This window comes from Streptomyces venezuelae ATCC 10712 (assembly GCF_008639165.1).
Classification (GTDB): Bacteria; Actinomycetota; Actinomycetes; order Streptomycetales; family Streptomycetaceae; genus Streptomyces; species Streptomyces venezuelae.
This window is the reverse complement of the sequence record NZ_CP029197.1, coordinates 115,344-229,394: the sequence shown is the minus strand read 5'-3', so window position 1 is coordinate 229,394 and position 114,051 is coordinate 115,344. Positions and strand designations below refer to the sequence as shown.

The 114,051-nt window shown below is 73.4% G+C and carries 100 protein-coding genes, 3 pseudogenes and 1 riboswitch (2 of these 104 running past the window's edge); of the genes and pseudogenes, 46 read left to right on the top strand and 57 right to left on the bottom strand.

What is annotated here, in order from left to right:
- Positions 1–924: the 5' portion of an NAD(P)/FAD-dependent oxidoreductase gene (locus DEJ43_RS01035; protein WP_041661937.1), read on the bottom strand. It extends 456 nt beyond the left edge of the window; the window shows 924 of its 1,380 coding nt (coding positions 1–924); its start codon is at positions 922–924; its stop codon lies off the left edge, out of view.
- A gap of 241 nt (positions 925–1,165) precedes the next feature.
- Between DEJ43_RS01035 and DEJ43_RS37945 the strand changes: the two genes are divergently transcribed.
- Positions 1,166–2,545: a pentapeptide repeat-containing protein gene (locus tag DEJ43_RS37945; RefSeq protein WP_015031421.1), complete on the top strand. Its 1,380-nt coding sequence runs from the start codon at positions 1,166–1,168 to the stop codon at positions 2,543–2,545.
- Between the two features lie 89 nt (positions 2,546–2,634).
- Positions 2,635–3,204: an NADPH-dependent FMN reductase gene (locus DEJ43_RS01025; protein WP_015031420.1), complete on the top strand. Its 570-nt coding sequence runs from the start codon at positions 2,635–2,637 to the stop codon at positions 3,202–3,204.
- Between the two features lie 6 nt (positions 3,205–3,210).
- Here the strand turns inward: DEJ43_RS01025 and DEJ43_RS01020 are convergent, their stop codons facing one another.
- The 3 genes from DEJ43_RS01020 to DEJ43_RS01010 form a co-directional block, all read right to left on the bottom strand.
- On the bottom strand, positions 3,211–4,413 hold the full coding sequence (locus tag DEJ43_RS01020) for a YncE family protein (RefSeq protein ID WP_015031419.1): 1,203 nt from the start codon (positions 4,411–4,413) through the stop codon (positions 3,211–3,213).
- Positions 4,414–4,595: 182 nt separating this feature from the next.
- Positions 4,596–5,177 (bottom strand): dienelactone hydrolase family protein, encoded by a 582-nt coding sequence (locus tag DEJ43_RS01015; RefSeq protein ID WP_015031418.1) that lies wholly within the window; start codon positions 5,175–5,177, stop codon positions 4,596–4,598.
- A 134-nt stretch (positions 5,178–5,311) separates the two neighbouring features.
- Positions 5,312–5,623, bottom strand: coding sequence for a hypothetical protein (locus DEJ43_RS01010; RefSeq protein ID WP_041661936.1), 312 nt, complete (start codon positions 5,621–5,623; stop codon positions 5,312–5,314).
- Positions 5,624–5,813: 190 nt separating this feature from the next.
- Between DEJ43_RS01010 and DEJ43_RS01005 the strand changes: the two genes are divergently transcribed.
- The 7 genes from DEJ43_RS01005 to DEJ43_RS00975 all read left to right on the top strand — a co-directional run bounded on the left by DEJ43_RS01005 (position 5,814) and on the right by DEJ43_RS00975 (position 12,574).
- Positions 5,814–7,022: an RNA ligase gene (locus DEJ43_RS01005; protein WP_015031416.1), complete on the top strand. Its 1,209-nt coding sequence runs from the start codon at positions 5,814–5,816 to the stop codon at positions 7,020–7,022.
- Positions 7,023–7,024: 2 nt separating this feature from the next.
- Positions 7,025–7,942 (top strand): phosphatase domain-containing protein, encoded by a 918-nt coding sequence (locus DEJ43_RS01000; RefSeq protein WP_015031415.1) that lies wholly within the window; start codon positions 7,025–7,027, stop codon positions 7,940–7,942.
- Positions 7,943–8,005: 63 nt separating this feature from the next.
- On the top strand, positions 8,006–8,719 hold the full coding sequence (locus DEJ43_RS00995) for a ribonuclease H family protein (RefSeq protein WP_041661932.1): 714 nt from the start codon (positions 8,006–8,008) through the stop codon (positions 8,717–8,719).
- Between the two features lie 286 nt (positions 8,720–9,005).
- Positions 9,006–9,689, top strand: coding sequence for a GNAT family N-acetyltransferase (locus tag DEJ43_RS00990; protein ID WP_015031413.1), 684 nt, complete (start codon positions 9,006–9,008; stop codon positions 9,687–9,689).
- A gap of 292 nt (positions 9,690–9,981) precedes the next feature.
- Complete coding sequence (locus DEJ43_RS00985) at positions 9,982–11,070, top strand: enoyl-CoA hydratase/isomerase family protein (protein ID WP_106433800.1); 1,089 nt, start codon at positions 9,982–9,984, stop codon at positions 11,068–11,070.
- Entirely contained in the window at positions 11,067–11,996 is a 930-nt protein-coding gene (locus DEJ43_RS00980) for a glutaminase (RefSeq protein ID WP_015031411.1), read from the top strand. The genes DEJ43_RS00985 and DEJ43_RS00980 overlap by 4 nt, the downstream gene beginning before the upstream one ends.
- Before the next feature lie 110 nt (positions 11,997–12,106).
- Positions 12,107–12,574, top strand: coding sequence for an NUDIX domain-containing protein (locus DEJ43_RS00975; RefSeq protein ID WP_158506245.1), 468 nt, complete (start codon positions 12,107–12,109; stop codon positions 12,572–12,574).
- Here DEJ43_RS00975 and DEJ43_RS00970 read toward each other — a convergent pair.
- The 11 genes from DEJ43_RS00970 to DEJ43_RS00920 all read right to left on the bottom strand — a co-directional run bounded on the left by DEJ43_RS00970 (position 12,571) and on the right by DEJ43_RS00920 (position 25,643).
- Positions 12,571–13,146: a class I SAM-dependent methyltransferase gene (locus DEJ43_RS00970; protein WP_015031409.1), complete on the bottom strand. Its 576-nt coding sequence runs from the start codon at positions 13,144–13,146 to the stop codon at positions 12,571–12,573. The genes DEJ43_RS00975 and DEJ43_RS00970 overlap by 4 nt on opposite strands.
- Positions 13,143–15,863, bottom strand: a complete 2,721-nt coding sequence (locus tag DEJ43_RS38495; RefSeq protein WP_078508845.1) for a LuxR family transcriptional regulator — start codon at positions 15,861–15,863, stop codon at positions 13,143–13,145. Before DEJ43_RS38495 ends, DEJ43_RS00970 begins: the two co-directional genes overlap by 4 nt.
- A gap of 99 nt (positions 15,864–15,962) precedes the next feature.
- Entirely contained in the window at positions 15,963–16,856 is an 894-nt protein-coding gene (gene bdeA / locus DEJ43_RS00960) for a bis(hydroxyethyl) terephthalate hydrolase (RefSeq protein ID WP_015031407.1), read from the bottom strand.
- A gap of 252 nt (positions 16,857–17,108) precedes the next feature.
- On the bottom strand, positions 17,109–18,488 hold the full coding sequence (locus tag DEJ43_RS00955) for an aldehyde dehydrogenase family protein (protein ID WP_015031406.1): 1,380 nt from the start codon (positions 18,486–18,488) through the stop codon (positions 17,109–17,111).
- 34 nt (positions 18,489–18,522) lie between these two features.
- Positions 18,523–20,289 (bottom strand): asparagine synthetase B family protein, encoded by a 1,767-nt coding sequence (locus DEJ43_RS00950; RefSeq protein WP_086024622.1) that lies wholly within the window; start codon positions 20,287–20,289, stop codon positions 18,523–18,525.
- 91 nt (positions 20,290–20,380) lie between these two features.
- The gene (locus DEJ43_RS00945; RefSeq protein WP_015031404.1) at positions 20,381–20,938 is read right to left on the bottom strand and encodes a hypothetical protein; all 558 of its coding nucleotides are present in this window, start codon (positions 20,936–20,938) and stop codon (positions 20,381–20,383) included.
- A 43-nt stretch (positions 20,939–20,981) separates the two neighbouring features.
- Positions 20,982–21,926, bottom strand: a complete 945-nt coding sequence (locus DEJ43_RS00940) for a hypothetical protein (protein WP_015031403.1) — start codon at positions 21,924–21,926, stop codon at positions 20,982–20,984.
- Positions 21,923–22,909: a hypothetical protein gene (locus DEJ43_RS00935; RefSeq protein ID WP_145953683.1), complete on the bottom strand. Its 987-nt coding sequence runs from the start codon at positions 22,907–22,909 to the stop codon at positions 21,923–21,925. The genes DEJ43_RS00940 and DEJ43_RS00935 overlap by 4 nt, the downstream gene beginning before the upstream one ends.
- Before the next feature lie 107 nt (positions 22,910–23,016).
- Positions 23,017–24,084 (bottom strand): hypothetical protein, encoded by a 1,068-nt coding sequence (locus tag DEJ43_RS00930; protein ID WP_015031401.1) that lies wholly within the window; start codon positions 24,082–24,084, stop codon positions 23,017–23,019.
- The gene (locus tag DEJ43_RS00925) at positions 24,081–24,833 is read right to left on the bottom strand and encodes a cupin domain-containing protein (RefSeq protein ID WP_015031400.1); all 753 of its coding nucleotides are present in this window, start codon (positions 24,831–24,833) and stop codon (positions 24,081–24,083) included. The genes DEJ43_RS00930 and DEJ43_RS00925 overlap by 4 nt, the downstream gene beginning before the upstream one ends.
- 135 nt (positions 24,834–24,968) lie before the next feature.
- Positions 24,969–25,643, bottom strand: coding sequence for a lysophospholipid acyltransferase family protein (locus DEJ43_RS00920; protein ID WP_015031399.1), 675 nt, complete (start codon positions 25,641–25,643; stop codon positions 24,969–24,971).
- A gap of 175 nt (positions 25,644–25,818) precedes the next feature.
- Between DEJ43_RS00920 and DEJ43_RS37270 the strand changes: the two genes are divergently transcribed.
- On the top strand, positions 25,819–26,244 hold the full coding sequence (locus tag DEJ43_RS37270) for a hypothetical protein (RefSeq protein ID WP_071891071.1): 426 nt from the start codon (positions 25,819–25,821) through the stop codon (positions 26,242–26,244).
- A 149-nt stretch (positions 26,245–26,393) separates the two neighbouring features.
- Positions 26,394–28,736, top strand: a complete 2,343-nt coding sequence (gene secD, locus DEJ43_RS00910) for a protein translocase subunit SecD (protein ID WP_015031398.1) — start codon at positions 26,394–26,396, stop codon at positions 28,734–28,736.
- A 138-nt stretch (positions 28,737–28,874) separates the two neighbouring features.
- Here secD and mgt read toward each other — a convergent pair.
- Together mgt and DEJ43_RS00900 are read right to left on the bottom strand one after the other, a co-directional pair.
- Positions 28,875–30,105: pseudogene (gene mgt, locus DEJ43_RS00905) on the bottom strand (macrolide-inactivating glycosyltransferase); the annotation flags it as partial.
- Between the two features lie 24 nt (positions 30,106–30,129).
- Positions 30,130–31,380 (bottom strand): FAD-dependent monooxygenase, encoded by a 1,251-nt coding sequence (locus DEJ43_RS00900; protein WP_071891067.1) that lies wholly within the window; start codon positions 31,378–31,380, stop codon positions 30,130–30,132.
- Positions 31,381–31,485: 105 nt separating this feature from the next.
- On the opposite strand from DEJ43_RS00900, the gene DEJ43_RS00895 reads away from it, so the two are divergent.
- The 5 genes from DEJ43_RS00895 to DEJ43_RS00875 all read left to right on the top strand — a co-directional run bounded on the left by DEJ43_RS00895 (position 31,486) and on the right by DEJ43_RS00875 (position 37,754).
- Entirely contained in the window at positions 31,486–32,052 is a 567-nt protein-coding gene (locus DEJ43_RS00895) for a TetR/AcrR family transcriptional regulator (RefSeq protein ID WP_015031395.1), read from the top strand.
- Positions 32,053–32,192: 140 nt separating this feature from the next.
- Positions 32,193–32,906: an NPP1 family protein gene (locus DEJ43_RS00890; protein ID WP_051026000.1), complete on the top strand. Its 714-nt coding sequence runs from the start codon at positions 32,193–32,195 to the stop codon at positions 32,904–32,906.
- 182 nt (positions 32,907–33,088) lie between these two features.
- Positions 33,089–35,161 (top strand): pectinesterase family protein, encoded by a 2,073-nt coding sequence (locus DEJ43_RS00885; RefSeq protein ID WP_015031393.1) that lies wholly within the window; start codon positions 33,089–33,091, stop codon positions 35,159–35,161.
- Between the two features lie 128 nt (positions 35,162–35,289).
- Complete coding sequence (locus DEJ43_RS00880; RefSeq protein WP_015031392.1) at positions 35,290–36,399, top strand: hypothetical protein; 1,110 nt, start codon at positions 35,290–35,292, stop codon at positions 36,397–36,399.
- A 182-nt stretch (positions 36,400–36,581) separates the two neighbouring features.
- A complete protein-coding gene (locus DEJ43_RS00875) occupies positions 36,582–37,754 on the top strand; it encodes an alpha-hydroxy-acid oxidizing protein (RefSeq protein WP_041663410.1) in 1,173 nt (390 codons plus the stop codon).
- Here DEJ43_RS00875 and DEJ43_RS00870 read toward each other — a convergent pair whose 3' ends face one another.
- The gene (locus DEJ43_RS00870) at positions 37,755–38,240 is read right to left on the bottom strand and encodes a helix-turn-helix domain-containing protein (RefSeq protein WP_015031390.1); all 486 of its coding nucleotides are present in this window, start codon (positions 38,238–38,240) and stop codon (positions 37,755–37,757) included. It lies immediately after the preceding gene.
- 154 nt (positions 38,241–38,394) lie between these two features.
- Here DEJ43_RS00870 and DEJ43_RS00865 point away from each other — a divergent pair, with 154 nt between their 5' ends.
- Entirely contained in the window at positions 38,395–39,036 is a 642-nt protein-coding gene (locus DEJ43_RS00865) for a TetR/AcrR family transcriptional regulator (RefSeq protein WP_015031389.1), read from the top strand.
- A 12-nt stretch (positions 39,037–39,048) separates the two neighbouring features.
- Here the strand turns inward: DEJ43_RS00865 and DEJ43_RS00860 are convergent, their stop codons facing one another.
- The 6 genes from DEJ43_RS00860 to DEJ43_RS00835 form a co-directional block, all read right to left on the bottom strand.
- Positions 39,049–39,939, bottom strand: a complete 891-nt coding sequence (locus DEJ43_RS00860) for an NAD(P)-dependent oxidoreductase (RefSeq protein ID WP_015031388.1) — start codon at positions 39,937–39,939, stop codon at positions 39,049–39,051.
- 94 nt (positions 39,940–40,033) lie between these two features.
- A complete protein-coding gene (locus DEJ43_RS00855; protein WP_015031387.1) occupies positions 40,034–40,858 on the bottom strand; it encodes an aldo/keto reductase in 825 nt (274 codons plus the stop codon).
- Positions 40,859–40,908: 50 nt separating this feature from the next.
- Entirely contained in the window at positions 40,909–41,328 is a 420-nt protein-coding gene (locus DEJ43_RS00850; protein WP_015031386.1) for a GlcG/HbpS family heme-binding protein, read from the bottom strand.
- An 85-nt stretch (positions 41,329–41,413) separates the two neighbouring features.
- Positions 41,414–42,613 carry an MFS transporter gene (locus tag DEJ43_RS00845; protein WP_015031385.1) on the bottom strand — a complete coding sequence of 400 codons (1,200 nt, stop codon included), beginning with the start codon at positions 42,611–42,613 and terminating at the stop codon, positions 41,414–41,416.
- A 199-nt stretch (positions 42,614–42,812) separates the two neighbouring features.
- Positions 42,813–43,511, bottom strand: a complete 699-nt coding sequence (locus DEJ43_RS00840) for a sigma-70 family RNA polymerase sigma factor (RefSeq protein ID WP_078508570.1) — start codon at positions 43,509–43,511, stop codon at positions 42,813–42,815.
- Positions 43,512–43,663: 152 nt separating this feature from the next.
- Positions 43,664–44,452 carry a hypothetical protein gene (locus tag DEJ43_RS00835; RefSeq protein ID WP_071891064.1) on the bottom strand — a complete coding sequence of 263 codons (789 nt, stop codon included), beginning with the start codon at positions 44,450–44,452 and terminating at the stop codon, positions 43,664–43,666.
- Between the two features lie 199 nt (positions 44,453–44,651).
- Between DEJ43_RS00835 and DEJ43_RS00830 the strand changes: the two genes are divergently transcribed.
- Positions 44,652–45,878: an MFS transporter gene (locus DEJ43_RS00830; protein ID WP_015031382.1), complete on the top strand. Its 1,227-nt coding sequence runs from the start codon at positions 44,652–44,654 to the stop codon at positions 45,876–45,878.
- Complete coding sequence (locus tag DEJ43_RS00825) at positions 45,875–46,975, top strand: hypothetical protein (RefSeq protein WP_015031381.1); 1,101 nt, start codon at positions 45,875–45,877, stop codon at positions 46,973–46,975. Before DEJ43_RS00830 ends, DEJ43_RS00825 begins: the two co-directional genes overlap by 4 nt.
- On the opposite strand, the gene DEJ43_RS00820 is transcribed toward DEJ43_RS00825, so the two are convergent.
- Positions 46,962–48,170 carry an acyl-CoA dehydrogenase family protein gene (locus DEJ43_RS00820; RefSeq protein ID WP_015031380.1) on the bottom strand — a complete coding sequence of 403 codons (1,209 nt, stop codon included), beginning with the start codon at positions 48,168–48,170 and terminating at the stop codon, positions 46,962–46,964. The two genes, DEJ43_RS00825 and DEJ43_RS00820, sit on opposite strands and share 14 nt — an antisense overlap.
- A gap of 140 nt (positions 48,171–48,310) precedes the next feature.
- On the opposite strand from DEJ43_RS00820, the gene DEJ43_RS00815 reads away from it, so the two are divergent.
- Together DEJ43_RS00815 and DEJ43_RS00810 are read left to right on the top strand one after the other, a co-directional pair.
- The gene (locus DEJ43_RS00815) at positions 48,311–50,098 is read left to right on the top strand and encodes a CoA transferase (RefSeq protein ID WP_015031379.1); all 1,788 of its coding nucleotides are present in this window, start codon (positions 48,311–48,313) and stop codon (positions 50,096–50,098) included.
- The gene (locus tag DEJ43_RS00810; protein ID WP_015031378.1) at positions 50,095–51,756 is read left to right on the top strand and encodes a class I adenylate-forming enzyme family protein; all 1,662 of its coding nucleotides are present in this window, start codon (positions 50,095–50,097) and stop codon (positions 51,754–51,756) included. The genes DEJ43_RS00815 and DEJ43_RS00810 overlap by 4 nt, the downstream gene beginning before the upstream one ends.
- A gap of 50 nt (positions 51,757–51,806) precedes the next feature.
- Here DEJ43_RS00810 and DEJ43_RS00805 read toward each other — a convergent pair whose 3' ends face one another.
- The 7 genes from DEJ43_RS00805 to DEJ43_RS00775 all read right to left on the bottom strand — a co-directional run bounded on the left by DEJ43_RS00805 (position 51,807) and on the right by DEJ43_RS00775 (position 59,296).
- On the bottom strand, positions 51,807–52,616 hold the full coding sequence (locus DEJ43_RS00805; RefSeq protein ID WP_041661928.1) for a metal ABC transporter solute-binding protein, Zn/Mn family: 810 nt from the start codon (positions 52,614–52,616) through the stop codon (positions 51,807–51,809).
- A complete protein-coding gene (locus tag DEJ43_RS00800) occupies positions 52,565–53,443 on the bottom strand; it encodes a metal ABC transporter permease (protein ID WP_015031376.1) in 879 nt (292 codons plus the stop codon). Before DEJ43_RS00800 ends, DEJ43_RS00805 begins: the two co-directional genes overlap by 52 nt.
- The gene (locus DEJ43_RS00795) at positions 53,440–54,075 is read right to left on the bottom strand and encodes an ABC transporter ATP-binding protein (protein WP_015031375.1); all 636 of its coding nucleotides are present in this window, start codon (positions 54,073–54,075) and stop codon (positions 53,440–53,442) included. Before DEJ43_RS00795 ends, DEJ43_RS00800 begins: the two co-directional genes overlap by 4 nt.
- A 107-nt stretch (positions 54,076–54,182) precedes the next feature.
- Positions 54,183–55,028 carry an ABC transporter ATP-binding protein gene (locus DEJ43_RS00790; RefSeq protein ID WP_015031374.1) on the bottom strand — a complete coding sequence of 282 codons (846 nt, stop codon included), beginning with the start codon at positions 55,026–55,028 and terminating at the stop codon, positions 54,183–54,185.
- Complete coding sequence (locus tag DEJ43_RS00785) at positions 55,025–56,128, bottom strand: FecCD family ABC transporter permease (RefSeq protein WP_015031373.1); 1,104 nt, start codon at positions 56,126–56,128, stop codon at positions 55,025–55,027. Before DEJ43_RS00785 ends, DEJ43_RS00790 begins: the two co-directional genes overlap by 4 nt.
- On the bottom strand, positions 56,125–57,192 hold the full coding sequence (locus DEJ43_RS00780) for an ABC transporter substrate-binding protein (protein WP_015031372.1): 1,068 nt from the start codon (positions 57,190–57,192) through the stop codon (positions 56,125–56,127). Before DEJ43_RS00780 ends, DEJ43_RS00785 begins: the two co-directional genes overlap by 4 nt.
- Before the next feature lie 40 nt (positions 57,193–57,232).
- Positions 57,233–57,434, bottom strand: a riboswitch (cobalamin riboswitch).
- A 125-nt stretch (positions 57,435–57,559) separates the two neighbouring features.
- The gene (locus DEJ43_RS00775) at positions 57,560–59,296 is read right to left on the bottom strand and encodes an amidase (protein WP_015031371.1); all 1,737 of its coding nucleotides are present in this window, start codon (positions 59,294–59,296) and stop codon (positions 57,560–57,562) included.
- 317 nt (positions 59,297–59,613) lie between these two features.
- Here DEJ43_RS00775 and DEJ43_RS00770 point away from each other — a divergent pair, with 317 nt between their 5' ends.
- Complete coding sequence (locus DEJ43_RS00770) at positions 59,614–60,171, top strand: TetR/AcrR family transcriptional regulator (protein ID WP_233447903.1); 558 nt, start codon at positions 59,614–59,616, stop codon at positions 60,169–60,171.
- Positions 60,172–60,247: 76 nt separating this feature from the next.
- On the opposite strand, the pseudogene DEJ43_RS00765 reads toward DEJ43_RS00770, so the two are convergent.
- The 3 genes and pseudogenes from DEJ43_RS00765 to DEJ43_RS00755 form a co-directional block, all read right to left on the bottom strand.
- A pseudogene (locus tag DEJ43_RS00765) lies at positions 60,248–60,580 on the bottom strand (acyl-CoA thioesterase); the annotation flags it as partial.
- 251 nt (positions 60,581–60,831) lie between these two features.
- Positions 60,832–61,494, bottom strand: a complete 663-nt coding sequence (locus DEJ43_RS00760; RefSeq protein ID WP_041661925.1) for a response regulator — start codon at positions 61,492–61,494, stop codon at positions 60,832–60,834.
- Positions 61,469–62,641 carry a sensor histidine kinase gene (locus DEJ43_RS00755; protein WP_015031367.1) on the bottom strand — a complete coding sequence of 391 codons (1,173 nt, stop codon included), beginning with the start codon at positions 62,639–62,641 and terminating at the stop codon, positions 61,469–61,471. Before DEJ43_RS00755 ends, DEJ43_RS00760 begins: the two co-directional genes overlap by 26 nt.
- 175 nt (positions 62,642–62,816) lie before the next feature.
- Here DEJ43_RS00755 and DEJ43_RS00750 point away from each other — a divergent pair, with 175 nt between their 5' ends.
- The gene (locus DEJ43_RS00750; RefSeq protein ID WP_015031366.1) at positions 62,817–65,180 is read left to right on the top strand and encodes an MMPL family transporter; all 2,364 of its coding nucleotides are present in this window, start codon (positions 62,817–62,819) and stop codon (positions 65,178–65,180) included.
- Between the two features lie 14 nt (positions 65,181–65,194).
- On the opposite strand, the gene DEJ43_RS00745 is transcribed toward DEJ43_RS00750, so the two are convergent.
- Positions 65,195–66,322 (bottom strand): NADH:flavin oxidoreductase, encoded by a 1,128-nt coding sequence (locus DEJ43_RS00745; RefSeq protein WP_041661923.1) that lies wholly within the window; start codon positions 66,320–66,322, stop codon positions 65,195–65,197.
- Positions 66,323–66,438: 116 nt separating this feature from the next.
- Here DEJ43_RS00745 and DEJ43_RS00740 point away from each other — a divergent pair, with 116 nt between their 5' ends.
- Positions 66,439–66,891 carry a MarR family winged helix-turn-helix transcriptional regulator gene (locus DEJ43_RS00740; protein WP_015031364.1) on the top strand — a complete coding sequence of 151 codons (453 nt, stop codon included), beginning with the start codon at positions 66,439–66,441 and terminating at the stop codon, positions 66,889–66,891.
- Between the two features lie 50 nt (positions 66,892–66,941).
- Here the strand turns inward: DEJ43_RS00740 and DEJ43_RS00735 are convergent, their stop codons facing one another.
- The 3 genes from DEJ43_RS00735 to DEJ43_RS00725 all read right to left on the bottom strand — a co-directional run bounded on the left by DEJ43_RS00735 (position 66,942) and on the right by DEJ43_RS00725 (position 69,815).
- Positions 66,942–67,430, bottom strand: coding sequence for a flavin reductase family protein (locus tag DEJ43_RS00735; RefSeq protein WP_015031363.1), 489 nt, complete (start codon positions 67,428–67,430; stop codon positions 66,942–66,944).
- Between the two features lie 55 nt (positions 67,431–67,485).
- Positions 67,486–68,853, bottom strand: coding sequence for a mycothione reductase (locus DEJ43_RS00730; RefSeq protein WP_015031362.1), 1,368 nt, complete (start codon positions 68,851–68,853; stop codon positions 67,486–67,488).
- 74 nt (positions 68,854–68,927) lie between these two features.
- On the bottom strand, positions 68,928–69,815 hold the full coding sequence (locus tag DEJ43_RS00725; RefSeq protein WP_015031361.1) for an EamA family transporter: 888 nt from the start codon (positions 69,813–69,815) through the stop codon (positions 68,928–68,930).
- 69 nt (positions 69,816–69,884) lie between these two features.
- On the opposite strand from DEJ43_RS00725, the gene DEJ43_RS00720 reads away from it, so the two are divergent.
- Complete coding sequence (locus DEJ43_RS00720; RefSeq protein ID WP_015031360.1) at positions 69,885–70,739, top strand: LysR family transcriptional regulator; 855 nt, start codon at positions 69,885–69,887, stop codon at positions 70,737–70,739.
- Between the two features lie 119 nt (positions 70,740–70,858).
- Here the strand turns inward: DEJ43_RS00720 and DEJ43_RS00715 are convergent, their stop codons facing one another.
- Both DEJ43_RS00715 and DEJ43_RS38490 read right to left on the bottom strand, forming a co-directional pair.
- A complete protein-coding gene (locus DEJ43_RS00715) occupies positions 70,859–71,326 on the bottom strand; it encodes a hypothetical protein (RefSeq protein ID WP_015031359.1) in 468 nt (155 codons plus the stop codon).
- Between the two features lies 1 nt (position 71,327).
- Positions 71,328–75,431 (bottom strand): polymorphic toxin-type HINT domain-containing protein, encoded by a 4,104-nt coding sequence (locus DEJ43_RS38490; protein ID WP_015031358.1) that lies wholly within the window; start codon positions 75,429–75,431, stop codon positions 71,328–71,330.
- 514 nt (positions 75,432–75,945) lie between these two features.
- Here DEJ43_RS38490 and DEJ43_RS00705 point away from each other — a divergent pair.
- Positions 75,946–77,997: a trypsin-like serine protease gene (locus tag DEJ43_RS00705; RefSeq protein WP_015031357.1), complete on the top strand. Its 2,052-nt coding sequence runs from the start codon at positions 75,946–75,948 to the stop codon at positions 77,995–77,997.
- 80 nt (positions 77,998–78,077) lie between these two features.
- Here the strand turns inward: DEJ43_RS00705 and DEJ43_RS00700 are convergent, their stop codons facing one another.
- From DEJ43_RS00700 to DEJ43_RS00690, 3 genes are all read right to left on the bottom strand, one after another.
- Positions 78,078–79,259: an MAB_1171c family putative transporter gene (locus DEJ43_RS00700; protein ID WP_145953682.1), complete on the bottom strand. Its 1,182-nt coding sequence runs from the start codon at positions 79,257–79,259 to the stop codon at positions 78,078–78,080.
- Positions 79,256–79,810 carry a hypothetical protein gene (locus DEJ43_RS00695; RefSeq protein ID WP_015031355.1) on the bottom strand — a complete coding sequence of 185 codons (555 nt, stop codon included), beginning with the start codon at positions 79,808–79,810 and terminating at the stop codon, positions 79,256–79,258. Before DEJ43_RS00695 ends, DEJ43_RS00700 begins: the two co-directional genes overlap by 4 nt.
- Before the next feature lie 96 nt (positions 79,811–79,906).
- Complete coding sequence (locus tag DEJ43_RS00690) at positions 79,907–80,395, bottom strand: hypothetical protein (protein ID WP_015031354.1); 489 nt, start codon at positions 80,393–80,395, stop codon at positions 79,907–79,909.
- A 157-nt stretch (positions 80,396–80,552) separates the two neighbouring features.
- Here DEJ43_RS00690 and DEJ43_RS00685 point away from each other — a divergent pair, with 157 nt between their 5' ends.
- A complete protein-coding gene (locus DEJ43_RS00685; protein WP_015031353.1) occupies positions 80,553–81,140 on the top strand; it encodes an SMI1/KNR4 family protein in 588 nt (195 codons plus the stop codon).
- A gap of 18 nt (positions 81,141–81,158) precedes the next feature.
- Here the strand turns inward: DEJ43_RS00685 and DEJ43_RS00680 are convergent, their stop codons facing one another.
- Entirely contained in the window at positions 81,159–82,748 is a 1,590-nt protein-coding gene (locus DEJ43_RS00680) for an outer membrane protein assembly factor BamB family protein (protein ID WP_015031352.1), read from the bottom strand.
- A 139-nt stretch (positions 82,749–82,887) separates the two neighbouring features.
- Between DEJ43_RS00680 and DEJ43_RS00675 the strand changes: the two genes are divergently transcribed.
- The 3 genes from DEJ43_RS00675 to DEJ43_RS00665 all read left to right on the top strand — a co-directional run bounded on the left by DEJ43_RS00675 (position 82,888) and on the right by DEJ43_RS00665 (position 86,242).
- Complete coding sequence (locus DEJ43_RS00675; RefSeq protein WP_015031351.1) at positions 82,888–84,012, top strand: YihY/virulence factor BrkB family protein; 1,125 nt, start codon at positions 82,888–82,890, stop codon at positions 84,010–84,012.
- Entirely contained in the window at positions 84,002–84,997 is a 996-nt protein-coding gene (locus tag DEJ43_RS00670) for a glutathione S-transferase family protein (protein ID WP_015031350.1), read from the top strand. Before DEJ43_RS00675 ends, DEJ43_RS00670 begins: the two co-directional genes overlap by 11 nt.
- Before the next feature lie 102 nt (positions 84,998–85,099).
- Positions 85,100–86,242: a mechanosensitive ion channel family protein gene (locus DEJ43_RS00665; RefSeq protein ID WP_041661913.1), complete on the top strand. Its 1,143-nt coding sequence runs from the start codon at positions 85,100–85,102 to the stop codon at positions 86,240–86,242.
- Positions 86,243–86,404: 162 nt separating this feature from the next.
- Here DEJ43_RS00665 and DEJ43_RS00660 read toward each other — a convergent pair whose 3' ends face one another.
- Positions 86,405–87,925 carry a catalase gene (locus DEJ43_RS00660; protein WP_015031348.1) on the bottom strand — a complete coding sequence of 507 codons (1,521 nt, stop codon included), beginning with the start codon at positions 87,923–87,925 and terminating at the stop codon, positions 86,405–86,407.
- A gap of 410 nt (positions 87,926–88,335) precedes the next feature.
- Positions 88,336–88,773 (bottom strand): VOC family protein, encoded by a 438-nt coding sequence (locus DEJ43_RS00655; protein ID WP_041661911.1) that lies wholly within the window; start codon positions 88,771–88,773, stop codon positions 88,336–88,338.
- A gap of 119 nt (positions 88,774–88,892) precedes the next feature.
- Between DEJ43_RS00655 and DEJ43_RS00650 the strand changes: the two genes are divergently transcribed.
- A complete protein-coding gene (locus DEJ43_RS00650; protein WP_015031346.1) occupies positions 88,893–89,465 on the top strand; it encodes a GNAT family N-acetyltransferase in 573 nt (190 codons plus the stop codon).
- Between the two features lie 13 nt (positions 89,466–89,478).
- On the opposite strand, the gene DEJ43_RS00645 is transcribed toward DEJ43_RS00650, so the two are convergent.
- From DEJ43_RS00645 to DEJ43_RS00630, 4 genes are all read right to left on the bottom strand, one after another.
- On the bottom strand, positions 89,479–90,696 hold the full coding sequence (locus DEJ43_RS00645) for an FUSC family protein (protein WP_015031345.1): 1,218 nt from the start codon (positions 90,694–90,696) through the stop codon (positions 89,479–89,481).
- Between the two features lie 151 nt (positions 90,697–90,847).
- Entirely contained in the window at positions 90,848–91,798 is a 951-nt protein-coding gene (locus DEJ43_RS00640) for a sigma-70 family RNA polymerase sigma factor (RefSeq protein WP_181399496.1), read from the bottom strand.
- Positions 91,799–91,820: 22 nt separating this feature from the next.
- Positions 91,821–93,020 carry an NAD(P)/FAD-dependent oxidoreductase gene (locus DEJ43_RS00635; RefSeq protein WP_015031343.1) on the bottom strand — a complete coding sequence of 400 codons (1,200 nt, stop codon included), beginning with the start codon at positions 93,018–93,020 and terminating at the stop codon, positions 91,821–91,823.
- Positions 93,021–93,104: 84 nt separating this feature from the next.
- Entirely contained in the window at positions 93,105–93,407 is a 303-nt protein-coding gene (locus tag DEJ43_RS00630) for a YkvA family protein (protein WP_015031342.1), read from the bottom strand.
- 353 nt (positions 93,408–93,760) lie between these two features.
- Here DEJ43_RS00630 and DEJ43_RS00625 point away from each other — a divergent pair, with 353 nt between their 5' ends.
- Genes DEJ43_RS00625 through DEJ43_RS00615 form a run of 3 tightly spaced genes read left to right on the top strand, consistent with a single transcriptional unit; the run spans position 93,761 to position 96,011 of the window.
- Positions 93,761–94,450: a DUF4230 domain-containing protein gene (locus DEJ43_RS00625; protein WP_015031341.1), complete on the top strand. Its 690-nt coding sequence runs from the start codon at positions 93,761–93,763 to the stop codon at positions 94,448–94,450.
- A gap of 26 nt (positions 94,451–94,476) precedes the next feature.
- Complete coding sequence (locus DEJ43_RS00620; protein ID WP_015031340.1) at positions 94,477–95,019, top strand: VanZ family protein; 543 nt, start codon at positions 94,477–94,479, stop codon at positions 95,017–95,019.
- A gap of 38 nt (positions 95,020–95,057) precedes the next feature.
- Positions 95,058–96,011: an aldo/keto reductase gene (locus DEJ43_RS00615; RefSeq protein WP_015031339.1), complete on the top strand. Its 954-nt coding sequence runs from the start codon at positions 95,058–95,060 to the stop codon at positions 96,009–96,011.
- Positions 96,012–96,110: 99 nt separating this feature from the next.
- On the opposite strand, the gene DEJ43_RS00610 is transcribed toward DEJ43_RS00615, so the two are convergent.
- Positions 96,111–96,371, bottom strand: a complete 261-nt coding sequence (locus DEJ43_RS00610; RefSeq protein WP_015031338.1) for a WhiB family transcriptional regulator — start codon at positions 96,369–96,371, stop codon at positions 96,111–96,113.
- A 57-nt stretch (positions 96,372–96,428) separates the two neighbouring features.
- Positions 96,429–96,884: an SsgA family sporulation/cell division regulator gene (locus DEJ43_RS00605; protein ID WP_015031337.1), complete on the bottom strand. Its 456-nt coding sequence runs from the start codon at positions 96,882–96,884 to the stop codon at positions 96,429–96,431.
- 275 nt (positions 96,885–97,159) lie between these two features.
- On the opposite strand from DEJ43_RS00605, the gene DEJ43_RS00600 reads away from it, so the two are divergent.
- The 6 genes from DEJ43_RS00600 (at position 97,160) to DEJ43_RS00575 (ending at position 105,044) form a co-directional block, all read left to right on the top strand.
- Positions 97,160–97,528 (top strand): PRC-barrel domain-containing protein, encoded by a 369-nt coding sequence (locus tag DEJ43_RS00600; protein ID WP_041661909.1) that lies wholly within the window; start codon positions 97,160–97,162, stop codon positions 97,526–97,528.
- A 328-nt stretch (positions 97,529–97,856) separates the two neighbouring features.
- The gene (locus tag DEJ43_RS00595) at positions 97,857–99,365 is read left to right on the top strand and encodes an aldehyde dehydrogenase family protein (RefSeq protein ID WP_041661907.1); all 1,509 of its coding nucleotides are present in this window, start codon (positions 97,857–97,859) and stop codon (positions 99,363–99,365) included.
- Entirely contained in the window at positions 99,362–100,888 is a 1,527-nt protein-coding gene (locus tag DEJ43_RS00590) for a GMC family oxidoreductase (RefSeq protein ID WP_015031334.1), read from the top strand. The genes DEJ43_RS00595 and DEJ43_RS00590 overlap by 4 nt, the downstream gene beginning before the upstream one ends.
- Positions 100,885–102,000 carry a quaternary amine ABC transporter ATP-binding protein gene (locus DEJ43_RS00585; protein ID WP_015031333.1) on the top strand — a complete coding sequence of 372 codons (1,116 nt, stop codon included), beginning with the start codon at positions 100,885–100,887 and terminating at the stop codon, positions 101,998–102,000. The genes DEJ43_RS00590 and DEJ43_RS00585 overlap by 4 nt, the downstream gene beginning before the upstream one ends.
- Positions 102,001–102,070: 70 nt before the next feature.
- Complete coding sequence (locus DEJ43_RS00580; RefSeq protein WP_015031332.1) at positions 102,071–104,068, top strand: ABC transporter permease; 1,998 nt, start codon at positions 102,071–102,073, stop codon at positions 104,066–104,068.
- A 1-nt stretch (position 104,069) separates the two neighbouring features.
- Complete coding sequence (locus DEJ43_RS00575; protein ID WP_015031331.1) at positions 104,070–105,044, top strand: ABC transporter substrate-binding protein; 975 nt, start codon at positions 104,070–104,072, stop codon at positions 105,042–105,044.
- Between the two features lie 5 nt (positions 105,045–105,049).
- Here DEJ43_RS00575 and DEJ43_RS00570 read toward each other — a convergent pair whose 3' ends face one another.
- Positions 105,050–106,279 (bottom strand): cation:proton antiporter, encoded by a 1,230-nt coding sequence (locus DEJ43_RS00570; RefSeq protein WP_015031330.1) that lies wholly within the window; start codon positions 106,277–106,279, stop codon positions 105,050–105,052.
- A gap of 130 nt (positions 106,280–106,409) precedes the next feature.
- Here DEJ43_RS00570 and DEJ43_RS00565 point away from each other — a divergent pair, with 130 nt between their 5' ends.
- On the top strand, positions 106,410–106,991 hold the full coding sequence (locus DEJ43_RS00565; protein WP_015031329.1) for a dihydrofolate reductase family protein: 582 nt from the start codon (positions 106,410–106,412) through the stop codon (positions 106,989–106,991).
- A 10-nt stretch (positions 106,992–107,001) separates the two neighbouring features.
- Here DEJ43_RS00565 and DEJ43_RS00560 read toward each other — a convergent pair whose 3' ends face one another.
- Positions 107,002–108,021 (bottom strand): GlxA family transcriptional regulator, encoded by a 1,020-nt coding sequence (locus DEJ43_RS00560; RefSeq protein ID WP_015031328.1) that lies wholly within the window; start codon positions 108,019–108,021, stop codon positions 107,002–107,004.
- Between the two features lie 127 nt (positions 108,022–108,148).
- Between DEJ43_RS00560 and DEJ43_RS00555 the strand changes: the two genes are divergently transcribed.
- The 3 genes from DEJ43_RS00555 (at position 108,149) to DEJ43_RS00545 (ending at position 110,615) form a co-directional block, all read left to right on the top strand.
- Complete coding sequence (locus DEJ43_RS00555; protein WP_015031327.1) at positions 108,149–109,072, top strand: NADP-dependent oxidoreductase; 924 nt, start codon at positions 108,149–108,151, stop codon at positions 109,070–109,072.
- A 181-nt stretch (positions 109,073–109,253) separates the two neighbouring features.
- A complete protein-coding gene (locus DEJ43_RS00550) occupies positions 109,254–110,021 on the top strand; it encodes an SDR family NAD(P)-dependent oxidoreductase (RefSeq protein WP_015031326.1) in 768 nt (255 codons plus the stop codon).
- Between the two features lie 120 nt (positions 110,022–110,141).
- Complete coding sequence (locus DEJ43_RS00545) at positions 110,142–110,615, top strand: hemerythrin domain-containing protein (protein ID WP_224272759.1); 474 nt, start codon at positions 110,142–110,144, stop codon at positions 110,613–110,615.
- Positions 110,616–110,794: 179 nt separating this feature from the next.
- Here DEJ43_RS00545 and DEJ43_RS00540 read toward each other — a convergent pair whose 3' ends face one another.
- Positions 110,795–112,513, bottom strand: coding sequence for a PP2C family protein-serine/threonine phosphatase (locus DEJ43_RS00540; RefSeq protein ID WP_015031324.1), 1,719 nt, complete (start codon positions 112,511–112,513; stop codon positions 110,795–110,797).
- Positions 112,514–112,745: 232 nt separating this feature from the next.
- The gene (locus DEJ43_RS00535) at positions 112,746–113,213 is read right to left on the bottom strand and encodes a MarR family winged helix-turn-helix transcriptional regulator (protein ID WP_015031323.1); all 468 of its coding nucleotides are present in this window, start codon (positions 113,211–113,213) and stop codon (positions 112,746–112,748) included.
- Between the two features lie 90 nt (positions 113,214–113,303).
- On the opposite strand from DEJ43_RS00535, the pseudogene DEJ43_RS00525 reads away from it, so the two are divergent.
- Together DEJ43_RS00525 and DEJ43_RS00520 are read left to right on the top strand one after the other, a co-directional pair.
- Positions 113,304–113,510 (top strand): annotated as a pseudogene (locus DEJ43_RS00525) (thiamine pyrophosphate-dependent enzyme); the annotation flags it as partial.
- 49 nt (positions 113,511–113,559) lie between these two features.
- Positions 113,560–114,051: the 5' portion of a PDR/VanB family oxidoreductase gene (locus DEJ43_RS00520; RefSeq protein ID WP_015031321.1), read on the top strand. It continues 444 nt past the right edge of the window; the window shows 492 of its 936 coding nt (coding positions 1–492); it begins with the start codon at positions 113,560–113,562; its stop codon lies beyond the right edge, outside the window.

Sequence of the window (114,051 nt, the reverse complement as noted above, 5' to 3'; positions counted from 1 at the left end):
GACGGCCGCCGCGTCGCCCAGCGCCCACACTCCGTCGACCCCCGGCACCGCCATCTCGGGCGAGACGACGAGCCGGCCACGGAACGTCTCCGCGCCGACCGTGCCGATCAGCGGACTCGCGGCCACCCCGGCCGTCCAGATCAGCGTGCGGCTCGGCAGCACCCGCCCGTCCGTGAGCGTCACCGCCTGGTCGTCCACCGAGGCCACGGAGACCCCGAGGGACACCTCGATGCCGCGCTTCGTCAGGATGTCCAGGGCGGCGGCGCCCAGCTTGTCGCCCAGTTCGGGCATCAGCTTCGGGGCGATGTCGACCAGGTGCCACTTGATCAGCTTCGGATCGATCCTGGGGTACCGCTTGGCCGCGTTGTGCGTGAGCAGCTGGAGACAGGCCGCCGTCTCCGTACCCGCGTATCCGCCGCCGACCACCACGAACCTCAGCCGCGCGGCCCGCTCCTCCTCGTCGTTGCTCGCGTCCGCCAGGTCCAGCTGGGCGATGACGTGGTCGCGGATGTACACGGCCTCCGCGAGCGTCTTCATGCCCCGCGCGTGCTCGGCGAGCCCCGGAATGTCGAAGCTCCGCGTCACGCTGCCGGGCGCGAGCACGAGATGGTCGTACGGCTCGGTCACGTACTCGCCGGCGATCGTCCGCACCACGCAGGCCTTGGCGGCCGTGTCCACGCCGACCACGCCGCCGGGCACGATCCGGGTACGGTGCCGTTCGCTGCGCCGCAGCGACAGCGCGACCGACTGCGGGGTCAGCACCCCCGCCGCCACCTGGGGGAGCAGCGGGAGGTACAGCTGGTACGAGAACGGCGAGAGCAGCGTGAGCTGCGCCTCCCGCTCCGCGAGGCGTCGTTCGAGCCGCCGTACGCAGCCGACCCCGGCGAATCCGGCGCCCACCACGAGAATCCTCGGTCGCGTCACGCTGTCCGCCCTTCTCTCATGAGCGTGGAGCCCGTATAGCGATATTTAGGCTGGATATCTGTAGTTCACTCTTTTTATCGTCATTGCGGTGGTATCGCTCCTCGACGTGGTCCGCTTCGGCCCGAGAGGCCTCGGCCCCGCCACCGCTATGCGCTCGGCTACCCCGTCCCCGCCGTCTCACCACCCTTGTCCGGCGAGTCCCGGGCAGGCGCGACGCCGTCCCGTCGGGTGCCATGGGGACATGACAGAAGACCGGTCACGCCTCCGCCGGGACGGCCCTCGGCCGCGCGCCACCGAAGGCCGCCGGCACACCTCCCGTACGTCACCGTGGCTCATCGCCGGCTCGCTCCTGCCGGGTCTTGCGGCCGTCGTCGCACTGACCCTCACGTGGAAGGAGGGCACCGACACCCTCAAGCAGGGCAACGCCGAACTACGCGTCGCCGAACAGGGGCAGATCACCGAGCGGTTCACCGCCGCGATCGAGCAGCTCGGGGAGGACGACGAGGAACTGACCTTCGGCGGCGTCTACGCCCTGGAGCGGATCATGGAGGACTCGGCGCGTGACCAGCCGAGGATCGTCTCGGTGCTCTCCGCATTCGTACGGTCCCACGCCCCCGTCCCGGCCGGCGGCTTCGCCGCGCACAAGGCGGGTGCCGCGCCCCCCACCCTCCCTCCGCCCGTCGTGGCCGTCATCGGCGTCCTGGCGGACCGGCCGCCCGGCCGCGACGGCTCCGCGGTCGTCGACTGGTCCGACAGCGACCTGCGGGGCCTCCGGCTGGCGGTCGGCAGCCAGGTGCCCGGCGGGCCGCCCAAGGTGCCCCGGTTCCCGTTCGGCGGAAGCAGACTGAAGAACTCCGACCTGCGTGACGCGCGGTTCACGGCGGTGGACCTGAGCCGGGCCTTCCTCGACGGCGCGCGACTGGCCGGCGCCGAACTCACCCGGGTGGACCTCACGGGCGCCGACCTCACGGGCGTGGACGCCGAGGGGGCGCATGTCCGCGATTCCGTCCTGAAGGGGGCGGTGCTCCGCGGTGCGAAGCTTCCGAAGGCGGACTTCGTCCGGACCGACCTGACCGGCGCGTACCTCCAGGAAGCGCAGCTCCCGGGCGCCCGCTTCTCCTCGGTCGAGGACTTCTCCTCCGTCGCCGAGGGCGGGCGACTCGCCGGAGCCCACCTGGACGACGCCGACCTGACCGGCTCCTTCCTCTTCCGGGCGGACCTGACGGGCGCCGAGCTCCGCAACGCCGACCTCACCGGCGCCCAACTGGGCGGCGCGAACCTCTGCAACGCGGTGCTGAACAACGCGCAGCTGTCGTTCCCTCCGGACCTCCCGGAGGGGCGGGCGAAGACCGGCGCCAACCTGACCCGCGCCGATCTGCGCCATGCCGACCTCAGCCACGCGAACCTGGCCGGCGCGCTGCTGACGGGCGCCGACCTCCGCGGAGCCGATCTGCTCGGCACCGATCTCACGGGCGCGACTCTGGCCGGCGCGGACCTCACCGGCGTCGACCTGAGCGGCGCGGTCGGCCTGCCCCCGGACGCGGAGAGGGGCGAGCCGCTGCCCCCGCCGGAGTCGCGGCGCCCCTGCCCGGCCCGGCCTCCGGTCGCCGGGGCGGGGTGAGCGGGTTACGTTGCCTCGGGGTTCCGGGCGGTGCCGGCCGTCCGGGGCCGCGTTCCCTGTGCACCCTCGCGGAAGGCGGGACCGCTCGCATGACCACGTACCGGGTCGGCTACTTCGTCGGCAGCCTGTCGAAGGACTCCATCAACAGGATCCTCTCCCGCGCCCTGCTCCGGGTGGCGCCGGCGGACCTGGAGTTCCAGGAGATCCCCATCAAGGACCTGCCGCTCTACAACCACGACTTCGACGCGGACTACCCGCCCGAGGGCCGGGCCCTCAAGGACGCCATCGCCGCCGTCGACGCCGTCCTCTTCGTCACCCCCGAGTACAACCGGTCCATCCCCGGCGGCCTCAAGAACGCCATCGACTGGGCCAGCCGCCCCTGGGGCACCAACTCCTTCACCCACAAGCCCTCGGCCGTCATCGGCGCCTCGCCCGGCAAGATCGGCACCGCCGTCGCCCAGCAGAGCCTCCGATCGGTGCTCAGCTTCTGCAACTCCCCGCAGATGAACGCCCCCGAGGCCTACATCCAGTTCGTCCCCGGGCTCTTCACACCGGACGGCGAGGTCACCGACCCGACGACCCAGCAGTTCCTGACCGACTTCATGGCCGACTTCAAGACCTTCATCGAGCGGGTGCTCACCGTCCTGCCCCAGCGCTGAGCGCGGTCAGAGGACCACGACCCCCAGCGGACGCGAGCCCGCCGCGAGACGGCGGGTCTCGCCCGTGTCGAGGTCGACGACGCTGAGACCGTCCCAGTAGCCGTCGCGGGTGAAGCCGCCGGTCACATAGGCGGTGCGCCCGTCCTTCGACACGGCCACGTCCTCGTGCGGCCCCTCCAGGGGGTAGACCCGCTCCGCGCCGCCCGGGGTCCGCACGGTCAGCGAGGGGCCGCGGTCCTCGTCCGGGTCGATCGGCCCCGTGCCCACCGCCAGGAGCGTCCCGTCGGGGGTCACCGTGGCGCCGTGCTGGTGGGTGTTCGCGGTCATGGGCTCGATCGTCGTCCGGCCCGTCCGCGGGTCGACCACCGCGAGCCGCTCGCCCTCGAAGGGGAGCAGCAGCTTGCCGTCCGAGGGCCGGACGGCCGTGTAGTGCGGCTTCAGCCAGGAACCGAGCCCGCCCTCCGTGCCGTAGGGGGCGACCTCCACCCGGCGCGTCTTCAGCGTCCCGGCGCCGACGATCGTGACGTCGAAGGAGTCGTGGTTCGTCGCGTACACCTCGGCGCCGTCCCTGGACACGTCCACGTCGAAGGGCCGCCGGCCGACCTCCACCGTGTCCGTGACCCGCAGCGCCGCCGTGTCGATCACTTCGAGGGTGCCGTTCCCGCCGGGCACGTTGACCCCGACGTACACCCGCCGGCCGTCCGGCGCGAGCGCGATGCCCATGCCGCCGCCCCGGTACTCGCCCGTGGTCACCGGCCCGGTGTCCGTCTCGTACGGGACGAGCGCCAGCCGCTCACGGGTCGTGGTGTCGACGACGGCGACGCCCTCGGCGGTCGCCACCCAGGCCCGGCCGTCCTTCCCGACGACCAGACCGTACGGAGCGGTGCCGACCTTCACGGAGCCGGTGGCGCCGCGCGCCGGGTCGACGAAGGTGACCGTGTCGGCGCCGAAGTCGCTGACCAGCAGCGTGCCCGGCGCGAGCCTGCCCGTCGGCGCGGGCCGCACAGCGCCGGAGGAACCGGCCGTGGGCGGCGCGGTGCCGGGGGAATCCGCCGTGGCCGGCGTGGTCGCGGCCCCGGCGGGCGGGGTCGAACCCGCCGCGGAGGCCGCCCCTCCGGAGCCCTGCGCGCACCCGGAGAGCAGGGCCACGGCCACCGCCCCGGGCAGCAGGACCCGGGCGGTACGGGACGCACGGCGGTACTTCGTCATGGCGGACTCCTCGGTACGGCGAAGGCGGGCGGCGCCGACGGGGGACGGGCCCGCACCCTGCCCCGATCCTCCGCCCGCGCCCGGCGCCGTACGGTCCGACGGCCGGCTCCCGCCCGGGGGCGGGACGGACGACAACGGGGTCAACCGATCGGTCGACCCCGCCGGCCCGGCCCGCCAGGTCCTCAGCGCTCGACGCCGTCCAGGAAGCACTGCACCCGCTCCAGGCACAGCGCCGCCGCCTCCGGCACGTAGGACTCCGCGCCGTACTCCGCGAACAGGTGCGAGGCCCCCGGATACAGGAACAGTCTGCGGTCCGGCGCGTCCGCGACCAGCGCGCGGGCCGTCGCCAGGTCGCCCTCGCCGGCGAAGTAGGGATCGGCGTCCATCCCGTGCACCTGCGCGGGGACACCGGCCGGCCAGGCCCCGCCGAACTCCGTCACCGGCACGCAGGCGCTGAACAACAGGGCGCCGAGCGCCCCGGGCCGGGTCTGGGCGAGCTTCTGGGCGGGCAGCACCCCGAGCGAGAACCCGGCGAGGACGAGTCCGGCGGGCAGCCCCTCGGCCGCCCGCTCGCCCCGCGCCACGAGCGTGCCGAAGCCGATCTCCTGGGCGTACCCCGCCCCGGCCTCCAGGTCGGTGAACGTGCGCCCCTCGTACAGGTCGGGCACGTGCACCGTGTGCCCGACCCGCCGCAGCTCCTCGGCGAACGCGCCGACGCCGTCGGTCAGCCCGAGAGCGTGGTGGAAGAGCAGAACCTCGGCCATGTCGTCATCCCCAGTTCACCGTACGGGCCCGCCCCACCGCGGCACGGACCGATCGGGAAGCAGCATGGCGCACGCCACTGACAACGCCCGGAGCACGCCGACCGGCGTGGCTCTCGGCTCGGGTCCCACGGGTCCTAGCGCATCGGACGGTGCGGCAGGACGGCACCGGCCTGGCCCACCACGCCCGAGGGACCGCCGACGCCCATCGGCCCGCCGACGCCCGGGTGACCGGCCGGACCGCCGTGCGCCACGGCCCCCGCGTGCGCGACCTGCCCGCCGTGCGCGACGGCGCCCTGCGGCCCCTGAGCACCCTGCGGCGGCACCGGGATGACGCGGCTCAGGTCCCGCAGGACGTCCTCGGCCACCTGGCGGACGTCACCCGGAACATCCCCCCGCTCCCGTATGAGCTCGGCGTAGATCGGTGCCGTGCCGTCCGCGTGGTTCATGGGGCTCGCTTCCTTCGTCTGCGCCGGTGTCGTCACCGGCGGGGAGACGGCGAGTCTACGGGGCACCACTGACACGACCGGGACGGGGCGCCCGCACTCCCGCCGGCCACGCGCGCGTACGTCCGATATTCGCTGTCCTTCCCGGACCCGGCGGCCGATCATGGATCATCGAACACCCGGGAGGGACCCCATGAGCCAGGAGACCCTGACTCTGCACGACCTGATGCCGTCCGAGGAACTCGCCGCGGCACTCGCGGACGGGCACGTCACGCGCAAGCGGCACCCCGAGCTGCCGCTGTCGATCTACACGTACACGCGCGCGTGCCAGTACGCCCAGCACTGGAACCGGGCGACCACCCGCTGCCGCGGACTCGTCGCCGACGACACCAGCGGACGGATCGTCGCCCTCCCCCTCCCCAAGTTCTTCAACGTCTCCGAGCACGCCACCGGCCGCCCCTACGCGCCGCCGCTGCCCGACGAACCCTTCGAGGTGTACGACAAGGTCGACGGCAGCCTCGCCGTCGTCTTCCACTACGCCGACCGCTGGCACGTCGCCTCCAAGGGCTCCTTCACCAGCGTCCAGGCGACCTGGGCGCAGCGCCGCTTCGACGCCGCCGACACCTCCGCCCTGACCCCCGGCGTCACGTACCTCGCCGAGATCCTCTACCCGGGCAACCGCATCGTCGTGAACTACGGCGAGCGCCGCGACCTCGTGCTGCTCGCCGCCTTCGGCGCCGACGGCACGGAGATCCCGCTCGCCGAGGCCGCCACGGCATGGCGTCCGGTCGGCTCCGTCGTCCGCGCCTGGCCGGCCATGAGCGTCGCCGAGCTCGTCGCCCTGACCGAGTCCAACACCCTGCCCGGCGGCGCCCGGGCCACCGGCACCGACGCCGAGGGCTTCGTCCTGCGCTTCGCCTCCGGCCTGCGGGCCAAGGCCAAGCTCGCCGAGTACGTCCGCCTCCACAAGGTGCTCACCGGCGTCACGGAACGCGACATCTGGCGCGGCCACGGCATCCAGCGCTTCGCCGCCCTCCCGGCCGGCGCCATCGCCAAGGGCCTCGGCTGCTCCGTCGCCGACGTCGAGGACTCCGGCGGCAAGCCGCTCGACGCCCTCCTGGAGCAGGTGCCGGACGAGTTCGACGCCTGGGTGCGCGAGGTGATCAGCCGCCTCGAAACGGCCGCCGCGGAGCGCGAGCGGGCCGTCGACGAGGCGTACGCCCGGCTGGCGCACCTCGCCGGCGACCGGGGCGCCTTCGCCCGTGCCGCCGCCGGGATACCCGACCGGGGTCTGCGCGCCGCCCTCTTCCTGCGCCTCGACGGGCGCCCCACCGACCTCCTCCTCTGGCGCCAGCTGCGCCCCGAGGCCTCCGACCCCTTCGCCAACGACCAGGAGAACTGACCGTGCCTGTCGTCCATGTCATGACCGGCCTCCCGGCCTCCGGGAAGACGACGGCCGCCCGCGCCCTCCAGGCCGCCGCCGAGGGACGCGTCCGCCGCGTCAACCTCGACGACCTCCGGGCCATGCTCGACGTCCCCTCGGCGGACCGCGGCCGCTCCCGCGAGCACGAGCGGACCGTGCTCGGCATCCAGGACGCCGCCGTCCGCGCGGCCGTCGACGACGGCTTCGACGTCGTCGTCGACAACACCCATCTGACCCCGCACATCCCGAAGCGGCTGAAGGCCGCCGTGGGCGGCCTCGCCACCTTCGCCGTCCACGACTTCACCGACGTCCCGGTCGACGAGTGCGTCCGCCGCGACGCCGCCCGCGAGCGGCCGGTCGGCGAGGAGATCATCCGCATCCTCGCCGACAAGCACGCCAAGGCCACCCGGGGCGGCTGGCGGCTCACCGCGGAGTGGCTCAACGACCGGCCCACCCTCGGCGAGCCGTACGTCCCCGACCCGAGCCTGCCCGGCGCCGTCATGTGCGACATCGACGGCACCCTCGCGCTGCGCGTCGACCGAGGCCCGTACGACTTCAGCCGCTGCGACCGCGACCTGCTCAACGTGTCGGTGCGGGACGCCCTGCGCGCCTTCCGGCACACCGAGCGGGACCGGATCGTGCTGCTCTCCGGCCGCAGCGAGGACCACCGCGCGCTCACCGAGAGCTGGCTCGCCCACCACGAGGTGCCGTACGACGAACTGTGGATGCGGGCCTCCGGCGACGGCCGGGGCGACGACCTCGTGAAGGCCGAGCTGTTCGACGCCCACGTGCGCCACCGGTACGCGGTCCGCGTCTCGCTCGACGACCGTGACCGCGTCGTCGCCCTGTGGCGCCGGATGGGCCTGCCCACCTGGCAGGTCAACTACGGCGCCTTCTGACCGCGAGACGCCCGGCGCCGGGGGTGGGCCCGCCCGCCCCCGGCGCCGTGTCAGGATCGTGGGATGGTGGAAAAGATCATCGCGGCGTGCGACGGCGCGTCGAAGGGAAACCCCGGCCCCGCGGCCTGGGCATGGGTCATCGGGCGAGCCGACGGAGCGATCGAGCGCTGGGAGGCGGGCCCGCTCGGCCGGGCGACGAACAACGTGGCCGAACTCACGGCCCTGGAACGGCTCCTCGAAGAGCTGGACCCGGCCGTGCCGGTCGAGGTCCGGATGGACTCGCAGTACGCCATGAAGGCCGTCACGACCTGGCTGCCCGGCTGGCGCCGCAAGGGCTGGAAGACCTCCTCCGGCAGCCCCGTGGCCAACAAGGACCTCGTCGTCCGCATCGACGCCCTCCTCACCGGCCGGGACGTCGACTTCGTCTACGTCCCCGCGCACCAGGTCGACGGCGACCCCCTCAACGACGCGGCCGACCGCGCGGCCAGCCACACCGCCCGGACGCAGCAGGCCATCGGCTCGGCGGAGTCCTTCGGCGGGTCCCCGCTGCCGCCTCCGGAAGCCCCGACACGCGCCTCCGCGCCCCGCTCGCGCTCCTCAGCGCCGTCCCGTTCCGCGGGCGCTTCCGCGGGCTCATCGGCCCCCCGCGGGACACGCCCGTCCGGTGGCACGCTGAAGGCGAGATTCTCCGGCCGCTGCCGCTGCGGCAAGGCCTACGACAAGGGCGAGACCATCGCGAAGAACTCCGACGGCTGGGGCCACCCCACCTGCGTCTGAGCCCCTCGGCCGTCCGACTGGCGGGCGGCCCCGTCCGTGGAATGAGACCGGCCCACCCGGGCGCGCGCGAGCCTTCACCCACGCGTGTACCCGGGTTCGCCGGGGGTTCTGTTCTCCGAGCGCTTGTGGCTGCATACTGTCCTCCTCGCCACCGGTGACGAACCGTTTTACCTGCTCATTTGTCGCTCTCTTGACGTGGTCGGCACCGGCGAGAACCTCCCTCCTGCTGCCGCCGCGGCGAACCCTCGGCGGAAGCTTTCCCTGCCCGTGAAAGACCCGAGGTTCCGTGCCAGTACCTGTTCTCCTGACCGGGCGCTCCGTGCGCCTGGAGCCGCTGGCGATGCGGCACGCCGAAGCCCTCGCCCGGGCCGGCGGGGCGGACCGATCGGCCTACGCCTTCACCCCCGTGCCCGACGGCCTCGAATCGGCCCTCGACTACATCGCCCGCGCCCTCACCGATCAGGCGGCAGGCCGATCCCTGCCCTTCGCCCTGGTCAGTACGGCCGACGAGCGAGTCATCGGCTCGACCCGGTTCCTCGAACTCGACTACTGGCGGGGGCCGCTGATCTGGCCGCCCGTCCCCGGCATGCCCCACGGAGATCCGCTGACCTCCGTGCCGGACGCCGCCGAGATCGGGAACACCTGGATCGCCGGAGACGCCCGGGGGACCGGCATCAACACCGAGGCCAAGTACCTCATGCTCCGGCACGCCTTCGAAGCCTGGGGCGTCCGCCGCATCACGATGCGCGCGGATGCCCGCAACACCCGCTCCAGAATCGCGATCGAGCGCCTCGGAGCGAGCTGCGAAGGCGTCCGCAGAGCGCACTCCCGCGGCCTCGACGGAGCCGTCCGCGACACGGCCTTCTACTCGATCCTCGACGAGGAATGGCCCACCGTCCGCGACATCATCGAGCTCCGCCTCTCCACCCCCCGCCAGGTGCGCGTCCCGCAGGATCTGCTCCCGGCCTGAGCCCTTCCCCCACCGCCCCGGCGGGCGCTCGCGGCGCCGCCGGGGCGGTGGTTCCATGGAAGGGACGGGAAGGACTCGACACATGAGGACGCGGGGTAGCGGCCGTCACAGGACCGTGCACCGTGCAATCAGGATCCGCGAGAAGCGGATGAGTCCTTCCCGCCCCTTCCCCGCGCGCGAGCCCACCGCGACTGACCAGGGCCGTCCCCCGGATCCGCGTCGGCTCCGGCCGGGCCCGCCCGGTACGGTGACCGGGACAGCGAGCCGCGCCGCCTGAAGGGACCGAGTGATCGTGCCGACCGGAACCCCCGACGTACTCCTCCGGACGGAGGGCCGGGCCGGATTCATCACCCTCCACCGCCCCCGCGCCATCAACGCGCTCACCCACGCCATGGTCCTCGCCGTCGACGCGGCCCTCGACGCATGGGAGCACGACCCGGCCGTCACCACCGTCGTCATCGAGGGCGCCGGGGACCGCGGCCTCTGCGCCGGCGGCGACATCCGCGCCATCCACGACGACGCCCGCGCCGGAGGAACCGCCTCCGCCGCCTTCTGGCGGGACGAGTACCGGCTCAACGCCCGGATCGCCCGCTACCCCAAACCGTACGTCGCCCTCATGGACGGCATCGTCATGGGCGGCGGCGTCGGCGTCTCCGCCCACGGCTCCGTCCGCGTCGTCACCGAACGCTCCCGGCTCGCCATGCCCGAGACCGGCATCGGCTTCGTCCCCGACGTCGGCGGCACCCACCTCCTCGGCCGCGCCCCCGGCGAACTCGGCACCCACCTCGCCCTCACCGGCGGCCGGATCGGCGCCGCCGACGCGATCCTCACCGGCCTCGCCGACCACTTCGTGCCCGCCGCCGAACTCCCCGCCCTGGCAGCCGACCTGACCCGGCTTGCGGCCGAGGAGGCCGTCGCCCGCCACACGGCCACCGCCCCGCCCGGAGTCCTCGCCGAGCAGCGGCCCTGGATCGACGCCTGCTACGCCGCCGAGACCGTCGAAGCGGTCCTCGAGCGCCTCTTCGACACCGGCGAGCCCGCCGCCAAGGAGGCGGCCGCCACCCTCCTCACCAAGTCCCCGACCGCCCTCAAGGCGACCCTGGCCACCCTGCGCCGCTCCCGCGCCCTCAGCAGCCTGGAGGAGGTCCTCGACCTGGAGTACCGGACCTCCTGCGCCGCCCTGGCCACCCCCGACCTCGTCGAGGGCATCCGCGCCCAGGTCGTCGACAAGGACCGCGACCCCCGCTGGACCCCGCCCACGCTCCCCGAGGTCACCGACGCGGCGGTCGCCCGCTACTTCCTCGTCCCGCCGGGCGGCGACCTCGGCCTCGCCGCGGCCCGTCGCACGCTCCAGGACCGGGCGCCCCGGGACAGCGCGTGACCACGTACACCACCACCTCCTTCCAGCCCGTCCTCGACCGCATCGCCGAGGAGATCGCCGGACTCACCGACCGGGGCGCCCCGGCCGACTACATCCCGGCCCTCGCCGCCGGCGACCCCGCCGACTTCGGCATGGCCGTGGCCGAACTCGACGGCACCGTCTACGGGGTGGGGGACTGGCGCCGCCCCTTCTCCACCCAGTCCGTCACCAAGGTCTTCACCCTCGCGCTCGCCCTCGCAGGCGAGGGCGACGCGCTCTGGGCCCACGTCGGCCGGGAGCCGTCCGGCGACCCGTTCAACTCCCTCGTACAGCTGGAGTACGAGAACGGCATCCCGCGCAATCCGTTCATCAACGCCGGCGCCCTCGTCGTCACCGACCGCCTCCACCGGCTCACCGGCGACGCCTCCGGCAGCCTGCTCAACTTCCTGCGCGCCGAGAGCGGCAACCCGGAACTCGCCTTCGACACCGCCGTGGCCGCCTCGGAAGCCACCCACGGCGACCGGAACGCGGCCCTCGCCCACTTCATGGCCTCCTACGGCAACATTACCGGCCCGGTGCCCGACCTGCTCCGCGAGTACTTCCGCCAGTGCTCCCTGGAAGCCTCCTGCGCCGACCTGGCCCTCGCCACCGGCTTCCTGGCCCGCCACGGACTGCGCGCCGACGGCACCCGGCTGCTGACCCGCAGCCAGGCCAAACAGGTCAACGCCGTCATGCTCACCTGCGGCACCTACGACGCCGCCGGCGACTTCGCCTACCGGGTCGGCCTCCCGGGCAAGAGCGGCGTCGGCGGAGCCGTCGTCGCCGTCGTCCCGGGCCGCTGCACGCTCTGCGTCTGGAGCCCGGGACTCGACAGCCGGGGAAACTCGGTGGCGGGCGTGACCGCCCTCGACCGCTTCACGACCATCACGGGCCTGTCGGTCTTCTGACCCTCCCCGACGAGACGCCACGCCCCCGCGGTCGGTCGGGGCGCGGCATGCCGTCCGTAGGCGTGGGCATGCTGCCGGGGTGGCCGACCGCCCGGACCGAGGAGACCCCCATGACCGTCCCCACCCGCATCCGCACCTCCGCGAAGGCCGTCGTCCTCCATGAGGGATCCGTCCTGCTCACCCGGAACCTCTGGAACGGCCGGGAGTGCCACTTCCTTCCCGGAGGGGGCCAGGAGACCGGTGAGCTGCTGCCGGACGCGCTCCGCCGCGAGGTGCACGAGGAGACCGGGCTGACGGTGCGGGTCGGCCCGCTCCTCTGGGTCCTGGAGGGCTGGACCGAGGATCCCGGAGTGCTCAGCCAGGAGAACTTCCACCGGGTCGAGGTCGTCTTCCTCTGCACCGTCGACGGCAGCGCCGAACTCGTCGGCGGAACCGAGCAGGACATCGACCAGATCGGCCTCGACTGGATCCCGCTGGAGAAGATCACCTCCCTGCAGACCCTGTCGCCCCGCTACCGGGCGCACATGGCCCCCCTGGTGTCGGGCGCCGTCCCCCGCGCCGCGTACCTGGAGCGTTAGGGCGTCCCGGGTCTGCGCGCCTCGACGAGGGTCCGCGAGGAGTGGGCCACGAACGGACCCTCCGCGCGGATCAGCGCGTCGAGCGCGCGCGGCCGGGGCAGGTGCGACTCCACCGTGAACCCCGGCACGATCCAGATCACCTTGCGCAGGTGCCGGGCCGCCTCCGGCTGCGGTCCCAGGAAGAACTCGACCAGTTCCCAGACGCTGGCGGGACCGAAGTGCTGGGCGAGATAGGTGCCGCCCGGACGCAGGACGCGGGCGATCTCCGCCCACCACACCGTCGCGGGGTGGCGGCTGGTGACGAGGTCGAACGCGGCGTCGGGGAAGGGCAGCGGAGGCTTGTCCGGATCGGCGACGACGATGGCGCCCCGCGGGTGCAGGAGCGCGGTGGCCCGCGCGAGGTTGGGTGGCCACGACTCGGTGGCCACCATCGTCCGCGGCAGCGTCGGCACACCGGCGAGGACCTCCCCGCCGCCCGTCTGGACGTCGAGGGCGGCCGTGGCGTGGGCGAGCCGCTCGCCGAGCAGCCGGTGGTAGCCCCAGGAGGGCCGCTGCTCCGTCGCCCGGGTCACACCGCGCGCTGCGGGGGCACCGGCCCGGAGACGGTGTGACGGCCCCCTGCCTCCCGGCGACCGGCGTCCCACCCGTCCACCACGCCCGGGAGTTCGACACGGGACCGGATGCCCAGCCGGGCGAAGACGCCGCGGAGATGGTGGTCCACGGTGCGGGGGCTGAGGGAGAGATGGTCGGCGACCTCCTGGTTGGTGGCGCCCCGCGCGACGAGGCGGGCGATGCGCTGCTGCTGAGGGGTCAGATCGGGCGGCGCCGCCGAATCCTTCGCCCCGCCCGATGCCCCTCCGGTGGCACGGAGTTCGGAGCGCGCGTGCTCGGCCCAGCCCTCGGCGGCGGCCCGCTCGAAGGTCACGAGGGCGTCGCGCAGCGGACCACGCGCGTCGCCCGGTCGTCGGCGGCGCCTCAGCCATGTGCCGTACGCCAGGAGGGTGCGGGCCCGCTCGAAGTCGTTCCCGCAGCTGTCGTGGCGGCGCACCGCCTCACGGAACCAGTACGCGGACGCCTCGCCCTCCGCGAGCAGGGCACGGCAGCGTGCCAACTGCGCCTGCGCGGCTGCGTCGACGCCCAGCGCGGCCCAGACCGCGTACTCCTCGGCCGCGTCCCGGGCCTCCGCGTTCCGGCCGGCCGCGACCGCCGTCTCCACGAAGCAGGGGACCACCAGCATGCGCAGCGCGAAATGACCGCCCCGGGGACCGGGCCGGACCAGCGGCACGAGCCGCGCGGCCGCCTGGGCGGCCAGACCCCGGCCCCGTTCGGCCCGCGCCAGCGCCCACTCCGCGAGCGTCGCGGCCTGGACGAGCCCGTGCGGTCCCGCCGTCTCTAGCGCCCGCCCCGCGTGCTCCGCCACCGCTGACCCGTCGCCCTTCACCGACGCCACCAGAGCCAGTACGGCGTGCTGATGGGCCGCCACGTTGTGCTGGCCCGTCGCCTCCGCCGTCCGCAGCCCCTCCCGCGCGGCGAGCGCGGCCCGGCCGTACCGGCCGGCCCGCAGTTCGGCGTACGCGAGCTGTTCGAGCGCGTGGGGCAGCAGGGCGGTACGGTGCTCCGCCCGCGCCCGGACCAGCGCACGGGCGTGGATCCGGGCCGCCACCGCGGTGTCGCCGAGGACGAGCGCGGCGGCCCCGGCCCGGAGGAGCAACCGGGGATCGTCCGCGCCCCCTTCGCCCGCGACCACCCGCGCCAGTGCCGTGCGGGCGTCGTCCAGTCGTACGGTCAACGCCGCGCTCAGCCCGTCGGCGAAGTCGCGCTCCAGCCCCCGCACCTCCGCACCGCCGTCGAGAGCGGCCAGGCAGGCCTCCACGTCGCCGCCCGCCCACGCCGCCTCCATCGCCAGGAACCGCGCGTCGGACGCCTCCACCGGCGCCCGTTCCCGCAGCAGTTCCGCCGCCTGCAGCAGCGCCTCGTGCGCGTCCATGACCGGGCCACCGGCCAGTGCCGCGAGCCCCCGGACCAGCTGCGCGCGGCCCCGGGCGACCGGCGAGAGCGCGCGCACGGCGGCGGACGGCCCGAGCCGGTCGGCACGATGGTCCTCACTGCGCGCGAGCGCCGAACCCGCCGCCGAGCGATCCGCGGACGGTGCCGAACCCGGGGCCGGGCGGTCCGCGGAGGGCGCCGGAGCCGCCGCCGGGCGGTCAATACCGCGGTCCGCGCCGGGCGCGTGGAGGGCGCGGGTCCTGCCCCGCCAGGGCTGCCGGGCCGAGGCGAGCGCGGCGCGCCCCAGGAAGGGGTCGTCGAAGCCCACCGCCCCACCCCTGCGGCGGCGCAGCAGCCCGTCCGCGACCAGTCCCTCCAGCGGCTCGGCCGAGGCACGGGCGCCGCGCGCCCCGGCGGGCGCCGACCCGCCGCCACCGCCGACGCCGTACGCCACCGTGCCCGCCGCGTCGGCCCCGGCCCCCGCGCGGCCCGCGAGGGCCGCCACGGCGACCGTGGCGAGCAGACGGCGGGAGGCCGCGGGGAGGCGTTGGAGCAGTCCTCCGTACACCTCGGCGAGGACCGTGTCGTCGACCGCAGGCCGCGGCAGCGGCAGGGACCCCGCGAGCTGAGGCACGGTCAGCCGCCGTACCGCCGCGGTCAGGACGCCGGGATGCCCGGCCGCCTCGTCGAGCAGCCGCTCCCCGACCGGTGGTGCCGGCGCGGCCACCGGACACAGGTCGTCGAGCAGGGCCCGCGCCCCCGACGCGGTCAGTCGGCCCAACCGCACCGTCTCCGCCCCAGGCACCTCGGGAAGCCGGTGGTGGCGCGCGGCCGACACCAGCCACCCCACCCGGTCCTGCCTCCGCCCGCCCGTCTCCTGCCAGGCCGCGGCGAGGGCGGCCCGTGAATGCGCGTCCCACAGGTGGAGGTCGTCCACACAGAGCAGCACGGCTTCCGTGCCGGTGGCGAGGGCGGCCACTCCCCGGGCCAGCCCGCCCTCGCCGCGCGCGAGCCGCAGTGCCCGGCGCCCGGCCGCCGGGGTGGGGGCGAGCTCCGCGAACAGCGCCCGTACCGCGCTCCAGGGACCCCGGTGGTGGGGCGCGGCGACCCGGTACGCCGCACCGGGAAAGTCGTGAGCCGCCCGGCGGAGGAGGGCGGTGCGGCCCTCACCGGGGTTGCCGGTGACGAACAGGACACCGCCGCGTCCGGCTGCGGCACGGGCCGACAGGCGGGCCACGGCGGAGAGTTCGGCCGCTCGGTCGTAGAGCCGCGGGCCGTCGGCGGGGTGCGTCGCTCCGCTCACGGCGGTCACGTTACCGAGCCGTACGGTACGGCGGAAGGTTCCCGGGTCTGGGCAGTGGCCCAGACCCGGGAACGCGGCTCTGTGATGGTGCACAGGGCGTCAGGAACCGAGCGGGCAGGTGCCCCGGTACTCGTCGATCGTCAGACTCGGCCGCGGCAGCGGGCACAGGAACTGGTCGTAGCGGGTGTCGTCGTCGATGAACCGCTTGAGCCAGGAGAGGCTGTACTTCGCGATCGTCGTGTTCGACGAGTTCGGGGTGAAGTGCGTGGCGCCGTTGAGCTCCAGGTACGCCTTGTCGAGGGAGCCGGGCAGGCTCTCGTAGAACGGCTCCGAGTGGGTGGCGACGGGGGCGATCGTGTCGCCGTCCGCGCCGATGACGAGCGTGGGGGTGGTGATCTCGGGCCAGGTCTTGTCCGTGTTCCACCCGGTCAGCGGTACGGCGGCCTTCAGTGACGGTCGGCTCTTGGCCGCTTCGAGCGTGCCGCCGCCGCCCATCGAGTGCCCCATCACGCCGAGCCGGCTGGCGTCGACGCGGCCCCGCACGGAACTGCGCTGGGTCAGGTAGTCGAGGGCCGCCAGAAGTTGCCGCCCACGGCTGTCGGGCTGGTCGAGGGTGGTCAGGGTGTCGATGGTGAAGACCACGAACCCCTGGGAGGCCAGCCTCGGCCCGAGCCACGCGATCGAGGACTGGTAGGCCGTGAACCCCGGCGAGATCACCACGGCGCCGAACGTGCCGTCGCTCGTGGACGTCGGGTAGTAGATCGTGCCGCCGCCGAAGCCGCTGACGGCGAGCGAGGAGACGGACGTCTCGCCGACGCCGTACGAGCCGCGCAGTGCCTCGATGCTGGACTGGGTGGGCGCGGGGCCGCGCTCGTACGGGTTGTCCGCGGCCGCCGCCGCGCTCGCGGGAGCGGAGCCGGCGGCCTGGGCGCCGGGGGCGAGCAGCAGGGTCAGACAGGCGGCGGCCATGGCCGCGCCGAGGTGTCGTGTCATGACGGAGTCGTCCTCTCGTGTCGTGGGGCGCCGCCCGGGCGTCCGGACGGCGGCCACGCCGTGATCTGGCCCGGCCACTGTCCGGGCACCACGTCCCACGGGCATCGGCGGAATCACCGGTCTTCTCCGAGGGGCACGACTCACCGGCGCCGTCCGACGACTCCCGCCGGTCCGGCCCGCCCGGCCGCACGCCGAACGCGCAGGCCGGTCGCACGCACCGCCCCCCGGGCCCGGTCCGGCGCGAACCGCGGGCTAGATCCGGCGTCCCAGCCGGACCGTGACCGTCTTGGGCCGCTGGTACTCCTGGAGCGCCAAGGTGCTCAGGTCCGTGCCGTGTCCGGAGGCGCCCCGGCCGCCGTGCGGGAGCTCCGCCGTCTGGACGAGGTGGCAGTTGACCCAGGTCTCGCCCGCGTCCAGGGCCGCCGTCAGCTCCAGCGCGGCCGAGAGGTCGCCGGTCCACACGCTCGCGGCGAGGGCCTGCGGCACGCCGTTCGCCAGGGCGAGGGCCTCCGCCGGCCCCTCGGCCCGCTGCACGGTGAGGAGCGGCCCGAACACCTCCTCGGTGACCGCCGGATCGTCGTCCGGCAGGTCCGCGAGCAGCCGCGCCGGGCGCCAGTGTCCGGCCTCCTCGCCCGGCTCCGGGGCGACGGTCCCGGCGACGTTCCGCTTGGCGCCGGAGGCGGCGACCAGCCGGTCGTAACGCTCCGCCTGGTCGGGGTTGTTGAGCGGGCCGAAGTCCCGGCCCGCCACCCGGGCGGCCAGCGCCTCCGTCAACTCGGCGACGGCGGCCTCGTAGTTCTCGGCCAGGGTGATGACCCGGGCCGGAGCGGCGCAGCTCTGCCCCGCGTTGTACGTGACGGCCTCCGCCAGGGACGCCCACGTGTCGGCGGGCGCGTCCGGAAGCACGATCGCCGGGGCGTTGCCGCCCAGCTCCAGACTGACCCGCCGGGTCCCCGCGCGGACCGCCACATCGGCCCCCGCCCGGCCGCTGCCGGTGAACGCCACCATGTCCACGGCCGATGCGACGAGCAGCCGGCCGGTCTCGCGGTCGCCGGGGAGGTGGCAGAGGACGCCCGGGCCCAGCGCGGCCGCCGCGTGCTCCGCGAGGAGCTCCAGGCTGTCGGGGGTCGTCTCGGCGGGCTTCGCCACCACCGTGTTCCCGGCGGCGAGCGCCGGGGCGCACCGCCAGGCCGCCATCAGCAGCGGATAGTTCCAGGGCACCACCACGCCCACCACGCCGACCGGCTCCCAGCGCACCCAGCTCTCGTGGCCCGCCACCAGCAGCCCCGAGGCCGGCGCGGTGCGGGTCCTCGCCGCCGTCGCGAAGAACCGGAACAGGTCGGCGACCTGCTCGATCTCGCCCGCCACCTCCGCCTCCGGCTTGCCCGTCCCGGCCCGCTCCCGGGCCGCGTACGCCTCCGCGTGCTCCTCGACGAGGGCCGCGAGCCGGTCGAGGCGCCGCGAGCGCTCCTTGGGCGTGAGCGCCCGCCAGCCCGGCAGCGCGGCGCGCGCGCCGGACACGGCGGCCCGCACCTCGGGCAGCCGGGAGCACACGGCCGTGCCGCGCGGCTCGCCGGTGCGGGGGTCGATGAGCGCGGTGACGTCGGTGCCGGTGGTCGCGTCGCTGGTCATGCGGGGGCCTTTCGTGGTCCGGAGTGGGGCGTTCTCACACGTCGTACGACCTGAGCCAGAGCTCCAGGGTGAGCACCAGCCACAACTTGCCGCCCTGCCGGGGCAGCAGGGCGCCCTCGCCGCGCAGCCAGGCGCGGACGGTCTCGGGCCGGAAGAGCCCGCGCTGCCGGGACCTGGGGCCGAGGAGCAGGTCCTGGCCCAGCTCGCGCAGCGGGCCCGTCAGCCACTGCTGGACCGGAACGCGCATCCCGCTCTTGGGCCGGTCGACCACCGTGTCCGGGAGCAGGTCCCGTACGGCCTCCTTGAGGATCCACTTCTCCGCCGTGCCACGGAGCTTGAAGGACGGCGGGGTCGCGAAGGCGTGGTCGACGACCGACCGGTCGAAGAGCGGGGAACGGCCCTCCACCCCCTGGGAGGAGGTCAGCCGCTCCACCTTCGTGAGGATGTGGTGGGCGCCCTTGGTCCGCAGGTTGCAGTGGAGCAGCTGGTTGAGGAGGTGCCCCATCCGATACGGGCCGGCGCCGTCCGCGGTCAGATAGGGCGCCACGTGCCGCTCCAGCGGCGGGGCGTCCCGCAGCGCGTCGAGCGCCGGGGCGGTCAGCAGCTCCGGCAGGTCGGTCCAGCACTTGCGGTACGAGCGCAGGTACGCGGTCGCCCGGTCCTCGTCCCACGGCGCACCCGGCGTCCGGTGCATCTCCTGGACCAGCATGGGAAGGTTCTTCGGCCCGCCGAAGACGGGGTCCCCGCCCTCGCCGTTGAGGACGACGGTCGCGCCGTCGGCGGCCACGGCCTCGGCCAGCATCAGGTTCGGCACCGTCAGCGGGTCCCCGACGGGGCTGTCGAGCAGCGCCGCCGCCTCGGCGAGCCGCGCGGCCACGGCCTCGCCCGACACCGTCAGGACCCGGTGGCGGGTGTGGCAGTGCGCGGCCACGAGCCCCGAGTAGCCCAGCTCGTTCGGGAGGTCGTCGCCGAAGCTGATCGACCAGGTGTGCACCGGGTGGCTGTGGAGCTTCGCCGCCAGGGCCGTGACGAGAGAGCTGTCGATGCCGCCGGAGAGGAGCACGGCAGCCGGTTCGGCGGCGGGCAGCCGGCTCGCCGTCGCCTGCTCCAACAGGGCCCGCAGCGCCAGCACATGGCCGGCCGGATCCTCCGGCACCGGCTCCTCGACGCGTTCCCGAGGCTCCCAGTGGACGGTCTGCGAGGACGTGCCGTCCCGGTGCAGCCGGAGCACCCGGCCGGGCAGCAGCTCCCGTACGCCGGTCAGCAGCGTCTCCTCGCCGGGCAGATAGGCGAAGGTGAGGAAGGACCGCACCGCGGACAGGTTCATCGAGGTGCCGAGGGCCGGCCAGCGGCGCAGCGCGCGCAGCGAAGTGCAGGCCGCCCAGGCGCCGCCGGCACGTGCGTAGAACAGGGTGCGGGCGCCGACGTGGTCGCGGATCAGGACCAGGTCCTCGCCGTCGAGCACGGCGAGCACGAACATGCCCTCGGCCAGCGCCACTCCGGAGTCCCCGAGCAACGCCCAGCAGCGCAGCAGCAGTTCGCCGTCGGGGCAGCCGGGCGACGGGGGAGCGGCCCGCTCGGCGAGGGCGGCGAGCAGCACCGGCCGGTTGTGCAGCGTGACCTCCCCGACCGCCGTCCGCCCGTACGCGGTGAACGGACCCTCGGCGCGCCCGGGTTCACCGGGGAGCAGCGCCAGCTCGCCGCCCGGGACCCCGGCCGGGACATGGCCGGGCCCGAGGGCGCCCATCGCGTCGAGGTGGGCGCGGGCCTGCCCGGTGGTGGTGGCGAGGCAGGCGCACATGCGTGCCACGAACTGCTCCTTCTCCGTGTGTTCGCTCGTGAGATGCGATGCGGTGCGGTGACGCCGGGACGTCGGGACGCCGGGGTACGGCTCAGCCGAAGTCGTCGTCGTTCCAGGCGTCCCCTTCGCCGTCCCAGGCCGCGTCCCAGTCGTTCGCGTCGTCGCTGCCGCCGTCGACGGAACCGCCGCCGTCGCCGCCCCCGCTGTCGCCGCCCCCGCCGGAGGACTGCGAGGCCTGCGCCTGCTGCTGTCGCAGCGCCTCCTCCTGCTCGGGGGAGAGGCTCAGCGGCGGCAGCTGGGCGGCGGTCACGGCGAGCGTCGCCACCCCGAGCCCGGCGAGCAGGACGCCCATCCGGCCGCCGAAGGAGCTGCGGTTGACCAGGACCTGCGCGCCGCGCGCCGACAGGGTGCGGCCGTAGCCGATGTCCCGGGCGTAGGAGACGGTGCCGTCGGCCAGGGAGCGCTTGATGACGCGGTCGCCGAGCAGCTCGTCGGTGCCCGACGCGCCGCGGTTGTCGTGCCAGTGCACGACGTGCGGCTGCCCAGGAGTGCGGCGCCGCCACTCCTCGAGGCCGTTCTCGTAGGTGCGGTGGACGGTGCCGTCGGCGAGCAGTTCGTCCGCGTAGCCGATCTCTTCGGGACGGATCATGGGGTGCGTACCTCGGGTGTGTGGGTGGGAGCGCCGGGACGGGTCACGCGGCGGGCCAGGTCATGAAGCCGGTGCCGCGCAGTCCGCGCAGTCCGCTCCACAGGGAGTCGCGGGGCGGTCGTGGCCCTTTGGTCAGGCGGAGCACGGTCCGCAGCAGCCGGGCCGGGGGCACCGCGGCCACCTCGGCGAACCGCCCGCCGGCCAGCCAGTCGGCCTCCCCCGGCCGCAGCGCGGCCGGCAGGGCGCCGAGTCCGGCGGGACCGGGCCTCGGACCGCGCCCGGTGGGCAGCCGCAGGCTGGCCACGTGCCGGGGCACCAGACCGAGGGAGACGACCCGGACCCCGGACAACGGCCCCAGCGTGGCCCGGACCCGGGCCGGGAGCGCGACCCCGGCGGGGCTCGCGTCGTGCAGGACGTGCACCGTGGCGCCGCCGGCCCGTTCCAGGGCGGCGATCATCCTCGGGTCCAGCGGCAGGGCGTCGTCGGCGGCGAGCACCGGGCAGGCCGCCTCCAGGTGGATGTGGTTGGCGAGCAGCATCCCGGCGATCGACCGGCTCTGGCAGAGCAGCAGGCGGGGCAGCCCGTAGTCGTAGAGGTCGGGCTCCGGTCGCTCCGACCGCTCCGCCCCCTCCGGCCGGGACGGCCGCGCGGGCGGCGCCACCGGCGGCGGAAGCAGCCCCGGCACACTCTCCCGGCCAAGCTCGTCGAGGGCCCGGGTGAAGGCGGGCAGCCGCAGCACCGGGGCGGGGGTGCCCGCGATCCGGCCCCTCAGGAAGGCCGAACCGGGGCTCAGCACCCGGCAGGTCTCGTAGTAGAGCTGCCGCTCGGTGAAGCGCAGTCCGCCGGGCTCGGCGGCGCGCCCGGCCGCCACGGTGATCGCGCGGCCGGTGAGCCCGCCCACCGTCCGGGCGGCGAACCCGGCGGCGGGGCGGTGACCGGAGCGGGCGGCCGGGCCGCCGCCCGGGGGCAGGAGGTGTCGCTGGTTCATCCGGCCGCAGCGCCTTTCGTACGGGACGGGCCGCCGCCCGGCGACGGCACCTCGGCCGGCCAGGTCAGGAAGCCGTCGGTGGATCGGGCGGGCCGGGCGGCCAGCGCGCGTCGTACGGCCGCCGTGACGGCCGCCTCAAGGCGGCGCGGCGGCACGGCGGCGAGCGGGCTCCAGTACCCCTGCGCCAGCCACGCGGCGTCCGCCCCGGACAGGCCCGCGAGGGAACGGAGGTCCGCGGCGCTCGGCGTGGCCGCCGACGACACCCGGTGCACGGCACCCCGGCGGGTCCGGACCGCCGTCACCGGGAGCCCGGCGTCCACCACGACCCTGTCAGGGTGCGCCTGGCGCAGCAGCGGCGCGAGCAGCGCCCCCAGGGCGTCGGCGTCGTGGAGCGTCACCACCGGAAGCCCCGCAGGGGCGTCCGCCAGCGCCTCGGGCGCGGCGCCGGGCGCTGCCTCGACGAGGAGCGCGTCCAGACGGGCGGGGATGGCGTTCCTCCGGAGGAACACGGCCGCCGCGTGGTCGGTGCAGAGGATGACGACCCTGGGACGCGCCGGAGGGGGAGTGCGGGGATGAGGGGCGTGCGGACCGTCGTCCACCACACGGGGCAGCGGCTTCCCGTAGGCGACCGCCCACGGCCCGGCCATCATCTGCCGGAACTGGCTCTCCGAGGGCGTGATGTACGACGAGGCCCTCGTGGCGGGCCTGAACCGCATCAGCGAGGCCGTCACCACGACCGCGACGGCGGCGGTGACGGTGACCGCGCCGGGCACGCCGGGCACGAAGTTCCCGGCCACGAGCAGCAGGACGGCGAGCGGCGCGGCCACCAGCCACCGTACGCCGGGCCTGATCCCGCGCGCGGGCCTGGCAGGAGACGTACCGCTGGAGGTGCGGCTGAGGTACCAGAGCTGGGTGACCGTCATCCGCAGCCGGCCGCCCTCGGTGGCCTTCTCCGCGATCCGCTTGATCCGCCGGTCGTTCATGCCCCGGCCGTGGATCCTCGGGTCCAGCGCGAACCTCTTGGTGCAGCGCGAACACACCTGTCCGGTACGTTCCTTGGCCGACACGTCGGCGAAGCAGTGCGGGCAGATCACGGGCCACCCACCGGACCGGGCCCGGCCGGTCCGGGCCAGGTGAGGAATCCCAGTGCCGCGGCGCGCCGGCGGTCTTCGTCGACCCGCCGCGTGACCTGCCCCGCCACCCGGTCCACGACGGCGAGCAGCCGGGCGGGGGACAGCCCGACGAGCGGGTAACGCCACCCCTTCCCGAGCCACTTCAGCTCCTCGGGAGTGAGCGTGCCGAGCCCGGACAGGAGCCGCATGGCCTCCGCGTCGGGCTTCCGCCCCGGGTCCCGGTAGGGCACGGCGTTCGGGCGGGCCCGCAGGGTGCGCAGCGGCGGCGCGGCGTCGACGACCGTCCGGCCCGGCAGGGTCTCCCGGACCCGGCGGACGAACAGTTCGCGCTCCGCGTCGACGTCGTGGAGCACCAGCACCGGACCGCTCGACGGCACCGCACGGACCTCCTCCGGGCTCCGGGCCGACGCGAGACCGTGCCGGGCGAGCAGACCGGCGGCGTCGAGGAACGCGACGACGGCACGGTCCCGGCAGATCAGCACCCCGGCCGTCCCCGCCGCTCCCGGCGCTACCGCCGGCACCGCCGGGCCGTGCGTGGACCCCGAGGTGTCGAGCACCCCGGGCGGCAGCGAGCCGTACGTCCTGCGCCACGCACCGAGCACCTGCGCGGCGAAGTCCTCCCTGGACACGCGCGGGACTCCCGCGCCCACGCCCACGGCCCGCGCGACCGCGATCCCCGATCCGACGAGCAGCAGGGCGGCGGAGGCGAGCAGCAGCACCGGGGCCTCGGCGACGAACGAGACGAAGGCGACGAAGGCGCCCAGGGCGAACGCCCCGCCCAGGCAGCCCTGTCCGAACTCGCTGTCCCGCAGACGCTTGCGGGAGAGGGCGTACCACAGCTGCTCCGGCACGATCCGGATCCGGCCCCCGTCCGTGAGGGCGGCGGTGACCCGGCGCACGCGGAGGTCGTTGAGCCCGAGCGGGTTCGTCTTGGGGTCCAGCGCGTAGTCACGCTTGCAGAAGGAACAGCGGTTGCCGGTGCGCTGCTTGCGGAGCAGGTTCTGCTCACAGTGCGGACAGATCACCGGGACACCTCCAGCGCGGCCGCCACCCGGCGCAGCCGGGCCGCCAGCCGCTCGCGGACCGTGGTGGCGGCGATGCCGTGGACCCGCTGGGCCCGCTCGATGTCGCGGAGCTCGGCGGCCAGCGCACGGTAGTCGGTGAGGGCCGTGGCCAGCGCGGTCCGGCCGCCCGCGGCGCGCACGCCGCCCGGGTCGCCGGGGGACTCCTGGGCGCGCCGCTCGGCCTCCGCCGCGGTGATCGCGTAGTCCTCGTGGTCGATCCCGTAACCGGTGTTCGCGGCGAGGATCGTCAGGGGGCTGTCGCCCCGGTTGGCGAACGAGTGCGGCATCATCTCCGGGATCCGGATCAGCATGCCCGGCGCGAGCGGCACGTCGGTGACGCGCCCCCGGACCCCGTCGTACAGCCCGCAGGCGGCGTGGCCGAGGCTGAGCACGAAGTGTTCGCCGCCGTGCGCGTGCGGAGTGAAGGCGCTGCGCGGCCCCACGACCCCGAGCTTGACGGTGGCGTTGGACGGCCGCTCGGGCGAGGTCGCCGCGTCCCCCACCAGGTAGTGGGCGAACTGCCCGTCGTCGATGAACCGCAGGAACTCCCGCTCGGGGCCGAGCTCCCGGCTCCCCTCCCGGTCGGCAAGCAGGATGCCGCCGTCCGGCCTCAGGTGGTACAGCTCCACCCCGGCGGGCAGGTCCTTCCCCGCCCGGTCCGGCATGTCGTCCGGTGTGCCGTCCTGTGCCCGTACGGGTCGTATCGCCACCGCGCCTCCCCCTGACGCCCGTTGTGCGTGCCGACGCACGACCACCGCATAGTAGAGCGCTGTTCGGGAACAAGGGGAGGTTCCGGAGCGACCCCCAGGTGAACGCCGTCTGTCCCCGCCCCTGCCGCGTACCGTTCAGTCGCGCCGGGCCGCGGCCGCCGCCGGCTCGCCGAGCGCCCCGGCCGCCGTCCGCCACGCCTCGGTGACCGCCCCGTGGGCCAGCTCCGTCGCGGCGGCCACGTCGGCCGGCAGCCGCAGCGGCGCCCCGATGTGGACATGGAGACCCGGCCTGCGGACCGGCGCCGTGAGCACCCCGGCGATCTGCTTCACCCGTCCACCCGAGGTGATCCGCCGGGCACCGGCCTGACCGATCGGCACCACCGGCGCACCGGTGACCCGGGCGAGCCGCGCGAGCCCGGTGCGGAACGCCTCCGGCGGGTTCTCCGCGGAGTCCGGCCGAGGCGGGATGCGGCCCTCCGCGTACAGCATCACGTGCCGCCCCGAGGCGAGCGCGACGGCGGCGCGGTCGAGGGCCGCCGACGCGCGGGCCGAGTTGCGGTGGACCGGCACATGGCCCTCGCGGGTCAGCGCCCGGCCGAGCAGCGGGATCCGCCAGAGCCCGGCGGTGGCCAGCAGCACGGGCTCGACGGCGAGCCGCTTGCGGAGCGCGGCGAGGACCAGCGCCGGGTCGGCCGTCGACGTGTGGTTCACGACCAGGATGCTGCCGGGTTCGAGGCGGGCCCCGGGGTCGGCGGTGACGGTCAGTCGGCCGAAGAACGGGACGACATGGGCGGCGAGACGGCTGAGCACGGACGGCCCCCTGGACGTGCGGACGATGCTGACCCGTCCATCGTGCGAGCCCGTGCCGCCTCGCACCTGAGCACGCGTACTCAGCTGTCGTACCCAACGTCTACGCTGAGCATCCGACAGGCGGGGCAGGGTGCTGGAGGGAGGGGGCGGCGTGGGACGTTCGGCACGTCGGCTCGTGACCCTTCTGCCCGCGGTGCTCTGCGCGATCTGGTCCCTCCTCGTCCTCCCGGCGACGACGGCGGAGGCGACGACCCCGACGCCCGGCCCGAGCCGCGCCGCCCCACCCCACGGCGCCACCTCCCCCGCCGCCCCACCCCACGGCGTCACGTCCCCCGGCGACACGCACCACCCCCGCACGGCGCCCCGCGCCGCCGCACCCGAGCCGCACTTCGCGCCCACCGCGGTCGTACGGCTTCCCGCGGCCGTCGAGAACCCCGTACGGCTGCCGGGAACGCCCGCGGCCACGACCGCCGTTCCCGCCGGCCTCGTCCTGCCCGCGCGCGGCGTCCTCGCCGGTGATCCCCGCCGCGAGCGGGCGCCGCCCGCGACGGCGCACGACCCGCGGGCGCCCCGCGGCCCTCCCTCCACCCGGCACAGCTGACGTTCCCCCCGCGTCGCCGTCCGGGCCATCGGCATGTCCCCGGACCGGTCCACGACGCGCATCCGACCGTTCGTCCGGCACGGCCGGCGAGCGCCTCCACCCTCCCGCGTGGACGCGCGCCGCCGCCGTGCACTGCCCGTGGAGTACCCGTGTCCTCTCGTTCCGCGCTCTGGCGCGCGCTGCTCGCGCTCGCCGTCGTCGCGCTCTCCCTGTGGATCACCCTCACCACCCCGCCGCGCCTCGGTCTCGACCTGCGGGGCGGGACCCGTATCGTCCTCCAGACCGAGGACGGGCCCACCGCCCGCGCCGACGCCGCCGCCACCGACCGCGCCCTCGAAGTGCTCCGGAAGCGGGTCGACGGCCTCGGCGTCGCCGAACCCTCGCTCGCCCGCTCCGGCGAACGCCGCATCGTCGTCGAACTCCCCGGACTGCGCGATCCGCGCGAGGCCGCCGACGTCATCGGCCGCACGGCGCAGCTCACCTTCCACGCCGTCACCGGCACGGCGGGGGAAACCGGCGGGCCCGCCGCGTCCCCCGACGGGACACGCGTCCTCGCCGACCCCGACGCGCCCGGCACCTTCCTCACCCTGGCCGCACCCGCGCTCACCGGCGACGGCGTCAAGAGCGCCGAAGCCGTGCTCGACACCCAGGGCGGCCGGGGCTGGACGGTGGACCTCGCCTTCCGCGACGGCGCCGCCGGCACCTGGGCGAGGCTGACCGGCGCCGCCGCCTGCGCGGCACCCGGCGACCCGGCGCGCCGGGTCGCCATCGTGCTCGACGACCGCGTCGTGTCCGCGCCCGGCATGCAGACCGGCGTTCCCTGCGGCGCGGGCATCGGCGGCGGCTCCGCGCAGATCACCGGGGGCTTCTCCGGGCAGGAGGCCCGCGACCTCGCGGCCCTCGTCCAGGGCGGCGCCCTTCCGGTCCCCGTGACGACGGTCGAGCAGAGCACCGTGGGGCCGACACTCGGCGCCGACGCGATCCGGGCCAGCGCCCTGGCCGCCGTGATCGGACTCGCCTGCACCGGAGCCTTCGTGATCGTGGTCTACCGCCTCCTCGGCGTCCTCGCGACGGTCGCGCTGCTGCTCTACGGGCTCATCTCGTACGCCGCCGTGGTCGCCCTGGGAGCCACCCTGACGCTGCCCGGCCTCGCCGGGTTCGTGCTTGCCATCGGCATCGCCGTCGACGCGAACGTCCTCGTCTTCGAACGCGCGAGGGAGGAGTACGCGGCCCTCGGCCGGACCGGCGGGCGCGACCTGCGGCGGCCGCTGGCGACGGCGTTCGGCAAGGTGTGGAGCGCGGTGGCCGACTCCCACGTCACCACCCTGCTCGCCGCCGGGCTGCTGTTCGTCTTCGCCACCGGCCCGGTGAAGGGATTCGGCGTGACCCTCGCGATCGGCGTCGTGACCTCGCTCCTCACCGCGATGGTGATCACCCGGCTCCTCGCCGATCTCACCCTGCGCCTGCCCGCGGTGCGGCGGCGGCCGGCGGTCACCGGCATGGCCGGGCTCGGCCGGCTGCGCACCCGGCTGACCCGGCGCGTCCCGCGCCTCATGGCCCACCGCCGCCGCTGGCTGCTGACCTGCGCGGGACTCCTCGTCGCGGCGCTCGCCGGAATCGGCGTCCGGGGCATGGAGTTCGGGGTCGAGTTCACCGGCGGCCGGATCGTCCAGTACACGGCCGAGCGGCCCGTCGACGCCGACGCGGCCCGCGCGGCGGTCACGGCCGCCGGGTTCCCGGACGCCGTCGTGCAGACGACGGGGGAGCACGACGTCTCCGTCCGCGTCCGGGAGACCGGGGACGCGGAGCAGACCGAGATCCGGGAGGCGCTCACCCGGGTCGCGGGCCCGGTGGAAGCGGAGCGCGACGACCTGATCGGACCGAGCCTCGGCGGGGAACTGCGCACCCACGCGCTGCTCGCGCTCGGGCTCGCGGTCGCGGCCCAACTCCTCTATCTGACCGTACGGTTCCGCTGGACGTACGCGACGGCGGCGGTGGCGGCCATGACGCAGGACGTGCTGCTCGTCGTCGGGCTCTTCGCCTGGCTGGGCAAGCCGGTGGACAGCGTCTTCCTGGCGGCGCTGCTGACCGTCGTCGGCTACTCCGTCAACGACTCGGTCGTCGTCCTCGACCGGCTGCGGGAGCTGCGGCGCCGGGGCGGTGGCGTGCCGCTGGCGGACCTCGCCGACCGGGCCGTCGCCCAGACCCTGCCCCGTACGGTCAACACCGGGATGGGCGCCCTGTTCGTCCTCGTGGCGCTGGCCGTCCTGGGCGGCGACTCGCTGACCGACTTCTCCGTGGCGCTGCTCGCGGGCGTCGTGCTGGGCATGGCGTCCACGGTGTTCACGGCGATGCCGCTGGCCGTGGCGCTGGAGACGAGGAACCCGGCGTCGCCCGCAGGCTCGGGCGGCGGACGCGGCGGCGGACCGGCGCCCGCGACCCGGCGGCGGGCGGGCGTCCCCGCCCGGGACCGGTCGGGCGCGGTGGTCTGACGGGGGCGACGGCGGCCGCCCCGCACGGCTCGTGCGCACCGGGAGGCCGCTGTCGGGGGCCCGCCGTCGGGGGGCTGCCGTCGGGGCCCCGCCTTCGGGGGCCCCGGAGCCCTTCGACGGGGCCCCGCGTCCACGGCGTCACGATCCGGCGAGTTCGGCCTCGATCAGGTCGGCGGCGCGGAGCGTCCCGCCCTCGCGGGCCATGGACTCCTGGATCTCCCGTGCGCGGCGGGCCACTTCGGGATCTCCGAGGAGGGCCAGCATGGCCGTGCGGAGCCGTTCGGGGGTGACCTCGTCCATCGGCAGGTGGCGGGCCACGCCCAGGGACTGGAGCATGTCCGCGTTCCCGAACTGGTCGACGGCCTGCGGCACGGCCACCATCGGGGTGCCCGTGGCCAGGCCTTCCTGGCTGCCGCCCGCGCCCGCGTGGGTCACGAAGCCGTCGGCCTGCCGCAGGATCGCCAACTGGGGCACCCAGGAGCGCACTTCGACGTTGGACGGCACGGTGCCCAGCTCGGCCGGGTCGACGAACTTCCCGATCTGCAGGACGACATGCCAGCCGGGGAGCCCGGCGAAGGCCTCGACGCAGTCCCGGTAGAAGCCGGGCAGCTTGGTGAACGCGGAGCCGAGCGAGACCAGGACGACCTTCTCCGCGTCCGCCGGCCGCTGCCACGTGCCCTGTTCGGCACGCTCGCCCTGACAGGCGCCGACGAAGGTGTAGACGGACTCGTCGACGCGGTCGGCCTGCGGCTGGAGCGCCTTCGGGATCAGCACGATCGCGCGGCGCGGGCGGGCGACGAAACGGTCCGGGTCGGTGTCGATGCCGTGCTCGGCGAGCCAGTCCGCGAACCGCGTGTAGTACGCCTTGCCGCGCGGTGAGGCCTTGAGCTCGGCGAGCATCGGCTCGGCGACCTCCTCCTCGTACCCCTCCCAGGGCACCAGGTTCGGCCACAGGGAGACGGCGGGCACGCCCCAGGAGTGGGCGAGGACGGGGGCGGGGTAGGAGGTGATGTCGTGGAGGACGAGGTCCGGCCGGTCCCGGTCGAAGGCCTCGGCGAGCTGGGGGAGTGCCTGCTCGGCGTCGCGCAGGAAGGGTTCGAGGTTGTCGATCAGTTCCGTGCCCCAGGCGTCCGGGTCGTCGTCGGTCGGCAGGGTCGAGGTGTAGACGACGGGCGTGGCCCCCGTCGCCGCGACCTTCTCGGCGAATGAGGCGGGCACGGCGTAGCTGACGCGGTGGCCACGGGCGACGAGCTCACGGATGACCTCCAGGCTCGGGTTCACGTGGCCGTGGGCGGCGATGGAGAACATGGCGATGTGCGCGCGGGACGCGGTGGTGGTCATGACGACCACAGTAGACGAGACGATACGTATCGTCTACTCGATTCTGTGCGACTCAGCTTCCCGGGGTGGCCGCCGGGGGAGTGAGCCGTGGCGCGGTCCAGTCGGCGTGCCGCAGGATCGCGCGGACGGTCACCCCCGACGGGGCCACCCGGAGCGCGGTGTCGCGCAGGGCGACGGCGAGGGGGTGGCTGAGCCGCTGGCCCATCCGGCCGGCCTGCCGCGCGGCCCGGGCGACGGCCTGGCTGCGGGGACGCCGCTCGGCGTCGTACCGCACCAGCGCCGCGTCGACGCCCGCCGCGGCGCCCGGCTGGGAGGCGGTCCGCCGCCGCCCGGGACCCGACTCGGCCGCGAGCGCGGCGGCCAGGGTCACCGCGTCCTCCAGCGCCTGGCAGGCGCCCTGGCCGAGATTCGGGGTCATGGCGTGCGCGGCGTCACCGAGCAGGGCGAGCCGCCCGGCGACGAAGGAGGGGAGAGGGGTGACGAGTTCATGGATGTCGTGATGCAGTACGGCCCCGGGGCGAGTGGCGTCGAGCAGGGCGGGAATCGGTGCGTGCCAGCCCCCGAAACGGCGGCGCGTCTCGGCCAGGGGGTCGGGGAAGCGCACGCCGGGCGGCGAGTTGAGTACGGCGTGCCACTCGGCACGGCCGTCGGCGAACGCGATGTGGCCGAACTCGGCGCCCCGGCCCCACGTCAGCTCGAAGTCGGAGGCGAGCGTGACCGGGCGGTCCGTGATCGCGCGCAGCACGGTCGACCCGCTGTACGCCGGGCCGGGATGGTCTGGGGCCACCAGCGCGCGGAGGCGGCTGCGCACCCCGTCGGCGGCCACGACCAGGTCGGCTTCACGCGCGCTGCCCCCGCTGCCGCTGCCGCTTTCGGTGGTCGTGGACACCCGCGCGCGGCGCGGATCGGACAGGTCGACCGCCGTGACCTCGGCGCCGGTGACCACGCATCCGGCGGGCAGGGCCGCCCGCAGTGCCCGGTGCAGCGCCGCGCGCGGGATGCCGACGATCGGCGTGCCCAGTGCCCGTTCCAGCGCGGCGCCGTCCATCCGGGCCAGCCGGCCGCCGGCCGGGGTGCGCGTGCCTCCGGTGTACTGGGGCCGGGCCGCCCGGCGTACGGCCTCGCCGACGCCGAGGGCGTCCAGGGCGCGCATCCCGTTGGCGTGCAGCGAGATGCCGGCCCCCATGTCGTCGAGGACGGCGGCGCGTTCGAGGACGGTCACCTCCCAGCCGATCCGCCGGAGTCCGATCGCCGTGGCCAGCCCTCCGATGCCGCCGCCGACCACCACCGCGTACCCGCTCATGCCCAGCTCCCTCCGTCGGTCACAGATAGCCGCCGCCTTCTACACCTGTAGAAGGCGGCCGCGGCAGCACCGTACACCTCGCCTCTACAGGTGTAGAAAGGGGGGATGACCGCCGACCGACGCACCCTCCTCGCCGACACCGCCATCGACGTCCTCGCCGCGCAGGGCATGCGAGGGCTCACCCACCGGGCGGTGGACCGCGCCGCCGACCTGCCGTCCGGGACCACCTCCGCGTACTACCGCACCCGCCAGGCGCTCCTCACCGCGCTCGTCGGCCGTCTGGTCGCGCTCGACCAGGCCGAGCTGCAGGAGGCGGGGGAGCGTGTGCCGGTCCCTCGGAACGCGGCGGAACTGGCCGTCGGACTCGCCGAGTTCACCCGGCGGCGGCTCACCGGTGAGGGGCGCCGGCGCTCCCTCGCGCGCTACGCCTGCGCCCTGGAGAGCGTGCACCACCCGGAGCTGCGGGAGATCCTCGTGCCGCGTGACAACGCGGGCCGGCGGATCGTCCGGGACTTCCTTGCCGCGCACGGCGCCGCGGGGCCCGAGGGTGCCGACGAACGGACCGTCACCCTGCTGACCTGCGTGGACGGTCTGGTCTTCGACCGTCTCGTCAACGGCGGGACCGTCTCCGTCGAAGAGGTGGGGCGGCTGGTCGCCGCGGCGATGCGCTGAGTTCATGGCCAGTCCCCACCGGCGATGAACTGTCCATGCCAAAATGTGGCCTGTCGCGCACCACGCCGTCCGACCCAGGGGACACAGTGAAGACAAAGGTGTACGCCACCAGGGGCGCGGTCGCCCTCGCCGGCGCCCTCATGATGATCATCGCCGTACCGAGCAGCGCCTTCGCCGCACCGCCCCCACCGCTGCCCGCCAACGCGGACGGACTGGAGCAGACGTTCCAGCCGGCCTACGACTACGACACCGACGGCTGCTACTCCACCGCCGCGATCGGTCCCGACGGCACGATCAACGGCGGGCTCAAGCCGTCCGGCGCGCTCAACGGCCAGTGCCGTGACTCCTGGGACCTCACCCAGACCAACGGCTACTCCCGCGCGAAGTGCAACAACGGCTGGTGCGCCATCCTCTACGGCCTGTACTTCGAGAAGGACCAGGCCGTCATCGGCAGCGGCCTCGGCGGCCACCGCCACGACTGGGAGCACGTCGTGGTGTGGGTGCAGAACAACCAGGCGCAGTACGTCTCCACGTCCGCGCACGGCAACTTCAACACCTACGGCCGGGACGCGATCCGCTGGGACGGCACCCACCCCAAGGTCGTCTACCACAAGGACGGCATCGGGACGCACTGCTTCCGCCCCGCCAACTCCAACGACGAGCCGCCGGAGAACCACCAGCACACCTGGCAGTTCCCGAGCCTGGTCGGCTGGAACGGCTACCCGGCCGGACTGCGCGACAAGCTGAGCCAGGCCGACTTCGGCAGCGCCGTGTTCGGCCTGAAGGACGGCAACTTCGCCCCCCACCTGGCGAAGGCCAAGCCGGCCGGCATCCCCTTCGACCCGTACGCCTGACGGGTCCGCGCCCCGCCTGAAAAGCCCCGTCCAACAGCCCCGTTCAACAGCCCCGTCCGAACTCGAGGGAGCCGCCGGCCCGCACGCGCCGGTGCCGGCGGCAACCTTTCCCCACCCCCGTGGCGACTACCGTCCGCCCGGCCTTCCCGGCGGGCACCCCCACGGACGGAAGGACGGACGAGATGACCGAGACCCGCAGCAGGGCGAGACACCGCAGGCGCGGAAGGGGGCTGCTGCTCGGCGGACCGGCCGCGCTCGCCGCCGCCGGAGTCCTTGCGTACGGCACGGCCTTCGGCGTGTTCGGCGCGGACGGGCGGCCCGAGGCGACGGCGGCGGACGCACCCGCCTGGGCGCGGGCGGTCGCCGACGGCTTCGCCTCGGTCGACGCGCTGGGGCAGAACGGCACGTACGGCGGCCGGGACGGCCGGACGGTCACCGTCCGGAACCTCGCGGAACTGGAGAAGTACGCCACCGCCCCGGAGCCGTACGTCATCGTCGTGGCGGGGACGATCACGATGAACCCCACGGGCAAGGAGATCAAGGTCGCCTCCGACAAGACCATCGTCGGTTCGGGGACCTCGGGGCACATCGTCGGCGGCGGGTTCTTCCTCGGTCAGGGCGTCCACAACGTCATCATCAGGAACCTGACGATCCGGGACGCGTACCAGGGCGTCTGGAACGACAAGGAGCACGACTTCGACGCCGTCCAGATGGACGGCGCGCACCACGTGTGGATCGACCACAACGACCTGCGGCACATGGCCGACGGCCTCATCGACAGCCGCAAGGACACGACGTACGTCACGGTGTCCTGGAACAGGCTCGGCAACAACAACAAGACCTTCGGCATCGGCTGGACCGAGAACGTCACGGCCGACCTCACGATCCACCACAACTGGTTCCGCGAGACCGAGCAGCGCAACCCGTCCACCGACAACGTCGCCCACGCCCACCTCTACAACAACCTCCTCCAGGACGACGCGGGCACCGGCATCACCTCCGCGTACGGCAACTACGCGCGCGGCAGGACCCGGATGCTCCTGGAGAACAGCGTCTTCCAGGGCGTGAACAACCCGGTGATCAAGGACAGCACGGCGGCGCTCGTGCAGCGCGGCAACGTCTTCACCGGAACCACCGGCCGCAACGAGAGCGGCGGGACGGCCTTCGACCCGAGGAGCTTCTACCCGTACACGCCCGACCCGGCCTCAGCCGTACCGGCGCTGCTCAAGGCGGGCGCCGGTCCGCGGTCCACGATCGGCACCGCCGGCGCGGCGGGAACGGAGGCGGCCGCCGCCCCCACCGTGCTCACCGTCGCCAAGGACGGCACGGGGCGGTTCACCGGCGTCCAGAAGGCCGTCGACGCCGTGCCGGCGGGCAACAGCTCACCCGTGGTGATCCGGATCGCCCCCGGGGTCTACCGGGAGACGGTCAAGGTCCCCGCGACCAAGCCCCACGTCACCCTCGAAGGCACCGGCGGCAGCCGCAAGGACACCGTCATCGTCGAGGGCCACGCCTCCGGGATGACGAAGCCCGACGGCTCGGGAACGTACGGGACGGGCGGCAGCGCCACCGTCGCCGTCGAGGCGGACGACTTCCGGGCGCACAACCTCACCGTCTCCAACGACTTCGACGAGGCCGCGCACCAGAACCTCGACGGGCACCAGGCGGTCGCCCTGCGCACCGCCGCCGACCGGGTCGTGCTCGACGGCGTCATCGTCAGCGGGGACCAGGACACGCTCCTCCTCGACACGGCCGCGAAGGACAGGATCGGCCGGGTGTACATGACCGGCTCCTACGTCATCGGCAACGTCGACTTCGTCTTCGGGCGCGCCACGGCCGTCATCGACCGGTCCGTCCTCACCCTCAAGAAGCGCTGGGACGGCTCCTCGGCCGGGTACGTCACCGCGCCGAGCACCGCGGCCGGCCGCAAGGGCTTCCTCATCAGCCGTTCCACCGTCAACGGCGACGTAGGCGCGGGAACGTTCTTCCTCGGACGGCCCTGGCACGCGGGCGGGGACGCGAGCCTCTCCCCGCAGACCACGGTCCGTGACAGCGTCCTGAGCGCCGCCGTCAAGCCGGCGCCCTGGACGGACATGGGCGGCTTCTCCTGGAAGTCCGACCGCTTCGCCGAGTACCGCAACACGGGCCCGGGCGCGGGCTCACCGAGCCCGAACCGCCCCCACCTGACCGCCACCGACGCCGCGGCCCAGGACATCCCCCACTGGCTGGGCGACTGGACCCCGCCCGTGGGCTGACGGCAGGTCAGGACCTGTGCGGTCACAGGTCAGAGCCTGTGCGGGTGACCAGTCGCACGCGAGTGCCATGCGATCATTCTGGAGCCCCGCGGTGGGGCGGGAGTGACGTGTGAGACGAGGGGGACGTTGTGGGCGCGGGTGGGGAGCGGGACGGCGGCGGGTCGTCCGTGCCGGACGAGGCATGGGAGCAGTTCCTGAGGGATTCCGTGGACGGCGTCGCGGACGCCCCCAGGGAGCCCTCGGCGCGTGCCCGGGCCGTCGCCGAGCGGCTGCGGGACCAGCCCGCGGGGACGCAGGGCTGGCGCACGCACACGCCGCCCCCGCCCCGGCGGAGGAAGGGCTGGTACGTGGTCGGACTGCTGGCGGCCGTCGCCCTGCTCGTCGTGGCGTTCGACCCCTGGCGGATGATCGGCTCGTCCACGGACGAGGGCACGCCCGGACCGCCGCTCGCCCTGGAGTCGGACCGTCCGACGGAGGCGCCGCCCATGGAGCCCGACCGGCGCGGCACGCTCGACGAGCCGTTCCGGGGCTCGCCCGCGGCGCTGTGGGCCGACGGCGCGGCCGGGATCTCCGTCCCGGCCGCCCGGGCGACCGGCTGGATGAACCAGGCGCAGGTGGAGAAGGCGCTCCGGCAGACCCGCGACTTCCTCGCCGCGTCCAGCCTGGACGCGGCCGTGCTGCGCGGCGAACGCCCCGCCAGGGCGATCGCCCTGATCAACCCGCACCAGCGGGACATCAAGGACTACCTCGCCGCCGCCTTCCGGACGCCCAGCGAGGAGAACGACCCGCTCCTCCTTTTCAGCCGCTACCGAACGGACCACGCCCGCCTGGTCGGTGACGTCGTCAAGACCCGGGGCCGGATCACGTACCGCGAAGGCAAGCGCGGCGCGGTCCAGGTGGCGACCGACGTCACCTACGTGTACCCGTTCGTGGCGGCGGAGGCCGGCAGCGACGAGGTCGTGCGGACCATCGTGCGCCGAGAGATCGTGGTGAACTGGGACGACCCCGCGAAGATCGTCACCCAGCCGGGTACCTTCTCCATCGTGTCGTACAAGCTCGACATGACCAACGGCGGCTGCGACAACCACACCGGCTACCTCGCCCCGGAGTTCGACGAGGACGGGAACGCCACCGGCCCGGAGACCGGCGAGGCCGTCGACCCGTACGACCGCTCCAAGGCGATCGCCGACGGGACGCCGGCCACGGACGACGGCTGCCGTACGGCGACGCGCTCGTAGCCGTCCGGCGAGAAGGGGGCCCCGGCGGGCATCGTCCGCCGGGGCCCCCTTCCCCGGGGGACGGGAGGTGTCTGGAGCATGGTCACGAGGGCCCGTGGAGGGCACGATGGGGGCCATTCGGGAGGCGGCCGGCGGTGATCGGCCGCCCGGCCGACCGGAACCGGAAGGGACGAGCCCACCCCATGCCCCAGCACTACGGCGACTACCAGCACGAGATCTACTTCGACGGACTCTTCGGCGTGCTCCCCACCCTGCCGATGACCTTCGCCGAACTGGAGGAGAGGGCACGGGCCGCGCTCCCTCCCTCGGTGTGGTCGTACGTGGCCGGCGGCGCGGGTGACGAGTACACCCAGGAGGCCAACGTCGCGGCGTTCCGGAACTGGGGGCTGGTGCCCCGCATGATGGTCGGCGCCGACCGGCGCGACCTGACCGTCGACCTGTTCGGACTCACGCTGCCGTCACCGCTGTTCATGGCCCCGGTCGGGGTGATAGGTCTCTGCGCCCAGGACGGGCACGGCGACCTGGCCACGGCACGCGCCGCCGCCCGGACCGGCGTGCCCATGATCGCCTCGACCCTCACCGCCGACCCGATGGAGGACGTCGCCGCCGAGTTCGGCGACACGCCGGGCTTCTTCCAGCTCTACACCCCCACCGACCGCGATCTCGCGGAGAGCCTCGTGCACCGGGCCGAGGCCGCCGGGTTCAAGGGCATCGTCGTCACGCTCGACACCTGGATCACCGGGTGGCGGCCCCGGGACCTGGGCACCGGCAACTTCCCCCAGCTGCGCGGCCACGCGCTCGCGAACTACACCTCCGACCCCGTCTTCCGGGCCCGCCTCGCGAAGACGCCCGAGGAGGACCCGCGCGCCGCCGTCCTGGAGTGGGTGGGCGTCTTCGGCAAGCCGCTCGTCTGGGACGACCTGGCGTGGCTCCGCTCGCTCACCGACCTGCCGATCGTCCTGAAGGGGATCTGCCACCCGGAGGACGTGCGCCGGGCCAGGGACGGCGGGGTGGACGGCATCTACTGCTCCAACCACGGCGGCCGCCAGGCCAACGGCGGGCTGCCCGCGCTCGACGCGCTGCCCGGTGTGGTGGCCGCCGCCGACGGCCTTCCCGTGCTCTTCGACTCCGGGGTCCGTAGCGGCGCCGACGTCGTCAAGGCGCTCGCCCTGGGGGCCACGGCGGTCGGCGTCGGCCGCCCGTACGCGTACGGACTCGCTCTCGGCGGCACGGACGGCATCGTCCACGTCCTCCGCTCGCTCCTGGCGGAGGCGGACCTGATCATGGCCGTGGACGGCTATCCCGCCCTCGCGGACCTCCGGGCGGAGGGAGCGCTGAGGGCGGTTCGTGGCTAGCTAGCGGGAGGCAGGCTGGGTGACGTCGTCGAGGGCGGCGAGTTCGGCGTTCGCCCTTGCGGTGACATGGGCGAGGGCCCGCGCGGCGAGCTCCCGCTCGGTGGTCGACAGCCCGCCGTAGAGCCGGTCGGCCAGCGCGGCCACGGCCTCACGGAACCCCCGGTGGATCCGATCGCCCTCGTCGCTGAGGGTCAGCTTGTCGGTCGGGGACGGCTTGTCGGCAGGGGACACCGGGTCCCCGTCGATCAGTCCGGCCGCGGTGAGTTCGTCGAGCAGGGCGTGGCCCTCGGCGGCGTCGATCTTGAGCGTGGCGACCATACGGGTCACGGCGGTGGCGCGGTCGAGCCCGTCGGCGGCGGCGTTGAGCGCCACGGACTGGTGGAAGGTCAGGCCGGAGGCGGCGAGGAGCCGATCCCGGACGGCGGCGATCGCGTGGTACGTGATGCCGATCAGCTGGCCGTTGAGGAGGGGGAGGGGCGCGGTCATGGCGTGGTCTCCAGGTGAGTGGGCGAGCGGGGTTCGGCATGTCTGAAGCGGAGAGACCTCCGCTTGTTGGCATGGCGCAACAGTAAGCGGAGGCGTCTCCGATTATCAAGAGATAACCGGAGACGCCTCCGCTACGTCCGCTACGCTCGACCCCATGACCGCCCCCACCGGGCGCGCCCCCACCGAGCGCGCCGACGCCGCCCGCAACCGCCTCCGCATCCTCGACGCCGCCCGGCGTCGACTCGCGGCGGACGGCTTCGCCGAACTCTCCCTGGACGCCGTGGCCAAGGACGCGGGGGTGGGGGTCGGCACGGTCTACCGGCGCTTCCGCAGCAAGGCGGGCCTCGTCTACTCGCTGATCGAGGACAACGAGGCCCGCTTCCAGGAAGAGTTCGCGCGGCACTGCGCGGACGACGCCCCGTCGGCCCACGACAGGCTGCGCGCCTTCCTCCACGGCCTGGCCGAACTCGTCGAGGACAACCGCGAGTTGCTGCTCCTGGCCGAGGCGAGCGTCCCGGCGGGGCGCTACCACAGCGCCCCGTTCCGCCGGCATCACGAGCAGATCGTCGGCATGCTCACGGAGCTCGCCCCCGGCGTGGACGCCGCGTACGTCGCGGACCTGCTCCTCATGGCGTTCACGCCGGGCCTGTTCGACTTCCAGCGCACCGAGCGCGGCTGGGACGTGGCCCGCATCAAGGGCGGCCTCGACACGGTGCTCGCCGGCCTCGCGGAGACGGGCGGCCCGGCCCGGGACGCGGGCGGGACGGACGGCGCCGGCGGGGGGAGCGAAGGCTGACGGGCGCGTCGCTCAGCCGGCCGACTCCTCCCCGAAACTGGCGAAGTACGCGGCGGCCATGTCCTCGTCGCCGTGGCCCCGCGCCGCCGCGCGGGCGAAGCGCGCGGCTCCGGCGGCGGCGACGTCGAGGCGGACGCCGTGCCGGAGCCCCGCCTCGACGATCAGCTCGGCGTCCTTCGCCGCCGTGGTCACCGCGAAGCTGGGCGGCGACAGGCGGTCCTCCAGGACGAGCGCGGCCTTGGCGTGCAGATAGCCCATGTCGAGCGGCCCGCCCGCGATCACGTCGAAGAAGTTCCGCGGGTCCACCCCCAGGGCCTTGGACAGGGCCAGGGCCTCACCGGCCGCGTTGGTGGCGGCGAGGACCCAGCTGTTGGCCACCAGCTTGAGCCGGGTGGCGGCCCCGGAGGCCCCGTCCTCACCGGACCACACGGTACGGGCGCCGACGGCCTCCAGTACCGGCGCGACGGCCTCCCGGCCGTCGACGGGGCCCGCCGCCAGTACGGTCAGCAGGCCCGCCTCCGCGGGCTCGCGGGTCCCGAGGACGGGCGCGTCGTAGAAGAGGAGCCCGTGCTCGCGCGCGACCTCCGCCAGCTCCTCGACGCTCTCCACCCCCACGGTCGTGGACTGCACCCAGGCGGCCCCCGGCCGGAGCCCGGCCGCGGCCGCCCGCATGGCCCCGAGCACGGCGGGACCGTCGTGCAGCATCGTGAGGACGACGTCCGCGCCCCGTACCGCCGCGTCGGGCGTGTCGGCGACGAACGCCCCCTCGGCGGCGAGCGGTTCCGCCTTGACCCGGGTCCGGTTCCAGACCTGGACGGCGAGCCCCGCCCGCAGGAGATTGCGGGCCATCGCGGACCCCATGATTCCGGTGCCCAGGACACCCACGGTGAGCTTGTCGGTCATGACGTCACTTCCTGTTCCGATGAGGACGGCGCGGTGGTGATGATCAAGACGACCGTACGGCTCCGGCGGCCGCGCAACGCGCCCGGGGTCGACCTCAGTTGAGGGTGTCGGGGTCCGGTCCGGTGCGCAGCCCGCGGTCGAGAGCGGCGAGGGCGCTCATCTCCTCGTCGGAGAGCGCGAAGTCGAAGACGTCGATGTTCTCGCGGATGCGCGCGGGGGTGACGGACTTCGGAATCACGACGTTCCCGAGCTGGAGGTGCCAGCGGAGCACCACCTGCGCGGGGGACCTGCCGTGCCGCGCGGCGATCTCCCCGATGGCCGGGTCGGCCAGGACGGCGCCCTGGGCGAGCGGGCTCCACGCCTCGGTGACGATGGAGTGGGCCGCGTGCAGGTCGCGGAGTTCGCGCTGCTGGAGCGCCGGGTGCAGCTCGATCTGGTTGACGGCCGGTACGAGGTCGCTGCTGTCGAGCAGCCGCTCCAGGTGCGCGGGCTGGAAGTTGGACACGCCGGCGGCCCGGACGCGCCCGTCGGCGACCAGCTTCTCCATCGCCCGCCAGGTGTCGACGTACAGGTCACGGGCGGGGGTGGGCCAGTGGACGAGGTACAGGTCGACGTGGTCGAGGCCCAGCTTGGCGAGGCTGTCGTCGAAGGCGCGCAGCGTGTTGTCGTACCCCTGGTCGGCGTTCCAGAGCTTGGTGGTCACGAACAGCTCGTCGCGGGCGATGCCCGAGGCGGCGAGCGCACGTCCGACGCCGGCCTCGTTGCCGTAGACGGCGGCGGTGTCGATCGAGCGGTAGCCCGCGTCGAGGGCGTGGCTCACGGCGGCGGTGGTGTCGGCGTCGGGCACCTGGAAGACGCCGAAGCCGAGCTGCGGGATCTCCACGCCGTTGCCGAGGGTGACGGTGGGGATGGTGGTCATGGCGGTACTGCTTTCTCTCCGGTCTCTTACGGAGGTGGTTCCGGTACGGGTCAGGCGAGGGCGGCGGTGGCTGTGGCCGCGAAGGCGTGGTCCTGCTCCGGCGCGCCGCCGCCGACGCCGACGGCGCCGATGAGGTGGCCGTCGCGGTGGACCGGCACGCCGCCGGCGATGAAGAGGAGCGGCCGGTCGAGGGCGGTGGTGAGGGAGTGGAACGGGCCGTCGGGCTTGACGAGGTCGACGAGGTCGGCGGTGGGGGAGTCGAGCTGGAGGGCGGTGTAGGCCTTGCGGGTGCTGGTCTCGCCGGAGATCAGGACGGCGCGGTCGTCGCGGCGGAAGGCGAGCGGATGGCCCCCGGCGTCGAGGACGGTGACGCTGACCGCGACTCCGGCGGCGTCGGCGGCGCGCCGGGCGGCGGTGAGCAGGATCTCGGCGTCGTGGGTGGTCAGCGGGGCGACGGTGGTGGCGTTCATGGAACGTTTCTCCCGGGAGGTGATCAGTGGTGTACGGGCTCAGTGGTGCGGGTGATCAGTGGTGTACGGGTCAGTGGTGTATGGGTCAGTGGTGTACGGGGACGCGGGTCTCGGCGGCGGCCACGACGGCATCGGTCGCGGGGGTCCGGCGCTCCAGCGCGGCGGACCAGAGGGCGAGGCCGAGTGCGGCGGCGGCGAGGAGGGCACCGACCCAGTTCGGTGCGGTGTAGCCGAGACCGGCGGCGATGACGAGGCCGCCGAGCCAGGCGGCGAGGGCGTTGCCGAGGTTGAAGGCGCCGATGTTGACGGCGGAGGCCAGCGTGGGCGCTCCGTGGGCCTGGTCGAGGACGCGCTTCTGCAGCGGCGGGACGGTGGCGAAGCCGAGCGCCCCCACGAGGAAGACGGCGATCGCGGCGAGGACCTTGTCGTGGGCGATGACGGTGAACAGGGCGAGGACGATCGCGAGCCCGCCGAGTGCGGCGTACAGCAGGGGCATCAGCGCGCGGTCCGCGAACCGGCCGCCGAGCAGGTTGCCGAGGAACATGCCGACGCCGAAGAGGACCAGGAGCCAGGTGACCGAGCCCTCGGAGTAGCCGGCGATCTCGGTCATCATGGGCGCGATGTAGGTGATCGCGGCGAACACGCCGCCGAAGCCGAGCACGGTCATCGCCATGGCGAGCAGCACCTGCGGGTTGCGGAAGGCCTTCAGTTCGCCGCGCAGGTGGGCGCCTTCGGGGCGGGGCATGGCGGGAACGAGCCGGGCGATGCCGAGCAGCCCGATGACGCCGAGCGCGGCGACGACGGCGAAGGTGGTGCGCCAGCCGACGGCCTGCCCGATGAAGGTGCCGAGCGGTACGCCGACGATGTTGGCGACGGTGAGGCCGGTGAACATGGTGGCGATGGCGCCGGCCTTCTTGTCCGGGGCGACGAGGTCGGCGGCGACGACGGACCCGATGCCGAAGAACGAACCGTGCGCGAGCGAGGCGATCACGCGCCCGGCCACCATCATCCCGAAGCTGGGGGCGACCGCGGAGAGTACGTTGCCGACCACGAACAGTCCGAGCAGCAGCATGAGCATCCGCTTGCGGCTCACCTTGCTGCCGAGCACGGTCAGCAGCGGCGCGCCGACGACGACGCCGAGCGCGTAGCCGGTGACGAGCAGGCCCGCGGTGGGGATGGAGACGCCGTAGTCCCCGGCGATGTCGGGCAACAACCCCATGACGACGAACTCGGTCGTGCCGATCCCGAAAGCCCCGACGGCGAGGGCGAGGAGTGCGAGCGGCATGGCTCAACCTTCCTGATTGCTTGAAGAAGCGCTTTACGTGCAACAACAATAGTTGCATACGCGCTATAAATGCAATCGCGGCTAGTCCGTGTGCTCGGGATGGCGGTGGTTGCATGCATGTGCTCAGGGGTGGGGACGGTCGAAGGGGCGGGTCCCGGCGCTGCCGGGACCCGCCCCCTTCGACCGCTCGGCTCGGAGATCAGGCCAGAGCGAGCGCCCTCGTGAACTGTCGTGGCGCCGGCGCCGTACCTCCCGACGTCGGCTTGGCGGCCGCCGTAGCGGGCTCCTCGTCCCCTCGCAGGAGGCAGACCAGCGAAGTCCGGGCGCGGGCGACGCGCGAGCGGACCGTGCCGACCGGGCAGCCGATGGCGTCCGCGGCCTCGGCGTAGGGCAGGCCCAGGAGCTGGGTCAGGACGAACGCGTCGCGCCGTTCGGCCGGGATCGAGGCAAGGAGTTCGGCGAGGGCCACCCCGTCCTCGAATCCGGGCAGGCCCAGCGGCTGGGTGTGCTCCGCCTCCGCCTGCCAGTCGTCGCGGTCGGACAGGCGGGGGCGGGCAGCGGCGTGACGCAGGCTGTCGACCACGGTGCGGCGGGCTATGGAAAGAATCCAGGTGCGGGCGGAGGACCGCCCCTGGAACCGGGGCAGCGCCGCGATCGCGCGCAGGAAGACCTCCTGGGTGAGGTCGTCGGCCGCCTGACGGTCCGCGCTCAGGTACGCCACGTACCGCCACACGTCGCGGTGCAGGGCGCGGACGAACAGGTCGGCCTTGGCGGGGTCGCCGTCGCGCGCGGCGAGCGCGAGCAGGGTCGTCGCCGCGTCGGTTTCGCCGTCCGGCGTGGAGGGGGAACGAGAGGGCTTTCGCCGTCCCTGGTGGAGGGTGTCGTGGGCAGGAGTCATCGCCACAAGTCCTTACGAGGCAAGGGAATCCGGCGGCGCGCGCGGGCGCACGGCTGTGCCGGTGAAGGGGTCGCGGCCTGCCGTGGCGGCAGGGCCGATGCCCGAGCGACGGCGACGAGGGTCGTGTGCCGTCAGGCCCGGGGAGCCGGCTGTCAGGAGACAGCGAGTGCTCGTGGCGGACCCCGGGAGATGACGGAATGGGCGAGGAGAAGCTGCCGGGGAGCGCGCTCGTCACCGGCGCGAACGGGCCGGATCCGAGGACGCCGCGGAGGCGCGGGGACGACGGCGACGAGCAGGAGCCACAGCGGCCACGCGGGCCGGAAGCGCCACAGGGGCAGGGAACGCAGGAGACGGAAGGCGGCGCGCTCGCCGTACGCCATCCACAGACCGCTCAGGAGCGCGGCGAGGAGGTGCGCGGACAACATCCCGAGGGACGAGGACATGTTTGTCATGTCGTGGGCGACGGCCTCGGCGCCCGGGGGTGCGTGACCCATCGCCCCGTGCGCCATCGCCATGTGGTCCACGGCCATGTGGCCCATGGCCGTGTGGTCCATGCCCATGGGGCCCATGTCCATCTGCCCGATGCCCATGTGGCCCGTGTCCATGTGCCCCATGGCCGCGTGAGCCATCGCCGTCTGATCCGTCGTCAACTGATCCGTCGCGGGCTGACGCGGCGGGCGGGCCTCCTGCTGCTGGGACCAGGAGAACCCCGTGTGCAGCACGCTCTGCACCGCCACGGTCGCCGCCGTCACCGCCCCGAGGCCGCGCTCGCGCCCCGCGAGGATCCAGGCGACGACGAGGGTCCCCGCGAGCGCGAGTCCGAGCGCGGGTGCGGGCAGGTCCTGGCCCGACATCAGGACGTGACCGGTGGCCGCGAGCAGCACACAGACGGCCGCGAACATCGCGGCCCGCACTCCTCGCGAACATCGGCCTGGTGTCATGGCGCGCCCATCCTTGCACTCCTCACCGGAGGCACGAGGGCGGGCACGGCGATCACGGCCGCCCCCTCGACCTGTCGGGTCATCAGTACGCGACTGTGGCGCGGCACACAAGAGCACCTCGGGAACTTCCGGCGCCCTCGCCACGACTTCTCGACGGCGACGACGGGCGTCCCGGCCGTCGTACGGGAGGAGGGACCACGTGAAATCCGCGGGTACGACGGCGGCCACAGGTGCGGCAGTCACGGAATCCGGGCACGTCGTGCCGCGCGGGCTGACCGCGCTGCTGACGACGGCCATGGCCTTCTCGATGATGCAGCTCTTCCTCCTCGGGGCCCTCGGGCCGCGCCTCGTGGACGGTCTCGGCGTGTCCGAGACGCTGCTCGGACTGACGACCACGGTCGGGTTCGGCACGGCCGCCGTGCTCTCGCCGACCGGGGGCCGGATCGTGGACCGGGTCGGCCCCCGACGAGCGCTCGTCGCCCTGCTCGCCGTCTCCGGGACGGCACTCGGACTGATCGGCGCGGCTCCGGGGCCCGCCCTGCTCCTCGCGGCGGTGGCGCTGGGCGGTCTCCCGCAGGCGCTCGCCAACCCGGCGACGAACAAGGCGATCCTCGCGGCCGTCCCGGCTCCGCGCCGGGGCGCGGTCACGGGCGCCAAGCAGTCCGGCGTCCAGCTCGGCGCCTTCGCGGCCGGGCTGCCGCTCGCGGCGGCGGCCGGCCTGCTCGGCTGGAGGGGCGCGGTAGGGGTGGCCGCCGTGGCCGCGTTCGCCGCCGCCCTGTGGGCCTGGCGGGCGCTGCCGGCCGACCCGCCGCCCAAGGCCGGCGCTGTGCTCCGTACGCCGCCCGCGTCCGACAGCCCCGTGCCGTGGCTCGCCGGCTTCTCGCTCTTCCTCGGTGCGGGCATCGCCTCCGTCAACACGTACCTGGCGCTGTTCGGAGCCCAACGGCTCGGCATGGGGCCGACGACGGCGGGAGCGCTCGTCGCGGTCCTCGGCGTCGCCGGAATCGCCGGCCGGATCGGCTGGTCCCGCGCCGCCGCGCCGGGCCGGGCGCCCTGGTTCCCCGCGCTGCTGGCGGCCGGAGCCGTCGGATCGGCCGTGGTCCTCGCCGTGGCCGTCCGGGTCGAGCCGCTGGTGTGGGTGGGCGCCGTCGCGGTGGGCGTGTTCGCGGTGTCCGGCAACGCGGTGTCGATGGTGCTCGTGATGCAGCGCTCGGCGCCGGGGCGGGCCGGGCAGGACTCGGCGCTGGTCGCGGCCGGGTTCTTCGCCGGATTCGCCGTGGGGCCGCCGCTCTTCGGACTGCTGGCCGAGCGCGGCCGGTACGGCGACGGCTGGGCCCTGGTCGCCGGCGAGTTCCTCGTCGCGGGGGCCGTCGCCCTCCTCTGGGCGGTCAGGGACCGCCGTACGGGACGGGGCGGGACGACGTGACCGGCACGAAGGGCTGGGCCGAGGAGGCGCTGGGTCTTCTCCTTCGGCGCGTGGCGGAGACCGCCGGGCAGGTGGGCGCGCGCTTCCCCCTGTACGCCGACGCGGCCGAGGGCCGCTGGACGACCACGGGGCGAGGGTCGTGGACCGGCGGCTTCTGGGCCGGCCTGCTCTGGCTGCGCGCCCGGCACACGGGCCGGGTCAGGGACCGCTCGGCGGCCGCCGCCGTCACGGCCCGCCTCGCACCGTGGGCCGAGGCCGACACCGCGACCCGCGGCCTGATCCTCTGGTACGGGACCGCCCTTGCCCCCGAGGACGACCCGGCGGCCGCTGCCCTGCGCGAGCGCGCGGCGAAGGCCGTGCTCGGCGCCCACGACCCGACGCTCGGTCTCGTTCCGTGGGGTGCGGCGCTGGGCGGGCCCCGGCTGCGGGCCCGCGCGGACGGCGTCCCCGGGCTCGTACCCCTCCTGGCGTCCGCCGGGTCGGCGGGACGGGTGGCGGCCGCGGAACATCTGCACCGGCACCTCGACCTGTGCGTGGACGGCGGGGACGGCGGGCGGCCCGGCCCGGCCTGGCGCCGCGACACGACAGGCGGGTGCTGGACGGCGGATCCCGACCCCGGTCCCGGCTGGACCCGGGGCGAGTCATGGCTGCTGCTGGCAGTCGCGGACGGCCTGCTCCGGGCGGACCGTGACACCGCGTGGCGTACGGACCGCCTGGCGAGCACCGTCGAACTCCTCCTCGCACAGGGGGAGTTCCTCGCCGGGCCCCTCGTCCCGCCCGCCGAGGCCGGCGAGTCCGAAGGCCCCCTCGACACCTCCGCCGCCGCCATCGCGGCCGTCGCCCTGCTGAAGCTCGCGGGCATCCCGGGGGCCGCGTGGGCGACGGCATGCGCGGACCGGGCGGAGGCCGTCCTGCACCGGCTCGTGGACGCCCACGTCACCCGGCCCGGTGGCCGCCTGCCGGGCGGCATGCTCCTGGACGGCTGCTACGACGCGAAGACCGGTACGGCCGTCCGCCACGAACTGGTCTGGGGAGACTTCTTCCTGGCCCTCGGCCTGGCCGCCCTCCTCGGCCGCGTCGACCTCACACGGGTGTGACGGCCGGTCCCCGCTGGAGGCCCCGCAGCACGCGCCGGGCCACGGAGGAGACGTGCTGCTCGTCGGGCCCGTCGAGGATCCGCGCCGCCCGTCCCGTGCGGAACAGCGCGGGCAGCGGGGTGTCCGGGCCGAGTCCCGCCGCGCCGAAGACCTGGACGGCGCGGTCGGCGACGTCCTGGAGTGTGCGGGCGGCGGCCGTCTTCGCCAGACCCACCTCCACATGGGCGTCGCGCCCCTCCGCGACCAGCGCCATCGCCTCGTACACCAGCGAGCGGGTGCCGCGGAGCGCCAACAGCGCCTCGAACACGTGCTGTTGGACGAGCTGCCGGTCCCCGAGTGCGCCGCGTGCCCCCTGCCGCTCCACGGCGCGTCGGCAGAGGAGGTCGAAGGCCCGCTGGGCCTGGCCCAGCCAGCGCAGCGCCCGCAGAGTGCGGCCGAGTTGGAGCCGTTCGCCCGCGATCACGAGGGCCTGGCCGGGCTCGCCGACGAGATGGTCGTCGTCGACGTGCACGTGGTCGAACTCGATCTCGTACTGGCCGGTGGCACCCAGGATGGGCAGCTCGCGGACGACCCGGAAACCGGGGGAGTCGGTGGGCACGAGGAGCAGGGACAGTCCGTCCCGGTCCCCTACGGTGCCGCTCGTCCTGGCCAGTACGGTCACCAGGTCCGCCTCCCCGGCATTCGAGACGAACCACTTGCGTCCCGTGATCGTCCAGCCGCCTCCGGCCCGCCGCTCCGCCCGGGTGGCGGTGAGGAGCGGCTCGGTGCCGGGGGCATCCGGCTCCGTCATCGCGTAACAAGTGCGGAGGTCACCGGAGACCAGGCGGCGGAGATACTCCGCGCGTACCCGCGAGGAGCCGTGCCGCGAGAGCATGGTCACGTCCAGCAGAGATGCCGACCCCAGGGCGGCCGGTCCGTGGTCGCTGGCGCCCTCGGCCTCGGCGATCGACGCGTACGCCCTCAACGAGACCCCGCCGCCGCCCAGGTCGGCCGGCAACGGCAGCGCCCACAGCCCCGTGCCGCAGGCCTCCTCACGCAGTCGCTTCCGCAGCTCCGTGGCGTTCGGTCCGCCCGCGTCGAGCTGCGCCTCGCGCGGGAACACCTGGTCCCGGACGAACGCGGAAACGCGCGACCGCAGCTCGTCGAGGCCGGCGTCGGGCACCGGCTCGCCAAGGGGTACGTCATGATCCGTCACTGTTTCCTCCGTCTTGGGAACTCGACAGAACACGCGTCCGACTGCCTGCCCGTGGAAGTGGTCGGGCGTACCGGCCCGTCAGTTCCCGCGATCGTGACAGTCCCGTGCGCCGGCCATCGCCGCGCGAAGTGAGGAGAGCCATGGCGTCACCAGCGACCACGCACCACGCGGTCCGCCGCCCGCTCGGCGTTCCGCGTCCGCTCGACGCCCTGCGTTTCGACATCGGCGGGCCCACGGCCCTCACGAGGGCCGTCGCCGACCACCTGAGCCGTCTCGGTGGCCGGGTGAGGAACGCGGAAGCCGGGGAGATCGCCCTGGACGGCGCCGGGTTCACGCAGGTGACGGCCTGCGCCGCCTGGGGCGCCCCCGGCTCCGGTGTCGAGGACGAGACCACCGCGCAGGCCGCGACCGGAGTGATGGCCGTGCACGGCCGACGCCACGGAGCCCCGCGCGGAATCGGCGTCGACTACCTGGCCACCGCCACCGGCGTGCTCGCCGTCCAGGGACTCCTCGCCGCGCTCGTCGCCCAGGCACGCGGCGGCTCAGGGCCGCGGCACGTGGACGTCACGACCGACCGGGCCGGACTCCTCGCCGTCTCGCAGTACCTGGCCGCATCGGGCGCCGACGAGCCCGAATCCGTCGACCTCGCCCCCGGAGGACCACCGTTCACGTCGTCCGACGGTGTCGTCTTCGAGCTGGAGACGCTCGATCCCGGAGCCTGGGCGGACTTCTGGCGAGCCCTCGGCGCGCCGGCGAATGCCATACGGGCGGGCTGGCGGCCCTTCCAGTTCCGGTACGCGACGGCCTGCGCGAACATCCCGACGGCCCTGCACACCGTGACCCGGACGCATCCCCTCGAACGGATCCGGCAGGCGGCCCGGGACGCCGGAGCCGAGGTGTGCCCGCTGCACACGCTGGCGGAGCGCGCGAAGGAGGACGACGGCGCCGACCCCTGGTCCCTGCGGCTCCTCCGGCCGGGTGCTCCCGCGACCATGCCACCGACGTCGCAGGCCCGGCCCCTGGAGGGGATCACCGTCCTCGAGGCCGGCCGCCGGATCCAAGCACCGCTCGCCGCACACCTGTTGGGCATTCTCGGCGCCCGGATCGTCCGCGTCGAGCCGCCGGGCGGCGACCCGCTGCGGGGCATGCCGCCCGCCTGTGACGGCGTGTCCGCCCGCTGGCTCGCCCTCAACCGGGGCAAGGAAGCCGTGGAGATCGACATCAAGTCACCCGGTGACCGTCGGCGGTTGCGCGAACTCACCGCCGACGCAGACGTGTTCCTGCACAACTGGGCCCCGGGCAAGGCGGCCGAGCTCGAACTCGACGCCGAACACCTGGCCGCCGTCAACCCCTCGCTCGTCTACGCCTACACGGGCGGCTGGGCGGACCGGATCGCCGACGCCCCCATGGGCACGGACTTCATGGTGCAGGCCCGTACGGGCGTCGGCGAGGCCGTCCACCCCGCCGGCGAGGCGCCCGCGCCCTCCCTCATGACCCTGCTGGACGTCCTCGGCGGTCTGCACGGGACCGAGGCCGTGCTGGCCGGCCTGCTCCTGCGCGAGCGCACCGGTCACGGCGTGCGGGTCGACTCCTCGCTCCTCGGCGCGGCCGACACCCTGCTCGCCCCGGTCCTGGACCGGGTCCGACGCGGGCACGACCCCCGGCCGCCGACCGGGTTCCGGCACCCGGTCCGTACCTCCGACGGCTGGATCGCGCCGAGCGACTCCTGCGCGGCGGCCGCCACCGCGTACGACCTGAGAGGCATGTGCACCGAGGACGCCCTGCACCTACTGCGCTCCCACGGCCTGACCGCGACCGCCGTCACCACCGACCTGTCCGACCTTCAGCACGACCCGCGCCTGTCCGGCTCGATCAGCCGGGACGCGCACGGTGCCCCCGCCGTTCCCGACCCCTGGAGCTTCGCGTGACCGTCACCCTCCCCGACCTGCTGCCCGCCGAACTCCGCCGCTCATGGGCGGTGGACGGCACGTGCCCGGACCTCGACCTCTACAGCCTGTTCCGGGCCCGGCAGATCGCCGATCTGCACCGGACGGCGATCCTCGACGCCAAGGGAAAACTCTGTTACACGGCTCTCGACCGCAAGGTCAGAAGTCTGGCCGGGGGCCTGCGCCGGCTGGGTGTCGGGCCGGGGGACGTCGTCGCCGTCCAGCTTCCCAACCACCGCAACGCCGTCATCGCCGACCTCGCCGTCGCCGCCCTCGGCGCCGTCGCCCTGCCCTTCCCGGTCGGGCGTGGGGCGGTGGAGGCGGAGTGCCTGCTGCGCAGGGCCGAGGCCGTCGCCGTCATCGCTGCCACCGAGCACCGGGGACAGACGCACGCCGCCGATCTCGTCCCGCTCCTGCCCGCGCTGCCGGCCCTCCGGCGCGTGGTCTCCGCCGGACCGGGGACCGCGCCCGCAGGAACGGTTCCGCTCAGAGACCTCCTGCGCACCGACCCCACCGGTTTCGTCGCGGCCCGCCCCGACCCCGACAGCGCCGCCCGCATCCTCGTCTCCTCCGGCTCGGAGGCGGAGCCGAAGATGATCGCGTACTCCCACAACGCCCTCGCCGGCGGACGGGGCAACTTCCTCGCCTCCCTCATGCCCGACGACACCCCGCCCCGGTGCCTCTTCCTCGTTCCGCTCGCCTCGGCCTTCGGCTCGAACGGCACGGCCGTCACCCTCGCCCGGCACGGAGGGTCCCTCGTCCTGCTCGACCACTTCACCCCCGAGGCCGCCCTGGAGGCGATGCGCGAGCACGAGCCGACCCACGTCCTCGGCGTACCGACCATGATCCGGATGATGCTGGAGCAGATGGAACGGACCGGCGAGCACGTGCCGGCCCCGACCGCGCTCGTCCTCGGCGGCGCCCCGCTCGACGAGGCCACCGCCACCGCCGCCGCGGACGCCTTCGGATGTTCCGTCGTCAACCTGTACGGATCGGCCGACGGCGTCAACTGCCACACCGGCCTGGACCACAAGGTCCCGCCGACCGACCGCTCCGGAGTCGTCGCGGGACGTCCCGACCCGCGCGTCGCGGAGATCCGCGTCGCCGACCCCGAGAGCCACGAACCACTGCCCGAAGGGCAGATCGGCGAGATCGTGTCGCGCGGCCCCATGACCCCTCTCTGCTACGTCGCCTCTCCCGCACTCGACGCCCGCTACCGCACCCCCGAGGGCTGGGTCCGCACCGGCGACCTCGGCTATCTCGACGGGAACGGCGTCCTGCACGTCGTCGGCCGCCTCAAGGACGTCGTCATACGCGGCGGCGTCAACATCAGCCCGGCCGAGGTGGAGCGCGCACTGGCCGGCCACCCGGCCGTGCATGACGTCGTCTGCGTGGGCGTCCCGGACCCGCTGATGGGAGAGCGCCTGGCGGCCTGCGTGGTGGCCAGGGGCGGGGAGCGGCCGACCCTCGACGACCTGGGCACGTACCTCACCGCTCACGGTGTGGACCGGTACAAGCACCCGGAGCACGTGGTGATCCTGGACGCGATACCGCTCACGGCCGCGGGCAAGCCGGACCGTGCCGCGCTCCGGCACCGGGCCGACGAAGAGCGGCACGCCACCGAACCCGCCCGGGCATGAGCCGGGGGAGGGGCACGCCGACGCGCGCCCCTCCCCCCGCCTCACACGGGTCAGGCCTTGCCCATGGCCTTCTTCAGCTCGGCAGCGGCATTCCGGTACACGGCGAGCAGGTCCAGGTCCTCGCCGGGGTAGTTCACGATCTCCACCTGCTTCGCGCCCGCGTCGGGCAGCACCGTGCCCGTGGTCATGTGGGCGTTGTCGAGGACGAAGGCGGGCTTCTTCGCGGACAGTTCGGCGAGCTTGGCCGGGGTCACCGGCTCGGGCCCGTACGTGCCCACCGTCGTCGCGCCCGCGAGGCCGGCCGCCCACCCGGTGAAGACCTGACTGACGACGGACGGGCTCTTTCCGCCCGGCCACGCGGCCCTGAGTTCGCCGTTCAGGGTGGCGATCTCGCCGTCGAGCCGCTTGGTGAACCGTGCGGCGGAGTCCTTCGTAGCGAACAGGCCACCCAGGCGCGTGACTTCGGCACGCGCCTTCGCCGGGTCGTTGTCGAGGTTCACCTCGACCAGCTTCGCCTTGGACCCGGCCGCCTCCTTGATCTTCGCCGCGTACGGCTCGAACGGCGCGTACAGCACGAAGTCGGCCTTCGCCACGGCGGCCAGGTCGGAGGGCTTCGGGTCGTAGTCGGGGGCGTGGTGGACCGACTGCGGCACGATCACCGTGACGTCCTCGGCCCCGGCGGCCTTGGCGAAGGCCCCTTCCCAGGTGGTCGTGACGACGACCACCGGCTTCGTCCCGGCTCCCTTGGGGGCGTCGGCCCCAGGCGTGTCCTCGCTCCCGCAACCGGCGAGGAGCGGAAGCGCCGCGGTCAGTGCGACGAGGGAAGAGATGCGGGCGGTACGGACGCGGGTGCGCGCCATGAGCTGTTTCTCCGTTCGGGGACGAGGTGCGCGGCGAGGACGACGGCCCCCGCTGTGAGGACGAGGACCGGGCCCGGAGGCCAGTCCAGCCAGAGGGCCAGAAGGAAGCCGGTGAGGTTGACGGCGATGCCGATGCCGACCGCCCACAGGGTGATCGACCACAGGGAGCGGCCGAGCCGCCGCGCGGCGAGCGCGGGGAGCAGGGTGAGCGCGTCGACGAGCAGGGCGCCGGTCAGTTTGATCGCACCGGCGACGGCCACCGCGACGAGCACGAGGAGCGCGGTGGTGAGCAGACGGACCGGCACGCCCGAACACTCGGCGAGCTCCCGGTCGTACAGGAGCAGGGCGACGTCCCGCCGCTTCCACCAGAACAGGGACGGGACGACCACGGCGAGGACACCGAGGACGACGAGGTCGGCGGTGCCGACGGAAAGGATCGAGCCCCACAGCAGGGCGAAGGCGCCGGCGGCGTTGACGCCGGAGACGGCCAGGACGAGCAGCGCGGCGGCGATCGCCAGGCTCATCAACAGGCCCATCGCACCCGACAGTCCGCCGGGGGCACGGGCCATCGGCGCGACGCCCGCCGCGGACAGCGCGCATGCCGCCAGCGCGCACAGCATCGGATCGAGACCGGTCAGCAGCCCGACCGCTATGCCGAGGAGCGCCACGTGCATCATCGCGAACCGCACCGGCATGATGTCGAGCCCGACGATGATCACGCCGATCACCGGCAGCCCGACGGCCGACAGGAGCAGGGCGATCCCCGCCCGCTGCACGGGCACGAGCTGGAGTACGGCTCCGAGGTCGGCCGCCGCGAGCGTACTCACCGGACCTCCCTGAGCCGGCCGGCGGCCATCTCGAGGACCCGGTCGCAGCGTTCGGCGAGCGCCCGGTCGTGCGTGACGACGACGAGCGTCACCGGCAGCCCGGTCAGCACGTCGGCGGCCTCCTCCTGCCCCGCGAAGTCGAGGGCGGCGGTCGGCTCGTCGGCGAGCAGCACCTGCGCACCGGCCGCGACGCAGCCGATGGCCCGAGCCAGGTACATGCGCTGCAACTGTCCGCCGGACAGCGTGTCCACGGGGCGCCCCGTCAGCCCGCCGACGCCCAGCCGGCCGGCGGCCGCGGCCGCGTCGGCCGGGGCGCCGCTGCTCGCCAGGAGCTCGTCCCCGCGCAGCGGAAACCGGCCGGCGGCCGGCTTCTGCGGGATCCAGGCGCAGGACCGCCGCCGCCACGCCCATTCGGCGGCCGTCCGGGCGGGCCGCCCGCCGACCTCGATGGTGCCGCCGACCTGCCGGTGGAGCCCGAGCAGCGCGCGCAGCAGCGTCGTCTTCCCGGACCCGTTCGTCCCGGTCAGCGCCACGCGTTCGCCGGCCGCGATCTCCAGGTCGACATCGGCGACCGCCTCGTTGCGGCCGTGCCGGCAGGCCACTCCCCGCATCCGTATGTCCAGCCCGCCCATTCCGTGCCTCTCCCCGCCGCTGTGCCCGTGCGGTGGAGGAGTCGGACGGGCGGGGCGTCGGGTTCCCGGCGGTTCGACGGCAGCCGTCGGGGAGTGGTCAGCAGCCGTCAGCAGCCGTCGGGGCCCGGAGGTTGCCGGCGGCCGTCACGCGAGGGCGCCGTGCCGAGGAAGCGGATGTGGGGGCGGTCGTCGGGTCCGGGGCGGGAGACGGAGGCGCGGACGCCGTAGACCTCCGCGACGAGCTGTTCCGTGAGGACATCCGCGACGGGCCCGGTGGCCACCACCCGTCCCTCGTGCAGGACCACCACGTGGTCGCAGTACATCGCCGCCAGGTTGAGGTCGTGCAGTGCCATGACGCAGGTGAGCCGCAGGCTCGATATCAGGGTCAGGAGGTCCAGTTGGTGCTGGATGTCGAGGTGGTTCGTTGGCTCGTCGAGGAGGAGCTCGCGTGGTTCCTGGGCGAGGGCGCGGGCGATCTGGACCCGCTGGCGTTCGCCGCCGGAGAGGGTGCGCCAGGTGCGGTGGGCGCGGTCGGTCAGTCCGGTGCGGGCGAGAGCGGACCGGACGGCCTCCTCGTCGGCGGCCGTCGCCGGTGACCAGGCCCGGCGGTGCGGGACGCGGCCGAGCCGTACGGCGTCGGCGACGGTGAGGTCGACCTGGGTGTCGGCGTGCTGCTCGACGACGGCGAGTCGCCGTCCGAGTGCGCGGCGCGGGACGCCGCTCAGCGGGTCGCCGTCCAAGGTCACGACCCCGGTGTCCGGCGCGAGGACACCGGCCAGCATCCGCAGGAGGGTGGATTTCCCCGAACCGTTCGGGCCCAGAAGGCCGGTGAGCGTGCCGGGGCGCGGCGCGATGGTCACGCCGTCCAGGACGAGGGCGCCGCCCAGGGTGCGGGAGACGCGCTCGGTTCGCAGCCCCGTCCGGCTGCCGAGGTGTGTCGTCGGGTCGGTCATAGCGTGCTCCTGGTGCGGTACAGGACGAGGACGAACGCGGGGACGCCGACGAGCGACGTCACCACGCCCACCGGCACTTCCTGCGGGTCGAGCACGGTACGGGCCAGGGTGTCGGCCCACACCAGGAAGACCGCACCGGCCAGTGCGGTCAGGGGCAGCAGGCGGGTGTGACCGGGGCCCGCGAGGGCCCGGATCGCGTGCGGCAGCACCAGGCCGACGAAGCCGATCGCGCCGGCGGAGGAGACCAGGACGGCGGTCAGCAGGGCGGTGACCGAGAGGAGGACGAGGCGGGTGCGCGCCACGGAGACGCCGAGCGTCGCCGCCGCGTCCTCGCCGAACGCGAAGGCGTCCAGCGTACGGGCGTGTCCGCCGCAGACCGCGAGGCCCACGGCGAGGACGGCGGCGCAGACCCCCACGTCCGTCCACCCCGCCCCGGCGAGAGAGCCGAGCAGCCAGAAGAGGATGCCCCGGGTGGTCTCGGCGTCGGCGGCGGTCATCACCACGAAGGAGGTGAGGGCGGAGAAGAGCTGCATCGCCGCCACCCCGGCCAGGACGACACGGTCGGTCGACCCGCCCAGGGTGTGGCTGAGGACCAGGACCAGGGCGAAGGAACAGAGCGCCCCGAGGAAGGCGCCCCCGGTGACGGACAGCAGGCCCCCGCCCGCGCCGAGGACCACGACGGCGACCGCTCCCGTCGAGGCGCCGGAGGAGACGCCGAGGACGAACGGGTCGGCGAGCGGGTTGCGCAGCAGGGACTGCAGGACCGCGCCGCAGACCGCGAGTCCGGCTCCGCACACGGCCGCGAGGAGGGTCCGGGGCAGCCGCAGGTTCCAGACGATGCCGTCACGGATCGCGCTCAGGCCGGACGGGTCCCCGCCGAGGTGGGAGGCCACCACGGACCAGGAGTCCGAGACGCGGATGTCGGCCGGGCCGATGGTGAGGGCGAGGGCGATCGACACACCCAGCAGGACGAGCCCGCCCGCCACGGCGACCGGCGTGAGCGCCCGGGAGGAGCGGACGGCGACTCGCGCGGAAGGACCCACCGCGGACGGGCGGTCGGCAGCGCTCCGGTCCGCCGTTTCGTTTCCCGGAAGGGTCACTTCGCCAGACCGTACGTCTTCAGGGCGGCGGCGACCTTCTCGATGCCCTCGACGGTGCGGATGGTCGGGTTCATGGCCTGTCCGCTGAGGATCACGTACCGCTTGTGCTTCACCGCCGTCATGTTCCGGGTGACGGGGTGGGACTCCAGGAACTCGATCTTCTTCGCGGCGCTCTCGGCCGACTGGGCCTTGCGGGTCAGATCGGCGATGACCAGCACGTCGGGATCGCGGTCGGCGACGGTCTCCCAGTTGATCTGCGGCCACTCCTCCTTCGTGTCGTCGAAGACGTTCTTCACACCGAGCGCCCCGCTGACGATGCCGGGCGCGCCGCAGCAGCCGGCCATGTACGGACCCTGGGAGTCGGAGAACCAGTAGAGGACGGACGCCTCGCCGAAGTCGGCGGCGGCCTTGGCCCTCTCGACCCGGGCGCGGAGTTCGCCGACCAGCTTCTCGCCGCGTTCCGGAACGCCGAAGATCCGGGCCAGGTCGCGGACTTCGCCGTACACGGTGTCCATGGTCAGCGGCCGGGCGCGCACCCCGTCGCCGTCGCCGCTGTTGTCCTTGCCGACGCAGTCGGTGGGGGAGAGGTAGGTGGGCACGCCCAGCTTCGTGAACTGCTCGCGCGGCGCCACACCGCCCTTGCCCAGGGTGTAGAGGAAGGAGGCGCTGACGAAGTCCGGCTCGGTGTCGAGCACTTTCTCGAACGACGGATAACGGTCCGCGAGCCGGGGCACCTTGGAGTTGGCCTGCTCCAGGCCCTTGAGCACGGGGTCCGTCCAGGTGGCGGTGCCCACCATGCGGTCGGCGAGCCCCAGCGAGAGCAGGATCTCGGCCGAGCCCTGGTCGAGGGCGACGGCACGGCGAGGCGCGTGGTCGACCTCGACCCGCTGCCCGCAGTTGTCCGCGACGACGGTGCGGCCGGAGTCCGGCCCCGGCGCCCCGGACGACGGCGTCGTACCGCCGGCGCCACAGCCGGCCAGGAGAACGACACCGGCCACGAGCAGCACGGCGGAACGGACGGGAGGTGCGAAGGGCACGGGGGAGTCCTCTGCGTCACGGCTCATGCGCGGAGCCTGTCGTACGGTGCCTCCCGGGCGGCGCCATGTGCCGCCCGGGCCGCCAGCAGGTCTTCGGACTCGGGGTCATCCGGACGGAGCGCCTTCCCGGGCCCCTCGGGACCCAGTGGCCGATGCTCCGCCCGTCACCCTCACCGCTGCGCGTCAGCTCCGGATTCCCACCGGATTCCCTGACCCGCGCCCATATCGTGTGGATATGTGCAGGGGTACGACTGGCTCGGGCAAATTACCACAGGCCGATCTTGACTCCGGCGGGCCGGAGCGCCACCGCTCCGCCCCCGCGTCGATGTGACGGATGTGGGTACGGACAGTTCGCCCCGGGCCCCCCGGGCCGGGGCGAGAGACCTCCGTCAGGTCACTCCGCGGACAGGCGCGGCGTGCGCGGCGGGACCGTGCGCCGGCTGCCGGTCTTCTCGAAGGCCGCCGCGAGGGTCAGCAGGGCGTTGTCGTCGTACGCGCGGCCCGCGAAGGTCAGCCCGACGGGCATGGCGGTGTCCGGCATGGTGCCCATGGGCACGGTCACCGTCGGGATGCCGAGGTGCCGGGGGACCAGGTTGCCGTTGGCGACCCAGACGCCGTTGCGCCAGCCGAGATCGGCGGACGCCTCGTTGACGTCCATGTCGGCAGGGCCCACGTCGGCCACCGCGGGGAAGACCACCGCGTCCAGGCCCAGCCCGTCCATCCACACCTCCAGGTCGACGCGGCGCGTCTCCTCGAGCCCGCGCAGCCCCTGCTCAAGGAGCGGCATGTCGGCAAGCGACGCGTACGGGCGCTCGCGCACGAAGCGGGGGTAGTCGCCGATCGTGTCGTCGAAGCCGTCGTAACGGTCGGGCAGCTCTCCCTCCTGCTTGGGCCAGATGCGGTCGCCGTCGACGTCCGCCAGGGTGGAGAGCGCCGGGTCGCCGTTGGCGCGCAGGAAGTCGTCCCAGGCCCAGGCGGACAGGTCCTCGATCTCGAAGGTGAGGTACTCGCGGCTGACCAGGCCGCGGGTGAGCAGCGAGGGCGCCCCGGGGCGGTCGGACTCGTAGTTGGTGACCACGGGGAAGTCGACCTCGACGACCTCGGCGCCGGCGGCCTCCAGGTCGCGGCGGGCCGCTTCCCACAGGGCGATCACCGAGGGCCGCGTGTCGATGCGCTGCCCGGTCTGGCCGCCGATGCCTCCTTCGGGGTTCGTTCCGGCGTCGGGGTCGGCGTTGATGTACATCCGGGGCACGCCGACCCGCTTGCCGGCGAGCGCGTCGGAGGCGGCGCCGGCGTCGGCGGGTGCCAGGGCCGGGTAGGAGGCGGGGCGCACCCGCGAGGGCGAGGGCAGCGCCACCCACGGCTGCGCGCGCCACAGGTCCCCGCGCGTGTGCGGGTCGTCGGCGACGATGACGTCGAGCAGTTCGAGCAGGTCGGCCATGGTGCGGGTGTGCGGGACGACGACGTCCATGGTCGGTACGAGGGGCCAGTTGCCGCGGACCGAGATCACGCCGCGGCTGGGGGTGTAGGCGCACAGGGCGTTGTTCGAGGCGGGGGCGCGGCCCGAGGACCAGGTCTCCTCGCCGAGGCCGAACGCGCCGAAGGACGCCGCCGTCGCCGTACCGGAGCCGTTGGAGGAGCCAGAGCCGTAGGCGCTGGTGAGCCAGTCGGCGCTGTACGGGCTCTCCGCACGCCCGTACACACCGCGCTGCATGCCGCCGTTCGCCATCGGCGGCATGTTCGTCAGGCCGATGAGGACCGCGCCGCCGGCGCGCAGCCGCTCGATGGCGAAGGCGTCGTGCTGGGCGACGAGGTGCTCGAAGGCCGGGGAGCCGGACGCGGCCGTGAGCCCCTTCGCGAGGTAGCTGTCCTTCGCGGTGTACGGGATGCCGTCCAGCGGGCCCAGGGTCTCGCCGCGGGCGCGGCGGGCGTCGGAGGCCTCCGCCTCCGCCCGGGCGTGCGGGTTCATCACGACCATCGCGTTCAGGGCGGTGGCCGTTCCGGGGCGGTCGTAGGCGTCGATCCGCGCGAGGTAGGCGTCGAGCAGCCCTACCGCGGTCGTCTCGCCCTTCTCCAGCGCTGCGCGCAGATCGGCGATACAGGTCTCGACGACATCGAAGCCGCTCGTCATGGGGGTCTCCTGGGGGTGGGTGGGGCAGGTGGGCCGCTGGCCTCAGTGCAGGTGAGCACACCCCACTCTCGCACTGACTAGATTGTCAGTCTAGATTAGAAATCTAGATTCCTGGTCCTAGACTGAGGCCCTGCACCTCCGGGACTGCTGAAAGCGAACTCATGGCCACCTCAGAGACCGGGCCCGCACTGCCCGACCCTCTTCACCCGTCGACGGACGCGGCCGGGCCGACGAGCGGCGCCCCCGCGCGCCCCGCGCCTCGGCTCCCGCCCGACAGGAAACGCCAGCCGAGCGGGGACGAGGCCCGGGGGCGGGCCATGCGCGCCGCCATCAGCCTCATCGCCGAGAAGGGGACGGCCGGCCTGCGGATGTCGGACATCGCCGAACGGGCCGGCATGAGCACCGGGCACATCCTCTACCACTTCGGAAAGAAGGACCGGCTCCTGCTCGAAGTCCTCGCATGGAGCCAGAGGGACCTCTGGGACCGGTTCCAGCAGGCCGTCGACCAGGCCGCTTCCCCAGCCGAGAAGCTGGACCTGTTCGTCCGCTTCTACCTGCCACGCCACCAGGGCGACGAACGCTACGCCCTGTGGACGCAGGTGCTGGCCCAGCGCCACGACGACGCGGGTCGAGCCGTCCTCACCGAGCTGCTGGACGGCTGGGACGCGCGCCTGGCGGCGATCCTCCGTGAGGGACGTGACCTGGGCCACTTCGCCGACGTGGACCTCACCGAGTTCACCATCCGCGCCGTCGCCATGCTGAGCGGGCTCTCCGAAGACGTGATGTTCGGACGGTCCCGCTGGCAGCACGCCTCCGCGCACGCGTTCGCCCTGACCGCCCTCGAACGCGAACTGCGCCCTGCCGGTCAGGGCTGACGGCGTCGGAGCCATCCGTCGGAGCCGTAGAAGGCCCTGTCCGTCAGGAGATGCCGGCCGATGACGTGTCGAGTGCGGGTACGGGGCGCGGGCTGCCCTCGGCGTCGACGGCGACGAAGGTGAGGAACGCGGTGGCGACCTCGGTGGCGGGGCCGGAGTGGTTCCAGCGTTCGGCGGTGACCCGCACGCCGACGGTCATCGAGGTCCGCCCGGCGCGTTCGAGCCCGGCCTCGACGCTGAGCAGATCTCCCGCCCGCACGGGGGCGAGGAACGTCATGCGGTCGACGGAGACCGTCACGGCCGGACCGTCGGCGTGCCGTCCGGCGGCGGCCGCGGCCGCGTCGTCGATGAGCTTCATCATCACGCCGCCGTGGATGGTGCCGTAGAGGTTGGTGTCGTGCTCGCTCATGATGTGCGCGAGGACGACCCGGGAGTCGTCCGGCGTCTTGAGCGGGCGGGCAGGGCTGGTGACGGTGGGATCGGCCACGTCAACTCTCCTTCGCGAGTCGCGGCAGGGCTGTTCCGCGCGCCATGGGTGTCGGCGCACGGGCAACGGGCAGGTCTTCGGACTCGCGGGCACGTCCTCCACATGGAGGGCTCCTACTGGCCGTCGCTTCCCAGGCCCTGTGCGTCGGATCCGTGCGTATCGCTGTGCCCGGTTCAGGTCGCAGGGAGGATGCGGCGGGTTTCGTAGGCCCACATCGCGATCTCGACGCGGTTGCGGGCGCCGAGTTTGGCCATCAGGCTCGCCAGGTGCGTCTTCACCGTGCTGAGGCTGATGTGCAGCGCGTCGGCGATCTCGGTGTTGGTAAGCCCGCGAGCGACGGCGAGGAGCACCTGCTCCTCGCGGGCGGTGACGGGGGAGACCGGCTGGGTCACGGGCCGCCCGGCGGGCAGGTCCGCGAAGGCCTGGAGCAGTCGGACGGTGACGCTGGGCGCGATGAGCGCCTCACCGTCGGCCGCCGACCGCACGGCCTGCGCCAGAAGGTCCGGTCCGGTGTCCTTGAGGAGGAATCCGCGGGCGCCGGCCCGCAGCGCGCCGTAGACGTACTCGTCGAGGTCGAACGTGGTGATGACGACCACGGCCAGCGGGTCGGCGACGCCAGGGCCGGCGACCAGCCGGGTGGCGTCGAGCCCGTCGAGTACCGGCATGCGGATGTCGAACAGGCAGACGTCGGGGCGTAGTTCACGCGCCAGACGCACCGCTTCCCGCCCGTCGGCGGCCTCGCCGACCACCTCGATGCCGGGCTGGGCGTTCAGCATGATCCGCAACCCGGTGCGGATGATCGTCTGGTCGTCAGCGACGAGGACGCGAATGGACAAGGCTCTCGTTCCTCGCTCTCGGCAGTTCGGCTTCGACGTGCCAGCCCCGGTCGGCACCCGGGCCGGCTCGTAGTGTGCCGCCGAGCAGGGCCGCGCGCTCGCGCAGTCCGGTAAGTCCGTATCCGTCGCGACCCCGGCCGGTGCGCCGGCCGTCGTCGCGCACGCTCACCCGTACCGAGTGCGGTTCCGCGGCGACCCGAACGACGAGCTCGGTGGCGTCGACCGCATGGCGCAGCGCGTTGGTCACCGACTCCTGCACGATCCGGTAGACGGCCGCGTCCACGGCCGGGGGCAGCGCGTCCAGTTCGCCGTCGAGCCCCAGGTCGACCCTGAGGCGACCGCCCGGGGTGCGTACCAGGCGTTCCAGATCCGCGACTCCGGCCGGGGGCGCCAGTTCGGCGCCGACCCCGCGGTCGCGCAGCGCGGCGACCATGGCGCGCATCTCCTCCAGCGTGCGCGCCCCTTCCTCCTCGACGCCCTCCAGCGCCTGGACGGCGGCGGACGGGTCGGTGCCCGCGAGGACACGGCCCGCCTGGGCGATGATCACCATGGCCGACACGTGATGGGCCACCGTGTCGTGCAGTTCCCGGGCGAGCTGCTCGCGCTCGCGGGAGCGCACCTGCTCCAACTGCCGCTCGCGTGCGGTCCCCCGGAACCGCACGGCCGCGCCGATCACGCCGGGCAGCAGCAGGAAGACGAGGCCCACGACGTTCTCGACGACCGGGGTCTCGTCCGTGACGGAACACAGCGCGCCGGTCGCGAGGATCACCGCGCCGCCCAGCACGATCTCGCGCCCCGATCCCCACCGGGGCAGCGCGTACACCAGTACGAGCACGATCGCGGCGGTGTTCAGACCGACGGGTTGGGGCAGTGCGGCGACGACCGAGGCCACCGCGAGCAGGCTCATCGAGCCGAACGCCAGCGTCACCATCGCCAGCGGGCGGGTCCGGCGCCACAGGGGCAGCAGGCACAGCCCTACGGCGAACACCACGGCCACCGGCTGCCATACGACGTCCTCCCGCAGGGTGGCCTCCAGCACCACACCGGCGAGGCCCGCGGCGAGCAGCGCCCCGTCCCGCCATACCCGGGCGGGCGCGTCGGGCGGCCGGGGTTCGGTCCACAGGGTTCGCAGGTCGTCTCGGAGCACGGTTCCCAGCCTAGGGACCGTGGCGTTTCGCGCATCGGCCGAAAGGACGGGTCGTCACTCCGCCCCGGGGACGACGCATCCGCGGCCCGCGAGCCGATGCCGCGAAGCGCCGTGGCGACGAACCTCGGTGTCGGCGGCCGTACATGGACGGCCGACGAGGTGGTTGGAGGACCCGATGCTCTCGAAAGCCCTGTTGCGCCTGGGCGGAAGCGCCGCCCGGCACCCCTGGCGGGTGATCGCGGCATGGTTGATCGCCACCACGCTCGCCGTCCTCGCCGCCGTCGCCTTCGGCGGGCGGACAGCGGACTCGATGACCGCTCCGGGGCTGGACTCCCGACGGGCCGCGGAGTTGATCGAGCGGGCGGGCACCGGACAGGAGGGGATGACCGCCCACGTGGTCGTCACGCCCCTCGACGACGGTGCGACGTTCTTCGACGACGACGGCGACAGCAACGACGGCGACACCAACGGCGACGACGGCCCGCGCGCCGCTCTCACGCGCCTGCGGGCCGAGCTGGAGCGGCTGCCGCACGTGCTCGGCACGAGCGACCCGGCGGGGGCACTCGACGCGGGCGCGGACACCGCCGTGCGCGGCGGCCTCGTCTCGGCCGACGGGCGGATCGCGGTCGTCCGGGTGCAGTACCCCGACCAGAGCCGGCTGTCGGCCGACGACCTCGACGCCCTCGTCGAACTCGGCGACCGGCTGCGCCCCGAGCTGCCGCTGCGCATCGAGATGGGCGGGAACCTCTTCTACGCCTTCTCCGAGCCCGCCGGCGGCGCGAGCGAGCTGATCGGCCTCCTCGCCGCGGCCGCGATCCTGTTCCTGGCGTTCGGTTCGCTGGTCGCCGCCGCGCTGCCGATCGGCATGGCGCTCTTCGGGCTGACCGTCGGGATCGCCACGATGACGGTCCTGGCGGGGGTGACGGAGGTCCCCACCTTCGCACCGGTCCTGGGCAGCATGGTCGGGCTCGGAGTGGGCATCGACTACGCGCTGTTCGTGCTCGCCAGGCACCGGGAGTACCTCGCACGCGGGCTCGATCCCCGCGAGGCGGCGGGGCGCGCGGTGGCGACGGCGGGGCGGCCGGTGGTCTTCGCCGGTGGCACCGTCGTGGTGTCGATCCTCGGCCTGGCGGTCGCGAACGTGCCGTTCATGACGGTGGGCGGCTTCGCCGTCTCGATCGTCGTCCTGACCATGGTGATCGCGTCCGTGACGCTGCTGCCGGCGTTCCTCGGCGCCGCCGGCCCGCGCCTGGCCCGGGCCGGGCGGATCGGCCGGATCGGCCGGGCTCTGCGGACCGGGAAGCCGGGCCGACTCGCACGGCGGCGGGACCTGGTGGCTGGCGCCGCTCCCGCCGCGGGGTGGCGCCGCTGGATCGGACACGTCAGCCGGCACCCGGTGCCGTACGCGGTCGGCGCGGCGGGGCTGCTGCTGACGGCGACGCTGCCCGTGTTCGGTCTGCGCGTCGGGCTGCCCGACGACGGCTCACTGCCGCAGAGCCGTACCGAGCGCCGTGCCTACGACCTCGTCGCCGAGGGGTTCGGCCCCGGCATCAACGGTCCCCTCGTCATCGCCGCGGACCCCGCCGGTGATCCGGCAGTGCTGGACCGACTGGTCGCGGCGGTCGCGGCGGATCCGGGCATCGCGTCCGTCGCGCCGACGCTCATCGACCGGACCACCGGCATCGCGACCCTCGTGGTGTTCCCGACCACCAGCCCTCAGGACGAGGCCACGGCCGACACCATCGCCCGGCTGCGCACCGACGTGCTGCCCACGGCGGTCGGGCAGGGCCCGGCCAGGGCGCACGTCGGCGGCGCCGCCGCGAGCCTGTCCGACGTGGGCCGACGGACCAGCGAACGCCTGCCGGTGCTCGTCGCCGCCGTGCTGGCGATGTCGTTCCTGCTGCTGACGCTGGTCTTCCGCTCGGTACTCGTACCGCTCAAGGCGGTACTGCTGAACCTGCTGAGCATCGGCGCTGCCTACGGCATCCTGGTCGCGGTCTTCCAGTGGGGCTGGGGAGGCGCACTCATCGGGCTGGAAGCGACTGTTCCGATCGTGTCGTTCATCCCGATGTTCCTCTTCGCCATCCTGTTCGGCCTGTCGATGGACTACGAGGTGTTCCTGCTCTCCCGCGTACGCGAGGAGTACCTGCGCACCGGCGACAACGGCACGGCGATCGTCGACGGCGTCTCGGGCACCGCCCGGATCATCACCTCGGCCGCCCTCATCATGGTGGCGGTCTTCCTGTCCTTCGTCGTCGCCGACGACCCCTCCACCAAGATGTTCGGGCTCGGCCTGGCCACCGCGATCTTCATCGACGCCACGGTCGTCCGCATGGTGCTGGTACCGGCGACCATGACCCTCCTCGGCCGGACCAACTGGTGGCTGCCGAAGTGGCTGGACCGGCTGCTTCCCCGCGGCCCGGTCGGCACCGAAGGCGTCGACGGCGCCGACGACATCGACAGCACCGACGGCACCGACGGCACCGACGGCACCGACGGCACCGACACGGAATCCACGGCAAGTGCGGCAGCCCGATGAACTCGGGGCGCGCCCTAGCTCAGCGTCTGGACCGCGGCCGCGTCGTACGCCTTCAGCTCGTCGGTCCGGCCCGCCAGGACCTTCGCCGCCCACTCAGGGTCCTGCAGCAGCGCGCGGCCCACGGCGACCATGTCGAACTCGTCGCGCTCCAGGCGGTCGAGGAGCTCGTCGATGCCCTGGACCGGAGCGCCCTCGCCCGCGAAGGCGTGGATGAAGTCGCCGTCGAGGCCGACCGAGCCGACGGTGATGGTCGGCTTGCCGGTGAGCTTCTTGGTCCACCCCGCCAGGTTCAGGTTCGAGCCCTCGAACTCGGGGATCCAGTGGCGGCGGGTGGAGGCGTGGAAGACGTCGACGCCGGCCGCGGCGAGCGGGGCCAGGATCGCGTCCAGCTCCTCCGGGGTCTCGGCGAGCCGCGCGTCGTAGGCGTCCTGCTTCCACTGCGAGTAGCGGAAGATCACCGGGAACTCGGCGGAGACGCTCGCGCGTACGGCGGCCACGACCTCGGCCACGAACTTCGTGCGGGCCACGGGGTCGCCGCCGTACGCGTCGGTACGGCGGTTCGTACCCGCCCACAGGAACTGGTCGAGGAGGTAGCCGTGGGCTCCGTGCAGCTCGACGCCGTCGAAGCCGATGCGCTCGGCGGCCGCCGCGGCCTCGGCGAAGGCGCCGATGACGTCGTCCAGGTCGCTCAGGGTCATCGCCTTGCCCGTGCCCTCGGTGCCGTCGGGACGGATGCCCGAGGGGCCCATGGCCGGGGCGTCGGCGTAGGGCGCCTGGCCCTGCTTGCGGACCATGCCGATGTGCCACAGCTGCGGGACGATCGTGCCGCCCGCCGCGTGCACGTCCTCGGCGACCTTCGCCCACCCCGCCAGCTGCTCCTCACCGTGGAACCGCGGCACGCGGTCGCTCTGCCCGGCCGAGTCGTGGCCGACGTAGGTCCCCTCGGTGACGATGAGGCCGACGCCGGCGGCGGCGCGGCGGGCGTAGTACGACCGCACGTCCTCGCCGGGGACGCCGCCGGGGGAGAACATCCGCGTCATCGGCGCCATCGCGATGCGGTTCGGGACGGTCAGGCCGTTCAGCGCGACGGGGCGGGACAGGATCTCGGCCGCGCGGGAGGCGGGGGACGCGGTGACGGTCACGGGGACGCTCCTCATGGCTATTACTTGACAACCTTGATGCTTGAGAACTTCACGCAATGAGGACCGTAGAGGGAGTTGCTTGAGATAGTCAAGCTTTTGCGGTTAGAGTGGTCTCCATGACAGGAGCTCCTCCGCACGCCGAAACGCCCCGCGTCGACACGGACCAGCTCATGGAGCTGTTCTCGGTGTCCCTCGGCGTCTACTACGGCGACTTCACGGTCGCGGCGGCGAGCGAGCACCTCACCGCGAGCCAGGGCAAGGCACTGACCGTGCTGCGCCGGGGGCCCGCCGCCATGCGCGCGCTGGCCGAGACGATGACCTGCGACGCCTCCAACATGACCGGCATCATCGACCGGCTGGAGAAGCGAGGGCTCGTACGCCGCGAGGCGAGTGCCTCCGACCGGCGCGTCAAGAACGTCATCCTCACCGACGAGGGCGAGCGCGTCACCGACGCGATCCGCGCGAAGATGCACGCCACGCACGAGGGCCTGGACAGGCTCAGCGCGCAGGACCGGGCGAGCCTGTACACCCTGCTGGAACGGGTCTTCCTGGCCCCGCCCACCGCCTGACCGAAGCCACTCGCGACGAGCCCGCCGGTCCACGGACCCGGTCCGTGGTCTCAGGCCGGGTGGCCCGGTTCGAGGCCGCGCAGTTCCCGGTAGCGGAGCAGTACGGGCGGTGGTCCTTCGTGCGGCGGGCACACCGCCACGGGTGCCAGGAGGAATCCGACGTGGTCGCCGCCCTCGATGCGGCCCTCGATCCGGCCGGTGAACCAGGTGCGCAGCCGCTCCAGGATCGGACTGCCCGCCACGCCCGGCCGCCAGTCGACGGCCGCGAACTTGTCCGTCCGGTCGCCCGTCTCCTCGCCGAACCGTTCGGCCAGCGCCCGCTCGTCCCGGTGGAGCAGGTGCACGGTGAGGTGTTCGGCCTCGCGCGCGACGCGGTACGTGTGGTTGGCGACCGACAGCCACACCGTGAACCGCGGCGGGTCGATGGAGCACTGCGAGGCGAAGCCCACGAGGCATCCCGCGACCTCGCCGCGGGCCGCCGCCGTCACCACGTACATCGGTCCGTCGTGCACGTCGGTGAAGGGGCTCAGGTCCGTCACGGCGTCGTCTCCCTCTGTTCCGCAGGGCCCGGCGGCCCCGTCGGTCGGCTGCTCGTCACAGGTCGAGGTCGAGGAGGGCGTTCTCCACGACTTCGGTGAGCGCGGGGTGGATCCAGTACGGGGACTTGGCGAGCGTGGTGGCGTCGATGTCGAGTGTCATGGCCAGGACGAGAGGCTGGATGAGCGTCGAAGCCTCGGCTCCCATCACATGGGCGCCGAGGAGACGCCCGGTGCCGGGCTCGGCGAGCACCTTGCAGAACCCCGTGGTGTCCTCCATCGCCCAGCCGTAGGCGACGTCGCCGTAACCGGCGGTGCCCACCCGGTAGTCCAGCCCCCTGTCACGGCACTCCTGCTCGGTGGCGCCGACCGAGGCGATCTGGGGCTGGGTGAAGACCGCCGCCGGCACCACGCCGTGGTCGGCGGCGACGAGGTCGTCAGGATGACGGAGGTTGTGCGCGACGACCGCCGCCTCACGGTTGGCCACGTGCTTGAGGGGCACCGGTGAGCAGATGTCCCCCAGGGCGAACACACCGTCCGCGGTGGTCCGCTGGTGCCGGTCGACGCGCACCCGGCCGTCGTCGTGGGTGGCGACCCCGGCCGCGTCCAGGTTCAGCCGGTCGCTGTTCGGGACCCGGCCCACCGCGACGAGCAGCATGTCCGCCTCGACCGTCGATCCGTCGTCCAGGGTCAGCCGGAGCGCCCCCGGGCTGCCGTCGAGGGCCGTGAGCTCGCGGCCGAGCCGCAGGTCGTAGCGGGAGCGGACCAGTTCGGTGAACCGCTCCGCGACCGTCTCGTCCTGGGGGCCGAGCAGGCGCTCCTCCTTCTCCACGACGGTGACGGAGCTGCCCGCCGCGGCGAACACCTCGGCCAGTTCCGCGGCGATGTAGCCGCCCCCGAGGATCGCCAGGTGCCGGGGCGGGGCGTCGATCCGCATGACGGTGTCGGACGTCTCGTACGGCAGGCCCGACTCCGCCACCGGTCCGGGGATCGCGGGCCTGCCGCCCGCCGCGATGACGATCTGGGCGGCACTGATGTCGACGGCCCCGTCCGCACGGTCGATCCGGAGGCTCTTGGGCCCGGTGAACCGGGCCCTGCCCTCGTACACGGTGACCGAGTCCTGCTGGACACGAGCCCGGCGGCCACTGTCTCGTTGCGCGTCCAGCCGCTCGAAGACCCGGTCACGCACCTGGCGCCAGCGCACCGCCCTCAACTCGGCGTCCACGTCGTACGCCCCGGCTTCCCGGACGGTCCGGGCGACCTGCGCGGTGTACGCGAGCATCTTGCTCGGGATGCAACCGGAGTTGAGGCAGGTGCCGCCGAACCAGCGCTCCTCGACGATGGCCACGTCCAGATCGGCGAACGATTCGTCCATGACGGCATTGCCGGATCCCGCACCGATGACGACAAGATCGTGGTGACGCATCCGGCCAGCCTATGAGGCCCTACGCCGGACCGCCACACCGACGCACCCGCCCGCCCCGCCGGCTTCCCCTGGAGTCAGCGGCGCGCGGTGAGGATGCTGAGGACGTTCGCGCCCACGACGGCTCCGATGGCCGCCCCCTCGATCCAGCCGAGGCCCTGTCCGAGGCCGAGCCAGCCGACCAGGGCCGCGAGCACGGGGTTGACGCTCATGAACAGGCCGAAGGCGGCGGCCGGAACGTGGCGCAGCGTGAAGAGGTCCACCAGGTACGGCACGGCCGAGGCGAGGACACCCGCGGCGACCGCGTACCCGAGGGACGCGACGGTCGGCGGGTGACGCAGCACGACGTACAGCCCGACCGGCAGGAACGTCAGCGCCGACAGCAGCGCGGCGGCCGCGGCGCCCTGCGCACCGGGGACGCGGCTGCCGACCGTCCGGTTGAGCAGGATGTACGAGGCCCAGCAGACGGCCCCGAGCAGGCCGAAGCCCATCCCGACGTAGTCGGTGGAGGGCTGCGGGCGCATGAGGGTGACGACACCGGCCGCCGCTATCAGGGCGCACACCGCGTCGACCCGGCGGCGGGTCGCGGCCAGGGCGATGGCGAGCGGGCCGAGGAACTCGAGGGTGACGGCGAGCCCGAGGCCGACGCGGTCGATGGCGGTGTACAGGGACAGGTTCATCGTGCCGAAGACGACCGCCAGCAGGATGACCGGCCGCCACTGCTGCCAGGTGAAGCTCCGCAACGCGGGCCGGCCGACGGCCAGCAGGACCGCCGCGGCGACGTACTGGCGGACCGCGACGACCCCCACGGGGCCGAGAACGGGGAAGGCGAGGGAGCCGGTCGCGGCGCCGATCTGGTTCGACAGGCCGCTGCCGAGCATCGCGGCCACACCGGCCGGTGAGGTGCGGTGGTGGGTCGGCTCGCTGCGTGTCGCCGGAGCGGGTCCGGCCGGGGCTGTCTGCATGCGCCGATGGTGGCGCCCGGCGGTCCTTGCACATAATGCATGTACGCAACCGATCTATACGCTTGAGTCATGGATGTGGAACTGCGGCAGCTGCGCTGTCTCGTCGCGATCGTCGACGAGGGCACCTTCACGGACGCCGCGCTGGCGCTCGGCGTCTCGCAGGCGGCCGTCTCCCGGACCCTGGCGTCGCTGGAACGGGCGCTCGGCGTACGGCTGTTGCGGCGCACGTCCCGGTCGGTGGCCCCGACGGGCGCCGGGGTGCGCGTGGTGACACACGCGCGGCGGGTCCTCGCGGCGGCGGACGAGCTGGTACGGGAGGCGACGGCGGGCCGGCACGTCCTGCGGATCGGCTACGCGTGGTCGGCCCTCGGCCGCCACACCCCGGCCTTCCAGCGTCGGTGGGCCGCGGCGCACCCGGGGACCGAACTGCACATGGTCCGGGTCAACTCCGCGACCGCCGGACTCGCGGAGGGCTCGTGCGATCTGGCCGTGCTCCGCAGACCGCTGGAGGACCGCCGCTTCGACTCGGCGATCGTGGGACTCGAACGGCGGCTGTGCGCGATGGCCGCCGACGACCCGCTGGCCAGGCGCCGGTCGCTGCGTCTGGCGGACCTGAGCGGCCACACCCTGCTGATCGACCGGCGCACCGGCACCACGACCCCGGAGCTGTGGCCGCCGGACTCGCGCCCCGCGACCGAGGAGACGTACGACGTGGACGACTGGCTCACCGCGATCTCCACCGGCCGGCGCATGGGCATGAGCGCGGAGGCCACCGCCAGCCAGTACCGCCGCCCCGGCGTGGTCTACCGCCCGGTGCGCGACGCCGAGCCGGTCGCGGTACGACTGGCCTGGTGGCGCGACGACCCCCACCCGGCTGCCCAGAGCGTGATCGAACTGCTGACCGCCCTGTACCGCGAGGCGTGAGCCGCGGAGACGTCAGCGGCGGTCGCGGCGGAAACAAGCCGCCGTCGGCATGACCCTTGCGGTCATGCCGACGGCGGCTACCCCGGTATGTGGCTCGGAGATTGTTTCCGGGACAGCTTTTAGCTCTCCCTATGGCCCCCTTCTCCGGTCAGCCGCTCGTACTGGTCGGCCGGGAAGGGCTTTCCGAATTCGCGCGCATAGCCGTCTCGACCGTGCTTGGCCAGGAGATCGTCCATCATGCCGCGCACCGCTTCGATGAAACTCCGCATGTCGATCCGTTTGGCCCACAGCAGGACGGCGTCGTTCCAGCGGAACTCGTCCTGCATGTACGGGTACTGGACGACCTGGACGAAGACTTCCTCGCCGGCGGCCGCGAAGAACACGCGCCAGCCTTCGGGCTCGGACTCCAGCGTCGCGTAGGTGAAGCGGGCCCCCAGCCGCAGGTCGGCCGTGGCGTCCAGGAGGGTCTCGAGCGCTTGGCCGGTGTACGAGACGCCGAACTGGTGCGTCTCACCCTCCAGCGACCAGCGCCACCTGGCCCACCCGGCCCCGGCCAGGACCCATTCCATTTCCTGTGATGCGGTCATCTCAGCCCCTGTAGTGGCGCGAAAGGATCGGATATGCGGTACGGAGTGTGCCGTCAGGGGCAACGATCACTTCGATGTGATGGAGGTCGACGCCATCGTGATTCCTGCCGATGACTTCGTCTCCGAAGTCGAGTTGATACTTGGTCCCGTCCCGCAGCGAACCGTCCGGGTTCACCCCCGTGTTGGGGAAGGATATTCCGTCCTCGACGGTCTCTCTGATCAACTCGGCGATGTCGTCGAGATCCCCCTGTGAAAGGGGGCCGTCCCGTCCTTCGAGATGGAAGAAGGTCTTCTCCTTCGTATTTTCGGGGCTCCCCTTGATGTGCCGCGCCAGAACATGCTGCCACCCGTTGTACAGCTTGCCGTCCGCTTCCACGTGGATGTCGAAGAGGTTGGGGCAGGGCGTGGTGTTGTGGACCAGGACCGAAGTCGCACCCGCCAGCACGAAGTACGTGTGCAGGTCGTTGACGGAGAGGTTGTAGGCCGGCTGGAGGGTCTTCCACCGGTGGACCTTCTCCACCTGAACGATGTCGCCGGTGGCCGTGCGGAGGGTGTCGCCCGCGTTCAGGTCGGCCGCGTCGGTCCACGTCCTGGTCTTCTCGGACCAGAAGGGGTGGTGGTCGGTGGCGGTGACCTTGCCCTCACCGCGAGCGGCGCTCAGGGTGATGTCGGTGAAGTCGCGGTCGTCGGGGGTGTAGACGGTGGCCTCGACGCGACGGGGGCCGGACGCGCCGGTGACCGGGTCGGCGGCCTGGACCGTGTCACCGACACGGATCTGCTCGATGGGCTTCGTGGTCCGGTCGCCCATGAGGACGCGGGTGCCGGCCGGGAAGCTGTTCTTCATCCCCGGGCAGCTGGGCGCCTTCTTGAGGAGGTTGGAGAAGTCGTCGAAGAGCTTCTTCGCGTCGGGGCCGTACTTCTCCGCGTACCGGGCGAACTTGAAGGGGGTGGTGGCCCAGCCGCCGATCGGAATCATGGAGGCGCAGGCGAGTCCCGCGTCGAGCCACGCCCCTTCGCGGCCGATGGGGTGGAAGTACTCGACGGTTCCTTCCATCGCGTACATGCCGCAGTTGAGTCCGTCGGCGACCTCGCCGAAGACCGGGACCATGCCGAGGATGTCGAGGCCGAAGTGGATGGCGTCCAGTCGGACGCCGAGGGGAGTGTCCGCGGGGAGCTGCTTGGTGAGGAGGAAGTTCACGATGCCGAAGCCGAGCTTGATGAGCTTGCGCTTCTGCTCCGCCTCCGCGCGCAGCTTCTCCTGTACCGCCTTCTGGTACTGGTCCCGCATGTAGCGGTCGATGGTCTCGTTATGGGTGACCTGCGCGCTTTCGCTGCTGGCGCCGGCGTTGACGGCGGAGATCCGGGCTTCTTCGGCGGCCCGGAAGGCGTCCTCGGCGTATCCGAGGGCGGCCTTGAAGCTGGCGCCGGCGGCCGTGACCGAGTTGTCGGCGCGGCGAACGGCGTCGGCGGCCCGCTTCTCGGCGGCGCGGGCGGTGGACGCGGAGGCCGCGGCGGCGTTGGCGGAGTTGCGGGCGCTCGTGGCGGACTGGGCGGCCTGGTCGGCCCAGCCGGCGGCCGTGTTGGCGTAGGCGGCCGCCGTGTTGGCGTGCTCCCTCGCCTGGTCGGCGTAGCCCTGGGCGAGGGCCGCGCTCTCGGCCGCGTGGTAGGCGTCCTCGTACGCGCGGGCGGCGATCTGGCTGGCGCCCGCGATGATGGCCTTGACCTGCGCGACGTGCGCGGCGTTCAGCTGGTCGCGGCGCTGCGCGCGGTAGAGGCCGGACTCGAGGAAGGTGCGCAGGTTCGTGTCGGGGCTGGCGAGCGCGGCTTCGGCCGCCGCCTTGACCTCGGGGGTGCCGCCTTCGGCGTGGGCCGAGACCTTGACGCGGTCGTCTTCGAGCCGTGCCTGGTGCTGGCCGCTGGTGAGGAAGGTGTCCAGGGCCTTGGGGTCGGGGTTGTCGAGGGCCTTCTTGGCCTCCTCCTTGACGCCCGTGCCGCCGGCTTCGGCGATGCGGGACACCGCGATGCGGTTGTCGGCGGCCGCTGCCTGGTACTGGCCGGTGGTCAGGAAGGTGTGGACCTGGGCGGGCGTGCCGGCCAGGGCGGTGACCGCGGCCTTGCGCAGGTCTTCGTAGGCGCCGGTCTGGGCGAGGTTGTTGACCAGCTCGCGCTCGTCCTGCGCGTCGGCCGACTTCCAGCCGGTGCTCGCGTACGCCACGACGGTGGCGTCGTCGCCGGCGAGGGCTGCCTCGGCGGCGGCGCGGCTCCAGGGGCCACGGGTCTGCATCGCGATCAGGGCCATCTTGCGGCCGGTGGTGGCGATGAGAGCGGGGTTCGCGCCGGGCTGGCGGGCCTGGTCGGCGAGCTGCATGAAGTCGATGTCGAGCTTGACGGCCTGCTGGGAGACGCGGACGATCTCGGCCTTCGCCTCGTTGTAGATCTCCGACGCGTCCCTGGCTTCGTTGACCAGGGTGCGCGTGCGGGCGGCGATCTCTTCGGCCTCGGTCTTGCGGGCCGTCACCTGCACGGTCTCGGCCTGCTTGACGGCGGCTTCGGCGGTCTGGGCGGCCGTGAGTGCTCCCGCCGCGGCGGTCTTCGCCCGGTTCGCGGCTTCCTGCGCGTCGCCGGCGTGCCCGGCGGCCGCGCGTGCGGCCGCGGCCGCCTTGCGGGCATGGCCGGCGGCGGAACGGGCCGCGGCGGCGGCGTCACCGGCGGCGTTGGCCGCGTCGGCGGCGTACGCCACGGCGGCGTCGGCCGCGCGCTTGGCCTCGGCGGCGTGGCGGCGGGTGGCGGCGGCGGCGGCCTGGGCGGCGCCGTACTCGACGCCGGACTCCTTGGCCCACTTCGCGGACTGCATGGCCTCGTCCGCCGAGAGGTGCATGTCCTTGATGGCGTCGTACGTCGCCTGCATGACGAGCTGCAGCTGTCGCGCGGTCTCCTTCACCGCGTCGGTGGAGTCGGCGATCCGGGAGGCGACGGCGGCGGCCTCGTCGGCGTAGGCCGCTGCCTGCTCGTGGTCCTCCGCGGAGCCGGCCGCCTCCCAGGCGCGGGTCGTCGCCTTCGACGCCTGGAGGGCGGCTCCGGCGGCGTTGTCGGCGGCCATGGCGGCCGCTTGAGCGGCGGCGTTGGCGGCCCTCGCGGCCGTGATGGCGGTGCGGGCGGCGGAGGCGGCGCGGCGACTGGATTCGGCGGCGCGGCGGGCGGCGTCCTTGGCGCGGACCGCGTCGGTCTTGGCGAGCGCGGACTCGGCGGCGGCCTTGGCGGTCTCCAGCTTGGCGAGCCTGGCGGCCGTCTTGGCCTTCTCGGATTCTTCCTGCGCGGTCTGTTTGGCCTTCGCGGCCGCGATGCCGGCGTCCTTGGTCTGCGCTTCCAGGTCCTGGATGGTGGCGAGTTCGCGATCCTGGGCGTGGGTGATGTGCTGCCCGTACATGAGGAACTCGCGGATCTCCGCGATGCCCGCGCGGAGCGCCTCGCCGGCGGCGCGCTTGGTGGCGGGCCCACCGGTGAGCTCGATCTGGGCGACCCGGACGCGGGCGTCGTCGTCGCGCTGCTTGTACTGGCCCTCGGTCAGGAACGCGCGGATGTCGTCGATCGAGCCGCGCATCGCCGCGTTGCCGACCTCGCGGACGCCAGGGCCGCCCGACTCGACGGCGCGCGCGGCTTCGACGCGCTGGTCGTCGGCGAGCGGCTGCTGCCAGCCGGTCCTCATGAAGGTGGCGAGTTCTTCGGGGGTGCCCTCGAGGGCCTTGGCGGCGGCCTCGCTGACGCCGGCGCCCGCTTCGGTGACGAGCTTGAGCGCGGCCTCGCGCAGGTCGAGCTGCTCGGCCACCTTCTGGCCCTCGGCCAGGTACTTGCGGATCTGCTCGTCATCGCCGACGAGCGCCGCCCCGGACGCGGACTTCACGGCCGGGCCGCCGTTCTGCCACAGCTGTACGACCTGCTGACGTGCGGTGAGGGGCGGGGCGACGGGGCCTTCGGCGGCCGCGGGTGTGGCGGAGACGAGCCCTGCGACCAGCGCGATGGGCAGCAGGCCTCGGCCGAGCAGGCCGGGCCCGGACAGGGCTCTCCTCCCTCTGCCGCTGGACCGCTGTGGTGTTTTCAGACGCACGAAATCTTCCCCTCGGGTGTACGAAGCCGCGGTCCTGCGCGCACGGGACGGTCCAGGAGCCACGACGGTGGGTCCTGTGGACGTCGGTGTTCCTGCGCGCGACCGCGGAGGCCTGCGGGCCGCTCGATGACGCTTCCCAGGCGGAGCGGCGACAGGCTGAGATCCGGATACTCCGGCCCCCCAGCGCCCCGTGGTGCACCAGCAGCACGGGGCGAGGGCCAAGGGTCGCACACCGCGGGGGAGTTGTCTCCCTCGGCTCCCCCCTCGGCCCGGCCCTTGGCCCCACGGAAGCGGAGTATGGCGTTCCGATTCCGCCCGTTCGGCTTGAGATTCACTTCAATGAAAATCCTGGCTATGCTGCGGCGCGGCTCCCCAGGCCGGTTCTGTCAGTCCGCAACGGAGCGGACTGCAAGTTGTCGTGACCCGGAAGTGTCGGGTTCGTCTCGCCTTCACGTACACGTGGTGAGACTGGTTTCAGGAAAGTGAAGTCATCGCCTTGCGCACTCGTAGATGGGTGGCTGCTGCCACCGCCACCACGGCCGTCGTACTGGGGGCACCCGCGCAGACCGCGTCGTCGGTCGAGGCAGTGCCCGCGAACGCCGGCGCTCCCTTCGCCGTCGAGGACGGGACGTACCCGTACGGCGACGAGATCCTGGCAGCCACCGGCGCCAGCCTCATCGCCGGTGACGGGAACATCGACCACACCAGCTGCTCCGAGCCGTACCAGATCATGGTCTGGGCGCGGAACCTGAAGACGAGCGACTCCAGGATCTGCTTCAAGGCCCACAACACCGGCTACCTGGCCGTCAACATCCCGCGGGCGTACCGGATCGAGACCGTCGACCGGGACATCAACGCCAGCGTCTCCATCGGCGGAACCACCAGCACCCTGAGCATTCCCGAGGACACCTCCAAGGGCTTCGGCGAGGCCGACCCCGTCGACCCCAAGCAGGCCGTCCTGCTCGAGATGCGCATCACCGGTTCCTCCGGCGCGCGGATGGCCGGTCAGCCCCTCAACGACGAGGTGCTCAAGTTCAACGCCAAGCTGGAGATCGGCGACACCAAGCGCTGCTCCGGCGCGCTCGTGGACCCGTACTGGGTGATCACCGCCAAGAGCTGCTTCGCCGACAAGCCCGCCGAGAGCAACACCGTCGAGGCAGGGACGCCGAAGGAGAAGACCAAGGTCTCCGTCGGCAAGGCCTGGATCATGTCGGGCACCGGCTTCACCACCGACGCCACCCAGCTGGTTCCGCACCCGGACCGCGACCTGGTCATGGTGCGCCTCGCGAACCCGGCCACGGGCATCACGCCCGTCTTCGTCTCCTCGGCCGCCCCCACGACCGGTGAGGCGTTCGACGTCGTCGGCTACGGCCGTACCAAGGACGGCTGGGGCCCCGTCAGCCGGCACAGCGCCGCCTTCAGTGTCGGAGCGACCGCCGCCACCGGCTTCGACCTGACCGCGAAGACCCCGGCCGACGCGACCGTCTGCAAGGGCGACGCGGGTGCGTCGACGCTGCGCATGATGGCCGACAAGCCGACCCTCGTCGGCGTGGTCAGCCGCGGCTTCGAGGGTGGTTGCCTGGGCAGCAACGAGACTCGGTCCGGCGCGTTCAGCACGCGTGTCGACGATCAGGGCGACTGGATCCAGCGGGTCCGTGCGCTGTCTCCGGGCTGGCGCACGCAGGCCCTGGTCCAGTCGGGCAGCAGCCTCTACCAGGGCATCCGGCTGGCGGACGGTTCCTGGACCGGCTTCAAGGACGTTCAGACGCAGGGCGCCGGCAGCATCGGCGCGATCCGCGGCACGGCGGTCGTCGGGATGAACGGTGACAGCCACGTCCTGGCCGTCACGACCGCCGGCGGGCTCTTCCACACGATCCGCAAGCAGGACGGCACCTGGGGCACCTTCGGCGACGTCTTCGGCGCGGCCAACGCCCTGGGCAACCTGACCGGCGTCACCGCCTCGAACGTCGGCTACGACCTGCACGTCGTCGCGGTCGCCGACGGCAAGGCCTTCCACACCGTCCGCAACGCGACCGGTCACTGGACGCCGTTCAAGGACATCACCTCCGGGAAGGTCGCCAACGTGACGGCCGCGGCCACCGCCGTGGTCCGCGGTGAGCTCCAGGTCACCACCATCAGCGGCGGCAAGGCCTACCACACCATCCGTCAGTCGAACGGCAACTGGCTCGGCTGGGGCAACGTCGCAGACGCCGCCGGCCCGACCGGTCCGATCACCTCGGTCAGCATGACCGGTTCCGGGGACGAGACGCACATCGTCATCGCCACCGACAACGGCGCCCGCCAGTACCACGCGATCCGCAACTTCAACGGCACCTGGTCCCCGCTGACCGAGATCAAGAGCATCCTCGGCACGGTCACCGCCAAGTCCGTCGCCACCGCCACCGTCGACGGCGAGGTCGTCGTGACCGTCACCACCGCCGACGGCAAGCTCCTCCACACCGTCCGGCACGCCGACCGCACCTGGGCCACCACCGGCACCGTCCCCCTCCAGGGACTGCCCGCGGCCCCCGGCGCGCACGCCATCACGGGCACCTGGAACGGCTGACACCCGCCCGCGCCACACCGGCCGGAGCGTGAACAAGGCGCCGGTCTCCAGGACTTCGGTCCTGGAGACCGGCGCCGCCGTCATTCGGCCGCGAGGACCGCGGCGTCCGCGTCCGCGCGCAGCCGAGCGACGGCCGCTTCCGCCGCGGACGAGCGGACGGCCGCCGCGACCTTCCGCAGCCACGCGGCGTCGGTGTCGAGGTCGCCGCCCTCCCGCACCACGGCCTGCTCGGGGAACCGGGGCGGCTCACCGGCGCGTTCGGCCCGCGCCGCGTACAGTAGGACGGCCGCCTCGGCCGTCGCGTCCCGCTCGGCACCGCGGAGCCCCGATGCCGCCAAGGCGCGCCGTACGGCTTCGAGTTGCTCCCGCGAGACGTGACCGGACAGGGCGAGGGCACTGTCGCGGATCTCGATGACGCACCGGTAGCGGACCATGTCGATGTCCTTGTGCAGACCCTCGGGCAGCGGAAGGACCACCTCCGGCGTCGACTCCGTCAGGAGCCGCCACAACGGACGGATGGCCCTCACCTGCCGGCGCAACCGGGCCCGCGTCGCGCACCCGGCGAGGAACGGCCAACTGACACTGGCCACGAGCAGCAGCAGGGTGCACGCCAGGAGGACCTGCGTGGTGACGACCACCCCGGGAGCGCCGGTCAGGCTCCGCCCGGTGAGCCCGGCCACCAGGTGAGCGAGCCGGTGGGCGACGTACAGCACCCCGAAGGAGCTGGCCAGTCCCAGCAGCCGCATCGCCGTCCGGGTCGGGCCGGGCGCGGCGTGCCGCCCGTACCGCCAGCACAGCCGGATCGCGCTGAGCACCCCGTACAGGATGTACCCGAGGAAGATCATCCAGTACGCGGTGATCATCGGCGACCCGGTCACGGTCACCAGGTCCGTCTCACCGTCAGGGAGCGGACTCGCGGCGAAGGTGCAGATCAGCCCGGCCTCCGCCAGACCCAGCAGGACCCAGCGCAGCCCCGAGAGCCGGTGCCCCCGGGCCCCGGTCGCCTCGCGGATGAACTCGAACAGCGCCCCCATCGCGCACAGCGACAGCATGTGGACCGGCAGGTTCGTGAAGCTCGGAACCCCCACGGCCGCGTCGACGACCCGGCGGACCGCGGGCACGCCGATGGTGAACGCGACGGCCCACAGCGCCCACATCAGCCACATGAGGCGGTCCTGTCGCGGCGCCGAGCGCAGCCCCGACGCCTTCCAGCACACGAACAGCCACAGGGGCGGGACGACGACGAGATCGAAAATCCTCAACGGGGCCTCAGGGTGGTGCGTCGGGACAAGGCGCCGATCACCCGGTTGAGGGTGTCGGCCGTTTCGGGGGGAGCCGACGCGGCGGCCGCCGGTGCGACGTTGAAGTGCTGCCACATCACGGAGGCCAGCAACTCGGCCTCCTGCTCCTGCCGCGTCGTGGCCTTCGTCCGCGTCCGTCCCAGCAGCCGGGCGGCCATGGCCGGGTCCAGGTCGGGGAAGAGCTGCGCGAGCATCCCCGGCTCGGGCGCGGACGGTTCACGGTGGTCGAGCAGGATGTGGGCCAGTTCGTGCAACACGATGTGCGTCTGGTGCGGACGGCTCGTCACCACGTTGTAGTAGACGTGGTCGGAGGTGCCGAACGACACCCACATGCCGCACACCCCGGCACCGGCGGGCATGACGGCGGGCATCGGGAGCAGGTAGAGGGGCCGGCCGCGCTCCGCGGCGATGGCCGAGCAGAGCTCGTCGACCTGGAAGGGGTGAGAGAGGGTGAAGCGTCCGATCAGGGTTTCGTACCGCGTCCTCAGTTCACGCCAGTCACGGCGGTCCATGCGCCCCGAGTTCCCTCTCGCCGTTCATGCGATCGCGGGGCCCCGCACGGCCGCCCACGATCTCCGGCGCCAGACTCTACACAGGCAACGCACAGGTCAGACGGTCGGTGGCTCGCTCGGAACGGGCCGTGCCCGTTCGATCACGGAGCGCACCGCCTCGATGCCCTGCGTGGACATCGTCGCCACCGCGGCCGCCCGCAGCGCCACCGAACGCACGTCGTTGGCGCGCATCGCGGCGATCAGCGCGAGCTGCGCCGACACCCTGGCCTCGACCTCGTCGTCGATGAAGTAGGCGAGCGGGACGCCGAAGAAGTCACCCAGGACCCGAAGCGTTCCCACCGTCGGATTGGGCGCCTTGCCCTTGGCAAGGGCCCACAGCCGGCCGACGGACAGCTTCGCGTCATGGGGGCCCGCGGCTTCCTTGATCCCGTCGACGACCTCCTGAAGCGTGAAACGCCGGCCCAGTGGCTGTACGTAGGTGAAGAGGTACTCGATCCGCCGGCCGAGCAGCTCCGCCTCCGGGGAGGACTCGTCCTCGCCGGAAGCGGCCGTGCCCTCGGGCGGGTCAGAACCCTCTTTGGTCATGTGTGTTCCACCTCCTGCGCTCACCCCGACTCTATCCGCCGGGCGCGGACGGGCGCCGGGCGCCGGGTGCATCGGGCGGGGCACAGGACGGTGCCCGGACGGGCAGGCCGGCCACGACCACCCGTAGGTAGGCTGACGTGCACGAGAGAAGAGCACGATGGATCCCCGCATACCCCGCCTGCGTCGCAAGCTGGCCGCGATCCCTTTCCAACCCCTGCGCAGTCACTCCTTCGGAGAAGAGAAGCACGGGTTCCGCCTCGGTCCGAAGCTGGCGGAAGCACACCTCGCCGCGTTCGAGGCCGAGCACGCCATCGCCCTGCCCGACGCCTACCGGCAGTTCCTCACCCACCTCGGCGGCTCAGGGGCGTCGCCGTTCTACGGCCTCCTGCCGCTGGAGCGATGTTCCCTCCTGGTCATGAATCCGCGCGGAGAACCAGGGACACCCCGGGGCTTCGACGGGAGAAACCCACGCGGCGACGGAGGTGATCTCTTCCTCCACATCATCGAGATGGGTTGCTCCGACGTCTGCGTCATCGCGGTGACCGGCCCCCTCACCGGCCGCGTCCTCATAGGCAACGGCGACGGATACTGGGGCCCCAACGTCTCCTCCGCCGCCGACTTCCTCGACTGGTACGAACGCTGGCTCCGCCACATGAGCGCCGGACGCGACAACCGGGCCCTGGAACTCACCTCGCCGCGGCTTCACGCGCATCCACGGAGTTACCGCATGGCTCGGAAGCTCTGAGCCTCGGAACGGTCGGGCTCACTGGCGTGGCGTGCACTCCAGGATCCGGCCGTCGACCGTTCCGATGAGCAGGTGCCCTTGGGGTGCCACCGCGAGGGACAGTGCGGTGGTCGGTACTCCGGCGACTTCCAGCTCTGTGCGCCAGCGCACCGAGCCGTCGTCGGCGTCCAGTGCGGTCAGAGCGCCGGAGTTGTCGGCCACGTAGACCGTGTGCCCGTCGGTGTCGAGGGCGGTGGCGGGATGGTCGGCCCGGTGCTGCCACAGCACCGAGCCGTCCAGCGAGCGCCGCACCGTGTACGCGCCGCCGGGTTGGAGTCCGTGGCCGTGATGGACCGCGCCGGCGTAGACCAGGGAGTGCCCGATCTCGGCGGCGGGACCCCCGAAGTGATGTTCCGTCGGTACCCAGGAGTGCGGGAACAGCTGCCGCAACGTCCCATCGGCGTCCACGGCCGTGACCCATTTGTCCCTGTACGGCTTGTCCGGGTCGGTGCCGACCAGAACGTACGGGCGGCTCGGGTGGCGGACGGGGAACGGGTGGTTGAACACGTCGAAGTGGCCGACCTCCGGACCGTCCGCCGGACCGTCGAGGTCGAACATCATCAGCCGTTCGGGCTGCTTGCGGCGGCCGCCCAACGGTCGGAGGACCGTCCTCCGGTCGCCTGCGACGAGCACCGTGAACACGCCGGGGCTCAGGGTCTCCCGTACCTGCCCTGTGTCGAGGGCGATCCGGGCGACCCGGGGCGGGGACGTCTCCCAGCGCCCTTCCCCGCGCCGGCCACGGCGTTCGGCGTTCGTCCAGACCGACGTGCCGTCGGTGGCCGGAACCAGCTGCCGGCCGCCTTCCTCGTCGTCCACCACCCATTGCAGGTCCCCGGACGGCAGCCACGACTCCGCCAGGACCCCGTCCAGAGCAGCCAGTACGCGACCGTCCTCCGTACCCTCGACAGCCCACACCCGTCTGCGTACGGACCACTGCCGACCGGCCGAGGCCGCGAGCTCCGTCAGGACTCGACGGGCCTCCGCGCTGTGATCCGGCCGGACGAACGGCTCGGCGGGGGAGGCCAGCTCCTCGGCACGGATCGACCCCGGCCCGACGACGCCCCAGTCCGAGCGGGCCACAACGACCGCGTGACCCTCCTCGTGTGCCCGTGGGTTCTCCCAGTCGTCACACGGCGCCAACGCCAGACGAAGCTCCGTCTCGCTGCGCCATTCCACGCCGAGCACCTCGCGCGGGTACGGCAGGGCGGACACCACGTCGCCGGAGTCCAAGCGGATCAGCAGCAGCTCGCCTTCGAACGAGTAGCCGCCGTCGTAGCGCCCGGTACCCACGGCCAACAGGGGAAGAACGGGGTGGAAGGCGAGGGCCCGCACCGGGTAACAGGACCGGACCAGGTGCCGGCACCGCAGCCCGTCTCGCTCGTAGACCCCGATCCGATGCCCCGTCCAGCGGTCGTCCGCGGTCCCACTGCCGCTCCACTGGACACCCCCGAGGTCCCCACCCACGGCGACCGTCCGCGACCGCTCGTCGACGACGGTCAGAGCAGGTTCACCGACCTCGGCGAACGGGCCGTCGCCGAACACGCGCCGGACCATCGGTACGCGGGTCATACAGGGTCCTCCCAGGGGGCGGCGGGGTTGAACGCGGCCGAGACCTCCCCGTACGTCGGATGAGCTCATCCTCACACGGCGCCTGACCGAGGACCCCCGGGAGGGCGTAGTCCGGCCCTGCGGGGGTATCCGCCCGTCCATGGCCGACCGTGAAGTTCCTCAGGAAGAGCGTGCGGCGGTGGCCGCGCCCACCTGCTCCCCTCGTGAGGCGCCGAGACCGGAGGACGTCGGTCCCGGGCCCGAGGTCGAGCGGCGCGCGCCCGACTCGCCTGCCGAGCTGCCGCGGCGTTCCTGGCTCGCGATCCTCCGGAGGTCGGCGCGGGAGTTCGTGTCCGACGAGCTGACGGACCGGGCCGCCGCCCTCACGTACTACGGCCTGCTGGCCCTCTTCCCGGCGCTGCTCGTGCTCGTCTCGCTGCTCGGCGTCAGCGGCCGGTCGACGACGGACAAGGTCCTGGAGAGCTTCGGCGGGATCACGCCGGGCCCCGCCCACGACGTTCTCGACCAGGCCGTGGAGAACCTTCAGGGGGCGCCCGGTACCGGAGCCGCCATGGCGACGGTCGGCGTGCTGCTCGCCCTGTGGTCGGCCTCCGGATACGTGGGGGCGTTCATGCGCTCGGCCAACCGCGTCTACGGCGTCCCGGAGGGCCGCCCGCTCTGGAAGGTGCTGCCCGTCCGTCTGGGGCTGACCGCGCTCCTGGTGGTCATGGCCGCGGCGAGCGCGCTGATCGTCGTCCTCACCGGCGAGGTGGCGCGCCGCGCGGGGGACCTGCTGGGCGTCGGCGACTCAGCGCTGACGGTCTGGGCGATCGCCAAGTGGCCCGTTCTGGTCGTGCTGGTGACGATGATGCTCGCGCTCCTGTACTGGGCGAGTCCGAACGTCGAGAGCAGGGGCTGGCGGTGGATCACCCCGGGCAGCGCCCTCGCCCTGCTGATCTGGCTGGCCGCCTCCGCCGGGTTCGCGGTCTACGTGTCCGAGTTCGCCACGTACAACAGGGTCTACGGCACGATGGGTGGTGTGGTCGTCTTCCTGATCTGGCTGTGGATCAGCAACCTGGCCGTGCTCCTGGGCCTGGAGTTCGACGCGGAGACCCTGCGTCAACGGGCGGTGGCGGGCGGCATGCCGCCGGACGAGGAGCCGTACGTGGAACCCCGGGACACCCGCTCGTGGTCCGAGGAGGAGGAGCGTGCGGCGGTCGGGGTGGACCGCGGCGGAAACGGCCCCGATGGGCATACGAGGAAGGTGCGGGCCCATGACCGGTGACGGTTCGTTCGAGCGCGACCGCACGTACATCACCACGCGGATCACGGCGGACGGCAGGGACGGCTTCCCGGTGGAGGCCGGGCGCTACCGCCTGGTCATCGCGCGGGCCTGCCCGTGGGCGAACCGGAGCGCCATCGTCCGACGGCTGATGGGACTGGAGGACGTGCTCTCCCTGGGGATCGCCGGGCCCCTGCACGACGAGCGCAGCTGGTGCTTCCACCTGGACCCCGGCGGCCGCGACCCCGTCCTCGGCATCGAGACCCTGCGGGAGGCGTACGACCGCCGCGAACCGGGCTATCCGAGCGGCATCACGGTGCCCGCGATCGTCGACGTCCCCACCGGCCGGGTCGTGACCAACGACTTCGAGCGGATCACGCTCGACCTGGGCAGCGAGTGGGCGGCCCACCAGCGGGACGGAGCGCCCGACCTCTATCCGGAGGGGTGGCGCGACGAGATCGACGACGTGGCCGACAAGGTGTACCGGGACGTCAACGACGGTGTCTACCAGTGCGGTTTCGCCGCCGGCCAGCAGGCGTACGACAAGGCGTACCAGCGCCTGTGGGCACGGCTCGACTGGCTGGAGGAGCGGCTCGCCGGCCGGCGCTACCTGGTCGGCGACACCCTCACCGAGGCCGACGTCCGCCTCTTCCCGACCCTGGTGCGCTTCGACGCCGTCTACCACGGCCACTTCAAGTGCAACCGGCAGAAGCTGACCGAACTCCCGGCCCTGTGGGCGTACGCGCGGGACCTCTTCCAGACGCCCGGCTTCGGCGACACGATCGACTTCGCGCAGATCAAGGCGCACTACTACGTCGTCCATCACGACATCAACCCGACCGGCGTCGTCCCGCGTGGCCCGGACACCAGCGGCTGGCTCTCGCCGCACGGGCGGGAACAGCTCGGCGGCCGCCCGTTCGGCGACGGGACCCCGCCGCCGCCACCGCCGCCGGCCGAGCGCGTGCCGCGGCTGGGCCGGGCGGGCTGACCGCCGGGCGGTGACGCCGGGCTCCTCCGGCGGATGTTTGGCGTGCTCGCCTGCGGTGAGGCGTACGGGACCAACCTGTCCGACTCATCGACTGGGGAGCACATGGAGAGCGTTATCCGACTGGCGATCTCCGTCGGCGGTTCGGCGCTGGCCGCCTTCGCCATCTGCCGCGCGGCGGACCTGCTGGCACGGTTCGCCGACGCGAGACACCCGGAGACCCCGCTGTGGGGGCTGCTGCGCCGCTGCCGCACGCCGCTGTACGTGGTCGTGCTGGCCGCCCTGCTCAGGTGGACCTACCCGATGGCGTCGCCCGGACGGGGGCCGCTGGAGGAGCACGCGGGTGCGGTGAGCCGGGTGCTGCTGCTGTGCCTGATCGGCGGGGGAGCCTGGCTCGCGATACGGACGGTCGCCGCGGTCGTCGAGTCCTCGTACGCGCGCTACGCGGGACGTTCACGCGACGCCGCACGGCTCCGCCGGGTCCGTACCCAGGTCACCCTGATCATGCGGGTGGTGTCCGTCGCCGTCGGGGTGCTCGCCGCGGCCGCGGCCCTCGTCACCTTCCCCTCGTTCCGCACCCTCGGTACGTCCCTGCTCGCGTCGGCCGGCATCATCGGCATCGTGGCCGGTGTGGCGGCCCAGTCGACGCTGAGCAACCTCTTCGCCGGCTTCCAGATCGCCTTCGGCGACATGGTCCGGATCGGCGACACCGTCGTCGTGGACGGCGAATGGGGGTTCGTGGAGGAGGTCACCCTCACCTTCCTCACGGTCCGGACCTGGGACGAGCGCCGCGTCACGCTCCCCGTCTCGTACTTCACCTCGCGGCCGTTCGAGAACTGGTCGCGCGGCGGCGCGGAGATGACGGGGTCGGTGTTCGTGCACTGCGACCACTCGACGCCGGTCCCGCTCGTCCGGGCGCACCTCAAGGAGTTCCTCGCCACGTGCGACACCTGGGACGGGCGGGGCTGGGACCTCGCCGTCACCGACACCTCGCCGACCGGCATCACGGTGCGGGCGATCGTGACCGCCAAGGACGCCGACGATCTGTGGACGACGCGTTGTGCCGTACGGGAGGAGCTCGTCGGCTGGCTCGCGCGGGAGCATCCGGGCGCCCTCCCCAAGGTCGTCACCGCTCCCGCGGCGGACGCCTTCGTCCGGCCGTGGGAGAACGCCCGGGCGCCGCACCAGCGCCGCCCCCGTCAGCCCGCACGGAGCCCCGCCCGGCCGGGGGACACGTCTTCGGACTGAAGCCGTGTCCCCAGGGCCGGGCGGGGTGATTCGTGAGGCCAGCACGCCGGTCGGCCGGCGTGCTTCCTTTTCAGGCCACACGCCGGCCGGCGGGGTGCTTCGTTTTCAGGCACACGACGGCCGGCGTGCGCTCTCACGCCGCACGCCGGCCGGGGTGCTTCGTCAGGCCTTCTCCTGCATGGAGCGGCGGGCCGGGTTGCCCTGGTCGGACGCCTTGGGGTCCTTCTCGTCGGCCTTGGCCCGTACCCCCTGGGCGATGCGCTCGCCGACGGCCTTGTCGATGTTCGTCCAGTAGGTGAAGGCACGCTCGAGGACGGGCTCGGAGACCCCGTTGAGGAGGTGGCCGACGACGTTGTCCACCAGACGGTCGCGGGCGGCGTCGTCCATCACGTCGCGCACGAGGGTGCCGGGCTGGCCCCAGTCGTCGTCCTCCGGATGGGAGACGTAGGCCGCCCGGGTGATCTCGCCGTCCGCCGTCCAGCTGGGCGGGGTCCCGTAGCGGTCGGTGTCGGCGGCCGGTCCGCCCTTGGAGTTCGGGGCGTAGACCGGGTCGGTCGTCTTGCGGATGGCCATCGCCCCGTCCTTCGAGTACGTGTGGACGTCGACGACGGGTGCGTTCACCGGGAGCTGCTGGTAGTTGGCGCCGATGCGGTGGCGGTGGGCGTCCGCGTACGAGAACAGCCGGGCCAGCAGCATCCGGTCGGGGCTGGGGCCGATGCCGGGGACGAGGTTGTTCGGCTGGAAGGCGGCCTGCTCGATCTCGGCGTGGTTGTCGGTGGGGTTCCGGTCGAGCGTCATGCGGCCGACCGGGATGAGCGGGTAGTCGCCGTGCGGCCAGACCTTGGTGAGGTCGAACGGGTTGAACCGGTACGTCGCGGCGTCCTCGTACGGCATGACCTGCACGTGCAGCGTCCAGCTCGGGAACTCCCCGTCCCGGATGTGCTCGAAGAGGTCCCGCGTGTGGTAGTCCGTGTCGACGGCCGCCATCTGGTCGGCCTCGTGCTGGGTGAAGAACTCGATGCCCTGGTCGGTCTTGAAGTGGTACTTCACCCAGAACCGCTCGCCCGACGCGTTGATCCACATGTACGTGTGCGAGGTGTAGCCGTTCATGTGGCGCCAGGAGCGCGGGATGCCACGGTCACCCATCAGCCAGGTGACCTGGTGGGCGGACTCCGGGGAGAGGGTCCAGAAATCCCACTGCATGTCGTGGTCGCGCAGGTTGTTGTCCGCACGGCGCTTCTGGGACCGGATGAAGTGCTGGAACTTCATCGGGTCCTTGACGAAGAAGACCGGCGTGTTGTTGCCGACCATGTCGTAGTTGCCTTCGGAGGTGTAGAACTTCACCGCGAATCCGCGCGGGTCGCGCCAGGTGTCCGGGCTGCCGCGCTCTCCGGCCACCGTGGAGAAGCGGGCGACCAGCTCGGTGCGGGTCCCCGGCTGGAACAGCGCGGCCTTGGTGTAGCGGCTGACGTCGTGGGTGACCTCGAAGTGGCCGAACGCGCCGCTGCCCTTGGCGTGGGGCTGGCGCTCGGGGATGCGCTCGCGGTTGAACTGCGCCATCTGTTCGATCAGGTAGGCGTCCTGCATCAGGAGGGGACCGCCCGGGCCCACGGTCAGCGAGTGTTCGTCGCTCTCCACCGGGGCGCCGGAGTCGGTCGTGGTGGAGGGTCGGCTGTCGGTCATCGGTCGTACTGCCTTTCCTCATGCTGCACGGTGGCGCGCTCGCCGGCCGGGGCCGGCCGCGTGGGACCGGCGCGCAGAGCCGTTCTCCGTCGGCCGAGGGGCACGCCACCTGGGGTTTCCTCCGGTACGGCGCTGCCTCCGCGGCCCGTCCCGGTGTCGTATCGCCTCACCCGCCGCCGCCATGTCAAACGTCGCCGGGCGCACGACAGCGGGGCGGCGGCCTCTCCGCCCCGCACACGCACGTCCCACCCTGCTCCCAGTCGGCCGAAGCCACCACCGGAGACCGGGCCGTGCGCGGGCGCGGGGGAGGGCGGGACCGGGGCGCTCGGACCGGCGAAAGACCGTTCATATGTCCGGTGCCAACGGCTCCAGGTGCGGGTCCTGCTCCGGCGCCCTGGGCCTTCCCCGGGTCAGTCCTTCTTCAGCGCCTCCGCGAGCATCACCAGGATGCCGCTGGGGCCGCGGACGTACGTCAGCTTGTAGACGTCCTCGTAGGTCGCCACACCGCGCAGCGGATGACATCCGTGCTTCGCGGCCGTCGCCAGGGCTTCGTCGAGGTCGTCGACGGAGAAGGCGACGCGGTGCATGCCGATCTCGTTGGGCCGGGTGGGCTCCGACTCGATCGCGGCTGGGTGGATGTACTCGAAGAGTTCCAGGCGGCCGAGGCCGTCCGGCGTCTGGAGCATCGCGATGCGGGCGTGATTGCCGTCGAGGCCGACGGCGGTGTCCGTCCACTCGCCACGGACCGTGTCGCGGCCGAGGACCGTGAGGCCGAGGTCGGTGAAGAAGGAGATCGCCGCTTCGAGGTCGCGAACAGCGATGCCGACGTTCTCGAGTCTGATGGCCATGCGTCGCATGCTAGCGAGCCGGATCGCCCGGTGGCGTGACGTGCGACGCCCACATGGAGGAAAGGCCGACGTTGCGCCGTGGCCCGCGCGGACCGCCCCGGGCGTGAGATCGTGGCCCGGTGAGCATCGAGGTTCGCCCCGCTTCGGTCTTCGAGGACGTCCGGGCCGTGATCGGCCCGAAGTCGCCCGGAGCCACCGTCTGTTGGTGCCTGAGTTACCGGATCCCGTCCAAGGTCAACAATGCGCTCCGCGGCCCGGACCGGGGGGAGTACGTGGCCGGACTGTGCCGCGCCGACGTCCCGCCGGGGGTGCTGGCCTACGACGGGGACGAGCCGGTCGGCTGGGCGGCCGTGGCGCCCCGCTCGGACACGGCCTTCGCGCACAGCCGGAAGATCCCGCACGTCGACGACCTGCCGGTCTGGTCACTGTGGTGCGTCCGGGTGCGGCCCGGTCACCGCAAGACGGGCATCTCGCACGCGCTGATCGCCGGCGCGGTCGACTTCGCCCGCGTCCACGGCGCACCGGTGATCGAGGCGTATCCGCTCGACAACGGCGACGCCAGGGTCGACCTCACGATGGCGTACGCCGGGCTGCGGAAGAACTTCGAGCGCGCCGGGTTCACCCACGCCGCCGACACCACCTCGGTGCTCGCGGGGCATCCCCGGATTCTGATGCGGCTCGACCTGCGGTGACGGCGGGGGCCGATCAGCCCGCCCGAGACGCGCGGCCGGGCCGGGGCGCCAGGCGGCGCAGCCGGTCGCGGCGGTCCCGGGTGTGACGGTCGAGCTCCTCCATGAGACGCCGGCCCCGGTGGTCGGGGTCCATCTCGTCGAGTACGCGGTCGATCTCGGCCAGCAGGGCCCCGTACAGCTGCCAACTGCCGGGGTCCCGCAGGGCGAGGGCGAGCAGCAGGTCGGCGGTGCTGTCCCGGCAGGCGCGGGCCGCGCGCAGTTCGCCCGCCAGCCGGGTCTCGGCCGCCTCGGCGTCCTCGCTGCCGGGGGCCGTCACGAGGACGGCGTAACTCACGAACGCGTCGGCGGTGTGCTGCGCCGTCTCCTGCAGGGCGAGGGCGGCCGGTCCTGGCAGCAGTTCCTCGCCGTCCCGCCGCTTGGCCAGGTCGGTGAGGGTGCGGGTGAGGACGCGGAGCACGACGGCGCAGATCTCCAGCGTGTCGAGCCCCGTGCGCAGCACGATCCGGTGCAGCAGCCCTTCCTTGACGCGCGGGTTGAACCGCAGGCTGTCCTCGGCGGTGCGCAGCGCGGCGTCCACGTCGGCCACGTCGTTGTCGAGCCGCCGTGCCTCGTGCAGCCGGGCCGCCGCCCGCTCGACCGGCGGCGCCCCGGCGAACTCCTCCGCCACGTCGAGCAGCAGCCGGCGCATCCGCCGGGCGAGGTCCTCGATGGATTCCCCCGCCGTGTCCACCCAGACGGGCGCGGCGAGCACCAGGTTGAAGAGCATGCCGACGACGGCGCCGATCAGGGTCTCCAGGACCCGGTCCCACGCGGTGTGGGCGACCTGGGTGACGCCGAGCACCAGCATCGCGCTGATGGCGACCTCGGGAACGAACTCCTCCACCTTGACGAGCCGCCCCACCACCAGCGACGCCAGGATGACCAGGGCGAGGCTCCACCAGGAGAGCCCGACGAGCGCGCTGAAGGCGATGGCGATGAGGACGCCGACGACGACGGAGTTGACCCGGCGCAGGCTGGTGGTGAGCGTCGAGTAGAGCGTGACCTGGACGACGAGCAGCGCGGTGAGCGGCGCGGTCAGCGGCGCCGGTTCGCTGCTCAGCCAGAGCGCGACGACGTACGACAGGGTCGCCGCCGCCGTCGACCGCACCGTCTGCACGACGAACGGGTCGCGGCGCAGCCGCTTCACCCGTCCGGCGAAGCCGCCCGGTTCGCTGAGCCGCGTCACGTCCACCTCGCTCCGCTCACGCTGTCCGGCTCGTCCGAGCCTGCCATCCCGCTGCCCCGTCCGGGCCCCCGGCACACCGTGTTGGCCCGCCCGAGTGGAGGCCGAGGTGTCATCGGCGGCCGCGACGCGGGCGTCGCCCGGTCTCGCGGCGCCGCGGTCACCAGCCGGTGATGAGCGGCGTCTCCGGTGCGTGCCGCCGCCAGGCATCGGTGAGGCGTACGAGGCGGGTGGGGTTCGCGATGCCGCGCAAGGTGGAGATCCGGCCGCCCCTGAGGTCGAACGTGACGGCGCCGATGATCCTGCCCCCGGGGACGAAGAGCAGGGCGGGGGCGCCGTTGACGAGGGCGTAGTGGACGTCGGAGACGCCACCGGCGAGTCGCTGTTTCGCGGGCGTGGAGGTGAAGCCGGCCCGTGCGACGGAGGCGATGCGCCCCGGAGTGTCGTACCGCAGCAGCTTCTCGGTCAGACCGGCGCCGTCGGAGATCGCGACGGCGTCGTCGGTGAGCAGCGCCACCAGGCGTTCGGTGCGGCCGGAGGAGGCGGCGGCGAGGAACTCCTCGACGATCCTGCGGGCGGAGGCCGGGTCGACCTCACCGCCGCGGCGCCCGGCGGTGATGCGCCGCCGGGCCCGGTGGAGGTGCTGCTGGCTCGCGGACGTGCTGATGCCGAGGATGTCGGCGATCTCGGTGTGTCCGTAGGCGAACGCCTCGCGCAGCACGTACACGGCACGTTCGAACGGGGACAGGCGCTCCATGACGGTCAGTACGGCCAGGGAGACCGATTCGCGCTGCTCGAAGGTGTCGGCCGGGCCGAGCATCGGGTCGCCGTCGAGGAGCGGTTCGGGCAGCCAGGCGCCGGCGGTGCGCTCGCGGCGGGCCCGCGCCGAGCGGAGCCGGTCGAGGCACAGATGCGTGACGACCTTCGTCAGCCAGGCTTCCGGCACCTCGATCCGCTCCCGGTCGGCGGCCTGCCAGTGCAGGAACGCGTCCTGCACCGCGTCCTCCGCGTCCGCGGCGGAGCCCAGCAGCCGGTACGCCAGCGAGGCCAGCCGGTTCCGGGAGGCCTCGAACCGTCGGGTGTCGGAGCGATCGATGGCGGTGCTGTCCACACGGATCACCCTAGCCAGCGGGCTACGCGGCCGACTTCGCGACGGACACGTGCGGCGCGCCCGTCAGGCGGTGCCTGCGCCTGGGCAGGCCGAAGGTCGGGTGGGCGGTGGCCCAGAGGGACATCCGGACGATGCCCGCCTTGATCCGCGCGGCCTTCCCGCCGCGGACGAACTTCGGCTTCGCCCGTCCCTCGGCGTCGACCAGCTGCAGGAGGCCGTCCCGCCGTCCGAGGCTGATGTGGTTGCCCAGGTACTCCAGCTTGGTGTGCGTGATCTCGCGGCCGGTCAGTCGCCCCACGATCGCGTCCACGGCCTGCCGGCCGGTGTAGCCGGCCGAGGCGCAGGACATCGGCAGCGGCCGGCCGTCGTCGCCGAGGGCGAGGGCGCTGTCACCGGCGGCGTAGACGTTCGGGTGGGACACCGACCGCATGGTGCGGTCGACGACGATCCGGCCGTCCCCGGTGACCTCGATCCCGCTAGCGGCGGCGATGGGGCCGACCGCGAACCCGGCCGTCCACACGGTGGCGTCGGACGCGAGGACGGTGCCGTCGCCGCACAGCACGCGGGTGGCTTCGACGGCCGCGACGGCGGTGTGTTCGCGGACGGCGATGCCCATCCGGTCGCAGACCCGGCGCAGGTGGTCGCGGGCTCCGGCGGTCAGCTGGGTGCCCAGCTCTCCGCGGGCGATCAGCGTCACCGAGAGGCCGGGCCGGGACTCGGCGATCTCGGTGGCGGTCTCGATGCCGGTCAGCCCGTCGCCGACGACCAGGACGCTCCCGCCCCCGTCCCGCCCGCTCAGTCCGTCCAGGCGCTCGCGCAGCCGCAGCGCGGAGGGCCGGCCGGCGACGTCGAAGGCGTGCTCGGCCACGCCGGGAACGCCGTGGTCGGCGCCGTGGCTGCCGAGCGCGTACACGAGGGTGTCGTAGCCGAGCTCGGCGCCGCCCTCGGCGTCGGCGGTGGTGACGACCTGGCGCTCGGGGTCGACGGCGGTGACCCGGGCAAGACGCAGCCGTGCCGCCGTGCCCGCGAACACGTCGGCGAGCATCGGGGCCTCGATCTCCTGCCCGGCCGCGAGCTGGTGCAGCCGCAACCGCTGGACGAAGTCGGGTTCGGCGTTGACCACGGTGATCTCGGTGTCGGCCGGGGACAGCCGGCGTCCCAGGGTCCCGGCCGCGTAGGCCCCGGCGTAGCCGGCGCCCAGGATGACGATGCGGTGCTTCATGTGATGCTCCCGTCGGTTCGCTGCTTCCGGTGACTTGAGCGGAGCAGCACCCCGATTCCTGACAGGAAGCGAATGTGACGTGGCTCACTTCGGGTCCGCGGGTTCGTCCTCGCGGTCCGGCCCGCTCCGCACGGCCGCCGTGTGCAGCGCCCGCAGGGCGATCAGGAGGACGCCGATGTCGTCCAGGTAGACGGGGTCCGGGATCAGGTCGACCGGCGAGACCGTGTACACCACCGCCGCCCAGAACAAGGCCTTGGACCGCAGCGGCACACCGGCGTCCAGCAGCAGCCTGCGCGCCTTGAAGACGCGAACGAGCAGAACGGCCGCGCATCCCGCCATCGCGAGCAGGAGAAGCACGGCCACGACGAGCCACAGGTCGCTGTCCATGTCGCTCTCCTACCCACGTGACGTCCGGGCCGCGCCGGTCGGCCGCGGAGGTTCGCGAAACCACCGCCGCCGGCCGGGGTTTGGCCGTACGGGGAGCGGCAAGGCGAACAGTAGTCCGCAGTCCCGCCCGAAGACCCCGGAGCCACGGGCCGGAGCGGCGGGAGCCGCACGACCGCTCCCGCCGTGCCCCCCGCCGCGCCGCGCGGACGGGACGCGACGGACGTGCGGCGCGGCCGCGCCCGATCCTCGGCGGGGAACCGGTCAGCGGGAGCCCATCCGCCCCGGGAATCCCAACGAGCCCCAGAGTGGGCCCGGTTGGGAGTGACCAGTCGTCGGCGGGGCACCAGCGACATATGCGAGAAGACACGGAAGACAAGCCTCTGGAGAGCAGAACGCCGAGACGCGGCAGACCCCCGCGCGGGTGGGCGGCCGTCGCCGTGGTGATCGCCCTGCTGTGTGTGGTCCTCTTCGCCCTCGGGCGGTTCGCCCAGGTGCCGTGGCTGGACGACGTGTTCGGCGTCGACACGAAGGACCGTTCCGGTCCGGCGGTGCTGAAGTCCATCCAGGACATGCACCGGTACGAGGGTGCCGCCGGCAACTACCAGGTCGTCGTCGACCTGGAGAAGGACGCCCGGCTGCTGCCCGACTCGATCCGCGGGACCCGCACGCTCTTCGTCGCGAGCGGCAGCGTGGCCGCGTACGTCGACTTCGGCGGCATCGGACAGGGCAGCGTGACCGTCGACGAGAAGCGCACCACCGCCACCCTCCGGCTGCCGCACGCGCGGCTCGCCGAACCCACCGTGGACCCCCGACGGTCCTACACCGTCTCCAAGCAGCGCGGCCTGATCGACCGGCTCGGCGACCTGTTCTCCGACAACCCGGCCGACGAGCGCGCCGTCCACATCCTCGCCGCCGACCGCATCGGCGCCGCGGCCGAGGAGAGCGACCTGACCCTGCGGGCCGAGAAGAACACCACGGCGATGCTCCAAGGCCTGCTCAAGGGCCTCGGGTTCGAACAGGTCACCGTCACGTACGCGCCCTAGCCGACTGCTCCCGGAGCCATGACGACATGACGATACGCATAGGATCGCGCCGCGTCACCGCCGAGCGGCAGCAGAAGCAGACACCCCCGGCCGGACCCACCCGCTGGCTCCGCGTCGGCGTCACCGTGCTGGCCCTCGCGGGGATGGTGGCCTTCGCCGTCGTCCTCGCCCGGCTGACCCTCCAGCCGTCGCCGGCCTCGGAGAGCCTCATCCACGCCAACCTCCGGCCGGGCGACTCCATCCGCGCCTACCTCGGACAGCCCGCCTTCCGGGACACCGTCAAACAGCTCGGCGGCAACGTCCTCCTCGGCGTCCCCTTCGGACTGCTGCTGCCGGTGATGTCCCCCCGCAGCCGCGGATTCGTCCGGGTCGCCCTCCTGACCGTGGCGACGATGCTCCTGGTCGAACTGGTCCAGGGCGCCCTGGTCCGCGGGCGCGCCTTCGACATCGACGACGTCCTGCTCAACACCACCGGCGCCCTGCTCGGCTACCTCCTCGTGGGCCGCCGCCTGGGCAGGGCCGTACACCCCCGGCGCCGGCCCCACTGGTGGTCGCGGCGCCGTACCTGAACGAACGTCGGGCCGGCGGGGCGTGCGAAGCTGGGCCCGTGACCCTTCCCGAGAAGACCGACGACCACCTCCTCCTCGGCTGCATGGGCCTGGGAGGAGGCTGGGACGCGGAGCCCCACACGCCCGCCGACATCGACGCGGCGGAGGCCGCCGTCGAGGCGGCCCTGGACAGCGGCATCACCGCGTTCGACCATGCCGACATCTACCGGCACGGAAAGGCGGAAGCGGTCTTCGGCGAGGTCCTGGCCCGGTCGGCGGGACTGCGTGAACGGATCACCCTGCAGACCAAGTGCGGCATCCGACTGGCGGACGGGGACCGGCCCGGCATCTACGACCTGCGGGGCGCCACGATCGTCCGCCGGGTCGAGGAGAGCCTGGAGCGGCTGCGCACCGACGTCCTCGACGTGCTCCTCCTGCACCGCCCGGACCCGCTCGCGGACCCCGCCGACATCGGCGACGCCCTGACCTCGCTCCACCGCCAGGGACTCGTCCGCCGTTTCGGCGTCTCGAACATGAACGCCGCCCAGATCGCCCGGCTCCAGGCGCACCTGGACCTGCCGCTCGTGGTGAACCAGCTGGAGATGAGCCTGCACCGGCGCGCCTGGCTGGAGGACGGCGTCCTCGTCAACACCCCGGAGTCCGCGGCCAACGGATTCCCCGCCGGCACCGTCGAGCACTGCCTCGCCCATGGCATCGGGCTCCAGGCGTGGGGAGCGCTGGCCCAGGGGCGCTACACCGGGGCGCAGGGGACCCCGCAGGAGGCGGCCACGGCCGCGTTGGTGGCCTCGCTCGCCGAGGCCAAGGGCACCACGCCGGAGACGATCGTGCTCTGGTGGCTACGGCGCCATCCGGCCCGGATCGCCCCCGTGATCGGGACGTCGAACCCGGCGCGCATCCGTGCCTGCCGGGACGCCGCGACGACCGAACCCGACCTGAGTCACGACGAGTGGTACGCCCTGTGGCTCTCCGCCCGGGGCGCACCCTTGCCGTAGCGGCGACGGGCCTGCCGGCAGCGGCGGGCTGTGCCACCGCGCTGCCGTACCGGCGGCGAGGCTGCCGGCACTGCCGCCCACCGCCCTTCGTACCGGGATTTAGTTCGCCCTGTCGGCCCGGCGGCGGTCCCTGCGCTTCAGCGCACGCCGCTCGTCCTCGCGCAGACCGCCCCAGACGCCCGTCACCTGGCGGGAGTCGTCCATGGCCCAGCGCAGGCACTCCTCGCGCACGGGGCAGCCCCGGCAGATCTCCTTGGCCTCGTCGGCCTGGATCAGCGCCGGCGCGCCCGTCCCCACCGGGAAGAAGAGGTCGGGGTCGACGTTCTGGCAGGCCGCTCGTGCGCGCCAGCTGTCCAGCATCGGTTCCTCCAGTTGCCTGAGTCGGTTCGTCTCGGTCCGTCGCGCGGACCCCTGGTCCTACGGCCGGGCGAAGAGCTGAGCGGTCTCGGCCGCCCAGTCGATCCGCGCGGCCTCCGTGCCCTCGGGCACGGCCTCGTACGTCTCGGCCAGCCAGCTCCGCAGCCCCGCGCGGTCGACGTCGACCAGGGCGAACGCCCCGGCCTGTCCCAGCCGCAGGTGGACGCGGCCTTCCCTGCCGCCGTCGCGCAGCGGCCACAGCCGGACGTCTCCTTCGCCGCTCAGGACGCGGGTCCCGGAGCGCAACAGGTCCCGGGAGAAGACCCAGTCGACGACCCGGCCCGGCGGCAGCCGGAACACGATGTGCACCGCCCAGGGGTCGTCGGGGTCGTAGTGGAAGGTGGCGGGGACGGGCAGGCCCATGCCGCCGTGGACCTGACGGGCAGTGGTGTGCCACGACCGCACCGGGGCCGCCGCGGTGGGCCGGCTGGTCTCGTGTCGGCTCGAATCGGACATCGTCACCCGTCTCCGTCGGTGGCCGCGCCGCTGTCTGAGTGGCGCCGTACCTTCGCTCGTAACCCCGGACCCGGATTTCACGCCTCCCGTTCCCGGTACGAACTGGGGCTGGGCCCGGGCCGTTTACCCGGCCACTGCGAAATCGGGTGAATGCGTCGCCGAGGTCGGGGCAGGCGGACCTCAGGCGGGGAACTCACCCCGCCACGCAAGGCACGGAAGAGGAGGGCGGCGGCGGTCCGCCGACTGTCCTCGCCTACCGGAGGAGTTGTTGTCGCGTGACTGAGCACGTGTGGAGCTACAAGTCGACTTCGGGTCACCTGGCCGGTACCGATCTGACCGGATACAAGGTCGAGGCGATCGACGGCGGCATCGGGAAGGTGGACAAGCACTCCGACGAGATCGGTGACGCCTACCTGGTCGTCGACACCGGAGTCTGGATCTTCGGCAAGGAGGTTCTCCTTCCGGCCGACACCGTGGTGCGGATCGACGTGGACGAGCGGAAGATCTTCGTCGACCGGACGAAGGAAGAGATCAAGGACGCGCCCGAGTTCCACCGTGACAAGCACCTCGGGGACCCGGACTACCGCCAGGTGCTGGGCTCGTACTACGGCCTGGGAGGCCCGTTCGGCGGCCGGATCGTGTGAGCCGTCGTCCGGCGGCCGCATGACGGGCCGTGCGGCGTTCGTAGGAGGGAGGGCCCGCGCTCGACGAGCGCGGGCCCTCCCTCGTGTCGGCCGACACGTGGTGTCGCCGTGAAGGTTCTGCGAGGAGGTGGCACACGGTCGGGCTGAGGGCCGCCCGGGGCCGGTGTGCGGCGAAGCGTACGGGATGTCCCGGTTTGCCGCGACTTCAGGCGTGAGTCAGGTCACTCTCCGCAATGCTTCGCGCATGGATCCGAGAAGCCAGGGCAGGCGGCCGAACCGCCGGTGCTACCGGCAGGGGGACTCAGAGGAACGAAAGGCCATACGCGACGTGACGGCAGCACAACAGACCATCCATGTGGGCGGAGAGTGGCGCAGCGCCCTCTCCGGCGCCACGCGCGAGATCATCGACCCCGTCGACGCGACCGCCTTCGCGGTCGTGGCCGAGGGCGGCGTCCGGGACACCGACGACGCCGTCGCCGCGGCACGCGCCGCGTTCGACGACGGCTCCTGGCCGCGTACGCCGGTCGCCGAGCGCGCCGCCCTGCTGCGCCGGGTCGCCGACCTCCTGGAGCGCGACCGCGAGCGGATCGGCGCCCTGGAGAGCCAGGACGCGGGCAAGACCCTGGAGGAGGGCCGCGTCGACGTCGACTGCGTCCGCGACGCCTTCCGCTACTTCGCCGACCTCGTGGAGAAGGAGGACGGCGGACGGGCCGTCGACGCGGGCTCGGACGACATCCGCAGCGTCGTCGTGCACGAGCCGGTCGGCGTCTGCGCCCTGATCACGCCGTGGAACTACCCGCTGCTCCAGGCCAGCTGGAAGATCGCACCCGCCCTCGCCGCCGGCAACACGTTCGTGATCAAGCCCAGCGAGATCACCCCGCTGACCACCGTCGTGCTGGTCGAACTGCTCCTGGAGGCCGGACTGCCGCTCGGCGCGGCCAACATCGTCACCGGCCCCGGCCACACCGTCGGCGCCCGGCTCGCCGAACACCCGGACGTCGACCTCGTGTCGTTCACGGGCGGGCTCGTCAGCGGGACGAAGGTCGCCAGGGCGGCCGCCGACAGCGTGAAGAAGGTCGCCCTCGAACTGGGCGGCAAGAACCCCAACGTCGTCTTCGCCGACGCCTGTTCGACGCCCGAGGGCTTCGACACCGCCGTAGACCAGGCCCTCAACGCCGCCTTCATCCACAGCGGCCAGGTCTGCTCCGCCGGCTCCCGGCTCATCGTCGAGGAGTCGCTGCGCGAGCGTTTCGTCGCCGAACTCGCCCGCCGGGCCGGGCAGATCAGGCTCGGCCGCGGCACCGACGAGGGCGTCGAGTGCGGCCCGCTGGTCTCCGCGGCCCAGCTCGCGAGGACCGAGGAGTACGTGGCCTCCGCCCTCGGTGAGGGCGCGGTCCTGCGCGCGGGCGGCGAGCGCCCGGCCGGCCCCGGCTACTTCTACCGGCCCACCGTCCTCGACCGCTGCCACCGCCGCATGCGCGTCATCCGCGAGGAGATCTTCGGCCCCGTCCTCACCGTGGAGACCTTCCGCACCGAGGAGGAGGCCGTGGCCCTCGCCAACGACACCGAGTACGGCCTCGCCGGAGCCGTCTGGACCTCGGACGCGGCCCGCGCCCGCCGGGTCGCGGCCCGGCTGCGCCACGGCACCGTCTGGATCAACGACTTCCACCCCTACCTGCCGCAGGCGGAATGGGGCGGCTTCGGAAAGTCCGGCATCGGCCGCGAACTTGGCCCCACCGGACTCGCCGAGTACCGCGAGGCCAAGCACATCTACCAGAACCTCGCCCCGCGCCCCGTGCGCTGGTTCGCGGGCACCACGGCGAAGGGCCAGGCATGAACGACCAGCACGTGTACGACTACGTCGTCGTCGGCGGCGGCACCGCCGGTTCGGTGATCGCCTCCCGGCTGACCGAGAACCCCGACGTCACCGTCGCCGTCATCGAGGGCGGCCCCAGCGACGTCGGCCGCGACGACGTCCTCACCCTGCGCCGCTGGATGGGCCTGCTGGGCGGCGAGCTCGACTACGACTACCCCACCACCGAACAGCCCCGCGGCAACTCGTACATCCGCCACAGCCGCGCGCGGGTCCTCGGCGGCTGCTCCTCGCACAACACCCTCATCGCCTTCAAGCCCCTGCCCTCCGACTGGGACGAGTGGGCCGAGGCCGGCGCCGAGGGCTGGGACGCGGCGGCGATGGACCCCTACTTCGCCCGGCTGCGGAACAACATCGTCCCGGTCGACGAGGCCGACCGGAACGCGATCGCCCGCGACTTCGTCGACGCGGCGCAGAGCGCGCTCGGCGTTCCCCGCGTCGAGGGCTTCAACCGGGCGCCCTTCCACGAGGGCGTCGGCTTCTTCGACCTCGCCTACCACCCCGAGAACAACAAGCGGTCCTCCGCCTCGGTCGCCTATCTGCACCCCTTCCTCGACCGGCCGAATCTGCACATCGCCCTGGAGACCTGGGCGTTCCGCCTGGAGTTCGAGGGCACCCGCGCCACCGGCGTGCACATCCGCACCAAGGAGGGCGCCGAGCAGGTCGTACGCGCCCGGCGCGAGGTCTTGGTCTGCGCGGGCGCCGTGGACACCCCGCGCCTGCTGCTGCACTCCGGCATCGGCCCCCGCGCGGACCTTGAGAAGCTCGGCATACCCGTCGTGCACGACCTGCCGGGCGTGGGGGAGAACCTCCTCGACCACCCCGAGTCGGTCATCGTCTGGGAGACCCACGGACCGATCCCGGAGAACTCCGCGATGGACTCCGACGCCGGCCTGTTCGTCCGCCGGGACCCCGAGTCCGAGGGGCCGGACCTGATGTTCCACTTCTACCAGATCCCCTTCACCGACAACCCCGAGCGGATCGGCTACGAACGGCCTGCGCACGGCGTGTCGATGACCCCGAACATCCCCAAGCCGCGCAGCCGCGGCCGGCTCTACCTGACCAGCGCCGACCCCGAGGTCAAGCCCGCGCTCGACTTCCGGTACTTCACCGACGAGGACGACTACGACGGCCGCACCCTCGTCGACGGCATCCGGATCGCCCGGCGGATCGCGCAGAGCGAGCCGCTCGCCGGCTGGCTGAAGCGCGAGGTGTGCCCGGGGCCCGAGGTCACGTCGGACGAGGAGCTCAGCGCCTACGCCCGCCATGTCGCGCACACCGTGTACCACCCGGCGGGCACCTGCCGGATGGGTGCCGCAGACGACGAACTCGCCGTGGTCGCACCCGACTTGAAGATCCGCGGTCTCGACGGCATTCGTATCGCCGACGCGTCCGTCTTCCCGACCATGACCGCCGTCAACCCGATGATCGGCGTGCTCATGGTCGGCGAGAAATGCGTGGACCTGCTGGGAGGGACCCGACGATGAACGACCAGGCGCAGAACCGTCAGGCGAAGAACCACCGGACGGCAGGCAGCCGGGCGCAGACGGCCGCCGAACCCGTCTTCTCCGTACGCGAGTTGTGGAAGGTCTTCGGACCGAAGGCCGAGCGGGTACCCGCCGACCCCGAGCTCGCCTCCCTCGACGCCGCCGAACTGCGCGAGCGCACCGGTTGCACCGCGGCCGTCCGCGGCGTCTCCTTCGACGTCCGCAAGGGCGAGGTCTTCGTCGTCATGGGCCTGTCCGGCTCCGGCAAGTCGACGCTCGTCCGCTGTCTGACCCGACTCGTCGAACCGACCTCGGGCAGCCTCTCCATCGACGGCGAGGACGTGCTCTCCATGGACACCGGCAGGCTCCGCGAGCTGCGCCGGCACCGGGCGGCGATGGTCTTCCAGCACTTCGGTCTGCTCCCGCACCGGACGGTGCTCGACAACATCGCGTACGGCCTGGAGATCCAGGGCGTGGGACGCGGCGAACGACGTGAGCGGGCCGCGGAGTTCGTCACCAAGGTCGGCCTCGACGGCATGGAGCACCGCAGGCCGAGCCAGCTGTCCGGCGGCCAGCAGCAGCGGGTCGGACTGGCCCGCGCGCTCGCCGTCGACCCCGAAGTCCTGCTGTTCGACGAGCCGTTCAGCGCGCTCGACCCGCTGATCCGCCGGGACATGCAGGAGGAGGTCGTCCGTCTGCACCGGGAGGAGGGCCGCACGATGGTCTTCATCACGCACGACCTGAGCGAGGCGCTGAAGCTCGGCGACCGCATCGCGCTGATGCGCGACGGCCGGATCGTCCAGCTCGGCACGCCGGAGGAGATCGTCGGCGCCCCCGCCGACGAGTACGTCAGGGACTTCGTCCGGGACGTGCCGCGCGAGCAGGTGCTCACCGTCCGCTCGGCGATGCGCCCCGCCCTCGCCGGCGAGCACGACTCCGGCCCCGCGCTCGCCCCCGGCGCCACCGTCCACGAGGCCATCGAGGCCGTCGCCCGCACCGGCGAGAACGCGCGGGTCGTCCAGGACGGCCGCTGCCTCGGTGTGGTCGACCAGGCGGGACTCCTCGGTGTCGTCGCCGGGGTCCCGGCCGCGACCCGGAAGGCGGTGGCCTGATGTACGCCCATACGACCTGGCCGCCGCCGGGCGCCACGAACGGCCCCGAAGCCGCCGGGAGGTGGAGCCGATGAGCGCCACCGCCACCCCCGCTCCGCCCCGTCCCACCACGACCACCCCGCCCGTCCCGGCCACCGCCACGGACGCCGGTCCCGGTGTGCTGCGCGGCCTCGCGCGCCACCGCGGCCGGCTGATCGGAGCCGCCGCGGCCGTCGCGCTCGCCCTCGGCGCCGTACTCCTGGGCGGCGGCAGCTGGCCGACGTCACTCGCCGTCGACCTGTCCGGCCCGCTGGAACGCACCAGCGACTGGATCATCGACAACCGTGACGGCCACCCGCTCTTCCTCTACTTCCTCGGACACGTCAGCAACGCCGTCGTCGTCTCCGTCCGCGCGGTGTACCTGCTGCTGCTCGCCCTCGGCTGGGCCGGCGTCACCGCCGCCGCCGGGCTGCTCGCCTGGCGGGTCGCGGGCGTCCGGCTCGCGCTGACCTCCGTCGCCGCCTTCGGCGCCTGCGGGCTGCTCGGCATGTGGGTTCCCACCATGCAGACGCTCGCCCTGATGGTGGTGGCCGTCGCCGCGTCCGTACTGCTCGGAGGCCTGCTCGGCCTGGCCGCCGGCCTCTCGGACCGAATGGACCGGATCCTCCGCCCGGTGCTCGACACCATGCAGGTGCTGCCCGCCTTCGCGTACCTCCTGCCCGTCGTCCTGGTCTTCGGCATCGGCGTACCCGCCGCCGTCCTCGCCACCGTCGTCTACGCCGCCCCGCCCATGGCCCGGCTCACCGCGCTCGGACTGCGCGGCGCGGACGCCGGCGTCATGGAGGCCGCCGCGTCCCTCGGCGCCACCGGCAGGCAGCGGCTGCTCACGGCCCGGCTGCCGCTGGCCCGCAAGGAACTCCTGCTCGGCGTCAACCAGTCGATCATGATGGCGCTCGGCATGGCCGTCATCGCCTCCGTCATCGGCGCGGGCGGCCTCGGCGATCGCGTCTACCAGGCCCTGGCCTCCGTCGACGTCGGCGCCGCCCTCGCCGCCGGTGTGCCCATCGTGCTGCTCGCCGTCGTCCTGGACCGGGTCACCGCCGCGGCCGGAGAGCGGCTCGGCACGGCTCCGGCCCACGGCTCCCGGCTCCGCTGGGCCGTCGCCCTCGCGGCGACCGCCGCCGTCGCCGTCGCGGGCCGGCTTGCCGACCGGCTCACCTGGCCCGACACGTGGACGCTCGACGTCGCCGAGCCCGTCAACACGGCCGTCGACTGGATGACCGCCCACCTCTACTCCGGCGTTCCGTTCGTCGGCGGCACCGCCGACTGGGCCGCGGGGTTCACCACCTGGGTCCTCAACCCGCTCCGCGACGGCCTGCAGTGGCTGCCCTGGTGGTCGGTCCTGCTGACCGTCGGCGCCCTCGCCCTGCTCATCGGCACCTGGCGCACGGCCGTCACCGCCGTCCTCGCGATGGCCGCGATCGGCGTGCTCGGCGTCTGGGACCCGGCGCTCGACACCCTGTCCCAGGTCCTGGCCGCCGTCGCCGTGACGCTGCTGCTCGGCGTCGCGCTCGGCATCGCCGCGGCCCGCAGCACCCGCCTCGGACGCGCCCTGCGCCCGGTGCTCGACGTCTTCCAGACGATGCCGCAGTTCGTGTACCTGATCCCCGTGGTCGCCCTCTTCGGCGTGGGCCGCGCCCCGGCGGTCGCCGCCGCCGTGGTCTACGCGCTGCCCGCGGTGGTACGGATCACCGCCCAGGGCGTCCGCGGCGTGGACCCGGCCGCCATGGAGTCCTCGCGCTCGCTCGGCGCGACCGGACGACAGCAGCTGTTCCAGGTGCAACTGCCGCTGGCGCGCCCCGCTTTGCTGCTGGCCGTCAACCAGGGTGTGGTGCTCGTCCTCGCCGTCGTCGTCATCGGCGGCCTCGTGGGCGGCGGCGCGCTCGGGTACGACGCGGTCTTCGGCCTCGCCCAGGGCGACCTGGCGACCGGACTGGTGGCCGGTGCGGCGATCGTCTGCCTCGGCCTGACGCTCGACCGGGTCACCCAGCCGACGCGCCGCCGTCACCTCGCCGGAAAGGGGGCCTGAGATGGCTCGCACCCGCATCGCACTCGGCGGCTCCGCCCTGGTGACCGCCGCCGCCCTGGCGGCCGGCCTCACCGGCTGCGGCGCCGCCGACATGACCCGCCAGTCCTCCCCGTACGCCGACGCGAAGGGCTCCCGTACGGTGACGCTCTCCGTGCAGTCGTGGGTGGGCGCGCAGGCCAACGTCGCCGTCGCCCAGTACCTGCTCGAACACGAGCTCGGCTACCGGGTGGACACCGTGCAGATCGACGAGGTACCCGCCTGGGACGCGCTCAGCCAGGGCCGGGTCGACGCCATCCTGGAGGACTGGGGCCACCCGGACCAGGAGAAGCGGTACATCGACGACAAGAAGACGATCAAGCGCGGCGGCGAGCTCGGAGTGACCGGGCACATCGGCTGGTTCGTGCCGACGTACTTCGCCGAGCAGCACCCGGACGTCACCGACTGGAAGAACCTGAACAAGTACGCCGACCGGTTCCGCACCGCGGAGAGCGGCGGTAAGGGCCAGCTCCTCGACGGCTCCCCGTCGTACGTGACGAACGACAAGGCGCTGGTGAAGAACCTGGACCTGGACTACCAGGTGGTGTTCGCGGGCTCCGAGGCGGCGCAGATCACCCAGATCAAGCAGTTCGCCAAGGAGCGGAAGCCGTTCCTGAGCTACTGGTACAAGCCCCAGTGGCTGTTCGAGAAGGTCCCGATGACGGAGGTGAAGCTGCCGGCGTACCAGGACGGCTGCGACGCCGACCCGGCGAAGGTGGCCTGCGCGTACCCGCACACGCCCCTGCAGAAGTTCCTCAACGCCCGCTTCGCGGACGGCGGGGGCGACGCGGCCGCCTTCCTGAAGAAGTTCCGCTGGACGACCGACATGCAGAACGACGTCGCCCTGATGATCGCGGACCAGAAGCTGTCGCCGCAGGAGGCGGCCGGCCGCTGGGTGAAGGAGAACGAGTCCACCTGGCGGACGTGGCTCCCCTCCTGACCGGGTCACGAACGTCCTGCCCGGGGTTCCGGCGCGCCGCGCCGGCCCCGGGCGTAACGCCGGCCGAGGGGCTCGGCGCTCAGCCCGTGCAGCACGATGCTGACCATGACGGTGATCACCATCACCCGGGAGATGAAGTCACCGCCCCCCGCGGCGGGCAGCTCGATCGCGGCGAGGAGGCCGAAGACCACCGACGCCACTCCTCGGGGCCCCATCCACCCTAGGAACAGCCGGTCGGACAGGGACAGGCCCGTACCGGCGAGGACGAGCACCACCGGCACCAGACGGATGAGGGTGCAGGCCAGCACGGCGTACAGGACGACGGAGAGGTGGAAGCCGTCCCAGAACTCGTCGTTGACCATCTGGCCGAAGAGGAACCACAGCGCGAGCGTCGACAGGGTGACCAGATCGTCCGTCATCCGCACGGTGCCCTCCGGAAGGTGCCGCATCGCCGGTGAGACGCAGACGCCGGCCAGGAACGAGGCGACGAAGCCGTTGCCGCCCAGGGCCACGGACAGGGAGTACGCGGCGATCGGCACGCTCAGCACCGCGAGCCTCGCCGCCGTGGGCAGGGTCCAGCCCCTCGCCCAGGACCGGCGGAGCAGCCACCCGCCCAGGTAGCCGACGAGCGAACCGGTCCCGACGGCCACCCCCGCCGCCCCGACGGCGGAGAGGAGGGCCGCCGCGAAGTCCTCGCCGGCCGTGTGGTACTCGGCGGCGGCCGCGACGCAGATCAGGAACACCGGCGAGACGATCCCGTCGCTCAGCCCGCCCTCGACGGTGAGCACCTCCCGGAGGCGCGCCGGGATGCGCCCGTCCCGCACGACGGCCGCGGCGGGCGCCAGATCGAGCGGGACCACGACCGTCGCCAGGGCCGCCAGAACCCACCCGGGCTGGTCGGGGAAGAAGGCGAGCGCGGCCAGGAAGGCGACGCCCAGGGTCAACGGCAGTGCGCCGCCCAGGAGTCGGGCGACCACGCCCCGCTCCCGGCGGATCGCTCCGGCCGGCACCTCGGTCGCGTCGACGAAGAGCAGCAGGGCGAGGACCACCTCCACCGCCCGCTCGAAACCGGCCATGTCGCCGAGATCGAAGACCAGCGGCGGGTCGGAGCCGCGCGTGAGGGCGACACCCGCGCCCATCATCGCGATCGGTGCGGTGATGCTCCACAGCGCGAGCCGGCGCGACAGGACGCACCAGGTGAACAGGATGCCCGCGATGACAGTGACGGCAAGCAAGACGTCCGCGCTTTCGAAGGGGGCCCGGGAAGACGCAGCGTAGGACGAATGCCGCGCCGACTCGTGCGAGCACGCCGACGCAGGCCGGGGACCGCGTTAACTTGGGGCTCCCCGAAGCAGTGGAGGCCCCGTGGGCGACGTGGTGATGTACAGCTCGGTGTCGGTGGACGGCTTCGTCGCGGACGACAACGACCAGCCCGGACCGCTGTTCGACTGGTTGACCGGCGGTGACGTGCCGCTGGACGAGAGCGGCCAGTTGAAGGTGTCGCGGACGTCCTACGACTACATCCGGCCGTACTGGGACCAGATCGGGGTGACGATCGTCGGCCGCCACGTCTTCGACATGACGGACGGCTGGGACGGGAAGCCGCCGGGCGGCATGGACCACATGGTCGTCGTGACACACCGGCCGGCGCCCGAGGGCTGGGACCCCGGGGCGCCGTTCCACTTCGTCGCCGGCGTCGAGGCGGCCGTCGCCACGGCGCAGGAGCTCGCGGGGGACCGCATCGTCGAGGTCGCCGCCGGCGACGTCGGGGGACAGGTGCTCGCCGCGGGCCTGGTCGACGAGGTGCGCATGGACGTCGTGCCCGTCGTGCTCGGGTCCGGCAAGCGCTACTTCGGGTCGGTCCACGCGCAGCACCTGCTGGAGGACCCTGACGTGGTGGTTCGGGGCGACCGGGTGCTGCACCTGCGCTATCGGGTGCGCCGCTGACCGCGTGCGGCTATGTGCCGGCGCCGAACGTGCGGCGGTAGGCGGCCGGTGAGACGCCGAAGGCCGTACGCATGTGGGCGCGCAGGGAGTTCCCGGAGCCGAGCCCGGCGCGGTGGGCGACGAGGTCGATCGGAAGGTCCGTCGTCTCCAGCAGCTGCTTCGCCAGCTCCAGGCGTTGGGCCGTGAGCCACTGCCCCGGGGGCGTCCCCACCTCGTCGCGGAAGCGCCGGGTGAACGACCGCAGACTCATCCGCGCGTGCTCGGCGAGCCGGGCGAGGGTGAGCGGCTCGGCGAGGTGCTCCAGGGCCCAGGCGCGGGTGGCGGTGGTGCTGGCCGAGGTGGGCTCCGGCACGGGCCGTTCGATGAACTGGGCCTGCCCGCCGTCCCGCCAGGGAGGTACGACGCACATGCGGGCGGCCCGGTTGGCGACCGAGGCGCCGTGGTCGCGGCGGATCATGTGCAGGCACAGGTCGACCCCCGCGGCCACGCCCGCGGAGGTCAGCACGTCGCCGTCGTCGACGAAGAGCACCTCCTCGTCGACCTTGACCATGGGATAGACGCGGCGGAACTCCGGGGCGAGGTTCCAGTGGGTGGTGGCCGGCCGGCCGTCGAGGAGCCCGGCGGCGGCCAGGACGTAGGACCCGGTGCAGATCGACACCAGCCGGGTCCCGGGCCGGATGGCCCCGATCGCCGCGGCGACCTCGGGCGGCAGCGGGCCGCCGCGGCCCAGCTCGGGCATGGCGTGCGTGGGCGGGACGATCACGGTGTCGGCGGCGGCCAGCGCCTCCGGGCCCGCCGCGGGCTGCACGGTGAACCCGGCATCGCTGAGCACCGGGGCGCCGTCGGCCGTGCAGACCGTGACCTCGTACAGCGGACGGCCCTGCGCGTCCCAGGCACTGCCGAAGACCCGGGAGGGGATGCCGAGCTCGAACGGAGGCACCCCGGGCAGCGCGAGCACGGCGATCCGGTGCGGTCGCGGCGGCGCAGGTGCCCGCTGGTCCGGTGCGGTTCCGACAGCTGTTTCCCTCATGGCCAGATCCTGTCACATGCTGGCTTGACGGCCAATACCGACTGGGACCGGCGTACCGCATCGTGGACACGTCGCCGCCGGAACCGTCCGGCGGCGAGCCGAACGAGACGGAAACGAGGCGGACAGCATGCGTGCGGTGGTCGTGGAACAGTGGGGCGGACCCGAGAACCTGGTCGAGCGCGAGATGGAGCGCCCCGTGCCGGGCCTGGGCGAGGTCCTGGTGCGGGTCCACGCGGCCGGAGTGAACCCCGTGGACTGGAAGACCCGGGCCGGCGGGGCCCTCATCGAGTGGGGCACGGTCCCCGCCGTCGGATGGGACGTGTCCGGCACCGTGGAGGCCGTGGGGCCGGGCGTGGGCATCTTCCGCCCCGGCGACGAGGTCTTCGGCATGCCGCTCTTCCCCAAGCAGGCGGGCGGATACGCCGAGTACGTGGTGGCCCCCGCGCGGCACCTCGCCCCCAAGCCCGCCTCCCTGACCCACGTGGAGGCCGCGGCGCTGCCGCTGGCGGCGCTCACCGCCTGGCAGGCCCTCGTCGACACGGCCGACGTCCGCCCCGGGGAGCGGGTGCTGGTGCACGCGGCGGCCGGGGGAGTGGGCCACCTCGCCGTGCAGATCGCCAAGGCCCGTGGCGCGTACGTCATCGGCACCGCGAGCGCGGGCAAGCACCAGCTGGTGCGGGAGCTGGGTGCGGACGAGGTCGTCGACTACCGCGAGACCCGCTTCGAGGACGTCGTCTCCGACGTGGACGTCGTCCTGGACGGCATCGGCGGCGAGACCGCCGCACGCTCCCTGAAGGTCCTCCGCGACGGCGGCCGGCTGATCACCCTGCCGGGACCGGACGACGTCCCCGCCGCGCCGGACGAGGTCCGCGCCGTCTGGGTCCTCGTGGAGCCCGACCACCTCGGCCTGCGCGAGATCGCGGCCCTCGTGGAGCAGGGGAAGCTGCGACCGGTCGTCGAGGTGGCCGTGCCGCTCGCGGAGGCGGCGAAGGCCCACGAGATCGGCGAGCAGGGCCGTACCACGGGCAAGATCGTCCTCACGGTCGCCTGAACGAGGGGCTGCGGGCGGGCCTCGGCGCCCCTCGACGAGCGCGGATCCTCGCCGAGCACGGTTCCTCACCGAGCGCGGGTCCGGCCTCGGGGCCGCTCCGGACCTGCCTGGCCGCCGCCCGCCGCGCGGGGACGGCCGGGCAGAATGGCCGCCGGTACGTCCCCACTTGGAAGGCACCTGGATGAATCTGCCCGCTTCTGGCCGCCGCGTTCTCGTCAGTGGGGCCTCCCGGGGGCTGGGCCGGGCGGTCGCCCAGGCCTTCGCGGCCAACGGCGACCGCGTCGCCGTCCACTTCGGCTCGCGCGCCGAGGAGGCCCGCACCACCCTCGCGTCCCTCGCCGGAACGGGCCACACCCTGGTCGGAGGCGACCTCGCGGACCCGGCGGGCGCCGTGACCGTGGTCGACACGGCGGCCGAGGCGCTCGGCGGGATCGACGTCCTGGTCAACAACGCGGCGGTGAACCTCCGCCACCCCCTCCCCGACACCCCGTACGAGGAGTGGGTGGCGGTCTGGCAGCAGCACGTGTCCGTGAACCTGCTGGCCACCGCCAACCTGAGCCACCTCGCGGCCCGGCGGATGATCGACCAGGGGTCCGGCGGCCGCATCGTGAACATCGGCTCCCGGGGCGCCTTCCGCGGCGAACCCGACCACCCGGCCTACGGCGCGACCAAGGCCGCCGTCCACGCGCTCGGCCAGTCCCTCGCGGTCTCGCTCGCGCCGTACGGGATCGCCGTCGCCTCGGTCGCGCCCGGGTTCTTCGCCACCGAGCGGGTCTCGTCCCGCCTCGAAGGGGCCGAAGGGGCCGCGATCCGGGCCCAGAGCCCGTTCGACCGGGTGGCCGAGCCCGCCGAGATCGCGGCGGCCGTCCTCTGGCTCGCCTCCCCCGCGGCGGAGTGGTCCTCGGGAACGATCCTTGACCTGAACGGGGCATCTCACCTGCGGAGCTGACCCCGGGGTGATTGTGCCGCTCAAGGAGGGGGTAGCCGGGGGTTCAGACGCGTTTCGACCGTGTTCGCGAGAAATGGGAGGACGACGGTGAACACCCGTACGGCAGGCGAGGAAGACGTCGTGGCGGTCATCCTCGAGGATCACCGCACCATGGAGGACCTCTTCCGGCGCATGCGCAGCGTCGAGGCCGACCGCGCCGCCGCCCTGAAGGAGTTCGCGGCGCTGCTCATCGCCCACGGCGAGGCGGAGGAGGCCGAGGTCTACGGAGCCCTCAAGCGCTTCAAGGGCGTCGACGACGAAGAAGTGGAGCACGGCTCCGAGGAGCACGACGAGGGCAACGCGGCGCTGCTGAAGCTGCTCGAGGTGGAGGACGTCGGCTCCGACAAGTGGGACACGCGCCTGGAGGAGCTGGTGGAGGCGGTCACCCACCACCTGGACGAGGAGGAGCGGACGATCCTCAACGGCGCCAGGGAGAGCGTCCCCGACGAGCGCCGGGCCGAGCTGGGCAGGGCGTTCCTGGAGGAGCGCGCGAAGCAGCTGGCGGCGGACTGCGGCCGCGTGGAGAACGTGCGCGCGATCGTGAACCGCTCCTGATGTGAGGGCGGAAGACCGCTGAGGGCACAGGGTCCGAACGGACCGTGTGCCCTCAGCGGCGTATCCGGCCGGCGCGCGCTCACCGTCGTATCCGGCCGGCGTGCGCTCACCGCCGTGTCCACGCCGGCACGCGGTCACTTGCGTGTCCGCGCCGGCACGGGCGCTCCGCCGCGCCCGTCTCAGTCCACCCGGATCGCCAGTACGCACGCGTCGTCCCCGTGACCCGCGAGCTCGGAGTCGGCGACCAGCGCGTCGATCAGCTCCTGCGGTTCGCGGGTGGACGAGGACGTCACCGCTTCCCTCAGCCGGTCGATGCCCACGGTCAGGTCCTCGCCCCGGCGCTCGACCATGCCGTCGGTGTACAGCACCAGCAGATCGCCCGGGTGGAGCGGGGTCGACGTCGTCTCGTACGCGTATCCCGGCAGGGCGCCGAGCAGCGGGCCGCGGACCTCGGCACCGAGCGGCTCCGCGCCGCCGTCCCGCAGCAGCAGCGGGGCGGGGTGGCCGGCGCAGGCCCAGTGCAGGGTCTTGTCCCGGTCGATGTGCCCGGCCACGACGGTGGCCGTCTGCCCCGCCGGATCGCTGCACACCAGCTCGTTCAGCCAGGTGGTGATCTCGCCGGCGGACGCCCCCGTCTGCGCAAGACCGGCCAGGGCGTGCCGCTGCTGGGCCATCCGGGCGACGGCGTCCAGGCCGTGCCCCGACGCGTCGCCGATCGCCACCAGCACCCGGCCGTCCGGCAGCAGGCGGCACTTGTACCAGTCGCCGCCCACCGCCGAGTCCGGTTCGGCGGGCCGGTAGGACGCCGCCACCGTCAGGCCGACGGCCGCGAGCGCCTCCGAGTACGTGGGAAGGAGCGCCTCGCGCAGGGCGTCCGCGACATGACGTTCGGCCTCGGTCTGCCGGCGCAGCCGGTCCGACTCCCGCTCCGTCTCGGCCAGCCTCCGACGGCTGCGGATCTGCGGCGTGAGGTCGCGGGCCACCAGGTTGATCGCCCACGGCCTGCCGTCCGTGCCCGCCACCGGCCGTCCCAGCAGGTCGAGCGTGCGGACCTCGCCGAGCACGAGGAAACGGATGCGGGTCCAGGCGGGCTCCTCGCCCGCGAGGACCGAGGAGAGGAACTCGGAGAACGCCGTCAGATCGTCCGCGAGCAGCGCGTCGCACAGCTGCTCCAGCGACCACGGCATGCGCACGTCCGCGTGGAAGATCCTGGTGAGCCCCTCCGACCAGGTCACCGTCCCCGACAGCAGGTCCCAGTTCCCCCACCCCATGGACGCCAGGTACTGCGCGTCGATGGTGAGCACGTCCGCCGGGCTCCCCACGGGCCGCCAGGTCGCCAGGACCTGCTCACCGCACCGGGCCGCGGAGTACAGCAGGGGGGCGCGGTGGATCCGCCCGAGGCGCTGCTCCGTGTAGTCGACCACGCGCCCGTCCAGGGGCCTGCCGGAGTCCGCCACCTCGGTCAGGGCTCCCAGCAGCCCCGAGTGCACGGCGCCCGGCCGCGCCTCCAGGAACCGCTGGCCGACCTGCCGGTCCGGGGCCTCGAGCCAGTCCGCCGACCGCACGCGATTGCCGGCCACGATCCGGAAGTCCAGGACGACCCCCGCCTCGTCCTTCACCGGCTCCAGGAGCACGGCGGAGGCCGGGATCGCCGGGAGCACCGAGCACACTCCGCTGCCGTCCGGGTCGTGCGTGCTGCACAGACACGGCGAGACCCCGTCCGTCTCCGCCTTGGGCGGCAGGACGGACAGGGACTGCAACGGCGACGCCAGGGCCGTGCCCCCCGGGCCTCCGGGTGGACGCTCCGAGGTGCGGCGCACCGCGGCGCGCAAGGAGGAGATCTCGCGGCCGATCATGCCCTTGAGGGCCTCGGCGGTGTCGGGCAGGGGAAAGTTCATTCTCGCCTCCGCGAGCCACAGGACGCGCCGTTCCCCGAGGACCGGCGACGCGTCGCCCTTCTCGACCGGCCGTTCGGCCCTGCACCGAGGAAAGGGGCGGTGCTAGTCCTTGATCTTCCGCTCACCCGACACGGTCGCTGCTCCTCTCCCACGTCTTCGCCTGCAGTGTCGCAGCTAGCCGGTATCCCCGCCCCGTAAACATCCCGCCGCCGAAGGCCCGCCGCGGGGCCGGCTACGGCGTGGTGCCCGGCGGTTCCTCGTCCGAGGTGACGATCGAGACCTCCAGCTTCCGCAGCAGGCGGGCGAGCTGGCGGCGTTCGGAGGGGGAGAGGCCGGCGAGCATGCGGCGCTCGTTGTCGAGGTGCTCGGCGAACACCGTGTCCACCGTCGCGAGGCCCTTCTCGGTGAGCCGGGAGTAGACGACGCGGCGGTCGTCGTCGTCCCGTTCGCGGACGATGAGGCCGTCCTTCTCCAGGCGGTCGATCCGCAGGGTCACCCCCGCCGACGACACCAGGCTCGAGTCGGCGAGCTGCCCGGCGGTGAGCCGGTGGGGCCGGCCCGCCCGGCGCAGCGCGGTGAGGACGTCGAAGCCGGCCACGGAGAGGCCGTGGGGCTCGATCGAAGCGGTGAGCCGGGTGTTGTAGCGCAGGTAGGAGCGGTGGAGGCGGGCGAGTACCTCCAGCGGGCCGGTGTCCAGCATCGAGGCCGTCGGACCGTGACGCCGTCGCGCGCGTGATCGAGGACTGGGCGCGGGAGAGGCCCGATTGGCGGTGGTCAGATCCAGGCCGAAGGTCTTGGCCTCGTCACCCCCGACTTCGAACTCCTCGCCCGCGCCTGCGGCCTGCCGTACCTGCGGATCACCGCCGAGAAACACGCGGCGCCCGTCATCGGCGAGGCCGTCGCCTCGGACGGGCCGACGCTCGTCGAGGTCGACCTGGCGGCCCTGGGCCCCATGAAGAACCCCTTCACCCCACCCGTACGGATCCCGGGCCGCTGACCCGTCCCGCACCCGCACTGCCCGATCGCCGGTAAGGAGGCACCAGGCCATGAGCGAGAACCCGCTGCAACTGATCGTCCACCGCATGACACGGGAGGCCGAGGGCGTACTGTCCGTCGAACTCGCCCACCCCGACGGCAAGCCGCTGCCCGCCTGGACGCCGGGCGCCCACATCGACGTCCACGTCGGGGGCCACGTCCGCCAGTACAGCCTGTGCGGCGACCCGCACGACCAGGGCGCGTACCGGATCGGCGTCCTCGACGAACCCGCCTCACGCGGCGGTTCGCGCTTCGTGCACACCGCACTGCGCCCCGGCCAGACCCTCACGGTCTCCGCACCCCGCAACCACTTCGCCCTCGAGGACGCCGCCGCGTACGTCCTCGTCGCCGGCGGCATCGGCATCACGCCCCTGCTCGCCATGGCCCGCGAGGCGGCCCGCCGGGGCGCCGAGTGGCGCCTGGTCTACGGCGGCCGGAGCCGGGCGTCGATGGCCTTCACCGCCGAACTGGCCCTGCTCGGCGGCGAGGTGACCCTCGTCCCG

Coding starts and splice junctions, on each gene's coding strand:
- DEJ43_RS37945 (WP_015031421.1), top strand. CDS start 1,166: ATGACAGAAGACCGGTCACGCCTCCGCCGGGACGGCCCTCGGCCGCGC.
- DEJ43_RS01025 (WP_015031420.1), top strand. CDS start 2,635: ATGACCACGTACCGGGTCGGCTACTTCGTCGGCAGCCTGTCGAAGGAC.
- DEJ43_RS01020 (WP_015031419.1), bottom strand. CDS start 4,413: ATGACGAAGTACCGCCGTGCGTCCCGTACCGCCCGGGTCCTGCTGCCC.
- DEJ43_RS01015 (WP_015031418.1), bottom strand. CDS start 5,177: ATGGCCGAGGTTCTGCTCTTCCACCACGCTCTCGGGCTGACCGACGGC.
- DEJ43_RS01010 (WP_041661936.1), bottom strand. CDS start 5,623: ATGAACCACGCGGACGGCACGGCACCGATCTACGCCGAGCTCATACGG.
- DEJ43_RS01005 (WP_015031416.1), top strand. CDS start 5,814: ATGAGCCAGGAGACCCTGACTCTGCACGACCTGATGCCGTCCGAGGAA.
- DEJ43_RS00995 (WP_041661932.1), top strand. CDS start 8,006: ATGGTGGAAAAGATCATCGCGGCGTGCGACGGCGCGTCGAAGGGAAAC.
- DEJ43_RS00975 (WP_158506245.1), top strand. CDS start 12,107: ATGACCGTCCCCACCCGCATCCGCACCTCCGCGAAGGCCGTCGTCCTC.
- bdeA (WP_015031407.1), bottom strand. CDS start 16,856: ATGACACGACACCTCGGCGCGGCCATGGCCGCCGCCTGTCTGACCCTG.
- DEJ43_RS00955 (WP_015031406.1), bottom strand. CDS start 18,488: ATGACCAGCGACGCGACCACCGGCACCGACGTCACCGCGCTCATCGAC.
- DEJ43_RS00950 (WP_086024622.1), bottom strand. CDS start 20,289: ATGTGCGCCTGCCTCGCCACCACCACCGGGCAGGCCCGCGCCCACCTC.
- DEJ43_RS00945 (WP_015031404.1), bottom strand. CDS start 20,938: ATGATCCGTCCCGAAGAGATCGGCTACGCGGACGAACTGCTCGCCGAC.
- DEJ43_RS00940 (WP_015031403.1), bottom strand. CDS start 21,926: ATGAACCAGCGACACCTCCTGCCCCCGGGCGGCGGCCCGGCCGCCCGC.
- DEJ43_RS00935 (WP_145953683.1), bottom strand. CDS start 22,909: ATGAACGACCGGCGGATCAAGCGGATCGCGGAGAAGGCCACCGAGGGC.
- DEJ43_RS00900 (WP_071891067.1), bottom strand. CDS start 31,380: ATGAGCGGGTACGCGGTGGTGGTCGGCGGCGGCATCGGAGGGCTGGCC.
- DEJ43_RS00895 (WP_015031395.1), top strand. CDS start 31,486: ATGACCGCCGACCGACGCACCCTCCTCGCCGACACCGCCATCGACGTC.
- DEJ43_RS00890 (WP_051026000.1), top strand. CDS start 32,193: ATGATGATCATCGCCGTACCGAGCAGCGCCTTCGCCGCACCGCCCCCA.
- DEJ43_RS00885 (WP_015031393.1), top strand. CDS start 33,089: ATGACCGAGACCCGCAGCAGGGCGAGACACCGCAGGCGCGGAAGGGGG.
- DEJ43_RS00875 (WP_041663410.1), top strand. CDS start 36,582: ATGCCCCAGCACTACGGCGACTACCAGCACGAGATCTACTTCGACGGA.
- DEJ43_RS00870 (WP_015031390.1), bottom strand. CDS start 38,240: ATGACCGCGCCCCTCCCCCTCCTCAACGGCCAGCTGATCGGCATCACG.
- DEJ43_RS00865 (WP_015031389.1), top strand. CDS start 38,395: ATGACCGCCCCCACCGGGCGCGCCCCCACCGAGCGCGCCGACGCCGCC.
- DEJ43_RS00860 (WP_015031388.1), bottom strand. CDS start 39,939: ATGACCGACAAGCTCACCGTGGGTGTCCTGGGCACCGGAATCATGGGG.
- DEJ43_RS00855 (WP_015031387.1), bottom strand. CDS start 40,858: ATGACCACCATCCCCACCGTCACCCTCGGCAACGGCGTGGAGATCCCG.
- DEJ43_RS00850 (WP_015031386.1), bottom strand. CDS start 41,328: ATGAACGCCACCACCGTCGCCCCGCTGACCACCCACGACGCCGAGATC.
- DEJ43_RS00845 (WP_015031385.1), bottom strand. CDS start 42,613: ATGCCGCTCGCACTCCTCGCCCTCGCCGTCGGGGCTTTCGGGATCGGC.
- DEJ43_RS00840 (WP_078508570.1), bottom strand. CDS start 43,511: ATGACTCCTGCCCACGACACCCTCCACCAGGGACGGCGAAAGCCCTCT.
- DEJ43_RS00835 (WP_071891064.1), bottom strand. CDS start 44,452: ATGACACCAGGCCGATGTTCGCGAGGAGTGCGGGCCGCGATGTTCGCG.
- DEJ43_RS00815 (WP_015031379.1), top strand. CDS start 48,311: ATGGCGTCACCAGCGACCACGCACCACGCGGTCCGCCGCCCGCTCGGC.
- DEJ43_RS00805 (WP_041661928.1), bottom strand. CDS start 52,616: ATGGCGCGCACCCGCGTCCGTACCGCCCGCATCTCTTCCCTCGTCGCA.
- DEJ43_RS00795 (WP_015031375.1), bottom strand. CDS start 54,075: ATGGGCGGGCTGGACATACGGATGCGGGGAGTGGCCTGCCGGCACGGC.
- DEJ43_RS00790 (WP_015031374.1), bottom strand. CDS start 55,028: ATGACCGACCCGACGACACACCTCGGCAGCCGGACGGGGCTGCGAACC.
- DEJ43_RS00780 (WP_015031372.1), bottom strand. CDS start 57,192: ATGAGCCGTGACGCAGAGGACTCCCCCGTGCCCTTCGCACCTCCCGTC.
- DEJ43_RS00775 (WP_015031371.1), bottom strand. CDS start 59,296: ATGACGAGCGGCTTCGATGTCGTCGAGACCTGTATCGCCGATCTGCGC.
- DEJ43_RS00770 (WP_233447903.1), top strand. CDS start 59,614: ATGCGCGCCGCCATCAGCCTCATCGCCGAGAAGGGGACGGCCGGCCTG.
- DEJ43_RS00750 (WP_015031366.1), top strand. CDS start 62,817: ATGCTCTCGAAAGCCCTGTTGCGCCTGGGCGGAAGCGCCGCCCGGCAC.
- DEJ43_RS00740 (WP_015031364.1), top strand. CDS start 66,439: ATGACAGGAGCTCCTCCGCACGCCGAAACGCCCCGCGTCGACACGGAC.
- DEJ43_RS00730 (WP_015031362.1), bottom strand. CDS start 68,853: ATGCGTCACCACGATCTTGTCGTCATCGGTGCGGGATCCGGCAATGCC.
- DEJ43_RS00725 (WP_015031361.1), bottom strand. CDS start 69,815: ATGCAGACAGCCCCGGCCGGACCCGCTCCGGCGACACGCAGCGAGCCG.
- DEJ43_RS00720 (WP_015031360.1), top strand. CDS start 69,885: ATGGATGTGGAACTGCGGCAGCTGCGCTGTCTCGTCGCGATCGTCGAC.
- DEJ43_RS00715 (WP_015031359.1), bottom strand. CDS start 71,326: ATGACCGCATCACAGGAAATGGAATGGGTCCTGGCCGGGGCCGGGTGG.
- DEJ43_RS00695 (WP_015031355.1), bottom strand. CDS start 79,810: ATGGACCGCCGTGACTGGCGTGAACTGAGGACGCGGTACGAAACCCTG.
- DEJ43_RS00690 (WP_015031354.1), bottom strand. CDS start 80,395: ATGACCAAAGAGGGTTCTGACCCGCCCGAGGGCACGGCCGCTTCCGGC.
- DEJ43_RS00685 (WP_015031353.1), top strand. CDS start 80,553: ATGGATCCCCGCATACCCCGCCTGCGTCGCAAGCTGGCCGCGATCCCT.
- DEJ43_RS00680 (WP_015031352.1), bottom strand. CDS start 82,748: ATGACCCGCGTACCGATGGTCCGGCGCGTGTTCGGCGACGGCCCGTTC.
- DEJ43_RS00675 (WP_015031351.1), top strand. CDS start 82,888: ATGGCCGACCGTGAAGTTCCTCAGGAAGAGCGTGCGGCGGTGGCCGCG.
- DEJ43_RS00670 (WP_015031350.1), top strand. CDS start 84,002: ATGACCGGTGACGGTTCGTTCGAGCGCGACCGCACGTACATCACCACG.
- DEJ43_RS00665 (WP_041661913.1), top strand. CDS start 85,100: ATGGAGAGCGTTATCCGACTGGCGATCTCCGTCGGCGGTTCGGCGCTG.
- DEJ43_RS00660 (WP_015031348.1), bottom strand. CDS start 87,925: ATGACCGACAGCCGACCCTCCACCACGACCGACTCCGGCGCCCCGGTG.
- DEJ43_RS00655 (WP_041661911.1), bottom strand. CDS start 88,773: ATGGCCATCAGACTCGAGAACGTCGGCATCGCTGTTCGCGACCTCGAA.
- DEJ43_RS00635 (WP_015031343.1), bottom strand. CDS start 93,020: ATGAAGCACCGCATCGTCATCCTGGGCGCCGGCTACGCCGGGGCCTAC.
- DEJ43_RS00630 (WP_015031342.1), bottom strand. CDS start 93,407: ATGGACAGCGACCTGTGGCTCGTCGTGGCCGTGCTTCTCCTGCTCGCG.
- DEJ43_RS00625 (WP_015031341.1), top strand. CDS start 93,761: ATGCGAGAAGACACGGAAGACAAGCCTCTGGAGAGCAGAACGCCGAGA.
- DEJ43_RS00620 (WP_015031340.1), top strand. CDS start 94,477: ATGACGATACGCATAGGATCGCGCCGCGTCACCGCCGAGCGGCAGCAG.
- DEJ43_RS00610 (WP_015031338.1), bottom strand. CDS start 96,371: ATGCTGGACAGCTGGCGCGCACGAGCGGCCTGCCAGAACGTCGACCCC.
- DEJ43_RS00605 (WP_015031337.1), bottom strand. CDS start 96,884: ATGTCCGATTCGAGCCGACACGAGACCAGCCGGCCCACCGCGGCGGCC.
- DEJ43_RS00590 (WP_015031334.1), top strand. CDS start 99,362: ATGAACGACCAGCACGTGTACGACTACGTCGTCGTCGGCGGCGGCACC.
- DEJ43_RS00585 (WP_015031333.1), top strand. CDS start 100,885: ATGAACGACCAGGCGCAGAACCGTCAGGCGAAGAACCACCGGACGGCA.
- DEJ43_RS00580 (WP_015031332.1), top strand. CDS start 102,071: ATGAGCGCCACCGCCACCCCCGCTCCGCCCCGTCCCACCACGACCACC.
- DEJ43_RS00575 (WP_015031331.1), top strand. CDS start 104,070: ATGGCTCGCACCCGCATCGCACTCGGCGGCTCCGCCCTGGTGACCGCC.
- DEJ43_RS00560 (WP_015031328.1), bottom strand. CDS start 108,021: ATGAGGGAAACAGCTGTCGGAACCGCACCGGACCAGCGGGCACCTGCG.
- DEJ43_RS00555 (WP_015031327.1), top strand. CDS start 108,149: ATGCGTGCGGTGGTCGTGGAACAGTGGGGCGGACCCGAGAACCTGGTC.
- DEJ43_RS00550 (WP_015031326.1), top strand. CDS start 109,254: ATGAATCTGCCCGCTTCTGGCCGCCGCGTTCTCGTCAGTGGGGCCTCC.
- DEJ43_RS00540 (WP_015031324.1), bottom strand. CDS start 112,513: ATGAACTTTCCCCTGCCCGACACCGCCGAGGCCCTCAAGGGCATGATC.
- DEJ43_RS00535 (WP_015031323.1), bottom strand. CDS start 113,213: ATGCTGGACACCGGCCCGCTGGAGGTACTCGCCCGCCTCCACCGCTCC.